Below are 111,656 nucleotides of genomic sequence, written 5' to 3'. Positions count from 1 at the left end.
CGATCGGCCGCGCGCTGATGGCCCGTCCGAAGTTGTTGCTTCTCGACGAGCCGTCGCTCGGTCTTGCGCCGCTGATCGTCAAGGGCATCTTCGAAGCGATCAAGAAACTCAACAAGGAGGAAGGCCTGACCGTCTTCCTCGTGGAACAGAACGCCTTCGGCGCGCTCAAGCTTTCCGACCGCGGCTACGTGATGGTCAACGGCCGGGTGACCATGAGCGGTTCCGGCAAGGAACTGCTCGCCAATCCGGAAGTGCGCGCGGCCTATCTCGAAGGCGGCCGTCATTGACGGGCCGCATCTGGAGCAAGTGACATGCAGGGAATTCTCTACGAAGAAGCGTCGGTCTGGCAGTTTCTGTTCATAAGCTGCGTCCTTGGCGGCTGGACGGCCTGGCGCACCGGCAAGAGCGTCGCCGAAGGCTGGGAGGAGCTTCCACGCCTTCTTCTCTACGTGGCGTTGCTGGGGGTTGGCATCCGGTTCGTCCATCACGCTCTGTTCGAGGGCACGATGTTCAGCCTGCACTACTATATCGTGGACACGATCGTGCTTTTGTTGTTTGCTACCGCAGGTTTCCGATACTACCGGACCAAGCAAATGACCAATAACTACTATTGGCTCTATGAGAAGGCTTCGCCTTTCTCCTGGAAAGCCAAATAAAGGGAACAGCGCGCGCCGGCCGCCGCGGCCGGTGCGAAAGAAACACCGGCGCAACTATGGTGGGCATTGCGCAGGTTGGTAACGAGACCCGCTCGAATAATTGGGAGTAACAAGATGAAAAAGTCTCTTCTGTCGGCGGTCGCGCTGACGGCTATGGTTGCCTTCAGCGGCAGCGCCTGGGCTGATATTCTCGTTGGTGTCGCCGGCCCGCTGACTGGCCCGAACGCCGCTTTCGGTGCACAGCTCCAGAAAGGTGCAGAGCAGGCCGCCGCTGACATCAACGCTGCCGGCGGTATCAATGGGGAACAGATCAAGGTTGTGCTCGGCGACGACGTTTCGGACGCCAAGCAGGGCGTTTCGGTCGCCAACAAGTTCGTTGCTGACGGTGTGAAGTTCGTTGTCGGTCACTTCAACTCGGGCGTGTCCATCCCGGCTTCTGAAGTTTACGCAGAAAACGGCATCCTGCAGGTAACGCCGGCCTCCACCAACCCGCAGTTCACCGAGCGCGGTCTCTGGAACACGTTCCGTACCTGCGGCCGTGACGACCAGCAGGGTGCAGTTGCCGGTGCCTACCTCGCCGCAAACTTCAAGGACGCGAAGATCGCCGTCATTCACGACAAGACCCCCTATGGTCAGGGCCTTGCCGACGAAACCAAGAAGTCGATGAACGAAGCCGGCCTTACCGAAGCCCTCTATGAAGGCATCAACACCGGCGACAAGGACTTCTCGGCGCTCATTGCCAAGATGAAGGAAGCTGGCGTTTCGATCGTTTACTACGGCGGTCTGCACACCGAAGCCGGCCTGATCATGCGCCAGATGAAGGACCAGGGCCTGAAGGCTACGCTGATGTCGGGCGATGGTATCGTTTCGAACGAACTGGCTTCGATCGCCGGCGACGCCGTTGACGGCACGCTGATGACGTTCGCTCCCGATCCGCGCAAGAACCCGGCTGCCAAGGACCTCGTCGAGAAGTTCCGCGCTGCCGGCTTCGAACCGGAAGCCTACACGCTCTACGCCTACGCCGCTCTCCAGGTCATCGCCGAAGCTGCCAAGGCTTCCGGCGGCAACGACCCGCAGGCAGTTGCCGAAGCCATCAAGGCAAAGGGTCCGTTCAAGACCGCAATCGGCGAACTCGGCTATGACGAAAAGGGCGACATCACGCGTCCGGACTACGTCATGTACACCTGGAAGAAGGGTGACGACGGCAAGTACAACTACTTCCAGAACGAGTAGTTCTGATTTCGGACCTTGTGTCTGACTGGTTGGGGCCCGGCGAGCGATCGCCGGGCTTTTCTTTTTAGTGAGGTGTCGGCGCAGCGGTCGGCTATTTCAGCAGCGTGTCTCTGAGTGAGGAGACCTCTGCGCGGAGTCGCTCGAGATCGTCGGCGCCGAGCTTGGTCGCTTCGGTGAGACCGCGCGGCACTTCCACTGCCTTTTGCCGCAAGGCCTTGCCCATGTCGGTCAATTGCACCCGGACCTGCCGCTCGTCCGCCTTGTCGCGCACACGGGCGATGTAGCCGGCGGCCTCCAGGCGCTTCAGCATCGGCGTCAAAGTGCTCGATTCCAGGAAGAGCCGTTCACCGAGGCTGCCGACCGTCTGGTCGTCTTTCTCCCACAACAGCACCATCACGAGATATTGCGGGTAGGTGAGATCAAGTTCCTCCAGCAGCGGCTTGTAGATGCGCGTGAAGGCGTGGTTTGCCGAATAGACCGCAAAACAGAGGAAGCTGTCGAGTGCCAGCATCGCCTCGTCGTTCTTGGAGTTGGTGTCAGTCATCGCTTTCTCCTGTCATGCGCGCAAAATAAATCGTTCACGATATAATCGCAAGTCATTGACAGTGGCGTAGGTGCGATATAAATGTCGTGCACGATCTAATCGATAGCGATATAAAAGCATATAAATCGTGCACGATTTAATCGTCAGATATCTAACTGTAGCGCGGCACAACCGCAGCGAAGAAGGAGCGTTCCATGAGCAAGGCAATCAGCAAGACCGAAGCCAACAGCATCTCCCGCCGCACGGTTCTCTCGGCCGCCTTTGGCGCTGCCGCCACGGCAGCCGCGGTCAATGCCATCAACACGCCGGCCAAGGCCGCATCCAACACCGCATCAACCGCCGGCGCGTCCGGCACGAAGGGAGCAAACACCATGGGCAGCCGCATCATCACCCGCGATGGCGTCGAGATCTATTACAAGGACTGGGGGCCGAAGGATGGCCCGGTCGTCGTGCTCAGCCATGGCTGGCCGCTGTCGTCGGACAGCTGGGAGGCGCAGGCCTTCCACCTTGCCGCCAACGGCTTCCGCGTCGTCACCCATGACCGGCGTGGCCATGGCCGCTCGTCGCAGCCCTGGGACGGCAACGACATGGATCACTATGCCGACGATCTCGCGGACCTGATCAACGAACTCGATCTCAAGGGCATCTTCCTCGCCGGGTTTTCGACCGGCGGCGGCGAGATCAGCCGCTATATCGGCCGCCACGGCACCGGCCGGGTCGCCAAGGCCGGCCTGATCTCGGCGGTGCCGCCGCTGATGGTCAAGACCGACAAGAACCCCGGCGGCCTGCCGAAGGAGGTGTTCGACGGCCTGCAGGCGGCAAGTCTCAAGGATCGCTCGAAGCTCTACCGCGACATCGCGTCCGGTCCGTTCTTCGGCTTCAACCGGCCGGGGGTTGTCGCCTCTCAAGGCATGATCGACAGTTTCTGGCTGCAGGGCATGATGGCCGGCCACAAGAATACCTATGACTCGATCGTCGCCTTCTCGCAGACCGACTTTACCGAGGACCTGAAGAAGTTCGACGTGCCGACGCTGATCATCCATGGCGATGACGACCAGATCGTGCCGATCGATGCGGCGGCGAGAGCCTCGAAGACGCTGGTGCCGCATGCGGAGCTCAAGGTCTATGCCGGCGCACCGCACGGCATCACCGACACCCACAAGGACCAGCTCAACGCCGACCTGCTCGCCTTCGCAAAGGCCTGATGGCGGTTAAAATCACGATGAGAGGCGCCGGCAACGGCGCCTCTTTTTTGCTTTTTGTGATAGGTGTTTCGCTTATCGAGATAGCTGTCGCGTCGCGCCGTTTCGTGCACTATCTCGCAGCGATTCTGATCCGGAGGCAGGCATGAGCTCGAAACCCCGCATTCTCGTCACCCGTCGTTGGCCGGCAGCGGTGGAGCACGTGCTTGCCGAGCGCTTCGACGTCACCTTGAACGAAGGGGACGTGCCGCTGACAGCTGCAGAACTGGCCGAAGCGCTACGGACCTATGACGCAGCTCTACCGACGGTCTCTGACCGGCTTCCGGCCGACCTCTTTGCCGGCGGCGGTCTCCGCGCGAAGATCCTCGGAAACTATGGCGTCGGCTACAATCACATCGACGTTGCGGCCGCCAAGGCTGCCGACATCGTCGTCACCAACACTCCGGGTGTGCTGACCGACTGCACCGCCGACATCGCCATGACGCTGCTGCTTGCGGTCGCGCGTCGGGCAGGCGAGGGCGAGCGGCAGGTGAGGGCCGGCGAATGGACCGGCTGGCGCCCGACCCACATGATTGGCGGCAAGGTCACCGGCAAGACGCTCGGCATCATCGGCTTCGGCCGCATCGGCAAGGCGATGGCCAAGCGCTGCCACTTCGGCTTCGACATGGATGTCGTTTTCTACAATCGCTCACGCATCGACCCTGCCGAGGCCAGCCGTTATGGCGCCCGCCAACTCGACACGGTCGAGGACGTGCTGAAGGTGGCGGACTTCGTGTCGCTGCATTGCCCCGGCGGCGGCGAAAACCGGCACCTGATCAATGCCGAACGCCTGGCCCTGATGAAGAAAAGCGCCTACCTCGTCAACACGGCGCGGGGTGATGTGATCGACGAGCGGGCGCTGATTGCGGCGCTCGAAGACGGTGTCATTCGCGGCGCCGGCCTCGATGTCTTCGAGGCGGAACCGAACGTGCCGGAACGTCTGCGCGGGCTCGAAAATGTCGTTCTGCTTCCACATCTCGGCAGTGCAACGGAGGAGACGCGCGTCGCCATGGGCATGAAGGTGGTCGACAATATCACGGCGTTTTTCGACGGGCGCGAACCGCCGGATCGCGTGGCGTAGGCGGCTGCCTGTTTTCTGCGCAGAGCCTGCATGGAAATGCAGCATGCTGACGATTTTCTTTGCAAAACAATAACTTGACTTGTCGTGCCGCGATGCGGACGATAGCGCCAAGATAAGGCGGTGGGTTCAATGGGCACTGCGCCTGGAATGAAGGACGCCGCTTAGCGGTCTGAGATGGACAAGGCAGCACGCATCGCCCCGCAGCGGGCCTGGGGCAAGGGACGGCTGGTCGCCAAGGCGGCGCTCGGCCACAGCCGCATTGCCGAACTCTACCAGGAAGGCTGCGCCAAGATCCGCCTGCCGAAGACCTTCGACACCTCGATGGAGGCAGTGCTCATCAATTCTTCCGGCGGGCTTACCGGCGGCGACCGGATGATCTGGGAGGTCGCGGCAGGGGCCGAAACCGAGGTGACGGTGACGACGCAGGCCTGCGAGAAGATCTACAAGGCGAGCGCCGATACCGTCGAAGTGGCGACCCGCATCGAGGTTGCCGCCGGCGCGCGCGTCGACTGGCTGCCGCAGGAGACGATCCTCTTCGACCGGGCCTCGCTCTCGCGCTCGCTGGAGGTGGAACTTGCCTCAGACTCGACGTTTCTCGCGGTCGAAGCGGTGCTGCTCGGCCGCAAGGCAATGGGCGAGGCAGTGGAAACCGGGCTCTTCCGCGATCGCTGGCGTATCCGTAGCGAGGGCAAACTGCTGCATGCGGACAATCTCGCCCTATCAGGAGAAGTCGCCAGTCTCGCCCAGCGCAAGGCGGTGCTCGATGGTGCGGCTGCCTTTGCCACGCTGCTCTATGTCGGTCCGGACTGCGAACTCCAACTGCCGCGTCTTCGGTCGCTCGTCGATGGCGCAGCGGGCGTCGGCATCAGCCATTTTCAGGTCCATGGCCGCGACAAGCTGGTTGCCCGTTTCGTGGCGCCGGATGGCTTCGCGCTCAGAAAAATCCTCATCCCGGCTATTTCGCACTTGCGCAAGCAGAAGACTGTGCCGAAAGTCTGGGTACTCTAGCGCGTTTCACATTTTTATTTGAAACAGTGAAACGATCTAACGCATTGAAACTTTGTAATTCCTGGCGGAAGACCGCTTCGCAGATCTCCCAGGGAATTGCTTCACGAACAACCGGTGGCGACGCATGAATCTTACCCCGCGCGAGAAAGACAAACTGCTGATTTCGATGGCGGCCATGGTTGCCCGCAGGCGCCTGGAGCGCGGTGTGAAACTCAACCACCCGGAAGCGATCGCGCTGATCACCGATTTCGTCGTCGAGGGCGCGCGCGACGGGCGCTCGGTCGCCGAACTGATGGAGGCGGGTGCGCAGGTGCTGACGCGTGATCAGGTGATGGAGGGCATCGCTGAGATGATCCATGACATCCAGATCGAGGCGACGTTTCCGGACGGAACCAAGCTCGTCACCGTGCACGAGCCGATCCGCTAGGCGCAGGGCGCGTGCCTGGCTTTCGGGCGCAGGGCGCCTGAAGTCTGAATGCGGGAAAGAAGCATGCGGCCGGCCGAGGGCGGCTTGAGGAGAAGACCATGATCCCAGGAGAAATCATCGCGGCCGCCGGAGAGATCGAGCTCAATGTCGGCCTCGATACGACGACGATCGAAGTCGCCAATACCGGCGACCGCCCGATCCAGGTCGGCAGCCACTATCACTTCGCCGAAACCAATGCGGGACTGCAGTTCGACCGCAAGGCCGCCTACGGTCGCCGGCTCGACATTCCCGCCGGCACGGCCGTGCGGTTCGAGCCGGGCCAGACGCGCCAGGTGACGTTGATACCGCTTTCCGGCAAACGCGAGGTCTATGGCTTCCGCCAGCAGGTGATGGGCAAGCTATGAGGGCGCTGCCGGTTCTCGGGCTGCTTCTGGTGCTTGCTGCGCCGGCGTTCGCCGAGGACGAGCCGGACGTGGATTGTGCGAATGCGATTACTCAGCCGGATCTGAATGACTGCGCCTACCGGGAATATGAAGCGGCCGACGCGGAATTGAATGCAGTCTACCGGCAGGCGATGACGGCGGCGCAGAATGTCGACAAGGAGCTGGAAGGCGCCGATATCGGCGCGGTCGAGGCGCTGAAGACGGCGCAACGCGCCTGGATCGGCTATCGCGACGGCCAGTGCGAGTTCGCCGGCTTCCAGGCCCGTGGCGGCCAGGCGGAGCCGATGCTGGTTTCGGGCTGCCTTGCCCAGCTCACGCAGAAGCGCACCGCCGAACTCAACGAATTTCTCGAAACCCAAGGGAACTGATCATTGCAGGGTCGCCGCGTCATCATGATCGTGGGCAATGGCGAGGTGCCTGACGGCGCCGGCGCGACGATCGATAATGCCGATCTCGTCGTGCGCTTCAACGATTGCCGCTCTGTCGGCTCCGGCGGCCACAGGACCGATATCGTCGCCGTCTGCAACACCGGGCGTCCGGGGATTTCCATGCTCGGCGGTGGCCGCTGGAAGACGAACGCCACGGTGCGCCAGGCGCGGGAGATCTGGTGCGTTCGCTCCGGCGCGAAGTTTGCCGCGATGCGCGCCGGGCTTGCGGAAACGCATCCGGACCTCGACGATTTCTGCGACGATTACACAGTCGGTTTCGAGAGCTTCGCCCGCTCGACCAACCGCGGCTTTCGCGTTGTTCCGGTCGACGTGCACGAGCAGGTGGAGCAGGATCTCGCCGGCTTTTCGCCAGGCCCTTACGTCGTTCCGTCGAGCGGGATGATCGTGATTGCCGATATCCTCGCGCATCTTGCGACGCCTGACGACGATGTCGTTCTTGCCGGCTTCGGTCATGTCGGCTGGGAATGGCATCCCTTTGCCGCCGAGCGTCGCCATGTCGATGCGCTTGCGGCCGGCGGCCGTCTTCGCCGCCTCCATCCCGTTTCTTCTTCGTCCCAAGGAGCCTGAACCATGCCCTACAAGATGTCGCGCGCGGCCTATGCCAACATGTTCGGCCCGACGGTCGGCGACAAGGTGCGGCTCGCCGATACCGAACTCTTCGTCGAGGTGGAGAAGGATTTCACCACCTATGGCGAGGAGGTGAAGTTCGGCGGCGGCAAGGTCATTCGCGACGGCATGGGGCAAAGCCAGATGACGCGCGCCGAGGGCGCCGTCGATACCGTTATCACCAACGCGCTGATCGTCGATCACTGGGGCATCGTCAAGGCGGATATCGGCCTCAAGGACGGACGCATCGCCGGCATCGGCAAGGCCGGCAACCCGGACACGCAACCGGGCGTCACCGTCATCGTCGGTCCCGGCACGGAGGTCATTGCGGGCGAAGGCAAGATCATCACCGCCGGCGGCATGGACAGCCACATCCACTACATCTGCCCGCAGCAGATCGAGGAAGCACTGGTGAGCGGGCTGACCACCATGCTTGGTGGCGGCGCCGGGCCGGGGCATGGCACGCTTGCGACCACCTGCACCTCCGGTCCCTGGCATCTCGCCCGCATGATCGAGGCGGCCGACGGCTTCCCGATGAACATCGCCTTTGCCGGCAAGGGCAATGCGTCGCGGCCGGGCGCGCTGGTGGAAATGGTGCTTGCCGGCGCCACCTCGCTGAAGCTGCATGAGGACTGGGGCTCGACGCCGGCGGCGATTGATTGCTGCCTCGGCGTTGCCGACGAATACGACGTGCAGGTGATGATCCATACCGACACGCTGAACGAGAGCGGCTTCGTTGAGGATACCATCGCGGCGATCAAGGGCCGCACCATCCACGCCTTTCACACGGAAGGGGCGGGCGGCGGCCACGCGCCCGATATCATCAAGATCTGCGGCCAGCCGAACGTCATTCCGTCCTCGACCAACCCGACGCGGCCCTACACCAAGAATACGCTCGCCGAGCATCTCGACATGCTGATGGTCTGCCACCACCTGTCGCCGTCGATCCCCGAGGACATCGCTTTCGCCGAGAGCCGCATCCGCAAGGAAACGATCGCCGCCGAGGACATCCTGCACGACATTGGCGCCTTCTCGATCATCTCGTCCGACAGCCAGGCCATGGGCCGCGTCGGCGAGGTGGCGATCCGCACCTGGCAGACCGCCGACAAGATGAAGCGACAGCGTGGCCCGCTGCCGCAGGAAACCGGCGACAACGACAATTTCCGGGTGAAGCGCTATATCGCCAAATACACGATCAATCCGGCGATCGCCCACGGCCTCAGCCATGAGATCGGCTCGATCGAGGTTGGCAAGCGCGCCGATCTCGTCCTCTGGAACCCGGCCTTCTTCGGCGTGAAGCCCGACTTCGTGCTGCTGGGCGGCTCGATCGCGATGGCGCCGATGGGCGATCCGAACGCCTCCATTCCGACGCCGCAACCGGTGCACTACCGGCCGATGTTTGCCGCCTATGGCAAGAACCGCACCAGCTCCTCCGTCACTTTCGTGTCGCAGGCCTCGCTCGATGCCGGCCTTGCCGCCAAGCTCGGCGTCGCCAAGCAGCTCGTGGCGGTCCGCAACACCCGCGGCGGCATCGGCAAGGCGTCGATGATCCACAACAACCTGCTGCCCCATATCGAGGTGGACCCGGAGACCTACGAGGTGCGCGCCGACGGCGAACTTCTGACCTGCGAGCCGGCGACGGTCGTGCCGATGGCACAGCGCTACTTCCTGTTCTAGAGCAGGCAGGGACAGGGAATGAAGCGTGGCCTGAAATGGGCTTTCCTCGGCTTGCTGGCGGCGGTGCTTGCCGTCGTCACAGGAACCCTGCTGCCGCGGCCGCTCCTGCCGGTTGCCGTGTCTGCGACCGGAACCGGGGGCACCCGCATCCTTCTGCTTTCCGGCCCGATCCACACGGACATCGCCATACCCCTGACGGACGAGACCCGGGCGCGGTTCGGGTTTGTCGAGGCGGCCGGCGTACCGCTTGCGCATCCGCAGGCCGAATGGCTGATCTTCGGTTGGGGCGGGCGCTCCTTCTATCTGGAAACGCCGACCTGGTCGGAGCTGAAGGCCGGGCCGGTGTTCAAGGCACTGACACTCGACCGCTCGGTCATGCATGTGGATATCGCCGGCCGGATCGTCGAGCCGCAGGCGGCTGTCTCCGGCTTCGAGCTGAACGAAGCGGGATACGATCGGCTGCTCGAATTTGTGGCCGAGAGCTTCACCCGCGAGGCCGGAGCCGTCGTTCCGGTCGAAGGTTTTTCCTACAATGGCAACGACCGCTTCTTCGAGGCTGGCGGCAGCTTCAACGCGCTCTTGGGCTGCAACACATGAACGGCGCGGGCGTTGCGAGAGGCAGGCTTGAGGACGGGCCTGTGGAACCCCGTTCCGCCAAGTCTTGGGTTGTCGCTGCGGCTCCATAACTGAGCAATGACGGGCCGATTGGAGCCATGCGGCCACCGCATGGCTGCCATGCTTGCATGTGAATTGGGGCCTTTCGTGCTGCGCCGCCGCGCAAGATCCGATAGGAAGACGGTTGACCTTCCTCGGTTGCCAGCAATCCTCCCAAGACCTGCCGACCGAGAGCTGCGCCAGAGCGGTTTGCGGTTTCCCGCATGTATCCCGCTCTAACTTACAAGAGACGATCACGTTGATGATTTTGGTCGAGCCGACCCAGATCATCGTGGTCCAAAGGAGATGACGATGCTTGGCAGAAAAGTACCCGCTGTAACGTTCCGCACCCGCGTTCGCGACGAGGCCGTTGGCGGCTCGAACCCGTTCCGCTGGGAGGACGTGTCCTCCGACGATTACTTCGCCGGCAAGCGCGTCGTGCTGTTCTCGCTGCCGGGCGCGTTCACGCCGACCTGCTCGACCTTCCAATTGCCCGACTTCGAAAAGCTGACGGTCGATTTCCGGGCCGAAGGCATTGACGAGATCTACTGCATCTCGGTCAACGATGCTTTCGTCATGAACGCCTGGGGCAAATCCCAGAGCCTCGAAAACGTCAAGCTGATCCCGGATGGTTCCGGCGAGTTCACTCGCAAGATGGGCATGCTCGTTGCCAAGGACAACCTTGGCTTCGGCATGCGCTCCTGGCGCTACGCTGCCGTCGTCAACAACGGCGTTGTCGAGCAGTGGTTCGAGGAAGAAGGCTATTCCGACAACTGCGACAGCGACCCCTATGGCGTGTCCTCGCCGCAGAACATTCTGGAGACGCTGAAGTCCCAGAAGCTCGCCGCCTGATGGTAGCGGTCTACCGTTCCTGATTGGAAAGAGCCCGAAGATCGGATCCGGTCTTCGGGCTTTTTCTTGCGCGGTCCCAGTCGCCGCAGGCGTGTGAAAAGCCGTGCTCGCCGCTGGCGCCAGTGCTTTTTCTTGCTAAAGTAGCCGACAGAAAAGATATCGAGGGTTCAATGGTTTACATTATCGCCTACCTGACCGCGCACCCGGGCAAGGGGGATGAGGTGGTGTCGCTTGCAGCACCGCTGATCGAGGCCACGCGGCGCGAAGCCGGCTGCATCACCTATGATCTCTATCGCAAACCGGCCGAACCCGATGTGCTGGTGTTTGTCGAGACCTGGAAGGACAAGGCAGCCGTCGACGCGCATTTCGAGGAACCGCATCTGAAGGCCTTTCAGGCGGCGATGGCCGATCTGCTGGTCGAGGCGCGCATCGAGCTCGTGACGCCGGAAAAGGTCGAGGTTCTCTGACGATGCCCTATCGTTCGACAGAGGTTCTCTCGCCCGGCCCTGCCGAAATTGTGCCGCTTCATAGCGTGACATTGACGCATGACGCGCGGCATCTGCGCCGCAAATTGCTGCATCTCGAAAACGACGATGTGGTGATGCTGGATCTCAAGGAAGCGGTGATGCTCGCCGATGGCGACCTCGTGGTGCTCGAGGGGGGCGGCCATATCCGCATCGTCGCGGCACCGGAAGCGCTTTATGAAATTCGCCCACGCGACGCGATGCATCTGATCGAGGTTGCCTGGCATCTCGGCAATCGCCACCTGCCGGCGCAGTTCGAAGAAAACCGCATCCTGATTGCCCGCGATCCGGTGATCCGCCAGATGCTCGAAGGCCTGGGCGCGGCGGTGAGCGAGATCTCGTTGCCTTTCCATCCGCTGCGCGGCGCCTACCATGCCGGCGGCCACAACCATGGCCATAGCCACCACCACCATGGCTGAGCGGGTCGACACGCAAGCGCTGCTTCGCCTCGTGACATGGATGTCGCCGGCCTTTCCGGTCGGCGCCTTTTCCTATTCCAGCGGGCTCGAGCAGGCCGTTCACGACCGTCTGGTGACCGACGCCGGCGCGCTTCGCATCTGGCTTGAGACCGTCGTCTCTCAGGGCTCCGGCTGGAACGACGCGCTGCTTCTGGCCGAGAGCTATTGCGCCGTGAACGACCATGCCCGTCTGGCTGCCGCGGCAGAGCTTGCCGAAGCCCTGGCGGGGAGCCGCGAGCGCCATATGGAAACGATGCTGCAGGGTCAGGCGTTCGTCGCGGCAGCGCGGTCGTGGCCACATCCGGTTCTCCATGCGCTGCCACAGAGTGTCGCCTATCCGGTCGCCGTCGGTGCCGTTGCCGGCGCCCATGAAACGGGCCTCGAGCCGGCGCTTGCCGCCTACCTCAACGCCTCGGTCTCGAACGCCGTTTCCGTGGCGATCCGCTGCGGGGTAATCGGCCAGCGCGATGGCGTCGGCGTCATCGCAGCACTCGAACCGGCCATCGCCACGACTGCCGTCAAGGCGGCCGGCGCCTCGCTGGAGGATCTCGGCTCGGCCACGATAACAGCGGATATTTCGGCGCTCAGACACGAGAGCCTGCATTCGCGGCTCTTCCGTTCGTAACCCATAGAACTGCGCGATTTCGGACGGAAACTGCCTCACGCTTTCCCGGAATTGCTCCCACCTTGAAAGGACATCCAGATGGCATCGAAGAACGGTCCCCTTCGCGTCGGCATCGGCGGGCCGGTGGGCTCGGGCAAGACGGCGCTGACCGACAAGCTCTGCAAGGCGATGCGGGAGAAGTACTCCGTCGCCGTCGTCACCAACGACATCTACACCAAGGAAGATGCCGAGGCGCTGGTGCGCATGCAGGCGCTGCCGTCCGATCGCATCGTCGGGGTGGAGACCGGCGGGTGCCCGCATACGGCGATCCGCGAGGACGCCACGATCAATCTGCAGGCGATCGCCGATCTCAACCGCCGCATTCCCGACCTCGATGTCGTCTTCATCGAATCCGGCGGTGACAATCTCGCGGCGACCTTTTCGCCCGATCTCGCCGACCTGACGATCTATGTCATTTCGGTCTGCCAGGGCGAAGAGATCCCGCGCAAGGGCGGGCCGGGCATTACCAAGTCCGACCTTCTGGTCATCAACAAGAAGGATCTCGCCCCTTACGTCGGCGCCGATCTCGACGTGATGCAGCGGGATGCGACGCGCATGCGGGCGGAAAAGCCCTTCGTCTTTACCGACATGAAGCGCGGCGACGGCATCAACCGGATCGTCGATTTCCTGACGCTGCACGGCGGGCTTTGACGCCGTGCGCTTTTGTTGCTTCTGGCGCCTGAGCTTGTCAGTGCGTCAGAAGCGCTCCAGCGCCTGCCGGTCGTGGATCTCGATGACGCGGCCCTTGACGGTGACGCCGGAGCGGCGAAGGGCCGAGAAGGCGCGCGAGAGTGCCTCGGGCGCCAGGCCCAGCTTGCCGGCCAGCACATTCTTCTGGAAGGGCAGGCGGAAGGAAAAGTTGGTGATGCCGTCGGGGCAATTGCCGAGAATGTAGCTTGCGACCCGCTGCGGCGCCGTCAGCAGCCGATCTTCGGCCAGGCAATCCTCGGCCATTTGCGCGTGTCGGCACAGAAGCTGCATCAGCGCGTCGGCGATCTCGGGTGACTGTTCGGCCAGCTTGCGAAGCCTGCGGCTGTCGATGCGCGCGAGCATCGTCGTCTCGACCGCCTGGGCGTTGGCGGTGGCGCGGTTGCCAAGGAACATGGCGCTTTCGCCGAAAAGCTCGCCCTTCGGGAAGACGGCGATATCCGCTTCGCGACCATCCTTGCCCAGCCGGTAAAGCCGCACCAGGCCGGAAAGCACGAAGAATACATGGTCCAGCGCCTCGCCCTGGCCAAACAGTATGTCGTGCTCCTCGTGGGTGGAAACCACGACATCATCGAGAATGGCGCTCGATGCCGCCGCCGGCAGCTTTTCGAAAAAGCAGGAGCCGAGCAGCACCGCTCTGTCGTTCGAGTTCAATCGCAACGTCTTCATCGTACCCGTCCTGAGTAAAATCCGGTGTCAGGGTAATGAGCTTTGCGGATCGTGGTTTGACCTCGATCAAATAGAAACAACAAAAAGCCCGCGCTTGCAGGGCGCGGGCTTGCTTTGGAATTGTGGCAGCCCAGGGTGGAGGGCCACGCCGGTGACGATTTACTCGGCTGCGAGCGCCGGATGATTGATGACCTTGCCGCCGGACCTTGCCTTGGTCTGGTCCGTTTCCAGGGTCTTCAGCCGGTCTTCCAGGCCCTCGATCGTCTTGCCTTGTTCGTGCACGAGGCCCGTGAGGGCTTCGCGGTCGAGCGGCAGGTTTTCCTCATCCTTCTTGCCGACGAAGCGTCCGAAAGCCCAGGCGAGCAGGCGCGACAGGTCGTCCATAATCAGGAAGAACGATGGTACCACGACGAGGCTGAGAACCGTCGAGACGATGATGCCGCCGATCACGGCGATCGCCATCGGGGCGCGGAACGAGCCGCCTTCGCCGACGCCAAGCGCGGAGGGCAGCATGCCCGCCGACATGGCGATCGATGTCATGATGATCGGGCGGGCGCGCTTGCGGCCCGCTTCGATCATCGCCTGCGTCCGGTCCATGCCGTGATGCATCATCTCGATACCGAAGTCGACGAGCAGGATCGCGTTCTTGGTGACGATGCCCATCAGCATCAGGATGCCGATCAGCACCGGCATCGACAGCGAGTTCTGGGTCAGGATCAAGCCGGCTGCGACACCGCCCATCGCAAGCGGCAGCGAGAACAGGATGGTGAACGGCTGGATCACATCCTTGAACAGGAGGATCAGCACCACCAGCACCAGCATCAGGCCGAGCAGCATCGCATTGACGAAACTTTGCTGCATTTCCTCTTCGACCTCTGCGTCACCGCTCTTCAGCAGTTGAACCGTGGACGGCATCTTGGCTTCGTCGGCAATCTGTAGGAAGCGCGCAGAGGCGGTATTGAGCGCCACGCCGATCGGAAGATCCGCGCCGAGCGCCACGACACGGTTGCGGTCGTAACGTTTGATCGAGCTCGGGCCTTCGGAATAGTTGATGTCGGCGACGCTCGACAACGGTACCGTCAAGCCCGAAGCGGTCTGGATCTTCAGATTGCGGATCGCGGCGATATCCGTGCGGAAGTCGCGGTTGATCTGCACGCGGATCGGGATCAGCCGGCCGTCAAGGGCGATCTTCGTCAATGCAGCGTCGATATCGCCGATGGTGGCGACGCGGATCACTTCGGAGATTTGTGCCGTGGTGATGCCGAGGCGCGACATCTGCTCGTCGCGTGGACGGATCTGCAACTCGGGACGCGGAAGGGCGCCGTCCGGGCTGACATTGGCCAGCAACGGATCGCTGCGCAGCTTTCCTTCCAGAATGCCGACGGCCTTGTCGAGATCAGCCTCGTTGTTGGAGAGCAGATTGAACGACAGTTCCCGCTCGCCGCGGTCGTTGAGCTTGATCACCCGGACATCCGGCAAATCGCGAACGCGGGCAAAGATTTCCTTCTCGATCTGCGACTGCGGAATGATGCGGCCCGATGGCGGCAACTTCGGCAGGTACTGGCCGACGACCGGCAGTTTGCCGAAGACGTCGTTGACCACCTTGTTGAGGAGCGAGTGGTCGCGCTTTTCGAGCAGCACCGTCACGGTGGCCCGGCGCAATTCCAGGTCACCCTTGGGCGAGGCACCGCCAAGCACGAACACGCTTTCCACGCCGTCCAGGTCCTTGACCCTTTCGTAGATCTGCGCGGTCGTCCGGTCGGTGTCTTCCAGCATAGCGTCAGGCGCCAGTTCGACCGACAGGCTGACTCGCGACGTGTCGTCCGGAGGCAGGAACCCGCCGGGCACGAACATGAACAAGGCGGCCACGGAGGCCACGGTCACCCCGATCGCGATGAGCACCGTCAGGTAGCGCATGTACCAGCGTTTCGTCGTCGCATGAACCAGACGCGTGTAGCCGCGCATCAGGGTGCCGTCTTCGGCATGATGCCCGTCAAGTTTGGACGGACGCATCATATAGGCGGCCATGACCGGCGTAATCAGGCGTGCAACGAGCAGCGAGAAGAAGACCGAGACGGCGACGGTTAGGCCAAACTGGATGAAGTACTGGCCAACAATCCCCGGCATGAACGACACCGGGATGAAAACCGCGATGATCGTGAACGTGGTTGCGATCACCGCGAGGCCGATTTCATCCGCCGCTTCGATCGCCGCCCTGTAGGGCGACTTGCCCATATGGATATGCCGCTCGATATTCTCGATCTCGACGATGGCGTCGTCGACAAGGATGCCGGTTGCAAGTGTCAGTGCGAGGAAGCTGACGAGATTGAGTGAGAAGCCGAGCAGTTCCATGACCCAGAAGGTTGGAACGGCCGACAACGGCAGGGCGACGGCGCAGATCAGCGTGGCGCGCCAGTTGCGCAGGAACAGCATGACGACGATGACGGCGAGCAGCGCGCCTTCCATCAGCGTGTGCAGCGCGGCTTCGTAGTTGCCGTAGGTAAAGTAGACGGAATCGTCGACCATCTCGATGGTGACATCCGGGTTCGACGCGCGGATTTTCTCGAGCGATTTGGCGACCGTCTCGGCGACGCTGACTTCCGAGGCGCCCTTGGCGCGGAAAACTGCGAAGGTCACGCCGGGGGTGCCGTTGAAGCGCGAGAAGGAGCGTGGCTCCTCATAGGTGTCGGTCACCGTGCCAAGATCGGACAGGCGCACGAAACGGCCGCTCGGGACCGAGATCATCGTGTTGGCGAGTTGGTCGACATTGCGGGCGTCGCCGAGCGTGCGGATCGCCTGCTCGCTGCCGCCCACCTGACCGCGGCCGGAGCCGAGGTCCATGTTCATGCGGCGCAGCTGGCCATTGACGTCGGCGGCGGTGATGCCGAGCGAATTCAGCTTGTCTTCGTTGAGTTCGACACGCACTTCCCGGTCGGCGCCGCCGTAGCGGTCGACGCGGCCAATCCCGCTCTTGCCCTGGATTTCGCGCTTGATGACGTCATCGACGAACCAGGAAAGTTCTTCGAGCGACATGCCGGGCGCCGAGACGGAGAAGGTCTGGATCGCCTGGCCTTCGACATCGACCTTGGAGACGATCGGCTCTTCGATCGAGGTCGGCAGGTCGCTGCGGATACGGTCGATTGCATCCTTCACGTCCTGCACAGCCTGGGTTGTCGGCACTTCCATGCGGAAGATCACGGCGGTGGTCGATGTGCCGTCGTTGATCGTCGACTGGATATGGTCGACACCGGTGACGCTGGCGACCGCGTCCTCGATTTCCTTGGTGACCTGCGTTTCAAGCTCGGCTGGCGAGGCACCGCTCTGGGCCACGCTGATCGAGACGATCGGCACGTCGATGTTGGGGAAGCGGGTGATAGGCAGGCTATTGAAAGACTGATAGCCGAGCACCATCAGCACAAAAAAGGCAAGGATCGGTGCGATCGGATTGCGTATGGACCAGGCTGAGAAGTTCATGGTCACTGTTCCTGTCAGTTGGTCGCTGGTTCGGCGGACTTGACGGGGTTGATGCGGTCGCCGTCGCGGACATAGGCGCCGGCTCTCGCCACGACATCGTCTCCGGCCTTCACGCCGTCGACGACTTCGATGAACTTGCCGTCGGAAATCCCCGTCTTGACCGGCAGGATGCGGATGACACCGTCTTCCACCTTCCGGACGATCGTGCGGCCGTTCTCATTGGTAACGGCCGTTTGCGGCAAGACGACCGCCTGCTTCTGCTCGGCGGTGATCAGCGCGCTCGCATACATGCCGGAGCGTGCTTTCTCGGTATCCACCAAGCTGATGAAAACGGTGCCGAGGCGACTAACCGGATCGACCGTCGGTGCGATCAGGCGGATCTTGCCCTCGACCTTGGTGTTGCCGCCGGCGAGCGTCACGACGGCCGGCTGACCGACGACGAGCTTGATGATATCGGCTTCGGCGACATCCGCCTTCATCTCGATCGCACCATCGCGGATCATGGCGAAGAGCGGTTCGCTGTTGCCGGTGGCGATCGCGCCGACCTTGGCATTCTTGGCCGAAATGACACCGGCGACCGGCGCCTTGACCTCGGTCCGGGCGAGGCGCAGATCGATGTCGTCGATCTGTGCTTCGGCGACCTTGATGTCGGCACTGGCGACGGCCACGGCCTGCTCGGCCGAAAGCACGCGGGCATGCGTGGCGATCGCGAGTGCCCGGACGCGATCGGCCTCGGCCGTCGAGACGGTGCCGTTCTTGGAGAGTTCGGCGGCGCGTTCGCTGACGCGCTTGGCCTCGTCGTTGTTGGCCTTGGTTTCGCTGAGCTGGGCGTTCAACTGGGCAAGCCCGGCTTCGGCCTTGGCAAGCGATGCTTCGAGTTCGCTTTTTTGCAGACGAAGAGCGTCGTCGTTCAAGACCACGAGAACGCTGCCGGCTTCGACCGTGTCGCCGACATCGACATTGAGCGTGCGGATGGAGAGGCCGTCAACCATCGGGGCGACATAGACCTGCTCGACGGCCTGGATGGTGCCGGTCGCAACCACCCGGTCGCTAATCGACTGGTCGACCGCCGTCGTCACGACGATGGAGGGCAGGCTCGGCGCTGGTTTCGGTTGCGCTGCTTCCTCCGCCCGGGCGAAGGAAAGCGAACCAAGTGTCATCGCAGCGCACACGCTGAGAACAGGCAATACTTTTTGAGCCATCGGCTTTACAGTCCCGGCAATGGAAACAACATCGAGCGGATCACCGCTCGAGGCAGGATCCACGGGCAATCAGGCGATTTTATCGCGCCGACATCGCGCCCCGTCGATTGCACGGGGACAGAAGACTGCGCTTCTCCTCACTTCGCGCTCCGCGTGCACGGTATCAGACCGTAGACGCGGGCGGAACTGGGACCGGTTACCGCAGGCATGGCACTGGAAAAAAGACGTCCTCCATCATGCCTGCCTCCAACAAACATCGTCGCCTATGTAATCTCGGCCTTGCACGCTTACAAGAGTGCACGAAGCGATGGTGCCTCAATATTTAGTTCGTTCTGCGGTTATGGTTGCGATCTTGACACGATCTTGACAGTGGCAAGCAAAGGTAGCGCCGTTGCTCGCCGCGTTACCACCCCCACGCCCGGTACCCGGCAGCAACTTGGCGGATGCGAACGACCGCTAAGAAAACGGAAGAGGGCCGCACGATACTGAGCCGTGCGACCCTCTTTTGCTTTGTGGAAACAGGTCCTATTTCAGCGCGGCGTCGGTGATCTCGTGGGTCCAGGCGCCCTCAGGCTCCTTGGAAATCACGGGATCGGAACCGCCCGAAAGCAGCGACTGGACGGTGCGTTTGTAGTCTGCCTCGTCGAGCGAACCGTTGGAACCGGCTGTGAGCTTCGCCACTTCGCTCATCATGCGCTTCTGGTGCTTCTCCGTCTGGGCGCCGGTGGAGTCGTTCTCAAGAACGATATCGGCGGCTTCGTCCGGGTTCTGTTCTGCGTATTTCCAGCCCTTCATCGAGGCACGGACGAACTTGACCATCTTATCCTTGAAGGCCGGATCCTTGAGCTTGTCCTCAAGCACGTAAAGGCCGTCTTCAAGCGTCGCCACGCCCTGGTCTTCATACTTGAAGGTCACCAGGTCGTCCGGCTTGATGCCGGCGTCGATGACCTGCCAGTACTCATTGTAGGTCATGGTCGAGATGCAGGCGGCCTGCTTCTGGATCAGCGGGTCGACGTTGAAGCCCTGCTTCAGCACGGTGACGCCGTTCGGCCCGCCGTCGGTCGGGATCTTCAGGTGCGACATCCAGGAGAGGAACGGATACTCGTTGCCGAAGAACCAGACACCCAGCGTCTGGCCCTTGAACTTGTCGGGGCTGGTGACACCGGTTTCCTTCAGGCAGGTCAGCATCATGCCCGACTTCTTGAACGGCTGGGCGATGTTGACGAGGGCCACGCCCTTTTCACGGGTCGCAAGAGCCGACGGCATCCAGTCGACGATGACGTCGGCGCCGCCGCCAGCGATCACCTGGGCCGGTGCGATGTCCGGACCGCCGGGCTTGATGTCGACGTCGAGGCCTTCTTCTTCGTAGAAGCCCTTGTCCTTTGCGACGTAGTAGCCGGCAAATTGCGCCTGGGTCACCCACTTCAGCTGCAGCGTCACCTTTTCGGCGGCTTCAGCCTGGAACGCTGCGAGCGAAAAGACGCCTGCGGCGAGAAGCGATGCAAGTCTTTTGTTCATGTCAGTTCCCTCTTGTTTTTACTTCGTTTTATTTAAGTTCTTCAAGCAGGCTCAGGCGCGCCCTCCGCGGATGGAGGGATGCCAGAAGGTGACGGCGCGCTCGATGAGTGCGACCACCCCGTAGAAGGCGGAACCGGCGACCGCCGCAACGGCGATCTCGGCCCAGACCATGTCGACATTCATGCGTCCCACTTCCGTGGAAATCCGGAACCCCATGCCGACGATGGGGGTCCCGAAGAACTCGGCGACGATGGCGCCGATCAGCGCCAGCGTCGAATTGATCTTGAGCGCGGTGAAGATGAACGGCCAGGCGGCCGGCAGGCGCAATTTGACCAGCGTCTGCCACCAGGAGGCAGCGTAGGTGCGCATCAGGTCGCGTTCCATGTGGCTGGCGGCGGCAAGGCCGGCGACCGTGTTCACCAGCATCGGGAAGAAGGTCATGATGACGACGACGGCAACCTTCGACTGCCAGTCGAAGCCGAACCACATGACCATGATCGGGGCGACGCCGATCACCGGAAGCGCCGACACGAAATTGCCGAGCGGCAGGAGGCCCTTCTGCAGGAAGGGCGAACGGTCGATCAGGATCGCGACGGCAAAGCCGAGACCGCAGCCGAGCGCATAGCCGGTCAAGACCGCCTTCAGGAAGGTCTGACGGAAATCGGCGCCAAGCGTCGGCAGCGAGTTGATCAGCTTTTGCCAGATCATCGAGGGCGCCGGCAGCAGCACCGAGGGAACCTGGAAGCCGCGGACGATGCCTTCCCAGAGAACCAGGATGGTGATGCCGAAGATCACCGGCACGGCGAAGCGGGCGGCGCTGTTTGCGGCCGCGCTCTGGAAGTTCTGGCGCACCAGCCATTCGTTGAAGGCCCAGGCGGCGAGCCAGAAGATGATCGCAGCGGCAAGGACGGGAAGGTTCATGGCTTGGCTCCCATGCGCTTGAGGACGGCGGTATGGGCGAAGCCGACGATCATGACGAGAACGGCTGCAAGAGCCGCCGCCATGAACAGCGCCGCCCAGATCTGGACCGTCTGGCCGTAGTAGGAGCCGGCGAGCAGCCGGGCGCCGAGGCCGGCGACAGCACCGGTCGGCAGTTCGCCGACGATAGCACCGACCAGCGAAATGGCGACGGCGACCTTCAGCGAAGTGAAGAGATAGGGCATCGACGACGGCCAGCGCAGCTTCCAGAAGGTCTGCGACGGGGAGGCATTGTAGGTGTGCATGAGGTCGAGCTGGATCGTCTCGGGGCTGCGCAGGCCCTTCACCATGCCGACGACGACAGGGAAGAAGGAGAGATAGGTCGAGATCAGCGCCTTCGGCAACAGCCCGGAAATGCCGATAGCGTTCAAGACGACGATGATCATCGGCGCGATGGCGAGGATCGGGATCGTTTGGCTGGCGATCACCCAGGGCATCAGCGAGCGGTCCATCGCGCGGTTGTGGACGATGCCAACTGCCAGGAGGATGCCGAGCGCGGCGCCGATGCCGAAGCCGAGCAGGGTCGCCGAGAGCGTGATCCAGGCGTGGTAGACGAGGCTGCGCTTGGAGGTGATCGCCTTGTTGAAGGTCGTGTCCCAGATTTCGGCGACCACCTGGTGCGGTGCCGGCAGGACCGGACGTTCCTGCGCCATGGTGTTGCGCACGATGTCGGAAAAGCTGATCTCGGTGCCGGCGCGGGCTGCCGTATCACGCTCGAACGGCGCGTTGAGGAAGACGACCGCGACATACCAGATGGCGATCAGCAGCAGGACGACGGTGCCGACCGGCACCAACTTGTCCCTGATGAAACTTGGTTCCTGCATCGTCACGCCTTTCCGCTTGCGGGCAACAACATCAGGCCCATGGCGACGATGCCGAGAAGCACGCCGGCGGCCTGTGTGAGGCTCAATCGTTCGCCGAACACCGTGAAGGCGATGACATTGACCATCACGAGCTGCACGATCGCCGACAGCGAGATGGCGAGGCCAAGGCCGCCCGCGCGCATGAGCTTCACCATGATGATGTTGCCGACCACGTAGAGCCCGAGTGCCAGGATGAGCATTCCGAGGTGGTTGTTGGAGACATAGGCGCGCGAGGCCGTGGCGCCGCCGAGGAAGATCGTCGTTGCGAGCAGCATCCAGAGGCCAAAGGCAAGGTTCATGCCCGCACCTCCCTGCCGCGCCAGCGATAGAGGATATCCGGCAGTTGCTCCTCGTTGTCGCCGTCGGTCCGCCGCACAGCCTTAAAGCCCTGGTGCTCGTAGAAGCGCTGGGCATCACGGTTGTTTTCGAAGGTCCAAAGGCTCAACTCGTCCGGTGACATCGCCTTCGCGGTGTCGATCAGCCGAGCGCCAATGCCGGCGCCACGGTGCCGCTCGTCGATATAGAGCGCAGTGACGTGGCGGTCGTCGGAGAGGGAAAGGAAGCCGGCGATCTCGCCATCCTCCTCGGCCAGGAACACGGTGCGTTCGGCAAAGACGGTTTCGGCGTAATAACGTTCGACATCGGCATGCTCGTGCACCCGCGGCATCCAGGCCGTCGCGTCGATCCAGCGATTGAGAATGCCGGCGCAGGCGGCCATGTCGGTCCGTTCGGCCCGGCGGATGCCTATGCTATTCGTCATAGCTGTGTCCCGCGCGCAGGCCTTCGCGGACGCGATGGGCGATTTCGAGGAACTCCGGTGTCTCGCGAATGCCGAGCGGCCGTTCGCGCGGCAGCGGCGATTCGATCACATCGGTGACGCGGCCGGGGCGGGGGCTCATCACCACGATCTTGGTGGAGAGGTAGACAGCTTCAGGGATCGAATGGGTGACGAAACAGATCGTCTTGTTGGTGCGGGCCCAGAGCTTCAAGAGCTGTTCGTTGAGGTGGTCGCGCACGATCTCGTCGAGCGCGCCGAAGGGCTCGTCCATCAAAAGCAGGTCGGCGTCGAAGGCGAGTGCGCGGGCGATCGAGGCGCGCTGCTGCATGCCGCCGGAGAGCTGCCAGGGGTATTTCTTGCCGAAGCCCGTGAGATTGACGAGGTCGAGCGTGCGCTCGATACGCGCCTTCTTCTCCTCCTTCGAATAGCCCATGATCTCCAGCGGCAGGGCGATGTTGTTTTCGATCGTGCGCCAGGGATAGAGCGCGGCCGCCTGGAAGACATAGCCATAGGCGCGCTCTTTGCGCGCTTCCTCGGGTGTCATGTCGTTGACGCTGATCTTGCCGGAGGTCGCCTTTTCGAGATCGGCGATCACGCGCAGGAAGGTCGTCTTGCCGCAGCCGGACGGACCGATGAAGGAAACGAAGTCACCCTTGGCGACATCCAGGTTGACGCCGGTCAGTGCATGCACCGGGCCATCGGCGGTTTCGAAAGTCAGGCAGAGGTCCCGGGCCGAAACCACGGATGCGGTATTGGACGTCATCGGCGAATACTCATTCTGGCTGGTCTGTGTCAGACTGCTATCCGGACCGGCAACATGCAATCGCGGATTTGGGTGCGAAGCCGTTTGTTGCTGGTTTTTCAGGGAATTCTGGAGAACGCTCATGTCTCGATCATCCAATCCGGGCTGTCGCGTGGTTCGTCCTGAAGGCGCCGTGGCCGGCCAGCAGGGGCTCAACTATTTCGAGGGCATTGCGGCGGAGACCGTCGGGGCGACCGGGCTCTGCATGCATATCGTGACGATCCCGCCCGGCGCGCGCGCCAAGGCGCATCTGCACGAGAGCCACGAGACGGCGATCTACGTGCTTTCCGGAGAGGCCTGGACCTGGTTTGGCGAGAGGCTTGAGGAGCACGTCGTCGCTCGGGCCGGCGAAATGGTCTACATCCCCGCCGGCGTGCCGCACCTGCCGGAGAACCGTTCGAACGAACCCTGTTCGGCCGTTATCGCGCGCACGGACCCGAACCAGCTCGAAAGCCTCGTGCTGCTGCCCGATCTCGATCACCTCGTGCCCGGCTGACGGCTCCCAGGCCGAAGCGCCCCGCCAAGGTGGCGGGACATGTCCGGTGAGACAGAGCGGCGCGAAGACGTGCAAGCCGCGAAACATGAGGCCTCAGACGCCCGTAGCCGGAATGCCGGTGCGCTGGACGGCGCGGGGGGCAGTGACTTCCTTCCAGGTCGAAAGGGCCGAGCTGACGGCCGGGAAGGGATCGCGTCGGACGAATTCGCCGTGGCCCTCGCGGGTCTTGATCGTGCTTTCCTCGATCGCGACGACGCCGCGGGTGAGGGTAAAGCGCGGCAGGCCCTTCACCTCCTTGCCCTCGAAGACGTTGTAATCGATCGCCGACTGCTGGCTCTTGGCGGAGATCGTCTTGGTGCGCTTCGGATCCCAGACGACGAGGTCGGCATCGGCGCCGACGAGGATCGCGCCCTTCTTCGGGTAGATGTTGAGGATCTTGGCGATGTTGGTGGAGGTCACCGCCACGAACTCGTTCATGGTGATGCGGCCGGTGTTGACGCCATGGGTCCAAAGCATCGGCATGCGGTCTTCCAGGCCGCCGGTGCCGTTCGGGATCTTCGTGAAGTCGCCGACGCCGAAGCGCTTCTGCTCGGAGGTGAAGGCGCAATGGTCGGTTGCCACCACCTGCAGCGATCCCGAGGCGAGGCCGGCCCAGAGTGAGTCCTGATGCAGCTTGTTGCGGAAGGGCGGCGACATCACGCGGCGAGCCGCATGGTCCCAGTCCTTGTTGAAATATTCGGTCTCGTCGAGCGTCAGATGCTGGATCAGCGGTTCGCCGAAGACGCGCATGCCCTTGGAGCGGGCGCGGCGGATCGCTTCGTGTGCCTGTTCGCAGGAGGTGTGGACGATATAGACCGGGCAGCCCGCCATGTCGGCGATCATGATCGCACGGTTGGTCGCCTCGCCTTCGACTTCGGCAGGGCGGGAATAGGCATGCGCTTCCGGTCCGTTGTTGCCTTCGGCCAGAAGCTTTGCCTGGAGTTGCGCGACGACGTCGCCGTTTTCGGCGTGCACCAGGGGCAACGCACCGAGTGCGGCGCAGCGCTGGAAGGACGAGAACATCTCGTCGTCGTCCACCATCAGCGCGCCCTTATAGGCCATGAAGTGCTTGAAGGTGTTGATGCCCTTGTCCTTGACGATGGTCTCCATCTCGTTGAAGACCTGCTCGCTCCACCAGGTGATCGCCATGTGGAAGGAGTAGTCGCAGTTCGCGCGTGTCGACTTGTTGTCCCACATGGTGTGCGCTTCGAGCAGCGACTGCTTGGGCGAGGGGAGGGCAAAATCGACCACCATGGTCGTGCCGCCGGCAAGGGCCGCGCGTGTGCCGCTTTCGAAATCATCCGAGGAATAGGTGCCCATGAAGGGCATTTCGAGATGGGTGTGCGGGTCGATGCCGCCCGGCATGATGTAGCAGCCGCTGGCATCCAGCGTCTCGTTGCCTGAAAGATCTGCGCCGATCTCGACGATCTTTCCGCCCTCGATCTTGACGTCCGCCCTGTAGGTCAGGTCGGCCGTGACGATGGTTCCACCCTTGATGACAGTGCTCATGGTTCTTGATCCTCGCGATTGCACTTCCGGTGGCCATCCGGCCGCCACGAAAAAGGGCGGAACTTTCGTCCCGCCCGCAAACTCATTCGACGATTTCTGCCGTTTCGACGACGGCGTGGAAAAGGACGTCGGCGCCAGCGCCTGCCCATTCCCTGGAGATGTCCTCCGCCTCGTTGTGGCTGAGGCCACCGACGCAGGGGCACATGATCATCGTCGTCGGCGCGACCTTGGCCGCCCAGCAGGCGTCGTGTCCAGCGCCCGAGATGAGGTTCATGTGGCTGTAGCCGAGGCGTTCAGCAGCACTCCGCACGGCGGTGACGAGTTTCGGGTCGAAGGTCACCGGCTCGAAATGGCCAATCGCCTCGATGGAACAGCCGACGCCGAGTGCGTCTGTGATCTTGGGCGCTTCCGCCTCGATCTTCGCGCGCATGCGGTCAAGCTTGGCCTTGTCGGGCGATCGGATGTCGACAGTGAAGACCACCTTGCCGGGCAACACGTTGCGCGAATTGGGCGAGAAGAACACCTGGCCGACGCCACCGACGGCGCCCGGCTGATTTTCCATGGCGACGCCTTGGACCATTTCCAGGATGCGGGCCATGGCAAGGCCCGCATTGACGCGCATGTTCATCGGGGTGGAGCCCGTGTGCGCTTCGCGGCCGGTCAGTGTGAATTCCAGCCACCACAGGCCCTGACAGTGGGTGACGACGCCGATGTCCTTGCCTTCGGCCTCGAGGATCGGGCCCTGCTCGATATGGTATTCGAAATAGGCGTGCATCTTGCGGGCGCCGACCTCTTCGTCGCCGACCCAGCCGATGCGCTTCAATTCGTTGCCGAATGTCTTTCCTTCCGGATCCTTGCGGCCATAGGCGAAGTCCTGCGTATGAACGCCGGCAAAGACGCCCGACGCGAGCATGGCGGGTGCGAAACGCGCGCCTTCCTCGTTGGTCCAGTTGGTGACGACGATCGGGTGCTTGGTCTTGATGCCGAGATCGTTCATCGAGCGCACGACTTCGAGGCCGGAGAGCACGCCGAGCACACCATCATACTTGCCGCCCGTCGGCTGGGTGTCGAGATGCGAGCCGACATAGACGGGCAGGGCGTCCGGGTCGGTGCCGGGACGGGTGAAGAACATGTTGCCCATGGTGTCGAGGCCCATGGTGAGGCCGGCCTTTTCGCACCAGGACTGGAACAGCCGGCGCCCTTCGGCGTCCTCGTCGGTGAGCGTCTGGCGGTTGTTGCCGCCCGCGACGCCAGGGCCGATCTTGGCCATTTCCATAAGTGAATCCCACAGGCGGTCGGCGTTGACGCGCATGTTCTCGCCAGGTGCAGCCACGGCGGTCTCCTCATCTTTTCAGGGCTTTGCCTTGATCGGCGCGCCCTTATGTTCCCGTGGTCAAATCCAGGCTTGGTTTTTTCTGGTGCCCTTCGATCAGCCGTTGCCTTTGGCAGTGAACTGGCTGATAATTTGACCGGTTGGTAAACATTACAACTTCCGTTGCGGCACTCAAGCCGGAAAAACAAAAAAACGAAGTTGTTGCCCAAGAAGATGGCGAGGCCAGAAATTGGGCAGCCGGTTCCTGCGCGACGAGGCGCGCAGGCATGGCCAGGGGGACAGATGGTATTACCGAGAGCGGCCAGGACCCAGAGGCGGACCCGGATACAGGGGGAGAAGGAAGAGCGCATTCTCGAGGCGGCGCTCGAAGTCTTTTCCGCCAACGGTTTTCGCGGCTCGACCGTCGACCAGATCGCCGAAGTGGCGGGCATGTCGAAGCCCAATCTGCTCTATTATTTCCGCACCAAGGAGGCGATGCACCGGGCGCTGATCGACCGCGTGCTCGACACCTGGCTCGACCCGTTGCGGGAGTTCAACGCCGAGGGGAACCCGGTCGCCGAGATCCGCAGCTATATCCGGCGCAAGCTCGAAATGGCCCGCGACTATCCGCGCGAAAGCCGGCTCTTCGCCAACGAGGTGCTGCAGGGCGCGCCGCATATCGAGGACGAGCTGAAGGGGCCCTTGAAGTCGCTGGTCGACGAGAAGGCCGAGGTGATCCGCGCCTGGGCCAAGGCCGGCAAGATCGCCAAATGCGATCCCTATCACCTGATCTTCGCGATCTGGTCGACCACCCAGCATTACGCCGACTTTGACGTGCAGGTGCGCGCCGTGCTCGGGCAGGGCAACGCCGGGGACGGACGTTTCGAGGATGCGGCACGCTTCCTCGAACGGCTCTTCGTCGACGGGCTGCAGGTGAGCGAACAGCCGGCGGCCTGAGCCGCCACACGGATTTTCAATCCGGCAAGAGCGCCATCAACAGCAGGCCGCAGGCGGTGGTCAGCGCCCCGGCAAGCACCGGCAGGCTGGTCCAGCCATGGCCGAGCAGACCTTCGAGCAGGATGATGAAGCTCGGTGTCAGGTAGCCGTAGCCGAGCACCTTCGATGCCGGCAGCCGCATGGAGGCGTATTGCAAGAGCAGGAAGGTGATCGCGGTCGTGACCACGGCAAGATAGAGCACGGCCATCCAGACGATTGCCGGAAGCGCGGCAAAGTCGGTGGTGACGAGGCCGACGGCGCCGGGCGCCAGCAGCCAGGGCACGGTGAAGACCGCCACCCAGAAGCCGAAGGCGAAAGGGCTTTCCTCGCGGCCGAACTTGCGGATCAGCGGCACATAGACCGCATGGCAGACGACGCCGACGAAGAAGATCAGCTCGCCCTGGCCGATATCGAAGGCAAGGATCGCCTGGATGTTGGCCCGGAAGATCACCCAGACGGCGCCGAGGGCGGCGATGATGAGGCCCGCAAGCACGCCCGGGCGCGTGCGCTGGCCGAGCAGCAGATAGGCAAAGCCTGCGCTCAAGAGCGGCATCAGCGTGAACACGGCGCCGGTCGACACCGGGTTGGTGAATTCCAGCGCCTTGAACATCGTCAGCATGTAGACGGCGATCAGCCCGCCGAGGATGAGGAAGCGCCACCATTGCTTGGGGAAATGGAAGGGAACGCGGGCATAGCCGAAGGTCATCAGGCCAAGCACGACGACTGTCAGCAGGTAGCGCCAGAGAGTCAGGGGGCCAGCACCCATATGCTGGGTGGCAAGCCCGCCGAAGGAGAAGGAGCCGGCGATCAGGATGGCAAAGGTCATCATCGCCAGATGCGCCCTCAGCTTCTCGATGCCTTTCGCGTGAACCTGATGAACCGTTTTCGGGGACACGTCCTGTTTCATTCGCTGTACCGGGGAGCATGAGGGCGGGGGCTCGGCGCGCCTGAAAGACGCGAGCACCCCAGACTACGCGTTTGACGGGGCTGGCTGCAAGGCCTCGGAGATGCGCACGGCGTCCTCGACGATCCAGGTTTCGAGCGTCGCCTGCCGGCCGCGCAGGCCGATGTCCAGTCGCTCGTGTCCTTCGATCACCAGACCCGCACGGTTGACGAGTTCGGCCGAGACGGCCAGTTGCACGTCATGTTCCTTGGCGAGGCCCTCCAGCCGGCTCGCCGTGTTGATGGTATCGCCGACCGCCGTCAGCGATGTCGCCTGGCCGTAGCCGATCTCGCCGATGATCGCCGGGCCTGCGTGCAGTCCCATGGCGATGCGCAGCGGCTCGTCGAGTTCGCCGCGGAAGGTCTGATTCAGCGTTTCGAGGCCCTTGGATATGCGCACGGCGGCGGCAAGCGACTGACGGCAGGCCTCGGTATAGGTGCTCTTCAGGCCGAAGATCGCCAAAGCGCCGTCGCCGATGAACTTGTCGATGACGCCACCGGAATCCTCGACCGCTTCGCCCACCATCTCGAAGTAGCGGTTGAGCAGGAACACGGTGTCGAAAGGCAGCTTGTGTTCGGCAATGCTGGTGAAGCCGCGCAGGTCGCAGAAGAGCACGGCGATGCGCCGCTCACGGCCTTCGCCGCCCTCGCGCCCGATCTGCCTCTTGATGCCGAGGCTGTCGCTGTCGAGGATCGGCACGACCGTCACATTGTGCACCGGGCGGAACTGGCAGGCGAGGCGGACATTGTCGGGGGCGCCGATCCGCGTGAGGGTCGCAAGCTCGGCATCCTCGGGCTGTGGCTGGTCTTCAAGGCCCTGGATGATGCGCACGCGGCAGGTCGAGCATCGGCCACGGCCGCCGCAGACCGAGACATGCGGGATCCCGGCGGCGCGGCTTGCTTCCAGCACGCTGAAGCCGAGATTGACGGTGGCGACCCGACCGTCGGGGTAGCGGACGCGAATGCGCCCACCCTTCGGCATGGCCCGCAGCAGGAACGTGCCGGCGATCAGGCCGCCGAAGCCGAAATAGAGACCGAGCCGAATATCCTCGAGGAGCGTCAGATCGAACTGAGGCTTCGAATAGGAACGGTCGCCGTAGCCGCCATGTTCGGCGTACCCGTCCTCCATCGAGCGGGCGCCGCTGACGAAGCCGAGCAACGCGAAGATCGGCACCAGGATCGCGACCGTGTAGAGCAGGATTTCGTAGCGTGGAAACCAGGGCCGGCCGCGCATCCAGAACCAGGCTCCGAGGCAGCCGTGGCCCCAGACGAGCAGCAGGGCGACCGACTGCCTGATGGCGTTGAACGAATTCGACCAGAGCGTGCGGAGCATGTCCGGATAGTCGGCGTCGATCCCTGTGAAGAGAGGCTCAACGCGCGCGGCGGTGACATGGCCGATCAGCAGGAAGGGCAGGCTGAGGCCGAAGACGATCTTCAGCGCCTCGCGCGTCGGCATTCTGAGCGTCTGCCGGCGGTAGATGCTTTCGAGCGCCATGACGAAGTGCAAAAGCAGGGCGCCATAGAGCAGCACCGTGCCGGGCAGGCTGTGCCAGATGAGATTGAAGCCCCTGCGGGCGGTTTCCATCGCCTCGATGGAGATCAGGCCGAGCGAATGGTTGAAGAAATGCGCCAGGACGAACGTACCGAGGATGGCCCCGGAGACGAGGTGAATTCGCTTGCGTCGGTTGGCCGAAATGATCGTCAAGCAAAAAGTCCGGCTCTGCCGGAGCGCCGTCCGGCTGCAGTGTCAAAACCGTCGGAGACAGCGCTACGGCCCTGATCGAGCCCGCGGCGCGCCCCGTATGAGTTCTCCCTTATTATCCAGATCGTGCGAGCCGACAACTTACCATTTTTACACAATCTGTTTCGTTTTCGTGTCCTGTTCGTTATCGGCCGGGAAGGCTATTCAGCTCTGTTGGCCACCTGCTTCGATCGTCTTGGCGCCCATCCAACGCAATGCTGCCTTATTCCATCATCGGCGGCAGGCGTGCGACCAGGGTGTCGATGAGCAGACGCAGCTTTGACGGCATGTACTGGGTCTTCGGCCAGACGACATAGGTGCCGTAGGACAGCGCCGGCGTATCCGTGAGTATCCGCACCAGCGAGCCAGAGGCGATGGCGTTGCGAACGAGCCAGCAGGGCAGCCAGGCGATGCCGAAGCCGCTGGCTGCCGCATCGGCGATCGACGTCAGGTCGTCGAGCCGCAGCCGCGATGGCGGCGTGACGGTTCGCACCTGCGTCCCCTTTCCCGGAAAGGACCAGGCGTGCGGCTGACCGCTGCGCCGATAGAGGATCGCCTGATGGGACATCAGGTCGTCGATCGTTTCCGGCGTGCCGTTTGCCTCGAGATAGGCCGGGGAGGCGCAGACGGTCATGCGCTGGTCGACGATCTTTCGCGTCATCAGGTCCGGTTCGCTGCGCAGCGGACCGGTGCGGATAGCGAGGTCGAAGCCATCCTCGACGAGATCGACGTTGCGGTCGCTGAAATTGAGGTCGAACTCCAGGCGCGGGTGTGTCCGCAGCAGTTCCGACAGCAGCGGCATGATGCACTGGCGTCCGAAATGCACCGGCATCGACAGGCGCAGGCGGCCCTGGATCTCCTGCTTGCCGGATTCCAGCAGCGCTTCGCCGGCCCGGATTTCACTAAGCGCCCGCAGGCAGTTTTCGTAGAAAAGCTGGCCCTCGTCGGTGAGGCTCTGCGTGCGCGTGGTGCGGTGGAAGAGGCGGACGCCCAACCGCTGTTCGAGTTTGGCAACCGTCTTGCCGACCGCGGAGCGCGACAGATTGAGCCTTTCGGCAGCGGCGGAAAACCCACCGGCGTCAGCCGCTTCCACGAACACCGAGACACCGTTGAGGTCGCTCATATTTGTATCCTTCAGGGAACCAATATGTCGAAATCATATCGCAACTAGAGAGATAATTTCAACGCTATGGTTTCTTCATCTGATCGAACCGATGAAAGGAAAGACCATGGCAAGACTGATGAAGGAATGGACTATCGACAGGTTCGGCGCCGCCAACCTGAAGCTTACCGAAGGGCGCGTTCCGGAAGCCGGGCCGGGCGAGGTGCTCGTTCGCACGACCGCCCTGTCGCTCAATTTCCGCGACAAGCTGGTCCTGGAAAACGGCATGGGCATGCCGCTTTCATTCCCCTTCGTGCCGGGCTCCGACATGGCGGGCGTAGTCGAAGCGGTCGGCCGGGGCGTCACCCGCTTCCAGCCGGGCGATCGGGTCATCTCCGTCTTCGATCCCACCTGGATCGACGGCCAGAAGCCGGGCACGGCCCGTCACCCCACCTCCTTCGCGCTCGGTGGTCTCAATCCGGGTGTCGCTTCGCAATATGTCGCCTTTCCGGAGGGCTGGTTCGTGAAAGCACCTGAAAGCCTTGACGACGCTGAGGCGAGCACCTTGCCCTGTGCCGGGGTGACGGCCTGGTTCGCACTGGTCGAGAAGGGGCATCCGAAGGCGGGCGACCGCGTCGTCGTGCAGGGCACCGGCGGCGTATCGCTGTTCGGCCTGCAGATCGCAAAGGCACATGGCGCCGAGGTTATCGTCACGTCGGCGAGCGACGAAAAGCTCGAGCGCGCGCTTGCTCTGGGCGCCGAACACGGCATCAATCGCGTGAGAGAGGATTGGGCGGAGCGTGTTCTCGAGATCACCGGCGATCGCGGCGCCGACCATATTTTGGAGATCGCCGGTGGCGCCAATCTCGGCAAGTCGCTGCAGGCTGTGGCCGTGCAGGGAAGGATTTCGGTGATCGGGGTATTCGAGGGCGCCGAGATCTCTGCGCCGGTGACCCCGGTTCTTCTGAAATCGCCTGTTATCCAGGGCATCGGCGTCGCCCATCGCCGGGCGCTGGAAGATCTGGTCGGCGCCATCGACCGGACTGGGATCAAGCCGGTGATCGATGCCCGCTACCGGTTCTCCGAATTGCCGGACGCGCTCGCGCATCTCGATCGCGGTCCGTTCGGCAAGGTGGTCGTTGAGGTCTGAGTTGAACGACGAAGCCGCCGGCTGGAGGTCCGGCGGCTTCGTTCGATGCGGTGCGGGCAAACCCGCTCGGGTATCTTTATTCCGCGGCCTGGCGGGCCATCGGGTTGTTCGGGTGCGTGGTCCAGTTTGCGTAGTTCGGATCAACCGGCTTGCCGGTACGCTGATCGATCGTGCCGACCGGCAGCTCTTCCATGGTAATGCAGTTTTCGACGGGACAGACGTTGACGCAGAGATTGCAGCCGACGCACTCGTCTTCCATCACCTCGAAATGACGCACGCCGTTGACGAACTGCGTGATCGCCTGGTGCGAGGTGTCCTCGCAGGCGATGTGGCAGCGACCGCACTTGATGCAGGCATCCTGGTCGATCTTCGCCTTGGCGATGTAGTTGAGGTTCAGGTACTGCCAGTCGGTGACGTTCGGGACCGCGCGCCCGGTGATGTCGTCGAGGTTGCGGTGACCCTTGGCGTCCATCCAGTCCGAAAGGCCCGAGATCATTTCCTGGACGATCTTGAAGCCGTAGGTCATGGCTGCGGTGCAGACCTGAACATTGCCGGCACCCAGCGCCAGGAACTCGGCCGCATCCCGCCAGGTGGTGATGCCGCCGATGCCGGAGATCGGCAGGCCGTAGGTTTCCGGATCGCGGGCGATCTCGGCGACCATGTTGAGCGCGATCGGCTTGACCGCCGGGCCGCAATAGCCGCCGTGGGTGCCCTTGCCGCCGACCGTCGGGTTCGGCGCGAAGTTGTCGAGATCGACCGAGACGATCGAGTTGATCGTGTTGATCAGCGACACGGCGTCCGTGCCGCCGGCCTTGGCGGCACGCGCCGGCTTGCGGATGTCGGTGATGTTGGGCGTCAGCTTGGTGATGACGGGCATGCGCGTGTATTGCTTGCACCAGCGCACGACCATCTCGATGTATTCCGGCACCTGGCCGACCGCAGCACCCATGCCGCGCTCGGACATGCCGTGCGGACAGCCGAAGTTGAGCTCGATGCCGTCGGCGCCGGTTTCCTCGACCAGCGGCAGGATCGCCTTCCACGCCTCTTCCTCGCAGGGCACCATGATCGAAGCGATCAGGGCGCGATCCGGCCAGTTCATCTTCACCTGCTTCATTTCGCGCAGGTTCACATAGAGGTCGCGGTCGGTGATGAGCTCGATGTTGTTCAAGCCCAGCAGCCGGCGGTCGGCGCCCCAGATCGCGCCGTAGCGCGGTCCGTTGACGTTGACGACCGGCGGGCCTTCCTCACCGAGCGTCTTCCAGACGACGCCGCCCCAGCCCGCCTTGAAGGCGCGCTCGACGTTGTAGGCCTTGTCCGTCGGCGGCGCGGATGCCAGCCAGAACGGGTTCGGGGATTTGATGCCGACGAAATTGTTGCGAAGATCAGCCATTGGTTTCTCCTCCCGATCCCTTAGGCAACTGCGCTCGCGCGCGGCTGAGCCGCGGCGAAGGCCCGATTGATCGATTCAGCCGCGTCGCGGCCCATGGCGACGGCCGAGACCGTGAGGTCTTCACCGCCGAGCACGCAGTCGCCGCCGGCCCAGACGTTGGGGAGCGACGTGCGTCCTTCGGCGTCCACAACGATCCGGCCGCCTTCGAGCTGCAGCGCGCCGAGGCCTGCGCCGAGGAAGCTCTGGCCGATCGCCTTGAAGATCTGGTCGGCGGCAATGATACCGGTTTCGCCGGTCGCCGTCAGCTTTCCGTCTTCGAGCGTGGTGTATTCCAGCTCGATGCCGGCGACCTTGCCGTCCTTCTCGGCGATGCGCTTGGGCTGCAGCCAGTGGCGGATGGTGACGCCCTTGGAGGCCGCCAGGTCCTGTTCGAACTCGGAGGCGTTCATGTGCTCCTTGCCGCGGCGGTAGCAGATCGTCACCTCTTCGGCGCCGAGCAACTTGGCTTGCACCGCCGCGTCGATGGCGGTCATGCCGCCGCCGAGAACGACGACGCGGCGCCCGACCGCAATGTCAGCCTTGGTCTTCGACTGGCGAAGGGCTGCGATGAAGTCGACGGCGTCGTCAACGCCTTCGGCATTTTCACCTTCGAGGCGCAACGCGTTGACGCCGGCAAGGCCGAGGCCGAGGAAGACGCCGTCATATTGCTCCGAAAGGTCGGCAAGGGTGAAGTCGCGGCCGAGTGCCTGCCCATGGCGCACTTCGATGCCGCCGATCGCCAGCACGTAGTCGACTTCCTTCTGGGCGAAGTCATCGACCGACTTGTAGGCGGCAATGCCGTACTCGTTGAGACCGCCGGACTTCGGGCGGGCATCGTAGATCACGACGTCGTGGCCCTTGACGGCCAGACGATGGGCGGCAGCAAGGCCGGCCGGGCCGGCGCCGACGACGGCCACCTTGCGGCCGGAGCTTTCCGCGCGGGTGTAGAACTGCTTGTTTTCCTTCATCGCCACGTCGGTCGCATAGCGCTGCAGGCGGCCGATCTCGACCGGGCGCTCCTCGGCGGTGTTGCGAACGCAGGCCTGTTCGCAGAGCGTTTCGGTGGGACAGACGCGGGCGCACATGCCGCCCAGGATGTTCTGATCGAAGATCGTCTTGGCCGATCCGATCGGGTTGCCCGTCGATATCTGCCGAATGAACAGCGGGATATCGATGGAGGTGGGACAGGCCGTCATACACGGCGCGTCATGACAGAAATAACAGCGGTCGGATGCGACGAGGGCCTCGTGCTTGTCGAGCGGCGGATGCAGGTCGGAGAAATTGCTCTCGTACTCCCCGAGCGGCAGGCGGCCGCCGCGGATCCCAGATTGTGTCGTTCCCATTTTTGGCTCCCAATGTTTTCTCAGGATGATGGAACGGTAACACGCTTTATTTTTTTATCAAACGGTAAAAATTTGGGGCAGAAATGAGCGGAAAGCCTTGCGGTCCGGGGCTTTGCGATAGAACCACCAAACCCTTGTTCTTGGCCGATGTTTGACAGGCACAGGCAAATAGTGGCAGCAAATCAGAGCGGGGTGAGGAAAAGTGTGCGCGGTTTTCCGCCTGCACCCTGCTCTGCTTATGAGGGTCGATCATGATACTTTTGGATCGACAGGATCCGAAAGTATCGTGATCGCGGGGGGGAACGGAGAACAGTGATGGCGCGCAGGGGCGAGGCGAACAACAGGCTTGACGATGCTGCCCGGGCTGGCTGGCTATACTATGTCGCTGGCCGAACCCAGGACGAGATCGCGACTGTCATGGGGATCTCGCGCCAGTCGGCGCAGCGACTGGTTTCGCTCGCCATGTCCGAGCGGCTGATCAAGGTCCGGCTCGATCATCCGATCGCCGCATGTCTGGAAGCCGCGGCAGGTCTTCGCGACAAATACGGGCTGAAACATGTGGAAGTGGTGCCGAGCGATCCGGGTTCGACCTCGACGACCGTCGGCATCGCGGAGGCAGGCGCCGCCGAGATCGAGCGCTGGCTGAAATTGCCCGAGCCGCAGGTGCTGGCGATCGGTACCGGACGCACGCTGAAGGCGGCCGTCGACCAGTTGCCGCCGATGGAATGTCCGCAGCACCGCATCGTGTCGCTCACCGGCAATATCGGCCTCGACGGTTCGGCCGCCTATTACAACGTCATCTTCAGCATGGCCGATGCGGTCAAGGCGCGGCATTTTCCGATGCCGCTGCCGGTGCTCGCCGCTTCGGCCGAGGAGCGCGAGGTGCTGCACAGCCAGAGCCTGGTGCAGGTGGCGCTCAGGCTCGGCGCCGAGGCCAATGTCGCCTTCGTCGGTGTCGGCGAACTCGGGCCCGATGCGCCGCTCTGCCAGGATGGGTTTCTGGCGCAAGAGGAGATGGCCGGCCTCACCAAGGCGGGTGCTGCGGGCGAGATCTGCGGCTGGATGTTCGATCATGACGGCGCGTTGCTCTCGGGCAGCTTCAACGAGCGCGTTGCCTCCGTTCCCTTGCCGCCGCGCGACAAGGCCTCGGTCATCGGCCTTGCCAAGGGCCGGCGCAAATATGAGGCGCTGAGGGCGGCGGTAAAGGGCGGCATCATCAACGGCCTTATCACCGATGAGGCGACGGCGAGCTATCTGCTCAACGCTTGAGCGTAATGCGAAACGTTTGAAAAGGCCGGCCAATGCGCCGGCCTTTCGCATGTGCGTAACGAAAAAATCGGCAGTCAAAACAATCTTCTAATGTTCTCGTGTGCGGCGCAGCAACGATTGCACATTGACATTTTGTCACGAGAAATGAGTAATTGCCCATGAGCGAGGCAAATGCTCAATTTCTTCTGGGAGGAAGTCGATGAACTTGAGAACTTTCCTGCTGGGCACGTGCTCGGCAGTCGCACTGTCGGGTCTGGCCCAAGCAGAAACCCTGACGATCGCGACCGTGAACAACGGCGACATGATCCGGATGCAGAAGCTGACGGAAGATTTCACGTCCAAGAATCCGGACATTCAGCTCGAGTGGGTAACGCTTGAGGAAAACGTGCTGCGCCAGCGCGTGACGACCGATATCGCCACCAAGGGCGGCCAGTACGACATCATGACGATCGGCACCTATGAAGTGCCGATCTGGGCGAAGCAGGGCTGGCTGTTGCCGCTCGACAATCTCGGCGCCGACTATGATGTCGACGACCTGTTGCCGGCCATCCGCTCGGGCCTCACCATCGACGGCAAGCTCTATGCGGCACCCTTCTACGGCGAAAGCTCGATGGTGATGTATCGCAAGGACCTGTTCGAGAAGGCGGGGCTGACGATGCCCGACGCACCGACCTGGGACTTCATCGCCGACGCGGCGCGCAAGATCACCGACAAGAACGCCGAAGTCTACGGCATCTGCCTGCGCGGCAAGGCCGGCTGGGGCGAGAACATGGCCTTCCTGACGGCGACCGCCAACGCCTTCGGCGCCCGCTGGTTCGACGAAAACTGGAAGCCGCAGTTCGACCAGCCCGAATGGAAGAACGCGCTCGACTTCTACGTCAAGCTGATGAACGACGCCGGACCGCCCGGCGCATCCTCGAACGGCTTCAACGAGAACCTGTCGCTGTTCCAGACCGGCAAGTGCGGCATGTGGATCGACGCGACGGTGGCTGCGTCCTTCGTCACCAACCCGAAGGAATCGACCGTTGCCGACAAGGTCGGCTTTGCGCTGGCCCCCGACACCGGTCTTGGCAAGCGCGGCAACTGGCTCTGGGCCTGGAACCTCGCCATCCCCGCGGGCTCGCAGAAGGTCGCCTCGGCCGAAAAGTTCATCTCCTGGGCAACCGGCAAGGACTATCTGAAGCTCGTCGCCGACAAGGAAGGCTGGGCGAACGTTCCTCCGGGCACGCGCACCTCGCTCTACGCCAACCCCGAGTACCAGAAGGCGGCACCGTTCGCGAAGATGACGCTCGACTCGATCAACGCGGCCGATCCGAAGAACCCGGCGGTCAAGCCGGTTCCCTATGTCGGCGTGCAGTTCGTGGCGATCCCGGAATTCCAGGGTCTCGGCACGGCGGTCGGCCAGCAGTTCTCGGCAGCGCTTGCCGGACAGATGAGCGTCGACCAGGCGCTTGCCAGCGCCCAGCAGCTCACCGAGCGTGAGATGACCAAGGCTGGCTACATCAAGTGAGGCTCCCAAGGGCCCGGGGTGCTGACCGCAAATGGCCGGCGCCCCGGTAATTCTCCTCCGGGCAGCTCTCCTGGAGGACTTTCCGCGGCGCGCGCGGTGAGCCCACGCGCGCCCGGTCCGAGCTCTCGAACAAGCGTTGAATTCCATCATTTGGGGGACGCCATGGCGACCTTGCACACACGCTCCGCCGCGCGACTGATGATCGCGCCTTCGGTGCTTCTGCTTCTGGCCTGGATGATCGTTCCCCTGGCCATGACGATCTACTTCTCGTTCCTGCGCTACAATCTTTTGATGCCGGGCATGGAAGAGTTCACCGGCTTCACGAACTACAAATACTTCCTGACCGATCCCGCATTCTTCCAGGCGATCTTCAACACGCTGGCGATCGTGCTCGGGGTGCTGTTCATCACGGTCGTCGGCGGCATCGCACTGGCGCTGCTTCTCGACCAGCCGATGTTCGGGCAGGGGATCGTGCGCATCCTCGTTATTGCTCCTTTCCTGATCATGCCGACGGTGGCAGCGCTCGTCTGGAAGAACATGTTCATGAACCCGGTCAACGGGCTCTTTGCCTGGATCGCCAAGCTCTTCGGGCTGCAGCCCTTCGACTTCCTCGCCAACGCGCCGTTGATGTCGGTCATCCTGATCGTCGCCTGGCAATGGTTGCCGTTTGCGACGCTCATCCTTCTGACGGCCCTGCAGTCGCTCGACGAGGAACAGAAGGAAGCAGCCCAGATGGACGGGGCCGGCGCCTGGAGCCGCTTCATCTACCTGGTGCTGCCGCATCTTTCCCGCGCGATCACGGTCGTCATTCTCATCCAGACGATCTTCCTGCTCTCGGTCTTCGCCGAAATCCTGGTCACCACCAATGGCGGGCCGGGCACGCAGAGCACCAACCTGACCTTCCTCGTCTATGCGCAGGCTCTGCTGCAGTTCGACGTGGGTGGTGCTTCGGCTGGCGGCATCATCGCGGTCATCCTCGCCAACATCGTCGCATTCTTCCTGATGCGCATGATCGGCAAGACGCTGGAGGCTTGAGAACCATGGCACGCAACGTCTCCACTCAAAGAAAGATCGTCGTCACCGTCGTCGCCTGGACGATCGGCATCCTGATCTTCTTCCCGATCCTCTGGACGTTCCTGACGAGCTTCAAGACCGAGGCCGAGGCGATCGCCTCGCCGCCGTCCTTGTTCTTCTTCGACTGGACGACGGAGAACTATCACGAGGTGCAGAGCCGCTCGAACTACTTCCTGCACTTCATGAACTCGGTCGTCGTCTCCTTCGGCTCGACGCTGATCGGCCTGATCATCGCCATCCCGTCCGCCTGGGCGATGGCGTTCTCGCCGACCAAGCGAACCAAGGACGTGCTCATGTGGATGCTCTCCACCAAGATGATGCCGTCGGTCGGCGTGCTGGTGCCGATGTATCTGTTGTTCCGCAACACCGGCCTGCTCGACACCCGCACTGGCCTGGTGATCGTGCTGACGCTGATCAACCTGCCGATCATCATCTGGATGCTCTACACCTACTTCAAAGAGATCCCCGGCGAGATCCTGGAGGCGGCGCGCATGGACGGCGCCTCGCTCTCCAAGGAGATCATCTATGTGTTGACGCCGATGGCGATCCCCGGCATCGCCTCGACGCTTCTGCTCAACATCATCCTCGCCTGGAACGAGGCGTTCTGGACGCTGAACCTCAGTGCTGCCAAGGCGGCGCCGCTGACGGCGTTCATCGCCTCCTATTCGAGCCCGGAAGGCCTGTTCTACGCCAAGCTTTCGGCCGCCTCGACCATGGCGATCGCCCCCATCCTCATACTCGGCTGGTTCTCGCAGAAGCAGCTCGTACGCGGCCTCACCTTCGGCGCGGTCAAATAAGGGATACGACAATGGGAAGCATTACACTCAGCAAGGTTTCGAAGGTCTTCGGCGCCCATGCCGTCATCCCCTCGATCGACCTCGACATCAACAATGGCGAGTTCGTCGTCTTCGTCGGCCCGTCCGGTTGCGGGAAGTCGACATTGCTCCGGTTGATCGCCGGCCTGGAAGACGTCAGCGACGGCGACATCGTCATCGACGGCAAGAACGCCACCGAGCTGCCGCCGGCGCAACGCGGCCTCTCGATGGTGTTCCAGTCCTACGCGCTCTACCCGCATATGAGCGTGCGTTCCAACATCGCCTTTCCGCTGAAGATGGCGGGCGAGGACAAGGCCGTCATCGACAAGAAGGTGTCCGATGCAGCCCGCGTGCTGAACCTCACCGACTATCTCGACCGCAAGCCGCGGCAGCTTTCCGGCGGCCAGCGCCAGCGCGTCGCGATCGGACGGGCGATCGTGCGCCAGCCGAAGGCGTTTCTCTTCGACGAGCCGCTGTCGAACCTCGACGCGGCGCTGCGCGTCAACATGCGGCTGGAAATCAGCCAGTTGCATCAGGACCTCAAGACGACGATGATCTACGTCACCCACGACCAGGTGGAGGCCATGACCATGGCCGACAAGATCGTGGTGCTAAATCGTGGTCGCATCGAGCAGGTCGGCTCGCCGCTCGATCTCTACCACAAGCCGGACAATCTCTTCGTCGCCGGCTTCATCGGCTCGCCACGCATGAACATCGTCAGCGGTGCGGCAGCTTCCGCCTATCAGGCGCATACGATGGGCATTCGTCCCGAACATCTGGCGCTTTCAAAGGAAAGCGGAACCTGGCAGGGCACGGTCGGCGTCGCCGAACATCTCGGCTCCGACACGTTCCTGCATGTCAATGTCGACAATGTCGGCACGGTGACGGCACGCGTCAGCGGTGACTTCGCGGTGACCCACGGCGACCGCGTCTTCCTGACGCCCGATCCGCAGCGCGTCCACAGGTTCGATGAAAAGGGGCTGGCAGTTCGATGAAACGTCTTGAAGGAAAGAGCGCGCTGATCACCGGGTCTGCGCGAGGGATCGGTCGTGCCTTTGCGGAGGCCTATATCCGCGAGGGCGCCACGGTCGCGATCGCCGACATCAACATCGAGCGTGCGCGGCAGACGGCCTCCGAGATCGGTGCCGGCGCCTATGCGGTCGAGATGGACGTCACTAGCCAAGCGTCCATTGATGCGGCAATCGCCGCGGTCGTCAAGGAAACGGGCGGGCTCGACATTCTCGTCAACAATGCCGCGCTCTTCGACCTGGCGCCGATCGTCGAGATCACCCGCGACAGCTACGACCGGCTGTTCTCGATCAATGTCGCTGGAACGCTGTTCACCATGCAGGCGGCCGCAAAGCAGATGATCGCGCAAGGGCGCGGCGGCAAGATCATCAACATGGCGAGCCAGGCCGGACGCCGCGGCGAAGCGCTGGTCGCTATCTATTGCGCCACCAAGGCGGCGGTCATCAGCCTCACCCAGTCGGCCGGCCTCAACCTCATCAATCACGGCATCAACGTCAACGCGATCGCGCCCGGCGTGGTCGATGGCGAACACTGGGACGGCGTCGATGCGCTGTTTGCCAAATACGAGAACCGTCCGCGCGGCGAAAAGAAGAAGCTCGTCGGCGCCGAGGTGCCCTTCGGCCGCATGGGAACGGCCCAGGACCTGACGGGCATGGCGATCTTCCTCGCGTCAGCCGAGAGCGACTACGTCGTCTCGCAGACCTACAACGTCGACGGCGGCAACTGGATGAGCTGAACCGGTGTCAGCCGGAGAAGCCTCGAAAGGATACGGGATCATGACGACCAAACTCTCAACTGCCGCCCTCGACACGATCAAGGCCAAAGCCGGCGTGCCTGCCTACGACCGCTCGCAACTGACGGCGGGCATCGTGCATTTCGGCGTCGGCAACTTCCACCGGGCGCACCAGGCCGTCTATCTCGATGATCTCTTCAACGCTGGCTTCGACAGGGATTGGGCCATCATCGGCGCCGGCGTCCTTCCCTCGGACGCGACGATGCGCGCCAAGCTTGCCGCGCAGGATTTCCTGACGACCGTCGTCGAGCAGGACAACAACCGCACAGGCGCCCATGTGACCGGGGCGATGATCGACTATCTGGAACCGGGTGACGTCGCCGGGATCGTTGCCAGGCTCGCTGATCCCTCGATCCGCATCGTCTCCTTGACGATCACCGAAGGCGGCTACTTCATCGATCCGGCCTCGGGCGTGTTCAACCCGACCCATCCGGACATCGTCGCCGATGCGCAGAACCCGGCCGCTCCAAAGACCGTGTTCGGACTGATCGTCGCCGGCCTGAAGGCGCGTCGCGACAGGAACGTGCCGCCGTTCACGGTAATGTCCTGCGACAACATTCCGGGCAATGGCGAGGTTACCCATGCGGCGGTTTCGGGGCTTGCCCGCCTCCATGATCCGGCCTTCGCCGACTGGATCGACGCCAACGTCGCCTTCCCGAACGGCATGGTCGACCGCATCACGCCGGCAACCGGCGCGCGCGAGATCGGCATCGTCGCCGACGACTACGGCATCGAGGACGCCTGGCCGGTGTTTTGCGAGGAGTTCAAGCAGTGGGTGCTCGAGGATCATTTCCCGCTCGGTCGCCCGGCGCTGGAGAAGGTCGGCGTCCAGTTCGTGCCTGATGTCGCGCCCTACGAGCACATGAAGATCCGCATCCTCAATGGCGGCCATGCGGCGATCGCTTACCCCGCCGCTCTTCTCGACATTCATTTCGTCCACGAGGCGATGGAGGAGCCGCTGATCCGCGCCTTCCTTGCAAAGCTCGAGCATGACGAGATCATCCCGGTCATTCCGCCAGTGCCGAACACCGATCTTGGCGATTACTACAAGCTGATCGAGACGCGTTTTTCCAATCCGAAGATCGGCGACACGATCCCGCGGCTGGCGCAGGACGGCTCCAACCGGCAGCCGAAATTCATCCTGCCCTCGACCGCCGATCGGCTGGCGCGCGGCGAGGATGTCGTCGGGCTATCGCTCGTCTCTGCACTCTGGTGCCGATATTTCGCCGGCACGTCGGACAGCGGCAAGACGATCGCCTTCAACGACCAGAGCGCCGACCGGCTGAACAGGGCGGCGCTTGCCGCCAAGGACGATCCCATGGCCTTCCTGGCGCTTGGCGACATCTTCGGCGACGTCGCGCGCTCCGATCTCTTCCGCCGTCGTTTCGCCCATGCATTGAAAACCCTCTGGGAAAAGGGTACGCGCGCTACGCTCCAGCTTTATCTGGACGGCAAGCTTGAGGGATGAAGTGCGATGGCGGATGCGGCGTCGGGGTTGGTGATCTTCGATTGCGACGGGGTGCTCGTCGATAGCGAGCCGATCTCGCTGGAGGTGCTGGTGGACGTGCTCTCGGCCGCCGGCGTCTCGATGACCACCGAGGAGGCGACCGAACGCTTTCTCGGACGCAGCCTCAAAAGCATGTCGGCAACCCTGCATGACGAATACGGGCTTGCGACGGACGATGCGTTTCTCGAAGGCATGCGCCTTCGCCTTTACGACCGCTTTCGCACCGAGCTGCAGCCGATCGCCGGCATCCGGGGCGCCGTCGAAGGCCTGAAGGGCGCCTGTTGCGTCGCCTCGTCCAGCCAGCCCGAGCGCATCCGCCTGTCGCTGACCGTCACCGGGCTCATCGATCTCTTCGAGCCCAACATCTTCTCCGCCACCATGGTGAAACACGGCAAGCCGGCGCCGGATCTCTTTCTCCACGCGAGCCGCCAGATGGGCTTCGAACCCCACGACTGTGTCGTCATCGAGGACAGCCCGGCCGGGATCGAAGCGGCGAAGGCGGCGGGCATGCGGGTCTTCGCCTTTGCCGGCGGCAGCCATGCGCGTACCGACAAGCATCGGCAGAGTCTTGCCGCTCTCAGTCCCGACGTGCTGTTTGACGACATGGGCGAATTGTTACAGTTTGTCGACCGGTAACAGCAGGGACGAAACGGGAGCGGAACGAGGAACATGTGCGCGGTTTTCCGCCCGCACGTCCGCTCTCCTTCGTGACAATCGATCACGGTTGTGATGGGGTCTGGCAGATCCTAAATCAGCGTGATCTTGGGGGCGGGGACTTTCTTTGATGCGTGAATTCGTCGTTGCGGTCGATGTCGGTACCGGCAGTGCGCGCGCCGGTATTTTTGACGGCAAGGGCAGGCTGCTTGCGCGGGCCGACCTGCCGATTGCCATGAACCGGCCGGAAGAAAACCATGCCGAGCACGATTCCGAAGATATCTGGCGCGCCGTCTGCGGCGCCGTCAAAGCGGCGAAGGAAAAGGCCGGGATCGCTGCGGAGGACATTGCGGCGATCGGCTTCGACGCCACCTGCTCGCTGGTGGTGCGCGACCGTGAGGGCAAGCCGCTTTCGGTCAACCGCAAGGGCGAGGCGCGCTGGGACACGATCGTCTGGCTCGACCACCGGGCGCTCGCCGAAGCCGATTTCTGCACGGCGACCGGCCATCCGGTGCTCGACTTCTCCGGCCGCGTGATGTCGCCGGAAATGGAGATGCCGAAGCTCATGTGGCTGAAGCGCAACCTGCCGCAGCAATGGCAGAAAGCCGGCTTCTTCTTCGATCTTGCCGACTATCTTTCCTGGCGGGCGACCGGCAGTGCTGAGCGCTCGCGCTGCACGCTGACGGCCAAATGGAATTACCTGGCGCATGAGAAGCGCGGCTGGCAGCCAGACTATCTTGCAAAGATCGGGCTCGAGGATCTCATCGAACGTGGCGGGCTGCCGGAAGAAACCCTGCCGATCGGAAGCTCCGTCGGCCATCTGAGCGCTGCAGCCGCCGCGGAGCTTGGCCTCGACGAGGCCTGCCAGGTGGCGCCCGGCATGATCGATGCCTATGCCGGTGCGCTCGGTGTCGTCGGCGGCTTCATCGGCAAGCCGGAGAAGCTCGAAAGACAGCTGGCGCTGATTGCCGGCACGTCGAGCTGCATCGTCGCTTTTTCCAAGGACATGAAGCCGGGTTTCGGCATGTGGGGCCCCTATTACGAAGCGGTACTGCCCGGCGCCTGGCTGATCGAGGGCGGTCAGTCGGCGACCGGCGCGCTGCTCGACCATATCGTGCGCCTGCATGGCGCAGGCCTGGAGCCGACCGCCGAAACCCATGGCCGGATCATCGCCCGGGTGCAGGAACTGCGCGCCGAACAGGGCGTCGCCTTTGCCGAGCGGCTGCATGTGCTGCCCGATTTTCACGGCAACCGCTCGCCGCTCGCCGACCCGCACGGCCTCGGCGTCATCAGCGGCCTGCCGCTCGATTCCTCCTTCGACGCGCTCTGCCGTCTCTACTGGCGCACCTGCGTCGCGATCGCGCTCGGCATCCGCCACATCCTGGAGATGATGCGGGAGGTCGGCTACCAGCTCGACACGCTGCACGTCACCGGCGGCCATGTCCGCAACGCGCTGCTCATGGAACTCTATTGCGACGTCACCGGCTGCCGGGTTGTGGCGCCGGAAGCCCCGGATGCCGTCCTACTCGGAACGGCGATGGCGGCGGCGGTTGCCGGCGGCATGCATGCGGATCTCGCCGCAGCCGGCGCCGAAATGGCGTCGGGTGGGCACGAGCGCCTGCCGAACGCGGCGGTTCGCGACGGCTATGATCGCGACTATCGCCGCTTCCTGGCGCTCTATCGCCACCGTGACGAGCTCGACAAGATGGCATGAAGGCTGCAGCCGAAAAGCTTGTTGCGGGGCCGTGGAACCTTTTTCCGTGTCGCGCATTTTGTTGTTGACCGGACGGTGGCGCGCATAGCCCCCAATGCGGCGCCGGAGGCAGACCGCCGGCCTACAACTCACACTCCCCGAGTGAGTTGCACATACCAGCCAGTGCCTTCCCTCGGCACTGGCTGTTGTGTTTTCAGGGGGCTGTCTCTTGCGAGAAATCTGACAGCATGTGGTGACGCGTGACTGCAACAAGCCGCCGGTCACGGCGCAGGTCCAGTGATGAAATTGCCGATGTCAGGTCAGAGATTTCTCGTCGGGACGTTCCGACAATCTTGCCGAACCAACTCCCGAAACGACCTGCAGCGGCCACACGTCGGAAGACGCGGAGCCGCTGCAGGATCTTGATTGGCTGCATGCCCCCTCGACGTTACAGTCGAGGGAAACATGCAGTCGCGCTCAGGCCGCCGCCTTGGTGGATTCGTTGAAGAACAGAGCCTGGCTGATCAGCGCCTTGACCATGTCCGGATTGAACGGCTTGGTGACCAGGAAGGTCGGTTCCGGCCGTTCGCCGGTCAGGAGCCGCTCCGGGAAGGCGGTGATGAAGATCACCGGAATGGCGCTCGTCTTCAGGATGTCGTTGACCGCGTCGATGCCGGAGCTGCCGTCGGCAAGCTGGATATCGGCAAGCACCATGCTGGGCCGTGTCTTCTTGTAGAGTGCGATTGCTTCGTCGCGCGTGCGGGCGATGCCGGTGACGCGATGGCCGAGGCTTTCTACCATCTGTTCGATGTCGATGGCGATCAGCGGTTCATCCTCGATGATCATGATGTCGGTCGCAACCTGGCGCGAGATTTCCTGCGAAGCGCGATCGAGCAGACCGCCGACCTTGTCGGTGCTGACGTCGAGAACTTCGGCCGCTTCCTCGGGCCGGAAGCCTTCGACCGAGACCAGTAGGAATGCCTGGCGGGCAAGAGGCGAGACGGTTGCCAGATTGATCGATGCGCGCTGCTCCCAGGCAAAGGGTGAGACCGGTTCCGGGACGAGCACGGACGAAGAGCCGAAGAGCGAGGTGAACAGGCGGAACAGGCCAACGCGGTCATTGCTTGCTTCGGGGAAAATCGACGTGTCGGCGATCAGCGCTTCGAGAACGGCGGCCACATAGGCGTCGCCTGATGTCTGCGAGCCGGTCAGCGCGCGTGAATAGCGGCGCAGGTACGGCAGGAGCGGTGCGATCCGCGTGGACAATGTCATAGAGGAACTCCCTCGAAAATCGTTTTACGGTGACGTTGCGAGAACGCTCTTCGTAAAAAAAGGTTCCGCGAGGGAACATTTCAATTTTCAGCGGCGTTATGGCGGCTATGGACAGTTTTGGCGATTACGGACAGTTGAAGGCGACAGTTTGAAAATGAAACATAAAACAGGGGCAGGGCGGACCACCGGCACGACCTTATGGACAGAAGATCCAAATGCGCAAATTGCAGCGAAGCTGAAGGCGCTCTATCAGTCCGTGCAGGAAGAGACGATACCCGCGCGTTTTCTCGATCTTCTGGAAAAACTCGACGCGGCCGAGCAGCAATCGGCGCTGCAGGGCAGGGAGTGAGTACCGGAATGTCATCCGAAAATAATGATTTCAAACGTGAGATGCTGGCCGCGTTGCCGAGCCTTCGTGCCTTCGCCATGTCGTTGATCGGCCGCCACGATCGCGCCGACGACCTGGTCCAGGATACCATCATGAAGGCCTGGGCGAAGCAGGATCACTTCGAGATGGGCACCAACATGAAGGCCTGGCTCTTCACCATCCTGCGCAACGAACTCTATAGCCAGATGCGCAAGCGCGGACGCGAGGTTCAGGACAGCGACGGGCATTTCACCGAGTCGCTTGCCCATCATCCCGAGCAATATGGTTCGCTGGACCTGCAGGATTTCCGCAAGGCGCTCGAGATGCTGCCGCCCGATCAGCGCGAAGCCATCATCCTCGTGGGCGCCTCCGGCTTTTCCTACGAGGAAGCGGCCACGATCTGCGGCTGCGCGCTCGGAACGATCAAGAGCCGTGTCAACCGCGCGCGCCAGCGCTTGCAGGACATTCTTCAGGTGAAGGGCGAAAACGACTACGGCCCCGACGAGACGTCGGCCCCGATCACGTCGCGCGCCTTTGTTTCCTGAAGAAAGTTTCGAGCCGGACACCGTTGCAAAAGCGGCGGTGTCCTGCTTTCACTGACGCCTGTGCCCGAGGGGGCAGGCGGGTGGTGGAGGCAGAGCGCAAATCATGACGATTTTGGGTCGATATGCCCAGAACCGAGCGAGATGCGGGTGCAGCCTGCAAGGGCTCCCCAAGCCGCTCAGATTGGGAATTGAGACCGAATGCGCATGAGGAATGAAAGGACAGACCCGCCCGTCATGACGCTGCTCGACGCACCTGAACGTCTGAGCGTCTTGCACGCGACCGTGCCCGACATGGCGGTGCCGGATCGGGACTTCGACGGCATCGTTGAAATTGCGGCCAGTCTCTTTGACGCGCCGATTGCGCTGGTGACCTTGATCGACCGCGAATGGCAGTGGTTCAAAGCGGCCGTCGGAACCACGGAGAGCCGGGCGTCGTCGGAGGAGTCCTTTTGCGTGCAGGTGGCGGCCGAAGCCGACGCCAGTCTCGTCGTGCTCGACGCGTCGACTGATCCGCGGTTCATGCGACGTTCGCGGGTCGTAGGGCCGCCGTTCCTGCGATTTTATGCTGGCGCGCCGATCATGCTCGACGGGCAGGCCGTCGGCACGGTCTGCGTTCTCGACGACAAGCCGCGCGCCGACGTGCCGCAGGCGCTGATGGACCAGCTGAGCCGGCTCGCCGGGCTTGCCGCTTCCCTCTTCAAGATCAAGGACGAAGCGCGCCGGCGCGCGCTGAAAGAGGCGGCGCTGTCACGCGAGGAGCAGCGCCACGCCATGGCGCTCGAAGCGGCGAACATCGGCAGCTGGTTGTGGGATATCCGCTCCGGGGCCATTGCCGGCAACAGCGCGATGAAACGCATGTTCGGCCTGCCGGCCGACAGTTTCGTCGGCGCTCGCGAAATCTTCGGTGCGATCCATATCGACGATCGCGGCGCAACCTTTTCAAAGCTGCGCCAGGCGATGAAGGCCGATGACGAGTACGACGGCATGTTCCGTGTCGGCGACACCGGCCGCTGGCTGCTCGGGCGCGGCCGGGTGCACGATCGCGACAGCAAGGGCAATCCGTTGACGTTCATCGGCGTCACGATCGATGTCACCGACCAGCAGGCGTCGGTACAGCGCACCCGGCTGTTGCTGAAGGAGCTCAATCATCGGGTCAAAAACACGCTCGCGATGCTGCAGTCGCTTGCCCGCCAGACATTGCGCCAGACGAGCGATCCGGCGGAATTTATGACCGCCTTTGCCGGCCGTTTGCAGGCGATCTCCGAAGCGCACGGGCTGCTTTCCGATCACGAATGGGGCACGATCCGGCTTGCCGACCTCATCGCCAAGCAGCTGCTGCCGCATGTCAATTGCTATGCCGAGCAGATCGAGATCCACAAGGACGAGATATCGCTCGGCCCCGACCAGGCGGTCGGCCTCGGTCTGGTTCTGCACGAGCTTGCCACCAATGCCGTCAAATACGGGTCGCTGTCGGTGCCGAAGGGGAAGGTGGTTCTGACGGCGCGCAACATGATCGAGGATGGCGACAGCGTTGTGCATCTCACCTGGACCGAAGTCGGCGGGCCGCCGGTGCGCGAGCCGAAGCGGCGCGGCTTCGGCTCGATCCTGATTGAGCGCAGCCTCGACAAGGTCTTGGGCAGCTCGGTCAAGGTGGAGTATCTGCCAGCCGGCGTTACCGCGCTTATCCGCCTGCCGCTTTAACGCGTTGATCGCAACCGGGATTGACGCAAGCGCGCAAGGTTCTCGGGCCAGACACCAGCGGTCTTCGGAGCGGGGAAAGTTCGCAGCGGGCTGGAAAGTCCGTGCTTGATCGTCAGTCGTCGGGTCGCCGCTCGCGCCGTTTGCCGGTTCCGACCAGTGCCCCGATCGCAAGTGCGGTAGCGACAGCCAGCAGCGGCTGTTTGCGCAGGATGCCCGCGGCGGCAAGCAGTGTCAGGTTGGTTTGCACTTGTCTGCGGCGGCGACGCTCTTCGGCCAGGCGGCGGTCGCGACCTTGCAGCATCGCCATGATGCCGAACAGCACCAGCGCGGTCACGAAAAACGCGATCGCGATCGCGACGGAGGCCGTGACTGGACTGTACACTTCGCTGAGATAAAGGAATGTGGCCGCGAGGCCGAAGACATAGGCCGTGCCAAGCAGCAATCCCATGATGCCCCACAGGATCGCGTTGCGTTTCACGCGCGCAGTGGCCGCGCCGATATCGGCGCTCATCAGCGCGGTCAGGGCTGCCGTCAATGGTCCCATGAATTGCCCCCGGTCATCTTCCCCTCGATCTTGGCGGATGGGTGCAACCCATCCGCCTTAGCGGCTCGCATCGTCGTCAACGACGAAGAAGCGCGGCGATCGCCAGACCGATCAGGGCGGCGGCGCCGAGGGTTGCAACGGGATGTTCGCGCACAGCGTGCCGAACCTGCTTTTCGGTGCCGGCGTATCGATCGCGAAGCTCGGCCAGCAGATCTTCACCGCTTGCCAACAGTTCGCTTAGACCCGCTTCGGCCTGCTCGCGGGCGTCCTGCGCCTTGCTGCGGGCCTGCTGGGATGCGCTTGATCCGCGATCGGCCAAGAGGGCGACGAGGGTCGCCACATCGTTGCGCAGTTCGCCCAGTTGTTCCTCGATGGAGATGTCGGCGAGCTTGCCGTTGCTTTTTGTCGAACGCGAGCTCGAACCGGAGAAGAGGCCTGACGCCATGACGAATACTCCCTTTCACACATGCGCCGGCCGCGAACGGTCGGCGCTTCCTGATCAAACCGGCGGGCACAACTGCAGGCCTGCGCCGGCGCTTCGGGAAGACAACGCGCAAGTGCGGAAATTGTTTCGATAAATCTTGGTGTTGGCTCTCGGAAGAATCCGGGCGTGCGCTTGCGTCAGAGCGATGCGGTTTGCGGCAGCACGAAGGGCACGGGCGCTGGCGGCGCCACGCCCACCCGCATGCGGCAACCGAAGACCGCTTCCATCGTCTCGTCCGTCAGCACCTCGGCAGGCGCGCCGCTGGCGCGGACCTTGCCGGCGTTCATCATCACCATATGGTCGGCGAACATGGCGGTGAGATTGAGGTCGTGCATGACGGCGACCACACCGCCGCCGCGTTCGCAAAAGTTGCGTGCGAGCTGCATGATGCCGAGCTGGTGGCGGATATCGAGGCTGGAAACGGGCTCGTCGAGCAAGAGATAACGCGGCTCGTCATCTGCAACGGGTTCGGAAATCTGGCAAAGCACGCGGGCAAGCTGCACGCGCTGTTGCTCGCCACCGGACAGTTCCTGGTAGAAGCGCCCGGCAAAACCACCGAGATCGACCGCTTCGAGCGCTTCCGCAGCGATCCGGTCGTGCAGCGCCGCGTCGGCGTTTGCGCCTGCGGCAAGTCCGAGCCGGACGACTTCGCGCACCGTGAACGGGAAGGAGATGACGGTCGATTGCGGTAGCACGCCACGCATCGACGCGAGCTCCCAAGGTTTTAGGCCGCGCAGGTCACGGCCGTTGATGCGGATCGTCCCGCCCGCTGGCGCAAGCTCTCCGGAAATGGCCTTTAGCGTCGTGGTCTTGCCGCAGCCGTTCGGGCCGACGATCGCCGTCAGCGCGCCAGGTCGTGCGTCAAGCGAAACGCCGTGGAGGACCGGTCGCCCGCCGAGGCGGACGGAGAGATTGGAAACGTTGATCATGGCTTTGCTCACAATCCCATGTTCGAACGGCCGCGCAGCAGGATCCAGAGGAAGAACGGTGCGCCGATAAAGGCGGTGACGATGCCGATCGGCAACTCCGCCGGGGAAACGATGGTGCGCGCGATCATGTCGGCGAGGATCAGAAGCGTGCCGCCGAGCAGAGCCGAGGCTGGTAGGAGGTAGCGGTGATCGGGACCGATGACGAGGCGCAGCAGATGCGGCACGACGATGCCGACGAAGCCAATGCCGCCGCTGACGGCAACCGACGCGCCGGTCGCCGCAGCAACACTGACGATCGCGACGTTCTTCAGCCGCTGGACGGGAATGCCCATGTGGAAGGCGGCTGCCTCGCCAAGCGTGATCGCGTTGAGGCCGCGGGCAAGAAACGGCGTGACGGCGAGCGAAAGCAGGATGATCGGCGCCGATGCCAGGATCTTCGTCCAGTTGGCGCCGGCAAGCGACCCGAGGCCCCAGAAGGTAAGGTCGCGCAACTGCTTGTCGTCTGCCATGAACACCAGCACGCCGGTGACGGCGCCAGTCAGCGCGCCAAGCGCGATGCCGGCCAGAAGCAGGGTGGCGATCGAGGTCTGTCCGCCACGCGTGGCTATGCGGTAGAGCAGAAGCGTCGTGACGAGGCCACCGAAGAAGGCAGCCACGGGCAGCGCGTAGAAGCCGAACAGGGCAAACAGCGGCCCGAAGGTGGCGGTGCCAAGCACGATAAGCAGCACGGCGCCAAGGCTTGCGCCCGAGGAAACGCCGACGAGGCCGGGATCGGCCAAGGGGTTGCGGAACAGTCCCTGCATGACCACGCCGGAAACCGCAAGCGACGCACCGACGAGCATGCCGAGCACGGCGCGCGGCAGCCGGATATCGAGAATGATGATGCGGTCGCGGATGCTTAAGGCCTGATCGGCTTCGCCGATCAGCCAGCGCCAGACATTGGCGAGCGACGCGTCAGCCGCACCGGTCATGATCGAGCCGACGAAGGTGGCGATGGCGACTACCGCGAGGGCGACGACGAGAAGCCGGGCGAGTCGCGAGCGATTGCCCGCACGCCATTCGTCGCGGATATCGGCGGCCAATCCGGTCAGGCGCATGCCGCGGTCCAATGCCTCACTGCGAGGCATTGGCCTTCTTCCCGTAGATGGCGGCATTCAGTTCGCGAACGGCGCTTGCCGTGCGCGGGCCGAAGCCGAGCAGGTGCAGGCCGTCCATGCGCACGAGCGCCTTGTTCTTGGCCGCAGGGGTCAGGCTCAATGCCGGTATGGCGAAGAGCTCTTCCGCCTTGGCGGAGTGTTCGCCACCGCGATCCATCATCAGGATGACGTCGGGCTTGGCTTCGACGATTGCTTCGTCGGTGAGCGCCTTGTAGCCGGGGTAGGTGCCGACGGCGTTCACCGCGCCGGCAAGTTCGATGATGCCGTTGGCGGCGGTACCCTGACCGGAGGCCATGACTTTGCCGCCCTGGGTGCTCAGGATGAAGAGCACGCGCTTGCGCTCGCTGTCTGCACGTGCGGAGCCCTCGGCCACGGCCGCATCGAGATCGGCTTCGACGCTCTTGGCGAGCGTTTCGGCCTTGTCCTCGACGCCGAGGAAGGCGCCAACGGCGCGGATCTTGGCGGGAATGCCGGCCTTGTCGAAGGTCTCGGGCACGCTGGTGAAGGCAATGTTGGCCTCCTTCAGCACGGCCAGCGCCTCCGGCGGGCCGCTACCTTCGACGGCGACGATGGCGCTCGGGTTGACGGCGATGATGCCTTCGGGCGCGAGCTGGCGCATATAGCCGACGTCCGGAAGCGACTTTGCCGCTTCCGGATAGGTGCTGGTGGAATCACGCCCGACGAGACGGCCTTCTTCGCCGAGCGCATAGATGATCTCGGTGACGGCGCCGCCGACCGAAACGACGCGCGAGACGTCGGCCTTCGGCGCGTCCTCGGCCATGGCCGCCCGGATGAAGGCGGGGGCATCGGGTGCCACCGCCGGCAGCAGGAATGTCGCCGAAAGGGCGAAGGCGCCGAGCGCCAGACCCGAGCGGCGAAGGCGACGGAAGTCGAGACCGTTGATCATCTTGCGTATCCTATTCTCTCGCTCAGGCGGCGACCGTCGTATCGAGGCGCGGCAGGCCCTCGGCGATCGAGCGCCATTCCGGACGCTCCGCCAGGCCCTCTTTGCGCTTGCCGAAGAACTGGATGATCATCTCGCCCTTGGCGTCGAGCGCCTCGATCGAGGTGACATGGCCGTCGGCCGTCGGCTTGCGCACGGCCCAAAGCTCGGCGATGTGGTCGGTGCGCAGGTGCAGGTGGAAGGTCGGATCCATGATGTTGAGCCACGGGCCCATGGTCGCGATCTTGGCGATCGGGCCGGAATGGATCTGGATCATGCCGCGGTTGCCGACAAAGCACATGATCGGCAGTTCGACTTCGGCGCTCGCCTGCATCATCGCTTCGACGCTCTGCGGATCGAGCTGCCAGGCGAAATCGTCGCCGATGTTGCTCAGCGCCTGGCGGCGACCGATCTTCAGCTTGCGCAGAATGCCGTGGAACTGGTGGGTGTCCGTCATCTTCGTCCAGCGGTCACGCAATTCGACGACGTCGACGACGGTTTCCGGCTTGTCGTCGCTCGGCTGAACGCTGGTGTCTGCGACAAACTCCTGCGTCTGGTCGTCGAGGCGGAAGTCCGCGACGATCTTTTCATAGGCCGCGTCGTTCGATGCGGCGCGCAGGTGCACCTTGTGTACGGCGTTGCCCCACTTGTCGAAGAACTGCAGGCTCTTGCGCACTTCGCCCTTGTCGTCCTTCTTCGTCACGGCAAAGGCGTGTGCCCAGGCGCTCGGGAAAACGCGAAGGTCGATCTGCTCACCAAGCACAATGCTCGCCATCTCGCCGGTGGTGATCTTCTCGTAGACGCCGATCTTTTCGTGAACGGCGCTCTCGTTGCGTGTCAGCGCCATGACTTCGCCGAGTTCCTCGACGCGCGACAGGAAGCGGTTGGCGTCGGCCTCGATGCGCACGGCCGTCAGCCCACATTCGGCAGCAACCAGCGCGGCTTCGGAAACGCCGAGCTGGGCTGCGATGTCACGCTCGCGCATCTTCGGGTTTTCGGCGCGGTAGGCGCGGATTTCGGAAGGAGTGGGGCGAAGGCTCTCGGTCATTTTCATCTGCCTATTTGTTCAGGATCAGCTTGCCTTGACGGGTGATCTTCATGCGGTAGATCGCGCCGTCGTGGGAAATGAGGATCTCGTTTTCGGTGCCGAAGAGCTCGCGACTTTCGATGATCCTTTGCGCCCGTCCGGTCAGCACCGGAAGCTCCGAGGGGCGTGCGAGATTGTTGTCGTTGGTCACTGTGTTTCGGCCGTTTCGAGTGGGCAGGCCGCGCTGATTTCCCCGCATTTCCCGCCGTGCAATTCGATTACTATCTTGACTTCATTACTCATATTTATTTATGGACGCAATACCGGACTTATAAACTCAAGTTAGTTGCTGCCGGCTTGTGGACAAGGGCGTGCGGCCGGCGTTCGGTGGTGTGCTCGATCCTTTGGAGTGGTGTCGTCATGAAGTTTCCCAGCCTTCCGATTGTTTCCGTTGCCCTTGCGGCTCTCGTTGCCGCAACCGCCGCCAAGGCGCAGGAGACCGCAGCGGCCGGGGGGCTGACGATCGAGCTCAACGAGGTGGCGCCGTCGCAGAAGGGTTGCAAGCTCACCTTCGTTGCCGGCAACGAATTTGCGCAGTCGTTGAGCAAGGTTTCCTTCGAGTTTGTGATCTTCGATCAGAAGGGGCTGGTCGAGCGCATGGCCGTGCTCGATTTCCGCGATCTTCCCGCCGGCAAGACCAAGGTTCGCCAGTTCGATCTGCCCGGCACCAATTGTGATGCGGTGAAGAGCCTGCTGATCAACGATGCGCCGGCCTGCGTGGGCGACGGCATCCAGTCGGGTGCGTGCATGAGCGGGATCAAGACCGGCTCCAAGTCGGAGGTCGAACTCAAGGGGTGAGCGGGACGGGGGCTGAGCGCGTCCGGCAATCCGAGCATGAGGTTTGCGTCGCCCTAGTGCGACGAAGGTAAGGCTGAAATGAAGCGTATCGTCATCTGGACCGGGGCCGCCGTCTTATCGCTTGCAACACATGGCGTCGTGCTCGCGACGCTGTTTGGTGGCAACCCGCCCGAGACGCAACTGGATCTGATCCAGGGCGGCGAAAGCGTCGAAGTGGCGCTCCTTGGCGATGCTTTCGAGGAAACGCTGCAATCGGGCGAAGTGTCCGATGTTGTCGAGCCCACGGAAGATCTGCCCGAGGAGGTTCAGCCCGCCGAGATCCAGCCGGTCGAGGATGTCGCCCCCACGCAGGAGATCGCCGCGGAGCAGCCCCACGATCTGACGGCGACCGAGGCGGACGTGATCCTGCCGGCCGAGGAAATGCCTACCCTGCAGGTTGCCGAGGCGGTGGTGACGGCGAGCGTTGCGCCGGTAGAGACCGTCGTGCCGGAAGAAAAGCCCGAGGAGCCGAAGAAGGAAAAGGTCGAAAAACCGGAGCCGAAGAAGGAGCCGGTGAAAAAGAAGAAGGTGACCCGCAAGAAAGCGGGCGACCAGGGTGAGCAGGCTCAGAACCAGGTCAAGGGCAAGCAGGACGGCCAGGAGAACGGCAGTTCGTCCGCAGCAAATGGCAACAGCCGCGCGTCCGAGGTCGGCAACGCCAACATGGAGAATTACGGCGGCAAGATCCGCAAGCGGATCACGCGCCGGTTCAAGGTTCCGGCCGCCGCACGGCGCGACGGTGTATCCGGCACGGCGACCGTTCGCTTCACGCTGACGTCGAATGGAAACCTGACGGGCGTCAGCCTCGCGAGCAGTTCCGGCTCGTCGGCGATCGATGAGGCTGCCATCGATGCGGTCCGCCGTGCTGCGCCATTCCCGGCGTTTCCGGCCGGATCGCCAAGCTCCAAATCCTTCATCGTGCCGATGGTTGCAAGCGTCCGCTGATCTTCTCCCCTTGTGGCAGAATTCGCGCAGAAGCTGTAAGAAAAAATATGATTAGAAAACTCATGTTTATACTTTACTCTGTTTATCAAGTTTAATAGGTTGCCCTCGTCACGCAGCCGAAAGGTGTGTGTCGAGAGGATTTCCCGATGCGACCGGCTGCCTGACGAGGGCCCCGTCGCGCGACAAGGCGGAGAAGATTGCATGCGCGGCAAGCGTCACCAGAATGCGGCGAAGAATGGCAAGGGTCGCTCCGGTTCGGAACCGGTCGAGCCCCGCCAGGAGGCCGGCAAGGCGACGCTCGAAGGGCGCAGCTTCCTCTATGTCGGCGGCCGTGATTGCCAGGTGGCGCACTTGCGCGAAATCGCCAGCTCCTTCGGCGCCGAACTGCTGCACCACGATGGCGGCCTGCGCGAGGCCGTATCGCGCATCGACCGCGTGTTGCCGTCCGTCGACTGTGTCTTCTGCCCGATCGACTGCATCAGCCACGACGCATGTCTTCGCGTGAAGACCGGCTGCAAGAAGTGGGGCAAGGCCTTCGTGCCGCTGCGCAACGGCTCGAAGTCGAGCCTGGAGCGCGCGCTTCAGGACCTGACCACCAGCCGCAACGAGCGGTAATCCTCCCAAGACCAGACGAGAATTTGCAATGAACGAAGAACGTCCCGACCTCGCGATGATGATCGGCTTGCACAAGCTGGCCGCCCAGCAGGGCGACGGCCTGGTGCCTGAACTCTACGAGATCCTGACGCGACGGGCGCGCATGGTGGAAGAGAATGCCAACGTCGCGGAGTTCCCCACCTGGCAGGCCCGCCCGCCGGTGCGCGACCCGCTCGGGCTTGCGGAGCCGAAGGAAGGAACTATCCTCGCCTTTCCGCGGGCCGCCAACGACGCCGCCCGCAAGAAGGAAAGTGCCTAAAAGCAATTCCAGGAAAAGTGCGAAGCGGTTTTCCGTCCGGAGTTGCGTAAGCTAGGAAGCAATTCCAGGAAAAGTGCGAAGCGGTTTTCCGTCCGGGATTGCGTAAGCTAGGAAGCAATTCCAGGAAAAGTGCGAAGCGGTTTTCCGTTCGGGATTGCGTAAGCTAGGAAGCAATTCCAGAAAAAGTGCGAGGCGGTGTTCCGTCCGGAGTGCGTGCGTTTAAAGATTGAGATCCTTTCACCGTTCCGGTGAAAGGGCCGAGGAGACCACGATGTTTGTTGCCATGAACCGTTTCCGTATCGCCATCGGCCATGAAGAGGCTTTTGAGGCAGTGTGGAAGGGGCGGGATTCCAGCCTTTCGGAAATGCCCGGTTTCGTTTCCTTCCACCTCTTGCGCGGCGACAGCGTGCCGGAGGAGGGCTACACGCTCTTCGTCTCGAACTCGGTCTGGAAGGACAGGGATTCGTTTTCCGCCTGGACGAAGTCGGACAACTTCCGCGCGGCGCACAAGAATGCCGGCGAGAACAAGGCGATGTATCTCGGTCCGCCGAAGTTCGAGGGTTTTTCGGCCGTCGAAGGCGCCTGATCCGCGCGCCAGCGCGGAGATATGATCCTAATTTCGCGTGTCATTCGCCTCCCGGATGGATCTCTCCGGGAGGCGAATTGTTTTTGTGTCAGGCCGTCTTCTTCGGCAGGAAGGCGCCGAGCGAAACGGCGAGCCAGCCTGCCATGATCGTCGTGCCACCAAGTGGAGCGGACATCGGGAAGAGGCCGTGGCCCGCGACATGGCGCATGGCGAGATCGGCCGAAAACAGCGCCGTGCCGGCCGCGATCAGGAGTGCGGCAACGGCTGCCGTTCGAAAGTGCGGCCACGCCGCGTAAAGCGCCACCAGTGCCGGGGCGTGGGCGAGGCACATCGCCGAAATTCCGGCAAGCAGCCGCGGGTCGTCGCCATGCGAAGCGGCGGCCGCGCTGACAACGCCGGTCAGGCCCATCAAGCCGGCAACAAATAGCGTCGTTGCGCGAAATCCGCTGTGCGACATGGTCATTCCTTGTTTTGCATGTGAAGGGCAAGACGGGTGATCGGGTCGAGGATGATCTGCCTGAGTTTCGGATGCTCGATGGTTTCCTCAAGCGCCCGGGTGAAGCAGAGCAGCCACTCGTCCCGCTCTTGCGGCCCGATCTCGGCGACGAAATGGCGGCGGCGCAGCATCGGGTGGCCGCGCTTTTCGACGTAGATCGGCGGTCCGCCGAGCCAGCCGGTCAGGTACTCGTAGAACTTCTCTTCGCTGCCGGATAGGTCGGGCGGATGGACGGCGCGGCAGCGCGCCGCTTCCGGCAGTGTGTCCATCAACTCGTAGAAGCGGCGCGTCAGCGCGCGAACCGTCGGGTCGCCGCCGATGGCTTCATAGAGGGTCGTGGTTTCCGGTTCCGCCATGGTCTGCGTCCTTCGTTCTGTCGGTCCTAGCGCGCGGCGACCGGGCGAACAACGATTTTCAGGCCGCGGATTTGCGGCGTTTCATCGCGGTCGAACATCGCTTCTCTTGACAAACCGTCCAGACGGTATCTTTATGCGGATATGACCGAAGCTCATCGCCGCAAGAAACAGCCGGAACAGGTGCGTCAGCAATTGCTGGAGGTTGCCGCACGCCTTTCGCACGAGCAGGGGGTGGCCGGCATCACGCTCGACGCCGTGTCGCAGGCGGCCGGGGTCAGCAAGGGCGGGCTGCTGCACCACTTTCCGAACAAGCTCGCGCTTCTCGACGGGCTGTTCGACGATCTGGTGACGCGGTTCGATCGTGAGATCGAGGCGGCGATGGCCCGCGACCCGGCAGGTAAGGGTCGCTTCACGCGCGCCTACATCGACGTCTGCTTCGCGCTCGATCCCGCGACCGAGGTGCCGGGTTGGCGCATGCTGACGATCGCGCTGATTGCCGAGCCGCATCTGAAGAGCCGCTGGCGCGACTGGGTCAGCCGGCGGTCGGCGGAGTTTGCGGAAACGGACGGCTCGGTCGGCTGCGTTCTTGCGCGCTTTGCCTGCGACGGTGTGTGGCTCGCGGATCTGATGCAGAGCCACGATCTCGATGCCGAGGCACGGATCGGTCTTGTTGAAAATCTCAAGGCGCTTTCGGCGCAATAGATCACTTCATCGTTTTATCGAAACACTGAAGTGATCTAAGTCTTTGAAATCACGCAGTTCCGGACGGAAAACCGCTTTGCACTTTTCCTGGAACTGCTCTGGTCCGGAATGGAGTCCCCGATGAACCCCGCTATGCTCTATACCGTCCTGGTTGCAGCGATCGTTTTCGAGGTGCTCGGCACCTCGGCGATGCAGGCAGCCCAGCACTTTACGCGGCTGGGGCCGACGGTGATGATGGTGGTCTGCTACGCGATCGCCTTCTTCTTCCTGTCCTACACGCTGCGCTTCATCCCCGTCGGCATCGCCTACGCGGTCTGGAGCGGTCTTGGCATCGTCCTGATTTCGCTCGTCGGCTATTTCGCCTTCGGGCAGAAGCTCGATCTGGCGGCCATCCTCGGTCTCGGCCTGATCATCGCCGGCGTGCTTGTCCTCAACCTCTTTTCCAAGTCGACCTTCCACTGACGTGGCCAGCCGCCGGAGGTCATTTGTCCGGCGGAGGGGGCGCAGTCGATTCCCTAAGGATCAGTTCGACCGGCCAGAGTTCGTGAACCTCTTCGGTCGGCCGGCCTGCGAGAAGCTGCAGCACGAGGTCGGCCGAGCGGGCGCCGGCCGCGCGCATCGAAGAGCGCGTCGCCGAAAGCGACGGCACCATGTTGTCCGCCGTGAGGTAAGGGAAGACGTCGTCATGGGCGATGACCGAGACCTCGCGGCCGATCTCCAGGCCCATGGATCGTGCCGCGCGGTAGATGCCGAGTGCCGTCATCATCGAGCCGGCGACGAAGGCAGTCGGGCGAGGCGTCTGTTCCAGGAACGAGCGCGCGAAGCGGAAACCGAGTTCGTCGGTGAAGTTACCATGGGCGACGAGGCGCGGATCGAAGGGTATGCCGCGCGCCTGAAGCGCGTCGCGATACCCCTTGTCGCGGTGAAGCGAGAATGTGCGGCCCTGCCGGCCGTTGATCATGGCGATGCGGCGGTGGCCGAGATCGATGAGGTGCGAGGTCGCGCGGCGGATCGCGCCCTCGTTGTCGATGTCGAGCCAGGCGTGCGGCACGTCGATATCGGAACGGCCGTGCACCAGGAAGGGCATGCCGAGCTTGTGGAGGAGGGCGATGCGCTCGTCATTCGGTTCGGGCGAGTGCACGATCACGGCGTCGACGCGGCCGCTGACGGCAAGCCGGCTATAGAGCTGGATTTCGCCCGTGGGGCTCTTGTCGTCCATCGGGCTGACGAGAATGTCGATATCCTCGGTGCCGAGCCGTTCGGCAAGGCCCCCCATGAATTCGGAGAAATGGAACTCGCCGGAGCGGCCCATGACGACGCCGATCGCGCCAGCGCGGCCGGTGGCGAGCCGCACCGCGTTGATGTTCGGACGATAGCCGAGGCGGGTTGCCTCTTCGGCCACGCGCTTGCGCGTCTTTTCGCTGACTTCGGGGTAACCGCTCAGCGCTCGGCTGACCGTTGTCGGCGAAAGGCCCAGTTGTTGTGCGAACTCCCTCAGCTTCATTCGATATGCGTTTCCTCAGCCTGGCCCGGTCCCAGAAATATACACCTTCGCTGCCCGTAACAATCGGTTTGTCGGCGACGTCGGGTGCCGTCAAAGGATGTCAGTTTTACCAAAGCGTTTTCAATTAATGCGAATCCCCTTTGATTTTACGGGGTGCCGTGAGAGACAGAAGAATTTTGTCTTCTTTCGCTATTTATATGAAAAATAACGAATATTTAGGGTTTGTCCACGTTTGAATGACTTTTCTAAGTGTGTGGATTGACAGTTTTTCCATCTTCTGCCAACTTTTTCTGATCCAAACCGCTTTCGAATTTGCCGAGGAGCTTTCGTGCGGTGGAGGGGGAACAGGAGGAGTCGACCCAATGACAACCACGCTCAATGTGCTGAGTTTTTGTGCCGCAATCGTTGTAGCCGGGACGGCTGGCGCCGCCGAGCTTTCGCTCGCCGCCAACACGACCGGCAAGAACGTCCATTTCATTCGCGAACAGCTGGACATTTTCGAGAAGCAGACCGGGCATAAGGTGAGCCTGGTCACCATGCCGCCATCGAGCAGCGAGCAGTTCAGCCAGTACCGGCTGTGGCTTGCCGCCGGAAACAAGGATGTCGACGTCTACCAGACCGATGTCGTCTGGGCGCCGCAACTGGCCGACCAGTTCGTCGATCTGACGGAAGCTGCAAAGGACGTCGTCGGACAGCACTTTCCGTCGATCATCGCCTCGCAGACGGTGAACGGTCGCCTCGTGGCCTTGCCGGTTTTCACCGACGCGCCGGCACTGTTCTATCGCAAGGATCTGCTCGAAAAATACGGCAAGACGCCGCCGAAGACCTGGGACGAGCTGGCGGCGACCGCCAAGGAAATCCAGGAGAAGGAGCGGGCCGCTGGCCAGGCCGATCTCTGGGGCTATGTCTTCCAGGGCAATGCCTATGAAGGCCTGACCTGCAATGCACTCGAATGGGTCAAATCGTCGGGCGGTGGCCAGATCGTCGAGCCGGATGGCACGATCTCGATCAACAACGAGAAGGCGGCTGCAGCGATCGACCGCATCAAGGGATGGGTCGGCACGATCTCGCCGCAGGGCGTGCTTGCCTACCAGGAGGAGGAATCGCGCGGCGTCTGGCAGACCGGCAACTCCGTCTTCATGCGCAACTGGCCCTATGCCTATGCACTCGGCAACGGCGACGACAGCGCGGTGAAGGGCAAGTTCGCCGTCGCACCGCTGCCGACGGCCACCGATGGCGACCAGCCGTCGTCGACGCTTGGCGGCTGGAACGTCGCCGTCTCCAAATATTCCGACGACCAGGAAGCTGCGATTGCGCTCGCCAAGTTCCTGTCGTCGGCCGAGGTGCAGAAGCGCCGGGCAATCGAGCTTTCCAACCTGCCGACGGTTGCAGCACTCTACGACGACGCGGATGTCGCCAAGGCCCAGCCGTTCATGCCGGCCTGGAAGCCGATCTTCGAAAGCGCGGTGCCGCGCCCGTCCGCCGTTACCAAGGTCAAATACAACGAGGTTTCCGCCAAGTTCTGGAACGCGGTGCACAACTCGCTCTCCGGCAACGGTACGGCCGCAGAAAATCTCGAACTGCTCGAAGTCGAACTCACCGAGATGAAGGGCGACAACTGGTGATCCTCCCGGGGGCGAGGGGAGTGCTTGTAGGCCTCCCTTCGCTCCACCGAGCCACCGCCATTCCTCTCCGACCACTCGCTCGGCCGCGCGCCGAATGGCAAAGGTGAGTACAGACATGACCGACCTTTCCGTCGCAGACCCGCCTTCCGCTTTCGGGCAGCAGGCGGGCATCCGCTCCGACCTCAATGCCGAGCGCATCCGCTCGGCCTGGATCTTTCTCGCACCAACGCTTCTGGTGCTGGCACTCGTCGCCGGCTGGCCGCTGATCCGCACCGTCTATTTCAGCTTCACCAATGCGTCGCTGACCAATCTCGAAGGCGCCGAGTTCGTCGGCTTCAAGAATTACCTTTCCTGGATCACGCTGAAGAGCGGGCGCACGGTCTATAACGGCCTGCTTGCCGATCCCGCCTGGTGGAACGCCGTCTGGAACACGCTGAAGTTTTCAGCGCTCTCGGTCACCATCGAGACGGTGCTCGGTCTTGCCGTTGCGCTGGTGCTGAACGCAAACTTCCCGGGCCGTGGACTGGTGCGCGCGGCGATCCTGATCCCCTGGGCGATCCCGACGATCGTCTCCGCCAAGATGTGGGCCTGGATGCTCAACGACCAGTTCGGCATCCTCAACGATCTTCTGCTCGGCCTCGGACTGATCAGCCAGAAGGTCGCCTGGACCGCCAATCCCGAGACCGCGATGATCGCCGTCTTGATCGTCGACGTCTGGAAGACGACGCCCTTCATGGCGCTGCTCATTCTCGCCGGACTGCAGATGGTGCCTTCCGATATCTACGAAGCGGCGAAAATCGATGGCGTGCATCCGCTCAAGGTATTCTGGCGGCTGACGCTGCCCTTGATCCGTCCGGCGCTGATGGTTGCGGTGATCTTCCGCATGCTCGATGCGCTGCGCATCTTCGATCTCATCTATGTGCTGACGCCCAACAACGCCCAGACCAAGACGATGTCGGTACTGGCCCGCGAAAACCTGTTCGACTTCGACAAGTTCGCCTATGGCGCCGCTGCTTCGACGATGCTGTTCCTGATCATCGCGGCGATCACCGTCGCCTACATGTGGTTCGGCCGCGTCAATCTGGAGGGAGAACGCTGATGGTTGTCACCCTTGCCAAGCGCACGGCGTTCTACGCCCTTGTTGCCGCCATCATCATCATCGCCGTCTTCCCGTTCTACTATGCGGTGCTGACGAGCTTCAAATCCGGAACGGCGCTGTTCCGGGTCGACTACTGGCCGACCGAGATCTCTTTTGACAACTATGCGGGCATCGTCACCAGCAGCGGCTTCCTGCGCAACCTTGCCAACTCGCTGATGGTCGCAACGATCGTGGTCTGCGTCTCGCTGCTGCTTGCGGTCACCGCCGCTTACGCCTTGGCGCGGGTGCGGTTTCGTGGACGCGCGCTGCTGCTTCTGACGATCCTGTCGGTGTCGATGTTCCCGCAGATCGCGGTGCTTGCGGGCCTCTTCGAACTGATCCGAGCGGTCGGGATCTTCAACACGCCGTTGGCCCTGATCTTTTCCTACATGATCTTCACGCTGCCCTTCACGGTCTGGGTGCTCACCACCTTCATGCGTGACCTGCCGATCGAGATCGAGGAAGCGGCGATCGTCGATGGCGCCACGCCGTGGGTGATCATCACCCGCGTGTTCATGCCGCTGATGTGGCCGGCGCTGGTGACGACGGGGCTGCTCGCCTTCATCGCCGCCTGGAACGAGTTCCTGTTCGCGCTGACCTTCACGTCATCCGACAGCCAGCGCACCGTGCCGGTCGCGATCGCGCTGCTCTCGGGCAACAGCCAGTACGAAATCCCGTGGGGCAACATCATGGCCGCATCGATCATCGTCACCGTGCCTCTGGTGGTCCTGGTGCTGATCTTCCAGCGGCGGATCATCTCCGGACTCACCGCCGGCGGCGTCAAAGGATAAGGGGGAAAACCATGGCAGAACTTCAATTGCGCAACATCCGCAAGTCCTTCGGCGCCTTCGAGGTGATCAAGGGCGTCAGCATGGACATCCGGGCCGGCGAGTTCATGGTCTTCGTCGGGCCTTCCGGCTGCGGCAAGTCCACGCTGCTGCGGCTGATCGCCGGGCTCGAAGACATCTCATCCGGTACGCTGTCCTTCGACGGGCAGGTGGTCAACCAGCTGACGCCGTCGAAGCGCGGCATCGCGATGGTGTTCCAGTCCTATGCGCTTTACCCGCACATGACCGTGTTCGAGAACATGTCCTTCGGCATGCAGCTTGCCGGCAAGGACAAGGACCAGTGCAAGAAGCGCGTCGAGGCAGCGGCTGAGATGCTGCAGCTGACGCCCTATCTGCAGCGGCTACCCAGGCAGCTCTCGGGCGGCCAGCGCCAGCGCGTGGCGATCGGCCGGGCGATCGTGCGCGATCCCAAGGTCTTTCTCTTCGACGAGCCGCTCTCCAATCTCGATGCGGCGCTGCGCGTTGCCACCCGCATCGAGATCGCCAAGCTGCATCGCAGCATGCACAAGACGACGATGATCTATGTCACCCACGACCAGGTCGAAGCGATGACATTGGCGGATCGCATTTGCGTGCTGCGGGATGGGCTGGTCGAACAGATCGGCACGCCGCTCGAACTCTACGAGAGCCCGAACTCGGTCTTCGTCGCCGGCTTCATCGGTTCGCCGAAGATGAACTTTCTCTCCGGCGCGCTCGCAGCACCCTACGATGCCCACACGATCGGCATCCGGGCCGAGCATCTGGAGATCAAGGCGGCTGATGGCCGGTGGACAGGAACGGTGGTGCATTCCGAAATGCTGGGCTCCGATAGCTACATCTATCTCGATATCGGCGCCGGCGAACCGGTCATCGTCCGGGAGGGCGGCACCTCGCACCACCGGCCAGGCGAGACAATTCACATCTCGCCGCTCGGCGGCAACATCCACCGCTTCGATGCGTCGGGGCAGGCTCTCGGCCGCGCGCCCATGAAAGGGGCTGCCTGACCAGGACCCGATCAAGCTGAAGACACCCAAAGCTTCGGGGTCACCAATTCCCGGCGGCCCCATCTATCGTAAGACGACAGGCCCGCAACGGGCGAACACGCAAGGAGAATGACCGTGCCTATCAGAACAGTTGTTTGGGGCGAGAATATTCACGAACAGACCAACGAGATCGTCCGCAGCATCTATCCGAACGGGATGCACAACACGATTGCGGCGGCGCTCAACACCGAAGGCGCGATCGAGGCGACGACGGCGACGCTGCAGGAGCCGGAACACGGGCTGAGTGTCGAGCGTCTCGCCAACACCGACGTGCTTATCTGGTGGGGCCACAAGGACCACGGCGCCGTCAGCGACGAGATTGTCGAGCGCGTTGCCAAGCGGGTCTGGGAAGGCATGGGCTTGATCGTGCTCCACTCCGGCCATTTCTCCAAGATCTTCAAGCGGCTGATGGGCACGCCCTGCGCGCTGAAGTGGCGCGAGGCCGGCGAGCGTGAACGCGTCTGGGCGATCAATCCGCGTCATCCGATCGCCGAAGGCATCGACGAGAACTTCGTGCTTGAAAACGAAGAGATGTATGGCGAGCAATTCTCGGTGCCGGAGCCGCTCGAAACCGTGTTCATCTCGTGGTTTGCCGGCGGCGAAGTGTTCCGCTCGGGCCTCACCTGGCGTCGCGGCGCGGGCAACATCTTCTATTTCCGTCCGGGCCACGAGACCTACCCGACCTATCACGACGCCAATGTGCAGAAGGTGCTGCGCAATTCGGTGAAGTGGGCCTACAACGCCGACAACCGCTACACGGCGATCCACGATGCGCCGAACGTACCGGTCGAAAAGGCGTTGGAGCCGATCGTCGAGCGCGGTCCACGGCTGCACCAGGCCGGCGAAGCGGGATACAGGTGAGCATCATGCGTCTTCTCATTGTAGGAACCGGTGGCATGGCGAACAGCCATGCCCAGGCCTTTGCCAAGATCGAAGGCGTCGAGATGGTCGGCGCTGTCGACGTCGATCCCGCACGGGCCAAGGCTTTTGCTGACAAGCACGGCATTGCCGAGACCTTCACCTCGCTCGACGAGGCGATCGCCTGGGGCAAGTTCGATGCAGCAACGAACGTGACGCCGGACAAGGCGCATCACCCGACGACGCTGGCGCTGATCGCTGCCGGCAAGCATGTGCTCTGCGAAAAACCTCTGGCGGAGAACTATGCCAAGGCGTCGGAGATGGCCGAAGCGGCCGAGCGTTCCGGCCTGGTGACGATGGTCAATCTCACCTACCGCAACGTCGCACCGCTGCAGAAGGCACGCGCCATGGTGCTTGCCGGCGATGTCGGCAAGCTGCGGCACCTCGAGGCGTCTTACCTGCAGAGCTGGCTTGTTTCCAAGGCCTGGGGCGACTGGGCGACGGAATCGCAATGGCTGTGGCGGCTCTCTACCAAGCACGGTTCGAACGGCGTGCTCGGCGATGTCGGCATCCATATTCTCGACTTCGCGGGTTATGGCGCGGGCACGGACGCCGCCCGGATCTTCGCGCGACTGAAGACCTTCGACAAGGCGCCCGGCAACCGCATCGGCGAGTATGATCTCGACGCCAATGACAGCTTCGTCATGACGGCCGAGTTCGGCAACGGCGCCATGGGCGTCGTCCATGCCAGCCGCTGGGCGACCGGGCATCTGAACGAGTTGCGCCTCCGCCTGCATGGTGACAAGGGCGCGCTGGAAGTGGTGCATACGCCCGACGGCTCGACGCTTCGCGCCTGCCTCGGCGCCGATGTCGAAACTGCAACATGGCGCGATGTCGACGCCGGCACCGTGCCGACGAACTACGAGCGCTTCGTGGCTGCCGTTCGCAAGGGCAAGACCGAAGAGCCCGGGTTCCGCCATGCCGCGAACCTGCAGAAGGTCCTCGACCTGGCCATGGAGACGGAAGCCGGGCGGCGCGAGCTTGCTGTCTAAAGCGTCCTTTGCGCGTTCGTGTGAACGCGGGGTGCTCTAACGAGAGTGACGGTCGGGGGTGGTGCTCTTGGCAACTCCCCCGCTTTGCGGCCCTACCCAGGGCGTCACCGCCGAGCCGACGGTGTTTTCCATCGACTGGCCGAGCCGCCGCACCTGCGCGTCGTAGTTTCTGCGGGTGTTGGGGTCGAAAATCATGATCGGCGTCGAGACCGCAAGGCTTGCCGCACTGCCGACCGTCTGGGTGGCGCCGAGCGTGACGGCGCCAAGACGCTCGCCGAGGCCGACATCGGAATCGGTTACGGTCTGGCCGGCGATCAGGCGGTTGCCGAGCAGCCGCACGACCTCAGGGCTTTCAGCGAACTTGCCGTGGTTCAGCTTGTCGCCGCCCTTGAGCGCGGTCAGGTCGATAACGCTGATGCCGGCCAGTTCCAGTTGCGTGCGGTAGGGCTCGGCGGTCGGATCGATCTGTCCGAGGCGATCGACATTGCCGGAAATGCGCCGCGACAGGTTCAGCGCCCGGTCGTCGCGTGACACGAACAGCGTGAACTTCGGCCGCTTTTCGCCCATGGAGCGGAGCTGTTGGCCGAAGACGTCGACGTCGAGATCGGGTGACGCGAGAATGACGTCGGTGATCTTGGGGGCGATGCGTCCGTCACGGATCGCCATCTGGCGCAGCGCCTCGACGGTTAGCCACGAGCCCATCGAGTGGGCCATGACGGTGATTTCGCCAACCGAGGGATTGCTCGCGGCGCGCTTGAGAAGTTCCTCCAGCGCGTCGCGCGAATAGTTGGTGCTTTCCTTGTCGTAATTGTAGTCGAAGATGCTGGCGCGCGAGGGCCAGGTGAAGATGACAGGCGCGACGTCGGTGCCGCTGTCATGCACGATCTGGGCAAAACGGTAGACGGCGTCCTCGTAGCGGTTGTTGAAGCCGTGCACGAAGATCAGCACGCGCCGCGTCTTCGGCAGATTGCCCTTCAACCAACTCTGAACGTCGTTGCCCTCGTTGAGCGGGGTTACGCTGACGGTCGAGAAATCACGCTCCGGATTGGCCGGCAGCTTCTTCGGCCACTGCACCTGGCCGATTTCGCGGTTCTTCTCAGGCGGAATGGAGACAACGATTTCCGTTAGAGAAAGCTGTACCGACCGTTCGCCGCTGAAAAGCACGCCCGGCTCTGCGGTCGGCGCGCGTGTCGTCGCCACCATCAGGTCGACCTGCGAGGCGCCGCCCGTCGTGCCCGAAGGCACGAGCACACCAACCGGGCGGCCGGCGCACGCCGCAAGCGTTGCTGCCAGCAGAAGTGTTGCGGCGATGCGGCTCCAGTGCCTCTTCGAAGTAGAAAACGGACGCAGCAACCAACCCCCCAGTTCCGCATCATGCGGCGCAACCGGCCCGAAACATCCGGACCGGTTGTCTCCATGCATGAGAAACGGCCGATTTTCACCCCTCGACCGACCCCAAGCGCCTGTGAGGGCTGCGTTTGCCGGCGGCGATGCGGCAATCATGCAACATTTCGCTACAGGCAGGCCTGGGTAAAACCCCCTTATATTCATTGAAAAGGCATTGGGCTTTCACTAGCATCGTTTCGACTTTCCCCTGGACGTGACCCGAACGGCCCGTCCGATCTCCCTGAAATGATAAGGAAATTCAGGAATGCAGGCGGTTTTCGATGGCCATAACGACGTGCTTCTGCGTCTGTGGCAGAACGCCCGGAAGGGCCAGGACCCGGTACGCGAATTCGTCGACGGCATCGACCAGGGCCATATCGATGCGCCACGCGCCAAGGCGGGCGGCCTCGTCGGTGGCCTCTCGGCAATCTACGTGCCCTCGGGTGATCTCGTCCTGCAGCCGCCGAACGAGAGCGGTCACTACGAAACACCGCTTTCGGCACCGCTCGAACACCTGCCGTCGCTGGCGATCGCCATGGAGCTCGCCGATATCGCCGTGCGCCTCGACCGGGCAGGGGCGTGGAAGCTCTGCCGGTCGACCGCCGAAATCCGCGGGGCGGTCGAAGCCGGCGTCTTTGCCTCGGTCCTGCACATGGAAGGCTGCGAGGCGATCGGCGCCGATCTGTCCGCGCTTGAAACCTTCTATGCCGCGGGCCTGCGTTCGCTCGGGCCGGTCTGGAGCCGCCACAACGTCTTCGGCCATGGCGTGCCGTTCTCCTATCCGATGTCTCCGGACACGGCACCCGGGCTGACGGATGCGGGCTTCGAGCTCGTGCGCGCCTGCAACCGTCTGGGCATTCTGATCGATCTTGCACACATCACCGAAAAGGGCTTCTGGGACGTGGCGAAGACCACCGACCAGCCGCTGGTCGCCAGCCATTCCAATGCGCATGCGCTGACCCCGGTCGCGCGCAATCTCACCGACAAGCAGCTCGACGCCATCCGCGAAAGCAAGGGCCTCGTGGGGCTCAACTATGCGACGACGATGCTGCGCGCCGACGGACAGGAGAATGCCGCAACGCCGCTTTCCGACATGGTGCGCCATGTCGATTATCTCGTCGAACGCATGGGCGTCGAGTGTGTCGCACTCGGCTCGGACTTCGACGGGGCGACGATCCCCGAGGGGATCGCTGATGCGGCCGGCAGCCAGGCGCTCGTTGCAGCGCTCAGAAGCGCCGGATATGGTGATGCCGAACTGGCAAAGATATGCCGGGAGAACTGGTGGAGAGTTCTGGGGCAGGCTTGGCACGAGGCCGCCTGAACCCATGAAGAAGGGGCCCAAAAGGGCGCAAACGAGGGAACTGCAAACATGATGCACAAGCTCAATGGACGTCTTCGTCTTCTGACGGCTTCTGCGGCGCTGGCCATGGTGATGGCTGCAACCGCACCGGCCTTCGCGGAAACGCCGAAGGACACGCTGGTCGAAGCCTTTGCGATCGACGACGTCATTACCATGGATCCGGGCGAAGCCTTCGAGCTGACCGCGGCCGAAATCACCGGCAACACCTACAGCATGCTGGTGCGCCTCGACATCAACGACACGACCAAGGTCGTCGGCGACCTCGCCGACAGCTGGACCGTGTCCGACGACGGTCTGACCTATACGTTCAAGCTGAAGCCCGGCCTGAAGTTCGCTTCCGGCAACCCGGTAACCGCTGAAGACGTCGCCTGGTCGTTCGAGCGCGCCGTGAAGCTCGACAAGAGCCCGGCCTTCATCCTCACCCAGTTTGGCCTCACCGGCGACAATGTGACGGAAAAGGCCAAGGCAACGGACGAGCAGACCTTCGTCTTCACCGTCGATCAGGCCTATGCGCCGAGCTTCGTCTTGAACTGCCTGACGGCAACCGTGGGCGCTGTGCTCGATAAGAAGCTCGTTCTCGAAAACGTCAAGCCGGTCACGCCGACGGACGAATACAAGTACGACAACGACTTCGGCAACGAATGGCTGAAGACCGGCTATGCCGGTTCCGGCCCGTTCAAGCTGCGCGAATGGCGCGCCAACGAAGTCATCGTACTCGAGCGCAATGACAACTTCTATGGCGAACAGGCCAAGCTCGCCCGCGTCATCTATCGCCACATGAAAGAAAGCTCGGGCCAGCGCCTGGCGCTTGAAGCGGGCGATATCGACGTGGCGCGCAACCTCGAGCCGGGCGATTTCGACGCCGTTTCAAAGAATGGCGACCTTGCCACGACGAACGCGCCGAAGGGCACGGTCTACTACATCAGCCTCAACCAGAAGAACGCGAACCTCGCCAAGCCCGAAGTGCGCGAAGCGTTCAAGTACTTGGTCGACTACGATGCCATCGGCTCGACGCTGATCAAGGGCATCGGCGAGATCCACCAGAGCTTCCTGCCGAAGGGCGTTCTGGGTGCGCTCGACGAGAACCCCTACAAGCTCGACGTCGCCAAGGCGAAGGAACTGCTGGCCAAGGCCGGTCTCGCCGACGGCTTCACCGTCACCATGGACGTTCGCAACGGCCAGCCGGTCACCGGCATTGCCGAGTCCTTCCAGCAGACCCTCGGCCAGGCCGGCGTGAAGCTCGAGATCATCCCGGGCGACGGCAAGCAGACGCTGACGAAGTATCGTGCCCGTAACCACGACATGTATATCGGTCAGTGGGGCATGGACTATTTCGACCCGAACTCGAACGCCGAAACCTTCACCAGCAACCCTGACAACTCCGACGAAGGCAAGAACAAGACCCTTGCCTGGCGCAATGCCTGGGACGTTCCGGAGCTGACGAAGAAGACCAAGGACGCTCTGCTCGAGCGCGACAGCGCCAAGCGTGCGGAGACCTACAAGGAACTGCAGAAGACGGTGCTGGGCGAAAGCCCGTTCGTCATCATCTTCCAGCAGACCGAAGTCGCCGGCTACCGCGGCAACGTCAAGGGCCTGAAGCTCGGTCCGAGCTTCGACACCAACTTCGTCGCCGGCATCACCAAAGAATAAGCCGTCTCGAAGGAATAAACCGAAAGGATCGTTCCCTTGAGCATGAGCGGAACAGGGACAGTGGACGGGCGCAAACGCGCCCGTCCCGGTAAGATCGTGGCAGCGGTGCTGCGCTTTCTTGTCATTGTCGTCACCACCTATCTCGGCCTTCTGGCCGTCACCTTTTTCATCGGCCGGGTAATTCCGATCGACCCGGTTCTGGCCGTTCTCGGCGACCGGGCGCCGACGCATGTCGTCGAAAGGACGCGCGAGGCGATGGGGCTCAATCTGCCCCTCTACCAACAATTCTTCATCTATGTCCGCCAGGCGCTGACCGGTGACTTCGGCATTTCGGTGCTGACGACCAATCCGGTCATGACCGACATTCGTCGCGTCTTCCCGGCGACCATGGAACTCGCGACGCTCGGCACCCTCATCGGTGCCCTGTTCGGCGTTCCGCTCGGCGTGCTTGCGGCCGTCAAGCGCGGCAGCATCGCCGACCAGATCGTGCGCGTCATCGGTCTCGTCGGCTATTCCGTGCCGATCTTCTGGCTGGCGCTTCTGTCGTTGCTGGTGTTCTACGCGCGGCTGAAGTGGGTCGCCTATCCCGGCCGTATCGATATCGTGTTCGAATACACGTTCACGCCGATCACGGGCTTCTATCTGTTCGATGCGCTCTGGCAGCGGCAATGGGATGTGCTGTGGGACGTGTTCCGCCACATCATCCTGCCCGCCTCGCTGCTCGGCTATTTCTCGCTGGCCTATATCAGCCGAATGACGCGCAGCTTCATGCTCAACGAGTTGCAGCAGGAGTATATCGTCGCGGCGCGCGCCAAGGGCCTGTCGGAGACCCGGATCATCTGGGGCCATGCGCTCCGGAACGCGGCCGTACCCCTCGTAACCGTGATTGCACTTTCCTACGCAGGCCTGCTCGAGGGTTCGGTCTTGACCGAAACCGTCTTCGCCTGGCCGGGCCTCGGTCTCTACATCACCAACTCGCTGCAGAATGCCGACATGAACGCCGTGCTTGGTGGCACCATCATCATCGGTTCGGTCTTCATCGGCATCAATCTCCTGTCCGATCTTCTCTACCGGACGCTCGACCCGAGGACGCGCCAGCGATGAGCACCGTTACCGAAACCCGTCCGATGACGCGTCGCGAATGGCTGCTGTCCGATCGCCCGCAGTCGCGCACCCAGGCGCGGCTCGGCCGCGCCTACATGACGTGGCAGCGCTTTGCCGCCAACAAGCTCGCCGTTCTCGGCTTGCTCATCCTGCTGGCGCTGGTCTTCGTTGCCGCATTCGCCGATCTCCTGGCGCCGCATTCGCCCTATATCGGCGATCTCGCCAACGCCCGCCTGCTGCCGCCGGGAACTCCGGGCTATCTGCTCGGCACCGACGATCTCGGCCGCGATATTCTTTCGCGGCTGATCCACGGCTCGCGGCTGACGCTGGCCGTCGTGCTTCTCGTCGCGATCATCGCGGCACCTGTCGGGCTCATCGTCGGCGCCGTCGCCGGTTATGCCGGCGGCTGGGTCGATGCGGTGCTGATGCGCATCACCGATATCTTCCTCGCCTTCCCGAAGCTGGTGCTGGCGCTCGCCTTCGTGGCAGCGCTCGGACCGGGCATCGAGAACGCCGTCATCGCGATCGCCATCACCTCCTGGCCGCCCTATGCGCGTATCGCCCGCGCCGAGACGCTGACGGTGCGCAACTCCGATTACATCGCCGCTGTTCAGCTCATGGGCGCGTCGCCGATCCGCATCGTCTTCCGCCATGTGATGCCGATGTGCATGTCGTCGCTGATCGTGCGTGTCACGCTCGACATGGCCGGCATCATCCTGACGGCTGCGGGCTTGGGCTTCCTTGGCCTCGGCGCTCAGCCGCCGCTACCGGAATGGGGTGCGATGATCGCGTCTGGCCGCCGCTTCATCCTCGACCAGTGGTGGGTGGCAACGATGCCCGGCATCGCCATCCTGATCGTCAGCCTCGGCTTCAACCTGCTCGGTGACGGCCTGCGCGATGCGCTTGACCCGCGGGAGAGCGGCCAATGAGTGCGCTTCTGACCGTTGAAGACCTCAAGGTCTCGTTCCCGACCCGCACTGGCCTCGTCGAGGCTGTGCGTGGCGTCTCCTTCACGCTCGGCCGCGAACGCCTCGGCATCGTCGGCGAAAGCGGCTCCGGCAAGTCGCAGACCGGCCGGGCGATCATGGGGCTGACGCCGGGTCATGCGCAGGTGACGGCAAAGCAGTTGAACTTTGACGGCATCGACCTGCTCGCCGCATCACCGAAGGTTCGGAGGGACCTGAGGGGCAAGCGCATTGCCATGATCCTGCAGGACCCAAAGTACTCGCTGAACCCGGTGATGAGCATCGGCCGGCAGATCGTCGAGACGCTGAGGCAGCACGAGAATGTCGGCCGCGGCGAGGCCCGGGAGCGGGCGCTCGATATGCTTTCGGCGGTGCAGATCCGCGATCCGAAGCGTGTCTACGATCTCTATCCGCACGAGGTTTCGGGCGGCATGGGCCAGCGCGCGATGATCGCGATGATGCTTGTTGCCGGGCCGGAACTGCTGATCGCCGACGAGCCGACCTCGGCGCTCGACGTGACGGTGCAGCTCGAAGTGCTCGGCATCCTCGACAAGCTGGTGGCCGAGCGTGGCATGGGCCTGATCTTCGTGTCGCACGACCTGCGCCTGGTCTCGTCCTTCTGCGACCGGGTGATCGTCATGTATGCCGGCCGGATCGTCGAAGAATTGGCCGCATCCGAGCTTGCCAATGCCAAGCATCCCTATACCCAAGGTTTGCTGAACTGCATGCCGGCGATCGGATCCGATCGTCATCCGCTGCCGGTTCTCGACCGCAAGCCGGAGTGGGCCCAATGACCTCTGCCGTTTCCGTTTCGAACCTTTCCGTCACCTATGACGAGTTCAAGGCACTGAACGACGTCAGCGTCGAGATCGCACCCGGCGAATCCTTCGGGCTGGTCGGCGAGTCCGGATCTGGCAAGTCGACCTTGCTTCGGGCGATCGCCGGTCTCGCGCCGGTCACGGGCGGCACCATTCGCGTGCATGATCGTGTCCTGCAGGGGGCAAAACGCGACAAGGCCTTCTACCGCGCCGTGCAGATGGTGTTTCAGGATCCTTACGGCTCGCTGCACCCGCGTCAGACGATCGACCGGCAATTGCTGGAACCGCTGGCGGTCCACGGCGTTGCGGACGGCGAGCGCCGCATCCTGAAGGCGCTGGACGAGGTCGGTCTCGGGTCGGGTTTCCGTTTCCGTTATCCGCACCAGCTTTCGGGCGGCCAGCGCCAGCGCGTTGCGATCGCTCGCGCGTTGATCCTCGAACCCTCGATCCTGCTGCTCGACGAGCCGACCTCGGCGCTTGACGCTTCGGTGCAGGCGGAAGTGTTGAACTTGCTCGAACAGGTCCGGCGCGACCATAAGCTGACCTTCATCATGGTCAGCCATGACCTCGGCGTCGTCACCCATATGTGTGACCGGCTGGCGGTGATGCAGGGTGGACGCGTGGTCGAGCGCCTGTCCTCAGCAGACCTCGTCGCCGGGCGTATCGGTGAGGACTATACGCGCAGCCTGATGGTCGCGAGCAAGGGCTTTCAGCGCAAGGACGCGGCCGCGACCGCGTGACGGTATGTTTACAAGCGGGGCGATTGTCCCGCTTGTATCGCTTCGTTTCGAAGCATCCGGTGCCCGGGCCCGGCGCGTTAAGCGCTTTGCCGCCAAACCGAGGTCGAGTCGGTGATCACCTTCTGGATGCGGCGCTGCTCGCGCCATTCCCGGCCCATATCTTTGATGACCGGCTGCGACTCGGGCGAGAAGATATAGTTGCGGCGGCTGGCGACATAGGCCTCCATCGCCGGGTTGACGCCCGAATAGAACTGCTTCTCCGGATCGCGCGAGAGGTCCATCAGACCGGCGCATTGGCGCGCGAAGTCGCCGCGAAGGATCGACGGCGACGTCGTGAATTTCGGGAACGTGCGAAACAGCGGGATCTTGATCCCGAACAGATACGCGTATTCGTTGCGCCGGTGGAAATGGCCCTTGCGGCGGATATCCCAGTTCTGGTCTGCCGTATGGAACGAGACCTGGCTGATCGCCGGATCGGCGAACGGCGTCAGCAGTTCCTCACCCATGTCCCGCAGCGAGATCCAGTCGTCCTCCAGATGGAAGACGTAGTCGGCGCTGGTGGCCGACCAGAGCTTCGCGACGGCCGCGCAAAAGCCCGGGCTCTCGGGCTGGAAAACGGTTCCGTCGGGGAAATGGTTGCGGAAAATCTCGACGCACGCGCGATGATCCTCTTCCGACCCGAAAACCGGATCGAGATTGAGATAGGCGCCGCGCAGGTCGAGCCTGGAAAAGATTTTGTCCCGGAAACTCGCCAGCGTTTGGGCAAGCAGGTCCGGGCGCCGGGTGGCGACAAGGCATAGGTCAATCGTGGACATAGCACCTCCTTGGGTGCATTTTTTTCAACCGTCAATACCCACGCCACCCCTGACGTTCACTTAGATCGTGCCGAATTTACGGCAAAGTCACCGAATTTACGGCAAAGCGACCTAAGTCGATCAATAAAGTCGATTTCGGGTGGCTCAACGCGGTCTGGTTGAGAACTGTCCACACGTCCCGGTGTCTAGATTTAGAAGACGCTCAGCTTCGGAATGGCGACGACGAAGCGGCCGCCCCAGTCGCGAATTGCCTCGTTGTCTGCGACGATTTCGGTCTTCAGGTTCCAGGGCAGGATGACGAGATAGTCGGGCTTCGCATCCTCGATCACCGTCGGCGCGTGCACCGGAATATGGGTGCCGGGCAGGAGCTTGCCCTGCTTCAGGTCGTTGCGATCGACGGCGAAGGCGATCTCGCTGGGCGACAGGCCGCAGACATTAAGGAAGGTGTTGCCCTTCGCCGCAGCGCCATAGGCGGCTACGGTTTTTCCCTCTGCCTTGGCGTTTGCCAGGAAGTTCTGAAAATCCTTGCAGACGGCGGCAATGCGGTCGTCGAATGCCGTGTAGGTCTCCATCCGCATCAGCCCGGCAAGCGCCTCGGTCGCCCGCAACCGCTCAAGCTCCAGCGTCGCCTCGCGTACGCCGGATCTCAGCTGCGCATAGACGCGCAGAGAGCCGCCATGGGTCGGCAGTTCCTCGACGTCGAAGACCTTGAGGCCGGAGCTTTCGAAGATACGTTCGACGGCCGCCAGAGACAGATAGGAATAGTGCTCGTGGTAGATCGTGTCGAACTGCACGCCTTCCATAAGGCGCAGCAGGTGGGGGAACTCGAACGTCGCAACGCCATCGGGCTTCAGCAGGATGGCGAAGCCGCCGACGAAGTCGGCGATATCGGGAACATGGGCGAGCACGTTGTTGGCTGCCGTGAGGTCGGCGCGAATGCCACGCTTGACGAGTTCCGTTGCCGTCTCCCGTCCGAAGAAGGCGACCTCGGTCGGGACTTGGCGCTCCTCGGCCAGCCGGGCTGCATTGGCGGCCGGCTCGATGCCGAGCGCCGGGATGCCCTTGGCGACGAAATATTGCAGCAGGTAGCCGTCGTTCGAGGCGATCTCGACGACCTGCGAATTGTCGTCGAGCGCGAAGCGCTCGGTCATGTTCTCGGCATAGCGGCGCGCGTGTTCGAGCCAGCTTGTGGAGAAGGAGGAGAGATAGGCGTAGCCGTCGGTGAAAATCTCGTCGGCCGGCACGTTTTCCGTCGTCTGCACCAGCAGGCACTCGGAGCAGACCATCGCCTTCAGCGGGAACGAGCGCTCGCGGGCGATGGCTTCCTGCGTCGGTTCGAGAAAGGAATTGGACCAGGGCGTCGAACCCAGGTCGGCAACGACGGTCTTGAGCGGTGTCGAGCAGAAACGGCAGTTGTGGGACATCGAAGTCGTTAGCCTCTCATGAATGCGTCGATTTGGCTGAGTGTCAGGTCACGGGCGTCGGCGCCGCGGCGCCAGCCGTCGTACCAGTGCGCGGTCCAGGCGATCGCCTCGTCCTGGGATAGGCGTGTTGCCCATGGCAGCGTGCGTGCGGCGAGCGCCGGGTCGAGCCCGAGCGTCTTCATCTCGTGCGGCTGGTCCTCGGATGAGGTGTCGCGCCATCGTGCAGGCAAGCCCATTGCGGTCTGGATCGCGGCGGCAACGTCCCGAACCGGGATCTGTCGCTCGTCTGGAGCCGGGCCGAAATTCAGCGCGGCCACATCGGTCTCGCCGCCATGAAGCGCCTCGGCATAGACGAAGTATCCGTTGAGGCAGTCGAGAACGTGCTGCCAGGGCCGCGTCGCCATCGGGCTGCGGATGTCCAGCGTCTCGCCCGAGAGGGCAGCGCGAACGATATCCGGAACCAGCCGGTCGGCGGAAAAATCGCCGCCGCCGAGCACGTTGCCGCCACGGGCGGTCGCCACCCTTATGCCGCGTTCACGCAGATAGGAATGCCGCCAGGTCGAAACGACCAGCTCGCAGGCGGCTTTCGAACCGGAATAGGGATCATGGCCGCCGAGCACGGCATCTTCCGGAAAGTGCCGGCCGCTTTCGTCGTTGCGGTAAACCTTGTCCGTGGTGACGACCAGAACGGTCTTGAGGGCAGGGGCCGCGCGTGCCGCTTCCAGCAGGCGCACCGTGCCCATGACGTTGATGTCGAAGGTTTCGACCGGCGTCCGGTAGCTCTCGCGAACCAAAGGCTGGGCTGCCATGTGAAGGACGATCTGCGGGTCGCAGGCGCGTACGGCAGATGCGAGCGTGTCGCCGTCGCGGATATCAGCGAAATGTTCGTTCGTGGCCGCTTCAGATCCGAGCAGCGCGTGCAGCGAGGGGCTGGTCGCCGGCGACAGGCCGTAGCCGGTCACCTCTGCGCCCATCTGCGTCAGCCACAGGCGAGCCCAGCTTCCCTTGAAGCCGGAGTGACCCGTCAGCATTACCCGCTTTCCGGCCCAGAAGGACGGGTCTGCAAGTCTGCTCATGCCCAGACTTTCCAGGGCGCCGTTCCGCTCTGCCAGAGCTCTTCGAGCTGGTTCTTGTCGCGCAGCGTATCCATCGGCCGCCAGAAGCCAGTGTGCTCGAAGGCCATCAACTGGCCGTCTGCGGCGAGGCCTTCCAGAGGCCCCGCTTCGAACGGCGTCTGATCGCCTTCGATGCGATCGAGCACCGAGCGGTTGAGGACAAAGAAGCCGCCATTGATGTGACCGTTGTCGCCTGCCGGCTTTTCGATGAAGCTTCTGACCCGTCCGTCGCTGACGGCGAGCGCGCCATAGCGGCCGGGCGGAACCACGCTCGTGACCGTCGCTTGGCGGCCGTGATGGCGGTGGAATTCGGTCAGCGCCTTGATGTCGATGTCGGCAACGCCGTCACCATAGGTAAGGCAGAACGTATCGCCGAGATGGTCGGCCACGCGTTTCAGGCGTCCGCCGGTCATGGAGTCCGTTCCGGTGTCGACGAGCGTCACGCGCCAGGGCTCGGCCTTGTTCGAGTGGAACAGGGTTTCGCCCGTCGCCATGCAATAGGTGACGTCTGAGGAATGCAGCACGTAGTTGGCGAAATATTCCTTGATCATGTAGCCGCGATAGCCGAGGCAGATGACGAAATCCGAGAAGCCGTAGTGGCTGTAGATCTTCATGATGTGCCACAGGATCGGCCGTCCGCCGATTTCGATCATCGGTTTTGGCCGGAGATGGCTCTCCTCCGAGATCCGCGTGCCGTAGCCACCGGCGAGAATGACGATTTTCATGCGACCGCCCCGTATTTGCGCCGGCCACTCGGCATGGCGCATTGCAAAGTCCTAATATCCTGGCGACCTTGCGCGGAGGTGGTCTGCGCGCGCCCGAATTCAGGCGGCGAGGCAGCCGCGCAGGACCTCGACCACGCGGCCGATCTCGTCGGATGTCATGTCGTGATAGCTCGGCAGGTTGATCGCGCGGCCGGGCAGGTCATAGGCCACGGTGTTTGCCGGCGCCTCGTCAAAGGGCGGCAACGAACTCAGCGGCCAGAAGAAGACGCGGGCGTCGATGTTCTCGGCCGCAAAGGCACCCTGCAGAGCGTCTCGGGTGACGCAGGTTTCCGGCGCAAAGACGACGGTCGGCATCCAGAAACCGTTCTTCGTTCCCTCGGGCTCCGGGTTCATGGCAATGGCGTTCACGCCAGCAAGTTGCTCGCGATAGGCGTAGAAGATCTCGCGCTTGCGATCGACGAGCTCGCCGACACGCTCGATCTGTGCCAGGCCGATGGCGGCCTGCAGGTTCGACATCTTGTATTTGAAGCCGATCTCGTCCGGCCAGAACTGCTTTTTCTGCCCCCGCGCGCGGCCGTGATTGGAGAGCGTCAGCACCTTTTCATAGAGCGTCTCGTCGCTGGTGACGAACATGCCGCCTTCGCCCGTCGTCACGGTCTTGGTGCCGTGGAAGGAGAAGGCGCCAAAGGCGCCGAGCGATCCGGCCTTGCGGCCATGCCACTCGGATCCGAGCGCCTCTGCGGCATCCTCGACGACGGGGATGTTGTGCCGGACGCCGATCTCAAGCAGGCGGTCCATGTCGCAGAGATTGCCGTAGATATGGACGGCGATGATCGCCTTGGTCCTTGGCGTGATCGCTGCTTCCGCCTTTTCCGGATCGATGCACCAGCTGTCGGCAAGCACGTCGACGAAGACCGGTTTCGCGCCGAGGTGAACGATCGGTGCGGCAGACGCCGTCCAGTTGGTGTCCGCAAGGATCACTTCGTCGCCGGGTCCGACGCCGAGTGCGGCAAGGCCCATATGCAGTGCGCCGGTGCAGCTCGATGTCGAGATCGCGTGCGTCGTGCCGAGATGCGCGGCAAAGGCCGCCTCGAAGCGGTTGATATAGTCGTAGCAGCGCTCGCCCCAGCCATTGGCCGCCGCATCGGCCGCATAGGCCACTTCACGGTCCGTGATCGAGGGTTTGGTGTAGAGGATGCGGGGTTTCATGGGGAGCGCCGTTTGGTCATAACTGGGACGTTCGTCGAGGTCTGGAAGCCGGGCGGGTGTTGAAAGTATCCGTCCCCCCGGCGTCGGCCGTTTTACCATCGGCTCTCGTCAGAGCCAGACGTGGTCAAGCCCGGTTCGCTTCAGCCAAGGCTGCGCGGCGATCGCGGCGCGGGCCTTCAACGGATTGAGGCCGATGAACAACGCTTCGGCTTCCTGCGGCAGTTCCTCCGGCGGAAGGACCGGGACCCCAAAAAGCGTGGCGCCCTTCATGTTTTCGTTGCGGTCGAGGAATGCCACGACATCGACCGCCTCGCCGATGCGACCGTAGATCCAGCTTCCATAGAAACCGGCGCCATAGATCGCGACCTTGCGCTTGCCATAGCGCTCGACGCCGTCCTTCAGGGTTTCGGCTGCCTGGTTCCAGAAGGCGCAGATGTCGCGCGCCCGTTTGGCCGCGTCGGCAGCGTCAGCCGACGGCGCGGCTTTTTCGATCGGCGCCTCGGCGCGCCTTGCAACGACGAAGAATGCGCCGGGGAACGAGGTGCTGTCGACGGTCTGCACGTCGAAACCGGCGCTCGCCACGGCGTGTTCGATCGACGCCGCGCTGAAATGGTTGAGATGATCAGCGACTGCCATGTCTCCCGGGTTGCCGGCGACGTCGGGCACGGAGAACAGGAAAATGCCGCCCGGTCGCATCAGGTCGCGCACCGTGCGCAGGAAGCCCACGGGGTCGGCTACGTGCTCGATGACGAAATGACTCATGACGGCGTCAAACGTACCCTGCCAGGCCTCGGGTACCGAATAGGTGGCTTGTGCCGCCTCCGGCACCCAACCCTGCCAGGCGGGCGCATAGTCGGAACTGACTTCGAAGACGTGCGGACGCAAATCCTTGCGGGCAGCGGTCATCTTGCGAAGCGTGTCAGCCTTGGCGGCGCCGTAGTCGAGGATGCTCGCGCCCTCAGGCAGGTCTAGCAGTCGCAGCGACAGGGCAGCCTGATGGTCGGTACGATAGGTGATCGTGCCATCGGCTGCGACCGAAAAGATCTGGTCGTGGTTCTCGCTGCTCAACGAGATCCGGTATTCCGTGTCATAAAAGGCCTGAATGTCCGGGATGTCGTCGCTTTGCGCGTGCCCGCAGGTTCCGCACACGAAGACACGCGTCGGCACGTCGAGCAGGGTCGTGCCCGAAGTCAGCGCCGGTGCCGGCGCTTCATAGGATGGGGCGCCGATGTGGGTGCCGCAAACTCGGCAGGTGGTCATGCGAGTTCTCCCTGGGGTGCGACCAGTTCCGGCAGCACTTCGGCATAGTTGACGCCTGCCGCGAACGAGCCCTTCCAGCCGATGCGGATGCCGACCGGCTCGGCGTAGTTGAAGTAGCGGAACTGGATGCTCCAGCGCGGCGTCTCTGAAACATTGTGACCGGACTGGTGCAGTGTCAGGAAATCCATGAGGATCAGGTCGCCGGGCTTGCTCAGCGGAGCCACGTGCTTGTAGCGAGCCAGACGCTCTTCGCCCTTGTGCAGGAAGAGCGAATAGGCGCCGGTCTTACCGAGGCCGGCATCATCTTCATAGACCGGAACGAACCCTTCGGCCTGCGAGCCCTCGGCGATCTGAACCGGCCCCATGTCGGCTGTGACCGGCAAAAGCGGTGTCCAGAAGACGATGCCGTCGACGCTGCGCAACTGGCCGGGAAATTCCTGATGCCACTGGGCGCGGAACTTTTCTTCACCGGGGTTGTCGATGCGGATGCCATATCCTCCGGCAGCGAGACCCGGGACGCTTTCCGGTCGAAGCGCCTTGAAAACCTCGTCGTTGGCGGCGGAGCTCACGAGCCGCATGAAGGCGGGAATCTGCTTCACAGCATCATAGACTTCACCGCCCCAGGAGCGATTGACCGCAATCAGCTTGCGATAGGCGATAGTCATCGCCTCGTGCGCGGTGCCTGTCGGTGCATCGACGCCGTATTTCTTGCAGATCAGCTCAAGGATCTGGCGGATGCCTTCCTGGATCGGCTCGATCTGCGACTGGGCGTCGTAGAAGCCGGGCACGACGTGGTAGCCCTTAGCTGCGAATTCCTGGCGCGCGCTTTCGGAAATGATGGTGCCGTTTTTCATGATACGCCTGCTTCCTCCTTCAGGAATTCCTGCCGTGAGACGGTCGTCGGTAAAGTGCTCGGCGCATCGGGACCGGTGCGCGCGATGAGGTCCAGCATGGAACCTAGTGGGTGAAGCTTTCGCCGGGCTGTGGCGGTGCCCCGCCGTGGCGGACGCCTCCTTAAGCATTGCTTGCCCTCAAGCAGGCAAGTCACCAGCCGCGTCTGCCACGACGATCTTGTCGATGCGTCCACCAATCTGCGCGCCGATATAGAGGTTTTCATAGTGGCGAGGAGGGAAACCGGCCTGCCGCATGTGGTACGCGGTCCGGTCGATATCGTAAGCGACACGGTGCAGTTCGATGGTGCCGTCTGACGACAAGAGGGCAAAGGCTGCCCGGGGGTCGCCATCGCGCGGCTGGCCGACCGAGCCCGGATTGCAGAATACCTTGCCGCCGATCTCCAGGCGGGCCTGCACATGAGTATGTCCGGCAAAAAGCCGTTCGCACCCGTCGGGAAACTGCGCTTCCGAGACCTTGTAGAGGTATTCGTCGATCGGGTCCTGCCAGCTTCCGTGGACGAAATAGGTCGATCCGTCGATGACGTGGGATCGCGAGCCCGCGAGCCATGACCGCTGGTCCTCCGAGATGATGCCCCGTTGGTACTCGATGATGTCATTCACCATCTTCGAGCGCGGGCAACCCTCTCCGCTGACGATGTAATAATCGTGATTGCCCATGAGGTTGGTAATGCCGCGTGCCTTCAGCACGTCGATGCAGTCGCCCGGCTGGGCGTAGTATCCGACGACGTCACCCAGCGACAGAATCGATCCGCATCCGAGTTCGTCGATGCGGGCAAGGACCGCTTCCAGGGCAGGGAGATTGCTATGGATGTCGGAAATGACCGCGATCATAGGACGACCAGGTCTTCGGAGTAGCGCCAAGCTCGACCGGATTTGACCTCCGGTTCCGCGGGCTCCTTCCCGTGCAGATAATAATCCAGCGCCATCGCCGCTTCGTTGTAGCCGAAGGCCGCGCGCAACGACGTGCTGCTCGAAAAGCGCGGGTTGATCTCCAAGAGGTAGGGGATCGTTCCCTCCAGTCGGAACTGGTAGTTCGTCGGCCCGAGTGGCTTGAAGTGTCGCGATAGCCTGCGCACGGCCTCGGTCAGCAGAGGCTCATCGACCACTTCGGCATATTGGGTGTTGCCGGCGACGGAGAGCCTACGCTTGAAGGTGATCGGCGACAGCGTCGTGCCGTCGCCGAAACCGAAGGCGCCGACGGTGTACTCCTGGTCATTGCTGCCGACGTATTTCTGCACCAGGAAGTCATCCGGGCTCTTTTGCGTCCAATAGTCGAAATCGGCCGCGTCCTTCAGCAATGCGATGCCCCGGGAGCCGTTGCCGCGACGCGGCTTCAGGAGCAGCGGCAAGGGGCCGAGCTCGCGCGTGCAATCGTCGAGGCTGCGGCTGAGCGTGCTTGGAATGGCAGGGAAGCCCGCTTGCAGCAGCGCCTCGCCCATGTCCCACTTGTCCTGTCCGAGGTCGATCAGCGCGGAACTATTCAGGACAATGCGCGCGTCCGTTGTCTCGAAAAGCGCCCGGCGTTCGTTGAAGAAGAGGACATCGAGTTCCAGCCCCGGCAGCACCAGCGCGACGTTTTCTCGCCGCAGCAGTTCCAGCCAGAATTCGAGATATTCAGGAGACGTCTCATCACAGGACGGCTTTGCGACAAAGTGGTCGCAGAAGTGCCGGCCGATGCCATTGGCGTCGCGGTCGATGCCGATGATCCGGATCGGCCTATCGAGCATGCGCAGCGATGCGACGATGCCTTGGCCGATGATGGCGCCGACGGCCGTCACCACGACTGTAATCGATTGTTTTGTTGCGTCCTGCATTACTTGACGTCCATCGGGCCGAATGCTTCGGCGGTTCCGGCTGACTTGATCATGGCAATTCCGTCGCGCATGGCGATAAGCGGGTCCATGTCCAGCCTGGACAAGGTTTCGGCGCCATCAGGGAAATTCGCCGCTCTAAAAGGTGCTTTTTCGGTTGCGATCTTGATCGCGCCGCCACGGTCGAACACTTCGTAGGCGATCTCGGCGATTGCGCTGTAGCTCAGGCGTTCAGGGTGCACGGCCGCGTTGATGCCCGAGAGTGCGCCGCCTGCCGCGCCGATCATGAGGCCTGCAGCATCGCGCACATGGAGAAAGTTCTGGTGCCCGAGCGATGCTGGCATGCGAATATCGGCGCCCCGAGAGGCATAGGCGACAACGCGGCCGAACCACGGCTGGTGCGTGCAGCATCGGCCGTCCGTATCGTAGAGTTGGGAAAGCCTGAGGCTGCAGAAACGGGCGCCCTGCTTTTGCAGCAGCCAGCTCAACATCTGTTCGGCGAGCGCCTTGGTGAGGCCATAGGAGTTGAACCTCTCCGGGTTCAGGGCCGCATCCGACCAGATCGAGCCGGCATAGATCAATGCCTTTGCCTCGAGCCGCCGGACGAGTTCGGCAACGCCGAGCGCGCTCGCGGTGTTCGTCGCGTAGTTCTGCCCGATGCCGGCATCGCTATCGTCGCCAAAGCTCGACGCGCAATGGAAGACGACATCGGCGGATGCGGTAAAGGTGCCGGCGCAGCCTCTTTCGAGGTCGAAGACGATGTCGTCCTTCGCGGACCGGCCGACGCTGAGCGTTTCAACGCCGCGCGCCCGAAGCTCTGCAGTCAGTTGACTGCCGAGCATCGAGCCTGCGCCGATGATAGCCGCAGTCTTCATGCGAGTTCCGCTTCCATCAACAGGCCGACGCAAAGATCGGGGAACTCGATGCCGACCTTGAGCATCGCGTGCAGGTTGGCCTCGAAATCGGGCAGGGTCTGCAGCACGGGCAAGGGTAACGGCTTCAAGTATATGCCTTCCTCGTGCACGACGCGGAAGCCGTGATTTTCGAACTCTGCGCGGAACGTGTCGCGGCAATATTGGCGCTTGTGGCCGAGCGCCAGGTCGTTGGCGTTCAGGCTGTAGATATCGTCGATCTTGCCGAGTTCCACACCCATTCTTCTGTTCAGCGACTTGGCGTTAGGCACAGCGGCAAACAGCCGTCCATCGGGCTTCAGGAAGCGGCGGAACCGGTCAAGCACAAGGCCCGGATCGTCGACATGCTCGAGAACGAAGCCCATGATGATGACATCGAAACGCTCGTCCGTTTCGAAATTTTCGAAGTAGGAAAAGACGATCTCGCCGGAAAAGTCCGGGTTGTTGTTCTTGAAGAGGTCGATGACGAACTGCGAGCCTTCGACGATCACATGCCGGTCGCAGGCCTTGTTGAAGAGGTGCGGGGTATAGCCGTGGCCGATCCCGAGATCGAGCAGCGACTGGCACTTGCCGAAGCGCTGCACCATGCGCTGTGGGTACCAATTGAGAATGAGATTGTTCTCGATCGACGTCACAGCGTTTGGAAGGTATTCCGACGCCACATTGTCCAGGTTCTCGGCTTTCACTGGGTAAACTCCCTCCAATCGACAGTTCCGGAATGCACGACATTTGCGCCGCTCGCGCCACAATTGGCGATGAGGTCCAACGCGGTCACGTAAGGGGTGAACTCCCCGTGCAGTTGCGCATACGGCGTGCGTTCGTAGTTCATGTAGCGAACGGAAATTCCGTTCCGCCCGAAGAGATCATGATCGAGATAGTTCCGAGCACCATGGCCGGTGATGTAGGCCGTGCCTTCGAGATGCGCTGTGATGTCGTAGACCCGCTCACTGCTGGCCCCGCCGATTGTCAAGCTGTCCGATGCCATGAATGTCGGTCTGTCCAGCTTGAAATAGGCGGCAAGCGCGAGCATGGAGTTGCGCGCGATGTCAGCAATCGTCGACGCGTCCTTGGCAAAAACCTCGTCTACCAGTGTCAGCATGTCCTTGACGAATGGCGCCTTTCTATAGGCCTGCCGCAGCATGTCGCGATGACTTCTGCGCCAATCGGTGCGATCGTCGATCTGCACCTCATCGATGCGCTGTCCGAGACGAAGATCTTTCAAAGGCACGCTCAGCCAGCGGATGCCGCTCTCAGTCTTGATCTGCACGCGGTTGGTGAAGCTGCCGCGCGAGAACTGCACATCGTCATAGTGGACGAATACGTCCGCCAGCCTGATCTGCTCCAGCATCCCAACCCAGGGAAAGTACATGGATTGTGAGATGACAATGTTTCGAGTCATCCGGTGCTCGCCTGCGGTGGGTGTTCTCGCGATAGAGGGTTGGAGGGCAGCGCCGTTCTCGCGCCACCCCGCTTGTCGCCTATTTGCCGGTGCAGCGCAGATAGCCGCGCGGCGAGCTTGACAGTACGAGCTTGCCGTTCAGCACGTCATCGGCCTCAAAGCGCGTCTCTTCTTCCATATAGGCCTTGAGCGCCGCGTAAGGCTCGTCGCCGGCGTGCCAGATTTTCGACCGCTTGGTCGGTGTCTGCGAAGCCTCGGCCCAGCCCAGCACCGTATCGGCGACAACCATGTACTGGCCTTCGGTCACCAGCGGTCCGTAGGTGCGCAATTCATCCAGCACATGGTCGCGGCTGTGGTCGCTGTCGAGCACGACCATCACCGAGGCGCCCTCGGGGATTTCCGCCTTCACCTTGGCCAGCGTCTCGGCCGTCGTCGAAGGGCCTTCGATCAGGCTGATGCGCGAGGACATCGGGTGCTTTTCGATGGAGTCGCGGTTATGGGCGCGGATGTCGATATCGACGCCAATGACTTTGCCCTTGCCGATCAGCTGCAGCATCGCCGCCATGAAGATCACCGAGCCGCCGCGCGCGACGCCCGTTTCGATGATGATGTCGGGCTTGGTGTTCCAGATGACTTCCTGGGTCGCCATCACATCGGCCGGCATCTGGATGATCGGCACGCCCATGAAGGACCAAAGATAGGAGTAGTCGTATTTGTCGAGCGTTACCAGGGTGTCGAGCGACTGCTGGAAGGCGTCCTCGTCCTTGCCGAGCGCGAGCGCCATTTCCGTCTTGTGGGCTTCGAATGCGAGACGATCGTCTTCCACTGCCATTGCTGTCTGACACCCTTTTTCGGATACAACCTACGGATACGCCTCGACCGCGAATCGCGATAAATGGCGCTTTCACCGATTCGTAACGCTTCCTGTGAACGCTTTCATGTCGGCAATTGCAAATACGGTCAAGGCCGGTTTCTTAAGGGCGAAAAGACGGGTAGAGCTTGGTTCTGGCGGAAGGAACCATGTCGCGATTCGATCGAATTTCTACATCCATAGCGGGTCTCATCGTCGTCGAGCGGCAACGCAGGGGCGACGATCGCGGTTTCTTCTCGCGCTTCTTCTGTCGCGAGGCGCTGGCCGATTTCGGCGGCGATGGAAAGATCGCGCAGATCAACCACACCCTGACGCAGGCAGCAGGCACGATCCGTGGCCTGCACTTCCAGCATGCGCCGCATGACGAGGCTAAATTCGTCTCTTGCCTTTCCGGCGCGGTCTTCGATGTAGCGGTCGACCTGCGGCCGGATTCGCCGACCTATCTGCAATGGCACGGCGAAGTGTTGAGCGCGGACAACGGTCGCTCGATGATGATCCCCGGCGGTTTCGCCCATGGGTTCCAGACGCTGACCGAGGACTGCGAACTGATCTATCTGCACGACAAGCCCTATGCGCCCGAGGCCGAAGGCGGGCTAAACCCGCTCGATCCGAGGCTCGCGATCGACTGGCCCTTGCCGGTCTCGCAGATGTCACCGCGCGACCAGGCGCTTCCCTTGCTGCCGAACAGGATCGCCGCCGCCCGTCGTTGACTTCGTGAGGGATGGGAGGACAATGACCTTTCCGCGCCACCACGAGAGAGAAGGGGTGTCGACGATGACGATCGCCAGAAAACTTCAGGACTATATCGACGGTTCGGGTGTCGCCTACGACACCGTTGACCATCACCGCACCGCGACCACCAGCCAGACGGCACGAGCCGCGCATGTGCCGGGCAGCCGGCTTGCCAAGTCCGTGGTCGTTCACCACGAAATGGGCTACGTGCTCGCCGTCGTGCCAAGCACGCACCGGGTCGAACTCTCGACCCTGCAGGACGTGATGGACCGCCGCCTCGGCCTCGCGTCGGAAGAGGAAGTCTGCAATCTCTTCGCCGATTGCGACATCGGCGCCGTGCCACCGGTCGGTTCGGCCTATGACGTTCCGGTTCTGCTCGACGAAAGCCTCGGCGATGTGAGTGACGTCTATTTCGAGGGCGGCGATCACCGGACGCTGGTGCATATGAGCGGCGCGAATTTCCGCAACCTGATGCGGGGCGCACAGATCGCCCGCTTCAGCCATCCGGCGTGACGGGTCGGTCGGAACGCGCTCACTTGCGCTGGCGTGCCGCTGGCCGCCAATCCGTGGCACCATCCGCTTGAAGCGGGAAGGGACCGCCAACCGGTGGTAGAGAGTTGCTGTACCCGATTTTGGCCAGTCAGGCTTGTCGAAGCGCACGCTTGGCGGCACCATCGCGCTCGCCGGACACCTTTATCTAGCTGGGTTGGGGGATCGATGGTGCGCATACGCTCTGCGAATATGTCCAAGTCTCTGGCAGTACTGCTGGTTGCGGCCAGCGTTCAGGCCTTCGGCTCTTCGGCACATGCCGAAGGCGTCCTGTTTGATCAATTTCCGTTTGCCGTCGCCTGCGAATACAAGGGCACGCAGCACGCCTTCTATCTGTCCAAGGTGACGGAGGACGGCACCGCGACCTACATGGCCTCGGACAACTTCGCCGGCACGATCACGCTGCATGGCGAGGCCAAGGCGGTTGGCTCCGATGCCGGCGGAAGCTGCCTTGGAACGACGCTCGCGGAGCTGCGAGCCTCAGGGCAGGCACGCGATATCAAGTAATCTGCCTTGTGTTGTCGGCGATCGCGGCCGATGCTCGCCCGGTGCTTGAGATGCGCCCGGCGCAGCGTCGCTTTGTGGCGGTGAGGCGAAAGGAAGCTCACCTATTGTTAGCTTTGATGGTGTCTCCTACCTGCCCTGTTGGCGTCCACAGTGAGAAGAGCCGATCTATTGGGTGGCCGTCATGAAAGAATCGATGCTTGAGAATTTTCTGTTGTAGCAGTTCAAAAATCTGATTTACTGCAGCCTCGCTAATTGGCTTTCGGGGGATATTGCCGATGGTGTGGACCCGCAGGGAAACTATGCTTGGTGGTTTGGCGCTGCTTGGCGCGAACGCGCTTCAGAGCCCGGCACTCGCAAAGGCGACATCCTATTTTTCCGGCCCGGCCGTCGATAACGGCGTCACGTACCGGAGCACCAATTTCGCCAATATCGACAGGAAATGGCAGCGCCAGGTCGTCAAGTATTTCAGCAGCGAGCCGATCGGCACCGTCGTCGTCGATACCAGGCACCACTTTCTCTACCTAATCATGGAGAACAAGACGGCCATCCGCTATGGCGTCGGTGTCGGGAAAGAGGGCTTCAAGTGGTACGGCCGCGCGACCATCGACCGCAAATCGCTCTGGCCGCGCTGGACGCCGCCGCCGGAGATGCGTGAGCGCCACCCCGAACTGCCTGAGTTCGTCGAGGGCGGTTCGCCGAAAAATCCGCTCGGTCCCCGCGCCATGTATCTGCTGCGCGACGGCGTCGACACCGGCTACCGCTTCCACGGTACGCTGGAGCCGGGCAGCATCGGCAAGGATGCCTCCAGCGGCTGCATCCGCATGTTCAACGAGGATGCGATCGACCTCTACCAGCGTTGCCCGATCGGCACGGCGGTGCAGGTGCTGCCGCATATCGCCGACAAGGCCCCCGAGGTCAGCCAAGCAAGCCCGGTCGCAACTCCGGTCGAATGAGGAATATCACCCGATGCCCGCTATGACCGGATTGACGAGGCTGCTGTCGGCGGCCGCCATTCTCTTAACGCTTGCTTCCTGCAACACCACCGAAATCGCCGCGGTCGAAGAGCCAGCAGCCGTGCCGATGACCGGAAAAACCGACGATCCGGCCCCCGGCTTCGAGACCGTATCCGTCGGCACCGAGGAGGACTTTATCCTCAATGTCGGCCGCCGGACCTACTTCACCCAGGATTCTTCCACACTCGACAGCGTCGCCAAGGCGACGCTCGACATTCAGGCGATCTGGCTCAACAGCAACCCGCGCTGGCTGGTCAAGCTGCAGGGCTTCTCCGACGACAGCGGCTCCGCGTCCAAGATGGCCACACTGTCGCAGAAACGCGCCGATGCGGTGATGGCTTATCTTGCCTCCAAGGGCGTCGATCCGAACCGCATGTGGGCCAAAGGCTACGGCAACGACCGCGAAGTCCGCGACTGCACCGAGCGCTCCTGCAAGGTCCAAAACCGCCGCGTTGTCTCCAATCTCAGGATGGAACGCGACGCGACTTGAGCGCGGCGCTGTCGGTTAAAGCGCAGCTCGATGGCGAGAACCATTGTGCGCAGCCGGATGAGCGCTTTTGCGGGTCAGCTCGTTTAAAGGCGAACAGTCTGGCTGAAACTTAAATGGCGCACCCGACAGGATTCGAACCTGTGACCTTTGGAATCGGAATCCAACACTCTATCCAGCTGAGCTACGGGTGCATCCGTTTGGCGGCAGGGCCGCCGAAGCAGGCTGTGAGCGGTTCTTAGCCTAGCTTGCGCGTCGCTTCAATGGTCATTGCAAGAGATTGTGGTAGAAACCGCCATCCTGTGCTGGCGTTGTGGTCGCGGCGCATCGCTTTGGGCAATGGCGCCCGGGGGATCGCCAATCCATCTGACGGGATCACCCACCCGATGTAGCTAGAATTGGTCAGGCGAACGTCCTTGCGACGAGGGGCGCCGCGTTATAGATTCGGAATTAAAGATAAATCTAAATTAAGATACCCAGGGCTCAAGTAGGCGAGCGTTCCAGTAACCAAGTGCTCCAGTACCAAGTGCTCCAGTACCAAGTGCTCGCGTAACTGTCTCAGGCGAGGGGGCAAGTTTTGGTCAACCGATACCTCACGACCGGCGAACCGGCGTTGGAGAGGCTGCGCTCCGATCCCGCATTGATGTTTCTGGTTGCTCTCGCGGCCGTGCTTTTCTTGCTGAACACCTGGAACGGTATCGGCATCCTTCCGGATTCGACGCGTTACATGCAGATCGTCAGCACGCCCTATGACGCGCCGCTTTACGCGTGGATGCTGGGTGCCGGGGGATCCCTTGGATTTGCGCTCGAGCATGTCGCCCTCGGCATCGCCTTTCTGCTTTATCTTCTCAATACCTGGCTCGTCTTTTCGCTGTTCAGGACGGCGCTGCCGGATCAACCGTTCTTCGTGACCGTCGGAACGCTTTTGATCATCGTCAATCCGACGTTCCTCTGGACGAGCACGATCGCGATGTCGGAGGCCCTGTTCTTGGCGCTGACATTTCTCGGCATCCGTTTCTTCATGCGCTATATGCGGGGCGAGGGACGGAGCCCCTTGCTTGGCTCGTCCGCCTGCGTCGGGCTTGCCATGCTCGCTCGCTTCGTGGCGCCGCCTGTCGGGGCGGCTTTTGCCACCATCGCGCTCTTCTACAATTCGGCGCGGTCCCTTCGCCAAAGGCTCCTCGACGTCGTCCTCCTGTTCGTTGGCAGCGCTGGTATCTTTCTCGCCTGGGTGATCGTCAGCAAGCTGCTTGTCGGCCGGTCGGTCGGCCGCGCGCTCTGGTTCTATGGCAATGCCGATGCCGATCGCTGGCTAGGCGGGCTGTCGCTTCTGGCGAGCTTTCTCCTGCCGAGCCAGGTGCCGCAGGTGATCCGCATCCCGGTGCTGCTTCTCGCGCTTGTCGCGGCGACGGTTGTCCTGGTGCAGACGCTCAAGCGAAACTGGCCCGACCGGCGGCCGGACGACCGCGATCTGACGACGCTCATCTTCGGCCTGTTTGGATATTTCTATCTGCTGTTCGTCGTGCTCGCCGTACATGTGGAGGCGAACCTGCAGCTCAACACCCGCTACTCGCTTCCCTTCTATGTCGCCATCATCTTCGTTCTGGTGATTGCAGCGGCCGACTATTGCGGTCGCGTCGATGCCGCACCGGTCGTCCGGCGTTCGCTAGCGCTGATTCTGCTCTGCCTTCTGGCCATCCACGGACTGCGCAGCACCGCCCAGACGGCGGAAGCCTTTCGCGAAGGGGTGGGTTTTCAGAGCACGGCCTGGAAGTCGTCGCCGATCGTTCGCGCCGTCAGGGCGTTGCCGGCCGATGCGGTCATCTTCACCAATGCCTGCGACCCGCTCAATTTCCTGACGCGCCGTTCGACGGACTGGATACCCTCCCATAGCGAACGGCGCACCGGCCTTGAAAGCGATGCCGGTCCGCTCAACCGGCAGCTCGAGCAGTTTCGCGAGGATATGGCGCAGAAGAATGCCTATGTCGTCTTCGTCGATGCGATCGACTGGCGTTTTTACCTGGTTACGGAGAAGGAGCTCGTCAAGCTCGCCAAGCTCAAGCTTGTCCGCTCCGAAAGGGATGGCCGTATCTACCAGGCGTCGGACAACAGCGTGCGATAGGCGCGCGGAAGCAGGAGTGCGTGGTCTCTAAGCAAGGAGAGGGACATGCCCGCAAACCAGGAAAACACGACACGCGTCGACACGCTCGGTGGTCAGCCGCAAGGACAAGCGGGCGACTACCTGTCGCTTGCCCGGTTTGACCACGTCACCAAACATGTCTTCATCCTTCCCGGACTGATCCTCGCTCTGGCGCTCACCAAGCCGGATCTTTCAAGCCTGATCGTCAATATCCCGGTCGGGCTCTTGAGCGCCGTGTGCATCGCATCCTCGAACTATGTGATCAACGAATGGCTCGACCGGGAGCGGGACGCGGCGCATCCGACGAAGTCGAAGCGTCGGGCGGTGGTCGTCGAGATGCGACCGGGCATCGTCTATGGCGAGTATCTGCTTCTGGCCATTGGCGGCTTGCTGCTGGCCGCCGTCATCGGAAAGCTGTTCTTCGTCACATCGGTGCTCTTCCTGATTTCGGGCATTGTCTACAACGTCGAGCCGATCCGGGCGAAGGACAAGCCCTATCTCGATGTGCTGACGGAATGCCTCAACAATCCGATCCGCTTCCTGCTCGGCTGGGCAATCGTCGACCAGGTGACCTTGCCCCCCATCAGCGTGCTTGCCGCCTATTGGATGGCGGGCGCCTTCCTGATGGCGGCCAAGCGGCTCGGTGAGTATCGCGACATCGCCGCCAATGCGGGCATTGCCGTCCTGAAGAGGTATCGGCGGTCGTTCGAGTGCTACACGGAGGAGAGCCTGACCGTTTCCTGCTTCGTCTACGCGATGATGACGGCGTTTTTGCTGGGGGTCTTTCTGGTGAAATACCGGGTGGAATACATCCTCGTCTTTCCGTTCATCAGCGGCCTCTTTGCCGTTTATCTCTGGCTTGCCACCCGCCCGGGGTCGGTGGTGCAGCGGCCGGAGCGGCTGTTTCATTCGCGCCGGCTGGACGTCATGCTAACCTTGACCGTCGTCGTCTTCCTGTTTGCGAGTTTCGTCAACGTGCCGATGCTGGACTTCATGGCCGCCTCGTTCCTCGTGCCGATATCGTCGCTGCAATGACCGGCTCGACGCTGCCGAACGGAGCCTTGCCAAACGGAGCCGTGCATTGGGATCGGTTGCGCCTCGTGGTGTTCGATCTCGACGGGACGCTGTACGACCAGCGGCGGCTGCGGGCGCTAATGCTGCTTCGGCTGGTTGCGGATGCGGCGCGCAGGCGCAGCCTTGGCACCATCCGCATCCTGCGCGCCTTTCGCGACTGCCGGGAGGAATTGGGCGATGCGTTGGCGACCAATGTGGCCGAGCGGCAATACGAACTGACCGCGGAGCGGTGCGGGCGGTCGCCGGAGGCCGTCAGGAAAACCGTCGAGGAATGGATCGAACGGCGTCCGCTCGAACTCCTTCAGGCTTGCCGGTGCTACGGTGTCGAACGGGTGTTTGCCGGCCTTGCAGCCCAGGGAAAGACGATTGCCGTTTTGTCCGATTATCCGGCATCGGAGAAACTGAAGGCGCTTGGCCTTGGCGCCAGCATCGTCGTCTCCGCCATGGATCCCGACGTCGGCGTTCTGAAGCCGCATCCGGCCGGTCTCGCCCATGTGCTTGATCGTGCGCAGGTGCCGGCGGAGCAGGCAATAATGATCGGCGACCGGGTGGAGCGCGACTGGGCCGTGGCGCAGAGCCACGGCATGCGGGCCCTCATCCGCAGCGCAAGGCCGATCGCCGGCGTCGATACGTTTCGCGGTTATGACGACGAGATCTTCTGGCCGGTGACGGAGCCGCTGCCGATGGGCGCGCCGGCTCCAGCGCCCCGCTCGCTCACGATATCATCTTGAGCAGCCAGAGCGCGCCCTGTTTGAGGGGCGCGCGGTGCGGGCTCTTTGCGGTAACGGCGGAGGCGACCTTCGCGCTCTGCCGATACCAGTCGTAGCTCTCCTGCAGCATGGCTTCGTTGGAGTATTTCGGCCGCCAGCCCATGGCAAGCAGAGGCTCGACGTCGAAGTAGCATTCCTTGTGGTAGGTCAGGTAGTGCCAGGGCACCAGCGGCGAGACCCTCAGCCAATGCAGCGCCCGGAGCGTATTGATGGTGGCGGCAGTCGGCAGGCTCCGGACCTTCGAAGTGCTGCCGGCATATCGGATCAGGGCTTCCAGGTCGTGACGCAGCGTGCCGAAGCGGTCGGTGCCGACATTGTAGGTGCCGCTCCGGCCGGCCTTGAGCGCCAGCATGTAGAAATCCATGAGATCATGGGCGTGGACGAACTGGAACTTGATGTTGCCGGAGCCGATGACATAGACGGCGCGGTTTTCGCTGATCCACTCGAAGAGGATCTGGAAGATGCCGAGGCGACCGCCGCCAAGGGTCGCCCGGGGGCGGATGGTGATCAGGGTCATATCGGCGGCCGCGCAGATGGCCTCGGCTACCTCTTCGCCGGCGCGCTTCGATTTGCCATAGGGCTCCACCGGACGAAGCGGGGTCGCCGCGGTAATCGGGCCGGAAGGCGGGATGCCGTAGGCGGCGGTCGAGCTGACATGGATCAGCGATCGGACGCCCGCTTTTGCGGCTTCCTCGCAGACGATGCGGGTCCCCTCGACATTGACGTTCCAGTAGTCGCGCCCCGCGTCCGTCTGCGCCACCAGTGCCGCATTGTGGTGAACGACATCGACGTCGCGCATGGCGGCGCGCACGCCGTCGCGGTCGAGCACGGAGCAACTGACGAACTCGATATCCGCCGGGCGGGAGCGATCCTCCCAGAGGTCGAGCACCCGCACCTCGTCGCCGTGTTCGCGCAACCGTCGTGCTGCGAGGTTGCCGATGAAGCCCGATCCGCCGGTAATGAGATGTCGCATGTGTCCGTCCAGCCCCTGTCTGCGGGAATTGTTCGATCAGATCGCCCGATCCTCGAGCGCGCGTATGATGTTGCGATGCGCGACGGCCATCACCGTTCCTTGCGGATTGACGACCGTCGGCCCGCACAGAAGCGAAGCGTCGGCGATGTAGAGATTGCTGGCGCCATGCACGCGCCCGAACGAACTCGCCGCGCATTTTTCGGCATCCTCGCCCATCGGGCAGGAGGAGAAGAGGTGAAGTGCGGTGGCGTTTGCCTGCTTGGGAGGAAGCGTTTCGGGAAGCTTGGCGATATCGGCCAGCGATTTCAGCACGGGATAGCCCGGAATGCTCGGATAGACAGCAAGGGCGCCGGCAGCAAAGAGAACCTCCGCGAGGCGTGCGAGGCCGACGGCCAATTCCTTCAGGTCCGAGGGCTGAAGGCCGACCCGCACCAGGGGATCGCGAAAACCGGGCAGGGATCTTACCTTGCCGGATCCGCCGGTGCTCTGCACGTAGTAGATCGCCATGCGCCGCCAGTCCCGGTCGACCGCGTCGATCATCTCCGGATGCGCCGCCATGGCGAGCGCCAGGGCCGGCCGCTTGCTCATCGAGCAGCCCATGCTGAAGCGCGGGTCGAATTCCTTGATCTGGTGGACGGGCTCGAGTTCGCCAGGGGTGTTGAGCTCGTCGGGGAAGACCGCCACCACCTTCAGCATCGGATGGAAGCGCAGGCTGTCGCCGACGTGGCGGGTGATGCCGGAGCGGCGCAGCAGCCACGGGGTCTGCACCGCGCCGCCGGCAACGATGACGGTTTTTGCCTTCAGCTCGATCTGGCGCGTGCCCGCCGCCCCCTTGCTGCGCGCATGCACGGTCCACTGCCCGTTCGCATGGGTAAGCTTTGTCGCGCAGGTATCGGCCAGCAGCATGCCGCCGGCGTCGAGGAAGCGCGGCACGAAAGTTGCCGACATGGATTGCTTGCGGCCCGGAGATTCGCCAAGCCCGGCAGCGGTGTAGGCATAGAGGCGTGGCACTTCGAGGGAGGACCAGCCGAGCCGCTGCGCGCCCTCATCGAGCCGCGTCGACAGCTGCGGCGCCGGGCCGGGCAGGTATTCGACCCGGGCGACCGCCTCGCAGGCGTCGAAATGCGGAGTGAGATCTTCGAGTGTCAGCGCCTCGACCCGATAGTCGCGGCTCCAGCGGTCGAGCACCGCCTGCGGCGTGCGGTGGTAGAGGCCGCGGTTGATCTCGCTGCCACCGCCGACACAGCAGCCCTCGACATAGGCGATCTTGGTAGCGCCGAAGCCGATGTTGATGCCGGCGTTGCGGTACTTCTGAAGGATTTCCTCGCGGGAGAAATGCGGCGCAGACTCAAGCGCCAGATGCGGGCCTTCTTCGATCATCAGCACGGACTTGCCCGCTTCCGCGCAGCGGGTGGCGGTCACCGCGCCGCCCGGGCCGGAGCCGATGACGATGATGTCGGGGGCGAGCCTCTCAGGGGCCAGCCGGCGCTCCGGTTGCGACAGGTTCATGCTGGTAGTCCTGGCCGTAAAGGTCTGAGTAAATACAGAATAATGCCAATGACATGTGGAACTCGACGAAACGCCGCCGGAACTCGAGGCGGGATTGCCGCCATTTGTCGAGTTCGGTCAGCCGATCGTCGAGCGAAAGCTGATGAAAGAACTTGCCTCTGCGCAGCAGCGGCCAGGCATTGAAAAGAAGCACGAGACTATGGAAGGGCGGGCGCAGATAGTCGGGCATCTGACGATGAACTTTCAGCAGGAACTCTGCCGCACGGACGCCCAGGGCGCCCCGGCTGTCATCGGTAGCGCCGCGTTCATGGGCAATCGTCTCGCCCAGCGCCAGGATGGCCTGCTGAAAATGATGCGGCATGCCCGAGCCCCGTTATCAAGCAGCCGCCTCGAAAGGCGCCTGATGCTGTTTTGATGAATACGGTTGTCTGCTCTTTACTGCCTGTATTTCTAGCTGCTCTTATGAGCAAAAGCTACTAAAACGTTTCTCGGCCAGGCGGCGACCACCTATTTGCCAGTCGCTGGACGTCGCTCGATGCGAAAGGCACCGGATGAGACGCCTTCTGGATATGACCTTTGTTCGCTATTTCGCCTGCGGCTGCATCGCGGCGAGCCTGCAGGTGGCCACGCTCGCCGTCCTGGTCGAGACGGCGCGGCTCGAACCGGTCTACGCGTCCACCATCGCCTTCTACTTTGCCGTCGTCGTCAACTATTGCCTGCAGCGGCGCTTTACCTTCCGTTCCGACGAACCGCACTTGAAGGCGCTGCCGAAGTTCGTGGCGGTGTCGACCCTCGGCGCCGGAATAAACGCGGTCGCCTTCACGCTGTTATCGACCGTCATGCACTATGTCGTTGCCCAGGCGCTGGCGCTGCTCCTGGTCTTTTCGGTGAACTATGCGCTGAGCCGGACGCTGATTTTTCGCACTGGTAGCGCTGGCGAAGCGGGCGGCACGGAGCCGGCCCGTGCGGCGGGGCGAGCCTCATCGGGCAAATAGAAACGCCGCGCCCCGGGGGCGCGGCGTCGTTGAGAGCGCGGTCTTGCGCGATGAAGCCGACCGCTTGACCTACGCCACCTGCATGGCGCCGGGGCCGGGGATCGCCTTGGGCGGTACCTTGCCCATGATGATCATGCCGAGCACCTCGTCCTTGGTGACGTCCTCGGTGCGGGCCTGGCCGACGACCTGGCCGTTCTTCATGACCGACACGCGATCGGCGAGGTCGAAGACGTCGTGGATGTCGTGGCTGATCAGGAAGATGCCGATGCCTTCGCGCTTCAGCTGCTTGATGAGATCACCGACCTGGGCGGTCTCCTGCGGCCCAAGGGCTGCCGTCGGCTCGTCCATGATCAGGATGCGGGCGTCGAAGAGGATCGCGCGGGCGATCGCCACCGACTGCCGCTGGCCGCCGGAAAGCGCCTTCACCGGTTCCTTGAAGCGCTGGAAGTTAGGATTGAGGCGCCCCATGACTTCGCGGGCCTTGGCCTCCATCGCCACGTCGTCAAGCGTGCCCCACGGCGTGCGCAGTTCACGGCCGAGATAGAGGTTGGCGGCGGCGTCGACGTTATCGGCGACGGCGAGCGTCTGGTAGATCGTCTCGATGCCGTATTTCTTGGCGTCGCGCGGGTTGTTGATGTCGGCGGCCTCGCCATTGATCAGGATCTCGCCGGCATCGCGCTTGTAGGCGCCCGAAAGGATCTTGATCAGGGTCGACTTGCCGGCGCCGTTGTGGCCGAGCAGGGCCACGACTTCGCCGGGGTAGAGATCGACGGAGGCGTTGTCCACCGCGTGGATGCCGCCGAAGGAGATGGAAATGTTCTTCATTTCCACAAGCGGAGTGCGTTGGTCTTTCATGGATCGTACTCCTTACTTGGCGCGGGCGCGGTAGACGGTGTCGAGCCAGACGGCGACGACGAGGACCACGCCGACGACGATGCGCTGGAACGGACTGTCGATCCCCAAGAGCACCATGCCCGACTGCAGGGATTGCATGACGAGCGCACCGATCATGGCACCGGCGATCGTGCCGACGCCGCCGGCAAGCGAGGTGCCGCCGATGACGGCTGCGGCGATCGTATAGAGCTCGTCGAGTTCGCCCTGGGCGTTGGTCGCAGCATTGAGGCGGGCGGTCGAGATTGCCGCGGCGATGGCGCAGAGGATGCCCATCAGCGTGAAGATCTTGACGGTGACCCAGCGGGTCTTGATGCCTGCGAGTTCGGCCGCCTCGGGGTTGCCGCCGAGCGCAAAGACATAGCGGCCGAAACGCAGGCGGGTGGCGATGAAGGTCATGACGATGCCGACGGCGATCGCCATCAGCACCGGAATGGCGATGCCGTGCGAGATCATGAGACCGCCGTCCGGCCAGGCGATGCCGTTGGCGTCGGCATATTTGCGGGCGATGTTGGTCGGCCAATAGTAGCTGTTGGCAACCGCGATCGCGCCGAGCACCAGGATGCAGCCGAGGATCGCCAGGAAGTACTCTGCCCAGACCGGTCGCAGCGGGAAGCGGAAGCGCTTGCGCTGCTTGCGCGAATTGAGGATGGCGGCAACGATGGCGATGCAGGCGAGGATGCCGACGATCCAGCTGGCCGTTGCGCCGATCGAGCCCTCTGTGCCGCCGCCCATCAGGCGGAAGGTGGCGTTCATCGGTGCGACCGTCTGGCCGCTGGTGACGAACCAGGTGGCGCCGCGCCAGACGAGCAGGCCGCCGAGCGTGACGATGAAGGCGGGCACATTGAGGAAGGCGACGATCGAGCCCTGCAGCGCGCCGATGGCGGCACCGACGGCGATGCCGCTCAGAAGGGTGATGATCCAGATGGCCGGGTGTTCGAGGCCGAGATATTGCGGCAGGAACTTTGCCTGCATGACCCCCATGACCATGCCACAGAAGCCGAGCACGGAGCCGACGGAGAGGTCGATGTTGCGGGTGACGATGATCAGCACCATGCCGGTCGCCATCACGGCGACAGAGGAGGTCTGAACCGTCAGGTTCCAAAGGTTGCGTGGCGTCAGGAACAGCCCGCCGGTCATGATCTGGAAGCCGAGCCAGATGATGACGAGCGCGCCGACCATGCCGAGCAGCCGGGTGTCGATCTCGGTGGCGCGGAAGAAACGTTTTACCGGGTTCTCGTCCGCTGTACGGGCGCGATTTGTCTGTGCGCCCTTTGTGTTGCCTTGTGTGATGTCGGCCATGGACGTGCCTTCCCCCCACTTATGTTGTTGATGTCATCGCGTCAGAGGCACCAAGAGCCCCAAATGGACGCGACAAGTCCGGTGCGACGGCAGAAACGGAGCCTGCGTGCTGATTGTTGCGGTCGCGGAAGCGGTATTGTCCGCCGCGTCCGCACCTTGCGCAAGCGCCGCAACGGGTTGCGTTGCGGCGCTTGTCTTTTGTCAGCGCTCAGTTCTGCTGGTGCGGCTTATTTGCAGGCCGCGACGTCGCCCTTTACGCCCTGGCAGGCTTCGGCCTTGGAGATCCAGCCCGCGTCGATGACGACGTTCAGGTTGTCCTTGGTGATCGGCAGGGGAGCCAGGAAGACCGACTGCATGGCGACGCCCTTCGGGCCGCCGTTGAAGGTGGTGACGCCAGAGACTTCTTCCATCTTCTTGCCGCCGGCAAGTTCGACGGCGACTTCTGCGGCGCGCTTGCCGAGTTCGCGCGAGTCCTTCCAGACCGAAACGGTCTGCGTGCCGAGCGCAACGCGGTTCAGAGCCGCCTTGTCTGCGTCCTGGCCGGAGACCGGAACGGAGCCAGCCAGCCCTTGAGCGTCGAGGGCAGCGATTGCGCCGCCTGCGGTGCCGTCGTTGGAGGCGACGACCGCATCGACCTTGTTGTCGTTGGCGGTCAGGAACTGCTCCATGTTCTTCTGGGCGTTTTCAGGCTTCCAGCCGTCGGTATAGGCTTCGCCGACATTCTTGATCTTGCCGGCGTCGACGGCTTCCTTCAGCACTTCCATCTGTCCGGAGAAGAGGAAGTCGGCGTTCGGGTCGGAAGACGAGCCCTTGATGAAGACGTAGTTGCCTTCCGGTTTCACCTTGAACACTTCACGGGCCTGCATGCGGCCCACTTCCTTGTTGTCGAAGGTGATGTAGAAGGCCGCCGGGTTTTCGATCAGGCGGTCGTAGCCGACGACCGGAATGCCTTCGGCAGCGGCCTTTTCGATCGCCGGGCCGATGGCGTCGCTGTCCTGGGCAAGCACGATCAGTGCATTGGCGCCCTGGGCGATCAGCGACTCGATGTCGGTCAGCTGCTTGGCGGCGGACGACTGTGCGTCAGCGGAGATGTACTTGTCGCCCGAGGCTTCGAGGGCTGCCTTGATGGCGGCTTCGTCGGTTTTCCAGCGCTCTTCCTGGAAGTTGGACCAGGAAACGCCGACGACCAGGTCCTTTGCCTGGGCAACGGAATGCAGGGAAACGATGACGGCAACGCCTGCCATCAGCTTCAAAACGGATTTCATTTCATCCTCCCGAGTGAGGGCCGGCCGAGCGTGCGAACCTCCCGCACCATCCTCTGCCAGCCTTAGACGCTGTCGTAGATCGTGCCGCTACACCGTGCGGAATTATTTTCTCGACAGTCGAGAAAATGAATGTCATGGATTTTTGAGGCTGTCAACACGGCGTGAAAGCGGCGGTTGCGGCATCAACAAGCTGCTCCGCGAGCGGTCGTGTCCGATGTTTCTCGACCGTCCCGAAAATCGGTGCCACAAGGCTGTCGACAAGGTGTTCGGCGCCTTGTCTTGCCGGTCAACAGATGCTTTGGGAGGGGCATGTGTTCGAAGGATCCGCCACTGACAGGGACGTCTCATGCTGACCAAGTCCAGCACTGAGCTCGTGCGTCAGCAAAACAGCGCGTTGGTCCTTGCGGCGCTCCGGCGCGCCGGCAATCTCTCCCATACGGAGATCTCTTCCGAGACCGGGCTTGCCTCGGCGACCGTTTCGGCGATCACGGCAGAGCTGGAAAAGGCCGGCGTGCTCGCCAAGGCCGAGCAGCAGGTCCAGGGCGGGCGCGGGCGTCCACGGGTGCTGTTCACGCCACGCCGCGATCACGGCCATCTGATCGTCGTCCGGATCTCGTCCGACATCGTGCAATATTCGCTGGTCGATTACGGCGGCACGTTGCTCGACCGCTTCGACGAGACCCGAAACCACGAAGAGCGCGGTACCGCCCCTTTCGCCCGGGCGTTCGTCGATGCGCTCGAGCGCCTGTTGCAACGGTCGAGACTGGAGCGCAGCCAGGTGCTGGCCGTCTCGATCAGCAGCAAGGGCCTGGTCGACGGCGCGTCCGCGCGGCTCTTGTGGTCGCCGGTGTTCGGGCGGGAGGAGCTCGATTTCGCCGCGCTGCTCGCGCCGGACTGGCGGGCGAAGGTGATGCTCAGCAACGAAACCCTTCTGGTCGCGCAGGCACTTGCCGCGCAGGCCGAGCGCAAACCGGAGAGCGGCTTCAGGGCGCTTGCGGCGATCTCGCTCGGGCACAGCATAGGGCTCGGGGTCGCGCGCAAGAGCCAGAGCGGCGAGATGGATGTCAGCGCGCCGAATTTCGGCCATATGCTGCACATGCCGTCGGCGGGCCTTTGCCGCTGCGGCGCCTATGGCTGCATAGAGGCGGCGGCCGGCTTCTACGGCATCCTGCGCGCGGCCTTCGAAGTGCCGGCCGATACCATTCCCGCCAAGTTCGTTCCGGTAACGGAACTCGACAAGATTGCAGCCAGCGCACGGCAGGGTCACCGCATGGCCGGCTACGCCTTTCGCCAGGCGGGCATCGCGCTCGGCAACGGCATCTCGCGCATGTTGAGCCTCTATGAGCGCATGCCCGTCCATGTCACCGGACCGGGCCTCCGCTACTTCGATCTGATGCTGCCGGGGATCGAGGAGGGGCTGGCCCAATCGATGCAGATCCGGCTTCAGGGGGCGCCGGAAATCACGGTCGTTGCCGACGAGCAGCGCCTGGTTTTCGAGGGGCACCTGGCACGGGCGCTCGGCGCGATCGATGGCGACACCGCCAGCGTCGGCGCATCCGCGATGCACGGTTGAGACGAACTTTCGGCGCAACCATTTTTGGGGTTGTGTCGAAGGTGAACAATTGCAGCGATGCAATTTACAGTTATTTAGCGACTCGTTGTCAAGGTGAGCCTGACGCGGGAGACGATTATGTTTTCAGTGATTGCATGCATACGCGACGATCATGACTGGCGCCTCATCCTGGTTGCCGCGATCGTCTGCCTGGCAGGCAGCGTCGCGACGATGCTGCTCCTGTTGCGCGCTCAGCGAAGCGAAGGCAGCCAACGCGGTTTGTGGATCGCGGCCAGCGGCTTTGCCTGCGGTATCGGCGTCTGGTCCACCCATTTCATCGCCATGCTCGCCTATGATGGCGGCGTTCCCGTCGCCTATGGCGCCTGGGGCACGCTCCTCTCGGTGGCCGTGGCGATCGCAGCGTCTTGGCTCGCCTTTGCGATCGGTCTTGGCGGGCGCTCGCATCTTTCGATGACCTGCGGCGGCCTGCTGCTCGGCGCCGGCATCGCGGCGATGCACTTTACCGGCATGCGGGCGATCGAGATCCAAGGGCATATTTCTTACGATCCCGAAACGACGGTCTCCGCCGTGCTCGCCGGGACGATGCTGGCCGGGGCCGCGCTCCACGCCTTTCAGCTCTTACGTGGCGTGCGGCGCATGGTCGTCGCGTCGCTGCTTCTGGTCGTCGGCATCTGCGCGCTGCATTTCACCTCGATGAGCGGCATCACGCTGGTGCCCGAGGCCGATGTCGCCGTTGCCCAGACCATCCATCCAGCCTGGCTCGCGGGCGGCGTCATCGCCGCTTCGACCACATTGATCGTGCTCGCCTTCGGCGCGCTCTTTCTCGACCGGCACCTGACGGATCTGCGCGGGCTCGCCAATGCATCGCTTGAAGGCATGGCGATCGTCTTCGACGGCGTGATCGTGGACGCCAACGAACGCTTCGCAGCACTGACGGGCCGCAATCTGTCGGAGCTCTCCGGGCGGTCTCCGGCGGACATCTTCGTCTTTGGCGAAGAGGGATTGGACGCCCACAGGCACGGCGACGGTCCGGGCGAAATCGATCTTCTGAACGCCGAAGGCCGCACCATTCCGGTGGAGTTCATGTGCCGGACGATCGAGTATCGCGGCCGGGAATGCGACGTGATCTTCGTGCGCGACCTGCGGGCGCGTAAGGAAGCCGAGCGCACGATCGAACATCTCGCCCATCATGACGCGCTGACGGACCTGCCGAACCGCGCCTTCTTCGACCGCAGGCTGGGCCAGACGCTGGCGGCAGCTGCTGCGAGAAACGAGGAACTGGCGATCCTCTGCCTCGACCTCGACCGCTTCAAGGCGGTCAACGATATCTTCGGCCATGGCGAGGGCGATCGCATCCTGATGAAGGTCGCCGACATCCTGCGGGCTGCCGTCGGCGAGCAGGATACGATCGCCCGGCTCGGCGGCGACGAGTTTGCGATCATCCAGGTGGGCGGCAGGGAGCCGGAGGCGGTGCGGCAGCTGACGGACCGGATCCTGGCGCTGTTTGCCGCCGAAATGGACACCAATCGCGACCCGACAGCCGTCGGCGTCAGCATCGGGGCTGCGATCTTTCCGGCCGACGGGCAGACGGCGGATCAGTTGCGCAACAATGCCGACACGGCGCTTTACCGCGCCAAGCAGAGCGGCAAGGGCATCGCCTGCTTCTTCGACCGGGAGATGGACGAGGCAGTCCGTACCCGCCGCCAGATCGAAAACGACCTGCGCCATGCGGTGCTTCGCCGGCAGTTCTTCCTCGAATACCAGCCGTTGGTCGAGGTCCAAAGCGACAGGGCCATCGGCTATGAGGCGCTTCTGCGCTGGGAGCATCCGCAGCGCGGGCTGATTGGCCCGGATATTTTCATCCCCATCGCCGAGGAGAGCGGCTCGATCATCCAGATCGGTGAATGGGTGCTGGAGCAGGCCTGCACGGAGGCGGCGAAGTGGAACGAACCCCTGCCGATTTCCGTCAACATTTCGCCCGTGCAATTCCTGTTGCCCAATCTTTTTGACCAGGTTGCGAACATCCTGCGCCGCACCGGCCTTGATCCCTGGCGGCTCGAGCTCGAGATCACCGAGGCGGCGTTGATGCACAATCGCGAGGACGTGCTGGCGGTTCTGGTGCGCCTGCGGGTGCTTGGCGTGCGGATCGTCATGGACGATTTCGGCACCGGCCATTCGTCGCTCAGCAACCTGCAGACCTTCCCCTTCGACAAGCTGAAGATCGATTGCAGCTTCACTGCGGCGCTGGAAAAGGACCCGTCGGCACAGGCGATCGTCCGGGCGATCATCGCGCTTGGCCACAGCCTCAGGCTTGCGGTCGTGACTGAGGGCGTCGAAACCGAACGGCAAAGACAGATCCTTGCGGAGGAGGGCTGCCTGCAGATACAGGGCTTCCTCTCCGGCAGGCCGGGGGCCGCCCCCAGCACCGGGCAGGAAACCGCCCGCTGGGAGAAGGTGCCGGCGTGCGCCGACGGTTGAAACGGCCGCGGCCGGGCAGTGCGGATACGAAAAAGGCCGGGCATATGGCGCCCGGCCTTTTTCCTTGATCGGTCGTCGGTCGAAGGCTCAGGCGACGCTGATCTGGCGCTTTTCGACGACGGACTTTACAGCCGCATCGGCAAGCGCGAGAGCCGCGAGACCATCCTTGCCGGACGGCGTGATTTCCGCACCCTTTTCGATCGCGGCGATAAAGCTCTCGATCTCGTTGGCATAGGCTTCGGTGTAGCGGGTCATGAAGAAGTCGTGCAGTGGCGGGCGGGTGTAGCCGTCGCCATTGGCGATCTCGATCGAGACCGGGCGCTGGTTCTCGGCCGAAGCCACGCCCTTCGAGCCGTGCACTTCGATGCGCTGGTCGTAGCCGTAGGTGGCGCGTCGGGAATTGGAGATGATCGCCTGCTTGCCGGACGCCGTCTGCAGGATGACCGAGACGCTGTCATAGTCGCCGGCTTCGCCTATCGCCTTGTCGACGAGAACGGCAGCGGTTGCCGTGACCGAGACCGGCTCTTCACCGAGCAGGAAGCGGGCCATGTCGAAGTCATGGATGGTCATGTCGCGGAAGATGCCGCCCGAACGCTTGATGTAGTCGACGGGCGGGGCGCCCGGATCGCGCGAGGTGATCGTCACCATTTCGACGTCGCCGATCTTGCCGGCGTCGATCGCCTTCTTCACGGCCATGAAATGCGGGTCGAAGCGACGGTTGAAGCCGACCATCAGCTTGGCCTTGGTCTCGCTCACGACCTTGAGGCAGGCCTTGACGCGCTCGGCGTCGAGATCGACGGGCTTTTCGCAGAAGATTGCCTTGCCGGCGCGGGCGAAGCGTTCGATCAGGTCGGCATGGGTATCGGTCGGCGTGCAGATGACGACGGCGTCGATGTCCTTGGCCGCTTCCATCGCTTCGATGGTGCGGACCTCGCAGCCATACTGCTTGGCGATGGCATCGGCGGCGGCGGGGAAGGCATCGGCGACGGCAACAAGCACAGCGTCCGGATTGCCGCTGACGGCTTTCGCGTGAACCTTGCCGATGCGGCCGGCGCCCAGAAGACCAAATCTGACTGTCATCTCTGTTTCTCTCGAATTCCGGTTCGCGACCGGGAAGGGGCGTGATGATCGGCGCTCATCGCGCAAAGGCGCCGCGGAACGCTGCTTCCGCGAATGGGTTGGAGAATTGCCACGAAAGACCGCGCGTTGGAACGCTACGCCAGCGCCTCTCCCTTGATGCCTCCGTTTCCACTCGGTCACTTCCTTATTTGGAACGAAGTCTACGATGTGGATTATTTCGGAATTTTTATTCCATTTTTATTGTATCCGTCAAGGGGAGTCGGAGGCCATGGCCTTGCCGTCCGCGACGATTTTCCCCTAAATGGGATGCACGCGACAAGGCCACCAGAGGACAGAATGCTCAAGTTCATCGACCCGGACCATCCCTTCTACCGCCCACTGTGGATCCGCCTGCTGATCGTGGGCTTCTGCGGCGTCTGGACAGTGGTCGAATTCCTGGGCGAGCAGACGATGTGGGGGATGATCTTCCTCGCGGTCACCGCCTATGCCTCGGCAGCGCTTCTGGTTTTCTACAAGCCGAGCGAGAGGGGCGTCGAGAAGGCCGGGGACGAGGGGCAAGGCAAGGGCGACGGGAGCGACGCTGCCGGCTGAGGTTCATGGCGCCGGGTTGATGGCGCGCATCTGCTTTGCGGCTTCGTCGATCAGCATGTTGGCGAGCTTCATGCGCACGGTGGCATTGGCGCGGAAAGCGGCCGGCAATCGGTCCGGATGGTTCAGGGCCGCGAAGGCCCGCCGTTTTGCCGCGAGCGTCACCTGCGTTTCGCCGTCGACAAGCGCCAGTTCCTCGGCCACGTCTGCAAGCGTCGTACGGTTGAGATAATCCGGCATGACCGGTGGAGGCGGCGGCTCCACGAAAGACGCATCGAGATAGGCGCGCTCGACGGCGCCGAAGGCAGCCGAGCGGGCGCTTTCGGCCGCAAAGGTGTTGTCGAATGCCGGGGCATAAGGCGTGGCGACACGCGTCGCTTCGGCCGGTTCCGGTTCGATATCCTCTTCCGATTTCAGCCGCTCGAGCACCGACTGAAAGACTGACATTCCAAACATGACGTCTCCGATCGCCGTGCAAAATGGCAGGCGGAGATTATCCCGGGCTGATCAGCGTGATCATGCCCGGGCTGGTCAGGCGCGGCCCTGCTTGAGGATCAGGTCGTAGAGCAGCTTGGCGCTCGGCGGCAGCGCGCGTCCCTCGGCGGTGATCAGCCCATAGGGTTTGATGCGGATCGGGATCTCGGTCTTCAGGATGCGGATTTCCCCGGCCGGCGTGCCGTTGCCGGCAATCAGGTTGGCGACGTCGAGCGCCACTGGTGCAATTGCGTTTGTGTTGCGCACGATCGACAGCGTCAGGATGATCGACGAGGTGTTGATCACGGTCGCCGGCAACCGCACCCCTGCCGCGACGAAACTGTCTTCGACCGCGCGCCTCAGAAGCGTGCCGGGCGGCTGGAATACCCAGTCATAGGAGGGCAGGTCCTCGGCGACGACCATGGGCTTGTCGAGCAGCGGATGGCCGTCGCGCACGATCAGGCAGACTTCCTCGTAGCCGATCTCCACCATGTTGAAGAGCCGCGGCGGCTGGTCGTCGGGGATGCGGCCGATGATGAAATCGTGTCGGGCGGCGAGCAGTTCCCTGGCCAGCACGTTGCTGTTTTCGATCTGGGCGTTGATCTCGATGCCGGGATAGGCGGTCATCACCTGGCGGATGGCGGGTACAGCGAGGTTGAGCGCCGGGCCCGTGACAGAGCCGAGCGAGACCGAACCGCCGCTGCCGGTCTTCAACTCGTTGATCTCGCGCGATGCCTCCCGCAGTTCCAGAAAGATGCTGCGCGCGCGTCGCGCCAGCGCTTCGCCATAGGGCGTCAACAGGACACCGCGGGCAACGCGTTCGCAGACCGGCGCCTTCAGCATGGTCTCGATTTCCGAGAGCATGCGCGATGCCGCCGGTTGCGAGATGCCGAGGGCGTCGGCGGCGGCGCTGATACGGCGGTGATCGTCGATCGCGAGAATCAGGCGGAGGTGGCTGATCTTCAGGCCCGAGCGGAAAAGCGTCGAATCGACGAGTTCGCCTGCGGTGCTCGGTTTCTGATCGCGCATTTCAACCTCTGCGTTTTTTTATTCGGTTTTCAGGGATTTTCAAAAATCACACTGTTTGCGCTCGATATATCATTTCTGGTATGTATTCAAAGCAATATTGTATTTGACAGTTATATGGTTTCATTCCAGTTTTTGCTTATGTGCCAGCGCATGTAGGAGCATGCGAGGCGGGGAGGCCTCTCCTTCACCTTGACCGCAGCCGGAGACGAAGATCTCGGGCGGCGGATTGCTGCGCATAGACGGAAAGGCTCTCGCCTGCCGGCTTCAACTTTTTTGGGAGAGAACTGATGAAATTGATGACTTCGCTTCTCGCAGCCGCCGCGATTTCGATCGCGTCCTTCGCTGCACCGGCATTTGCGCAGGACAAGGGCACGGTCGGCATTTCCATGCCGACGAAGACGTCGACCCGCTGGATTTCCGACGGCGAGACCATGGAGAAGCTGTTCAAGGAAGCGGGCTACACGCCCGACCTGCAGTTCGCTGACGACGACATCCCGAACCAGCTTGCCCAGATCGAGAACATGGTGACCAAGGGTGCCAAGGTTCTCGTCATCGGCGCCATCGACGGCACGACGCTCTCCGACATCCTGCAGAAGGCGCACGACGCCGGCGTCAAGGTCATCGCCTATGACCGCCTGATCCGCGACTCGGGCAATGTCGACTACTACGCCACCTTCGACAACTTCCAGGTTGGCGTGCAGCAGGCAACCTCGCTCGTCCAGGGCCTCAAGCTCGACGGCGCAACCGAGCCGAAGAACATCGAACTGTTCGGCGGTTCGCCTGACGATAACAACGCCTTCTTCTTCTACGATGGCGCGATGTCGGTCCTGCAGCCGCTGATCGACAGCAAGAAGATCGTCGTCAAGTCCGGCCAGAAGGGCATGGACCAGGTCGGCACGCTGCGTTGGGACGGTGCCGTTGCCCAGGCCCGCATGGAAAACCTGCTGTCGTCGAACTACACCGACGCCAAGGTCGATGGCGTTCTGTCGCCTTATGACGGCCTGTCGATCGGCATCATCTCGGCGCTGAAGGGCGTCGGTTACGGCTCGGGCGACATGGCGATGCCTGCCGTGACCGGTCAGGACGCCGAACTGCCGTCGGTCAAGTCGATCCTTGCCGGCGAACAGTATTCGTCGATCTTCAAGGACACGCGCGAACTCGCCAAGGTCACCGTCGGCATGGTCAACGCGATCATGGAAGGCAAGGAGCCGGAAGTGAACGACACCAAGACCTATGACAACGGCGTCAAGGTGGTTCCGTCCTACCTCTTGAAGCCGGTTGCCGTCGACAAGTCCAACATCAAGGACGTGCTGGTTTCCTCCGGTTACTACACCGAAGACCAGATCAATAATTGATCTTCTTGAGCGTGAGGGCCCGTGCATGCGCGCGGGCCCTTTTATCCAGATGACGGAGCCGGTACTCTCTTGAAGACTGCCGCTGGAATGACTGAACATGGACAATATCATTCTTGAAATGCGGGGCATCACCAAGACGTTTCCGGGCGTCAAGGCGCTGGACAATGTCAGCTTCAAGGTCCGCGAAGGCGAGATCCACGCACTCGTCGGCGAAAACGGCGCCGGCAAGTCGACGCTGATGAAGGTGCTGAGCGGCGTCTATCCCGCCGGCACCTATGACGGCGAGATCCACTATGGCGGCGAAGCCCGTCGCTTCTCGACGATTTCCGACAGCGAAGACCTCGGCATCATCATCATCCACCAGGAACTGGCGCTGGTGCCGCTGCTTTCGATCGCCGAGAACATCTTCCTCGGCAACGAGATCGCCAGCAACGGCGTGATCCACTGGCCGCAGACCTTTGCCCGCACCCAGGAACTCTTGAAGAAGGTGGGCCTCAGCGAGAGCCCGGCGACGCTGATCACCGACATCGGTGTCGGCAAGCAGCAGTTGGTCGAGATCGCCAAGGCGCTGT

114 protein-coding genes, 1 tRNA gene and 2 pseudogenes (2 of these 117 cut by a window edge) are annotated in these 111,656 nt (G+C 62.9%); 65 read left to right on the top strand and 52 right to left on the bottom strand.

Annotated elements, in window-relative coordinates:
• The 3 genes from IB267_RS07810 to IB267_RS07800 form a co-directional block, all read left to right on the top strand.
• On the top strand, positions 1–287 hold the 3' end of the coding sequence (locus tag IB267_RS07810) for an ABC transporter ATP-binding protein (RefSeq protein WP_043626786.1). The gene continues 439 nt to the left of window position 1, outside the view; only the last 287 of its 726 coding nucleotides appear in the window; the start codon falls outside the window, past its left edge; it ends in the stop codon at positions 285–287.
• Positions 288–311: 24 nt separating this feature from the next.
• Positions 312–656, top strand: coding sequence for a DUF6867 family protein (locus IB267_RS07805; protein ID WP_192447077.1), 345 nt, complete (start codon positions 312–314; stop codon positions 654–656).
• A gap of 114 nt (positions 657–770) precedes the next feature.
• Positions 771–1,889, top strand: a complete 1,119-nt coding sequence (locus tag IB267_RS07800; RefSeq protein WP_043626781.1) for a branched-chain amino acid ABC transporter substrate-binding protein — start codon at positions 771–773, stop codon at positions 1,887–1,889.
• 91 nt (positions 1,890–1,980) lie between these two features.
• Here IB267_RS07800 and IB267_RS07795 read toward each other — a convergent pair whose 3' ends face one another.
• Complete coding sequence (locus tag IB267_RS07795; RefSeq protein WP_043626778.1) at positions 1,981–2,433, bottom strand: MarR family winged helix-turn-helix transcriptional regulator; 453 nt, start codon at positions 2,431–2,433, stop codon at positions 1,981–1,983.
• Between the two features lie 194 nt (positions 2,434–2,627).
• Between IB267_RS07795 and IB267_RS07790 the strand changes: the two genes are divergently transcribed.
• From IB267_RS07790 to ureG, 14 genes and pseudogenes are all read left to right on the top strand, one after another.
• Positions 2,628–3,638, top strand: a complete 1,011-nt coding sequence (locus IB267_RS07790; protein ID WP_192447076.1) for an alpha/beta fold hydrolase — start codon at positions 2,628–2,630, stop codon at positions 3,636–3,638.
• Between the two features lie 142 nt (positions 3,639–3,780).
• Positions 3,781–4,755, top strand: coding sequence for a D-glycerate dehydrogenase (locus tag IB267_RS07785; protein ID WP_192447075.1), 975 nt, complete (start codon positions 3,781–3,783; stop codon positions 4,753–4,755).
• Positions 4,756–4,929: 174 nt separating this feature from the next.
• A complete protein-coding gene (locus tag IB267_RS07780; protein ID WP_192447074.1) occupies positions 4,930–5,763 on the top strand; it encodes an urease accessory protein UreD in 834 nt (277 codons plus the stop codon).
• A gap of 124 nt (positions 5,764–5,887) precedes the next feature.
• Positions 5,888–6,190 carry an urease subunit gamma gene (locus tag IB267_RS07775; protein ID WP_192447073.1) on the top strand — a complete coding sequence of 101 codons (303 nt, stop codon included), beginning with the start codon at positions 5,888–5,890 and terminating at the stop codon, positions 6,188–6,190.
• Positions 6,191–6,288: 98 nt separating this feature from the next.
• On the top strand, positions 6,289–6,594 hold the full coding sequence (locus IB267_RS07770; protein ID WP_192447072.1) for an urease subunit beta: 306 nt from the start codon (positions 6,289–6,291) through the stop codon (positions 6,592–6,594).
• Positions 6,591–7,001: a lysozyme inhibitor LprI family protein gene (locus IB267_RS07765; RefSeq protein WP_192447071.1), complete on the top strand. Its 411-nt coding sequence runs from the start codon at positions 6,591–6,593 to the stop codon at positions 6,999–7,001. Before IB267_RS07770 ends, IB267_RS07765 begins: the two co-directional genes overlap by 4 nt.
• A gap of 3 nt (positions 7,002–7,004) precedes the next feature.
• Positions 7,005–7,649, top strand: a complete 645-nt coding sequence (locus IB267_RS07760; RefSeq protein ID WP_192447070.1) for a Urease operon accessory protein — start codon at positions 7,005–7,007, stop codon at positions 7,647–7,649.
• Between the two features lie 3 nt (positions 7,650–7,652).
• Positions 7,653–9,365 carry an urease subunit alpha gene (ureC, locus tag IB267_RS07755; RefSeq protein WP_192447069.1) on the top strand — a complete coding sequence of 571 codons (1,713 nt, stop codon included), beginning with the start codon at positions 7,653–7,655 and terminating at the stop codon, positions 9,363–9,365.
• Between the two features lie 18 nt (positions 9,366–9,383).
• Positions 9,384–10,055: pseudogene (locus IB267_RS07750) on the top strand (TIGR02117 family protein).
• Between the two features lie 276 nt (positions 10,056–10,331).
• Positions 10,332–10,871, top strand: coding sequence for a peroxiredoxin (locus IB267_RS07745; RefSeq protein ID WP_192447068.1), 540 nt, complete (start codon positions 10,332–10,334; stop codon positions 10,869–10,871).
• A gap of 170 nt (positions 10,872–11,041) precedes the next feature.
• Positions 11,042–11,338, top strand: a complete 297-nt coding sequence (locus IB267_RS07740) for a putative quinol monooxygenase (protein ID WP_192447067.1) — start codon at positions 11,042–11,044, stop codon at positions 11,336–11,338.
• Between the two features lie 2 nt (positions 11,339–11,340).
• Positions 11,341–11,814, top strand: coding sequence for an urease accessory protein UreE (ureE, locus tag IB267_RS07735; RefSeq protein ID WP_192447066.1), 474 nt, complete (start codon positions 11,341–11,343; stop codon positions 11,812–11,814).
• The gene (locus IB267_RS07730) at positions 11,807–12,478 is read left to right on the top strand and encodes an urease accessory protein UreF (RefSeq protein ID WP_192447216.1); all 672 of its coding nucleotides are present in this window, start codon (positions 11,807–11,809) and stop codon (positions 12,476–12,478) included. Before ureE ends, IB267_RS07730 begins: the two co-directional genes overlap by 8 nt.
• Positions 12,479–12,556: 78 nt before the next feature.
• The gene (gene ureG / locus IB267_RS07725; RefSeq protein ID WP_034794155.1) at positions 12,557–13,168 is read left to right on the top strand and encodes an urease accessory protein UreG; all 612 of its coding nucleotides are present in this window, start codon (positions 12,557–12,559) and stop codon (positions 13,166–13,168) included.
• A gap of 45 nt (positions 13,169–13,213) precedes the next feature.
• Here the strand turns inward: ureG and IB267_RS07720 are convergent, their stop codons facing one another.
• The 9 genes from IB267_RS07720 to IB267_RS07680 all read right to left on the bottom strand — a co-directional run bounded on the left by IB267_RS07720 (position 13,214) and on the right by IB267_RS07680 (position 23,470).
• Positions 13,214–13,894 carry a Crp/Fnr family transcriptional regulator gene (locus IB267_RS07720; RefSeq protein ID WP_192447065.1) on the bottom strand — a complete coding sequence of 227 codons (681 nt, stop codon included), beginning with the start codon at positions 13,892–13,894 and terminating at the stop codon, positions 13,214–13,216.
• A 159-nt stretch (positions 13,895–14,053) separates the two neighbouring features.
• Complete coding sequence (locus IB267_RS07715) at positions 14,054–17,368, bottom strand: efflux RND transporter permease subunit (protein ID WP_192447064.1); 3,315 nt, start codon at positions 17,366–17,368, stop codon at positions 14,054–14,056.
• Positions 17,369–17,382: 14 nt separating this feature from the next.
• On the bottom strand, positions 17,383–18,570 hold the full coding sequence (locus IB267_RS07710) for an efflux RND transporter periplasmic adaptor subunit (RefSeq protein WP_192447063.1): 1,188 nt from the start codon (positions 18,568–18,570) through the stop codon (positions 17,383–17,385).
• A gap of 525 nt (positions 18,571–19,095) precedes the next feature.
• Positions 19,096–20,088 carry an ABC transporter substrate-binding protein gene (locus IB267_RS07705; RefSeq protein WP_043620767.1) on the bottom strand — a complete coding sequence of 331 codons (993 nt, stop codon included), beginning with the start codon at positions 20,086–20,088 and terminating at the stop codon, positions 19,096–19,098.
• Between the two features lie 51 nt (positions 20,089–20,139).
• Positions 20,140–21,009, bottom strand: a complete 870-nt coding sequence (locus IB267_RS07700) for an ABC transporter permease (RefSeq protein WP_192447062.1) — start codon at positions 21,007–21,009, stop codon at positions 20,140–20,142.
• Positions 21,006–21,890, bottom strand: a complete 885-nt coding sequence (locus IB267_RS07695; protein ID WP_192447061.1) for an ABC transporter permease — start codon at positions 21,888–21,890, stop codon at positions 21,006–21,008. The genes IB267_RS07700 and IB267_RS07695 overlap by 4 nt, the downstream gene beginning before the upstream one ends.
• 2 nt (positions 21,891–21,892) lie before the next feature.
• Positions 21,893–22,228, bottom strand: a complete 336-nt coding sequence (locus IB267_RS07690) for a hypothetical protein (RefSeq protein ID WP_192447060.1) — start codon at positions 22,226–22,228, stop codon at positions 21,893–21,895.
• A complete protein-coding gene (locus tag IB267_RS07685; RefSeq protein ID WP_192447059.1) occupies positions 22,225–22,689 on the bottom strand; it encodes a GNAT family N-acetyltransferase in 465 nt (154 codons plus the stop codon). Before IB267_RS07685 ends, IB267_RS07690 begins: the two co-directional genes overlap by 4 nt.
• Entirely contained in the window at positions 22,679–23,470 is a 792-nt protein-coding gene (locus tag IB267_RS07680) for an ABC transporter ATP-binding protein (protein WP_192447058.1), read from the bottom strand. Before IB267_RS07680 ends, IB267_RS07685 begins: the two co-directional genes overlap by 11 nt.
• A 121-nt stretch (positions 23,471–23,591) precedes the next feature.
• On the opposite strand from IB267_RS07680, the gene IB267_RS07675 reads away from it, so the two are divergent.
• A complete protein-coding gene (locus IB267_RS07675; protein ID WP_192447057.1) occupies positions 23,592–24,005 on the top strand; it encodes a cupin domain-containing protein in 414 nt (137 codons plus the stop codon).
• A 93-nt stretch (positions 24,006–24,098) separates the two neighbouring features.
• Here IB267_RS07675 and hydA read toward each other — a convergent pair whose 3' ends face one another.
• Together hydA and IB267_RS07665 are read right to left on the bottom strand one after the other, a co-directional pair.
• On the bottom strand, positions 24,099–25,553 hold the full coding sequence (gene hydA / locus IB267_RS07670; protein ID WP_192447056.1) for a dihydropyrimidinase: 1,455 nt from the start codon (positions 25,551–25,553) through the stop codon (positions 24,099–24,101).
• An 82-nt stretch (positions 25,554–25,635) separates the two neighbouring features.
• Positions 25,636–26,886 carry a Zn-dependent hydrolase gene (locus IB267_RS07665; protein WP_192447055.1) on the bottom strand — a complete coding sequence of 417 codons (1,251 nt, stop codon included), beginning with the start codon at positions 26,884–26,886 and terminating at the stop codon, positions 25,636–25,638.
• 282 nt (positions 26,887–27,168) lie between these two features.
• On the opposite strand from IB267_RS07665, the gene IB267_RS07660 reads away from it, so the two are divergent.
• A complete protein-coding gene (locus IB267_RS07660) occupies positions 27,169–27,822 on the top strand; it encodes a TetR family transcriptional regulator C-terminal domain-containing protein (protein ID WP_034794116.1) in 654 nt (217 codons plus the stop codon).
• A 16-nt stretch (positions 27,823–27,838) separates the two neighbouring features.
• Here IB267_RS07660 and IB267_RS07655 read toward each other — a convergent pair whose 3' ends face one another.
• The 3 genes from IB267_RS07655 to IB267_RS07645 form a co-directional block, all read right to left on the bottom strand.
• Positions 27,839–28,756, bottom strand: a complete 918-nt coding sequence (locus tag IB267_RS07655; protein ID WP_371742506.1) for a DMT family transporter — start codon at positions 28,754–28,756, stop codon at positions 27,839–27,841.
• Between the two features lie 75 nt (positions 28,757–28,831).
• Complete coding sequence (locus IB267_RS07650) at positions 28,832–30,508, bottom strand: adenylate/guanylate cyclase domain-containing protein (protein WP_192447054.1); 1,677 nt, start codon at positions 30,506–30,508, stop codon at positions 28,832–28,834.
• Positions 30,509–30,767: 259 nt separating this feature from the next.
• Positions 30,768–31,667, bottom strand: coding sequence for a LysR family transcriptional regulator (locus IB267_RS07645; RefSeq protein ID WP_192447053.1), 900 nt, complete (start codon positions 31,665–31,667; stop codon positions 30,768–30,770).
• 106 nt (positions 31,668–31,773) lie between these two features.
• On the opposite strand from IB267_RS07645, the gene IB267_RS07640 reads away from it, so the two are divergent.
• Positions 31,774–32,796 (top strand): NAD(P)-dependent alcohol dehydrogenase, encoded by a 1,023-nt coding sequence (locus tag IB267_RS07640; protein ID WP_192447052.1) that lies wholly within the window; start codon positions 31,774–31,776, stop codon positions 32,794–32,796.
• Between the two features lie 76 nt (positions 32,797–32,872).
• Here IB267_RS07640 and preA read toward each other — a convergent pair whose 3' ends face one another.
• On the bottom strand, positions 32,873–34,186 hold the full coding sequence (gene preA / locus IB267_RS07635; RefSeq protein WP_104668042.1) for an NAD-dependent dihydropyrimidine dehydrogenase subunit PreA: 1,314 nt from the start codon (positions 34,184–34,186) through the stop codon (positions 32,873–32,875).
• Between the two features lie 20 nt (positions 34,187–34,206).
• A complete protein-coding gene (locus IB267_RS07630) occupies positions 34,207–35,568 on the bottom strand; it encodes an NAD(P)-dependent oxidoreductase (RefSeq protein ID WP_192447051.1) in 1,362 nt (453 codons plus the stop codon).
• A 315-nt stretch (positions 35,569–35,883) separates the two neighbouring features.
• On the opposite strand from IB267_RS07630, the gene IB267_RS07625 reads away from it, so the two are divergent.
• The 9 genes from IB267_RS07625 to IB267_RS07585 all read left to right on the top strand — a co-directional run bounded on the left by IB267_RS07625 (position 35,884) and on the right by IB267_RS07585 (position 45,933).
• Positions 35,884–36,837 carry a sugar-binding transcriptional regulator gene (locus tag IB267_RS07625; RefSeq protein WP_192447050.1) on the top strand — a complete coding sequence of 318 codons (954 nt, stop codon included), beginning with the start codon at positions 35,884–35,886 and terminating at the stop codon, positions 36,835–36,837.
• A gap of 199 nt (positions 36,838–37,036) precedes the next feature.
• Positions 37,037–38,347 carry a sugar ABC transporter substrate-binding protein gene (locus tag IB267_RS07620; protein ID WP_043620732.1) on the top strand — a complete coding sequence of 437 codons (1,311 nt, stop codon included), beginning with the start codon at positions 37,037–37,039 and terminating at the stop codon, positions 38,345–38,347.
• 162 nt (positions 38,348–38,509) lie between these two features.
• On the top strand, positions 38,510–39,382 hold the full coding sequence (locus IB267_RS07615; protein WP_043620731.1) for a carbohydrate ABC transporter permease: 873 nt from the start codon (positions 38,510–38,512) through the stop codon (positions 39,380–39,382).
• Positions 39,383–39,387: 5 nt separating this feature from the next.
• On the top strand, positions 39,388–40,218 hold the full coding sequence (locus IB267_RS07610; protein ID WP_034794097.1) for a carbohydrate ABC transporter permease: 831 nt from the start codon (positions 39,388–39,390) through the stop codon (positions 40,216–40,218).
• An 11-nt stretch (positions 40,219–40,229) separates the two neighbouring features.
• Positions 40,230–41,231, top strand: a complete 1,002-nt coding sequence (locus tag IB267_RS07605; RefSeq protein WP_034794095.1) for an ABC transporter ATP-binding protein — start codon at positions 40,230–40,232, stop codon at positions 41,229–41,231.
• Complete coding sequence (locus IB267_RS07600) at positions 41,228–42,001, top strand: L-iditol 2-dehydrogenase (RefSeq protein ID WP_192447049.1); 774 nt, start codon at positions 41,228–41,230, stop codon at positions 41,999–42,001. The genes IB267_RS07605 and IB267_RS07600 overlap by 4 nt, the downstream gene beginning before the upstream one ends.
• 40 nt (positions 42,002–42,041) lie before the next feature.
• Positions 42,042–43,526, top strand: a complete 1,485-nt coding sequence (locus IB267_RS07595) for a mannitol dehydrogenase family protein (RefSeq protein ID WP_192447048.1) — start codon at positions 42,042–42,044, stop codon at positions 43,524–43,526.
• A 6-nt stretch (positions 43,527–43,532) separates the two neighbouring features.
• On the top strand, positions 43,533–44,201 hold the full coding sequence (locus IB267_RS07590; RefSeq protein WP_192447047.1) for an HAD family phosphatase: 669 nt from the start codon (positions 43,533–43,535) through the stop codon (positions 44,199–44,201).
• Between the two features lie 148 nt (positions 44,202–44,349).
• Complete coding sequence (locus tag IB267_RS07585; protein ID WP_192447046.1) at positions 44,350–45,933, top strand: FGGY-family carbohydrate kinase; 1,584 nt, start codon at positions 44,350–44,352, stop codon at positions 45,931–45,933.
• Positions 45,934–46,389: 456 nt separating this feature from the next.
• On the opposite strand, the gene IB267_RS07580 is transcribed toward IB267_RS07585, so the two are convergent.
• A complete protein-coding gene (locus IB267_RS07580; protein WP_043620716.1) occupies positions 46,390–47,184 on the bottom strand; it encodes a response regulator in 795 nt (264 codons plus the stop codon).
• 154 nt (positions 47,185–47,338) lie between these two features.
• On the opposite strand from IB267_RS07580, the gene IB267_RS07575 reads away from it, so the two are divergent.
• The 3 genes from IB267_RS07575 to IB267_RS07565 all read left to right on the top strand — a co-directional run bounded on the left by IB267_RS07575 (position 47,339) and on the right by IB267_RS07565 (position 49,797).
• Complete coding sequence (locus tag IB267_RS07575) at positions 47,339–47,533, top strand: NepR family anti-sigma factor (protein ID WP_192447214.1); 195 nt, start codon at positions 47,339–47,341, stop codon at positions 47,531–47,533.
• Between the two features lie 8 nt (positions 47,534–47,541).
• Entirely contained in the window at positions 47,542–48,096 is a 555-nt protein-coding gene (locus IB267_RS07570) for an RNA polymerase sigma factor (protein ID WP_043620713.1), read from the top strand.
• Positions 48,097–48,294: 198 nt separating this feature from the next.
• Positions 48,295–49,797 (top strand): sensor histidine kinase, encoded by a 1,503-nt coding sequence (locus tag IB267_RS07565; protein ID WP_192447045.1) that lies wholly within the window; start codon positions 48,295–48,297, stop codon positions 49,795–49,797.
• A 112-nt stretch (positions 49,798–49,909) separates the two neighbouring features.
• Here IB267_RS07565 and IB267_RS07560 read toward each other — a convergent pair whose 3' ends face one another.
• The 7 genes from IB267_RS07560 to hemP all read right to left on the bottom strand — a co-directional run bounded on the left by IB267_RS07560 (position 49,910) and on the right by hemP (position 55,050).
• A complete protein-coding gene (locus IB267_RS07560) occupies positions 49,910–50,341 on the bottom strand; it encodes a hypothetical protein (protein ID WP_192447044.1) in 432 nt (143 codons plus the stop codon).
• 76 nt (positions 50,342–50,417) lie between these two features.
• Positions 50,418–50,786: a DUF883 family protein gene (locus IB267_RS07555; RefSeq protein WP_192447043.1), complete on the bottom strand. Its 369-nt coding sequence runs from the start codon at positions 50,784–50,786 to the stop codon at positions 50,418–50,420.
• A gap of 176 nt (positions 50,787–50,962) precedes the next feature.
• The gene (locus tag IB267_RS07550; RefSeq protein WP_192447042.1) at positions 50,963–51,754 is read right to left on the bottom strand and encodes a heme ABC transporter ATP-binding protein; all 792 of its coding nucleotides are present in this window, start codon (positions 51,752–51,754) and stop codon (positions 50,963–50,965) included.
• Positions 51,755–51,762: 8 nt separating this feature from the next.
• Positions 51,763–52,881, bottom strand: coding sequence for an iron ABC transporter permease (locus IB267_RS07545; protein WP_192447041.1), 1,119 nt, complete (start codon positions 52,879–52,881; stop codon positions 51,763–51,765).
• Entirely contained in the window at positions 52,868–53,818 is a 951-nt protein-coding gene (locus tag IB267_RS07540) for a hemin ABC transporter substrate-binding protein (protein ID WP_192447040.1), read from the bottom strand. Before IB267_RS07540 ends, IB267_RS07545 begins: the two co-directional genes overlap by 14 nt.
• 22 nt (positions 53,819–53,840) lie before the next feature.
• A complete protein-coding gene (locus tag IB267_RS07535) occupies positions 53,841–54,902 on the bottom strand; it encodes a hemin-degrading factor (RefSeq protein ID WP_192447039.1) in 1,062 nt (353 codons plus the stop codon).
• Positions 54,903–54,912: 10 nt separating this feature from the next.
• Positions 54,913–55,050: a hemin uptake protein HemP gene (gene hemP, locus IB267_RS33870; RefSeq protein WP_034794249.1), complete on the bottom strand. Its 138-nt coding sequence runs from the start codon at positions 55,048–55,050 to the stop codon at positions 54,913–54,915.
• Positions 55,051–55,301: 251 nt separating this feature from the next.
• On the opposite strand from hemP, the gene IB267_RS07525 reads away from it, so the two are divergent.
• The 5 genes from IB267_RS07525 to IB267_RS07505 all read left to right on the top strand — a co-directional run bounded on the left by IB267_RS07525 (position 55,302) and on the right by IB267_RS07505 (position 58,222).
• Positions 55,302–55,739, top strand: coding sequence for a hypothetical protein (locus IB267_RS07525; RefSeq protein ID WP_192447038.1), 438 nt, complete (start codon positions 55,302–55,304; stop codon positions 55,737–55,739).
• A 78-nt stretch (positions 55,740–55,817) separates the two neighbouring features.
• Complete coding sequence (locus IB267_RS07520; RefSeq protein WP_192447037.1) at positions 55,818–56,723, top strand: energy transducer TonB; 906 nt, start codon at positions 55,818–55,820, stop codon at positions 56,721–56,723.
• 201 nt (positions 56,724–56,924) lie between these two features.
• Positions 56,925–57,338: a DUF2325 domain-containing protein gene (locus tag IB267_RS07515; RefSeq protein ID WP_043620688.1), complete on the top strand. Its 414-nt coding sequence runs from the start codon at positions 56,925–56,927 to the stop codon at positions 57,336–57,338.
• Positions 57,339–57,366: 28 nt separating this feature from the next.
• Positions 57,367–57,636, top strand: coding sequence for a hypothetical protein (locus tag IB267_RS07510; protein ID WP_192447036.1), 270 nt, complete (start codon positions 57,367–57,369; stop codon positions 57,634–57,636).
• A gap of 271 nt (positions 57,637–57,907) precedes the next feature.
• The gene (locus IB267_RS07505) at positions 57,908–58,222 is read left to right on the top strand and encodes an antibiotic biosynthesis monooxygenase (protein WP_192447035.1); all 315 of its coding nucleotides are present in this window, start codon (positions 57,908–57,910) and stop codon (positions 58,220–58,222) included.
• An 88-nt stretch (positions 58,223–58,310) separates the two neighbouring features.
• On the opposite strand, the gene IB267_RS07500 is transcribed toward IB267_RS07505, so the two are convergent.
• Together IB267_RS07500 and IB267_RS07495 are read right to left on the bottom strand one after the other, a co-directional pair.
• Positions 58,311–58,679 (bottom strand): DUF423 domain-containing protein, encoded by a 369-nt coding sequence (locus IB267_RS07500; protein WP_034794246.1) that lies wholly within the window; start codon positions 58,677–58,679, stop codon positions 58,311–58,313.
• Positions 58,680–58,681: 2 nt separating this feature from the next.
• Positions 58,682–59,074 (bottom strand): globin, encoded by a 393-nt coding sequence (locus IB267_RS07495; RefSeq protein WP_192447034.1) that lies wholly within the window; start codon positions 59,072–59,074, stop codon positions 58,682–58,684.
• 141 nt (positions 59,075–59,215) lie between these two features.
• Between IB267_RS07495 and IB267_RS07490 the strand changes: the two genes are divergently transcribed.
• Positions 59,216–59,776 (top strand): TetR/AcrR family transcriptional regulator, encoded by a 561-nt coding sequence (locus IB267_RS07490; RefSeq protein WP_192447033.1) that lies wholly within the window; start codon positions 59,216–59,218, stop codon positions 59,774–59,776.
• A 120-nt stretch (positions 59,777–59,896) separates the two neighbouring features.
• A complete protein-coding gene (locus tag IB267_RS07485) occupies positions 59,897–60,238 on the top strand; it encodes an SMR family transporter (protein ID WP_192447032.1) in 342 nt (113 codons plus the stop codon).
• Positions 60,239–60,257: 19 nt separating this feature from the next.
• On the opposite strand, the gene IB267_RS07480 is transcribed toward IB267_RS07485, so the two are convergent.
• A complete protein-coding gene (locus IB267_RS07480; protein ID WP_192447031.1) occupies positions 60,258–61,280 on the bottom strand; it encodes a substrate-binding domain-containing protein in 1,023 nt (340 codons plus the stop codon).
• A 362-nt stretch (positions 61,281–61,642) separates the two neighbouring features.
• Between IB267_RS07480 and IB267_RS07475 the strand changes: the two genes are divergently transcribed.
• From IB267_RS07475 to IB267_RS07450, 6 genes are all read left to right on the top strand, one after another.
• On the top strand, positions 61,643–62,905 hold the full coding sequence (locus tag IB267_RS07475; protein ID WP_043611732.1) for an ABC transporter substrate-binding protein: 1,263 nt from the start codon (positions 61,643–61,645) through the stop codon (positions 62,903–62,905).
• 115 nt (positions 62,906–63,020) lie between these two features.
• Positions 63,021–64,004 carry a carbohydrate ABC transporter permease gene (locus IB267_RS07470; RefSeq protein ID WP_192447030.1) on the top strand — a complete coding sequence of 328 codons (984 nt, stop codon included), beginning with the start codon at positions 63,021–63,023 and terminating at the stop codon, positions 64,002–64,004.
• Positions 64,004–64,834, top strand: a complete 831-nt coding sequence (locus IB267_RS07465) for a carbohydrate ABC transporter permease (protein WP_192447029.1) — start codon at positions 64,004–64,006, stop codon at positions 64,832–64,834. The genes IB267_RS07470 and IB267_RS07465 overlap by 1 nt, the downstream gene beginning before the upstream one ends.
• 11 nt (positions 64,835–64,845) lie before the next feature.
• Positions 64,846–65,874 (top strand): ABC transporter ATP-binding protein, encoded by a 1,029-nt coding sequence (locus tag IB267_RS07460; RefSeq protein WP_192447028.1) that lies wholly within the window; start codon positions 64,846–64,848, stop codon positions 65,872–65,874.
• A 108-nt stretch (positions 65,875–65,982) separates the two neighbouring features.
• Complete coding sequence (locus IB267_RS07455; RefSeq protein WP_192447027.1) at positions 65,983–66,774, top strand: ThuA domain-containing protein; 792 nt, start codon at positions 65,983–65,985, stop codon at positions 66,772–66,774.
• A gap of 5 nt (positions 66,775–66,779) precedes the next feature.
• Positions 66,780–67,823 carry a Gfo/Idh/MocA family protein gene (locus tag IB267_RS07450; RefSeq protein WP_192447026.1) on the top strand — a complete coding sequence of 348 codons (1,044 nt, stop codon included), beginning with the start codon at positions 66,780–66,782 and terminating at the stop codon, positions 67,821–67,823.
• A 36-nt stretch (positions 67,824–67,859) separates the two neighbouring features.
• Here the strand turns inward: IB267_RS07450 and IB267_RS07445 are convergent, their stop codons facing one another.
• A complete protein-coding gene (locus IB267_RS07445; protein WP_246765067.1) occupies positions 67,860–69,134 on the bottom strand; it encodes an alpha/beta hydrolase in 1,275 nt (424 codons plus the stop codon).
• Positions 69,135–69,474: 340 nt separating this feature from the next.
• On the opposite strand from IB267_RS07445, the gene IB267_RS07440 reads away from it, so the two are divergent.
• From IB267_RS07440 to IB267_RS07415, 6 genes are read left to right on the top strand one after another with little or no spacing between them, the layout of a single operon-like run.
• Complete coding sequence (locus IB267_RS07440; protein ID WP_043611724.1) at positions 69,475–70,530, top strand: dipeptidase; 1,056 nt, start codon at positions 69,475–69,477, stop codon at positions 70,528–70,530.
• A 48-nt stretch (positions 70,531–70,578) separates the two neighbouring features.
• On the top strand, positions 70,579–72,219 hold the full coding sequence (locus IB267_RS07435) for an ABC transporter substrate-binding protein (protein ID WP_043611722.1): 1,641 nt from the start codon (positions 70,579–70,581) through the stop codon (positions 72,217–72,219).
• A gap of 42 nt (positions 72,220–72,261) precedes the next feature.
• Positions 72,262–73,323 (top strand): ABC transporter permease, encoded by a 1,062-nt coding sequence (locus tag IB267_RS07430; RefSeq protein WP_192447024.1) that lies wholly within the window; start codon positions 72,262–72,264, stop codon positions 73,321–73,323.
• Positions 73,320–74,252: an ABC transporter permease gene (locus IB267_RS07425; protein WP_043611718.1), complete on the top strand. Its 933-nt coding sequence runs from the start codon at positions 73,320–73,322 to the stop codon at positions 74,250–74,252. Before IB267_RS07430 ends, IB267_RS07425 begins: the two co-directional genes overlap by 4 nt.
• Positions 74,249–75,082 (top strand): ABC transporter ATP-binding protein, encoded by an 834-nt coding sequence (locus IB267_RS07420; protein WP_192447023.1) that lies wholly within the window; start codon positions 74,249–74,251, stop codon positions 75,080–75,082. The genes IB267_RS07425 and IB267_RS07420 overlap by 4 nt, the downstream gene beginning before the upstream one ends.
• Positions 75,079–75,846, top strand: coding sequence for an ABC transporter ATP-binding protein (locus IB267_RS07415; RefSeq protein WP_192447022.1), 768 nt, complete (start codon positions 75,079–75,081; stop codon positions 75,844–75,846). The genes IB267_RS07420 and IB267_RS07415 overlap by 4 nt, the downstream gene beginning before the upstream one ends.
• 77 nt (positions 75,847–75,923) lie before the next feature.
• Here the strand turns inward: IB267_RS07415 and IB267_RS07410 are convergent, their stop codons facing one another.
• The 13 genes from IB267_RS07410 to IB267_RS07350 all read right to left on the bottom strand — a co-directional run bounded on the left by IB267_RS07410 (position 75,924) and on the right by IB267_RS07350 (position 88,261).
• Positions 75,924–76,661, bottom strand: coding sequence for a hypothetical protein (locus IB267_RS07410; RefSeq protein ID WP_246764958.1), 738 nt, complete (start codon positions 76,659–76,661; stop codon positions 75,924–75,926).
• A gap of 191 nt (positions 76,662–76,852) precedes the next feature.
• The gene (locus IB267_RS07405) at positions 76,853–78,085 is read right to left on the bottom strand and encodes a class I SAM-dependent methyltransferase (RefSeq protein ID WP_192447021.1); all 1,233 of its coding nucleotides are present in this window, start codon (positions 78,083–78,085) and stop codon (positions 76,853–76,855) included.
• A gap of 8 nt (positions 78,086–78,093) precedes the next feature.
• Positions 78,094–79,161 carry a CDP-glucose 4,6-dehydratase gene (gene rfbG, locus IB267_RS07400; protein WP_192447020.1) on the bottom strand — a complete coding sequence of 356 codons (1,068 nt, stop codon included), beginning with the start codon at positions 79,159–79,161 and terminating at the stop codon, positions 78,094–78,096.
• The gene (gene rfbF, locus IB267_RS07395) at positions 79,158–79,925 is read right to left on the bottom strand and encodes a glucose-1-phosphate cytidylyltransferase (RefSeq protein WP_192447019.1); all 768 of its coding nucleotides are present in this window, start codon (positions 79,923–79,925) and stop codon (positions 79,158–79,160) included. Before rfbF ends, rfbG begins: the two co-directional genes overlap by 4 nt.
• Positions 79,926–80,024: 99 nt before the next feature.
• Complete coding sequence (locus IB267_RS07390) at positions 80,025–81,134, bottom strand: DegT/DnrJ/EryC1/StrS aminotransferase family protein (protein ID WP_192447018.1); 1,110 nt, start codon at positions 81,132–81,134, stop codon at positions 80,025–80,027.
• Positions 81,135–81,242: 108 nt separating this feature from the next.
• Positions 81,243–82,394, bottom strand: a complete 1,152-nt coding sequence (locus tag IB267_RS07385) for a class I SAM-dependent methyltransferase (RefSeq protein ID WP_192447017.1) — start codon at positions 82,392–82,394, stop codon at positions 81,243–81,245.
• On the bottom strand, positions 82,391–83,248 hold the full coding sequence (locus IB267_RS07380) for a phytanoyl-CoA dioxygenase family protein (RefSeq protein ID WP_192447016.1): 858 nt from the start codon (positions 83,246–83,248) through the stop codon (positions 82,391–82,393). The genes IB267_RS07385 and IB267_RS07380 overlap by 4 nt, the downstream gene beginning before the upstream one ends.
• Positions 83,249–83,425: 177 nt before the next feature.
• The gene (locus IB267_RS07375; protein ID WP_192447015.1) at positions 83,426–84,139 is read right to left on the bottom strand and encodes a metallophosphoesterase; all 714 of its coding nucleotides are present in this window, start codon (positions 84,137–84,139) and stop codon (positions 83,426–83,428) included.
• Positions 84,136–85,122, bottom strand: a complete 987-nt coding sequence (locus tag IB267_RS07370) for an ATP-grasp domain-containing protein (RefSeq protein ID WP_192447014.1) — start codon at positions 85,120–85,122, stop codon at positions 84,136–84,138. The genes IB267_RS07375 and IB267_RS07370 overlap by 4 nt, the downstream gene beginning before the upstream one ends.
• Positions 85,122–85,994, bottom strand: a complete 873-nt coding sequence (locus IB267_RS07365) for an NAD(P)-dependent oxidoreductase (RefSeq protein WP_192447013.1) — start codon at positions 85,992–85,994, stop codon at positions 85,122–85,124. The genes IB267_RS07370 and IB267_RS07365 overlap by 1 nt, the downstream gene beginning before the upstream one ends.
• Positions 85,991–86,716, bottom strand: coding sequence for a class I SAM-dependent methyltransferase (locus tag IB267_RS07360; protein WP_210335754.1), 726 nt, complete (start codon positions 86,714–86,716; stop codon positions 85,991–85,993). The genes IB267_RS07365 and IB267_RS07360 overlap by 4 nt, the downstream gene beginning before the upstream one ends.
• Positions 86,713–87,429 (bottom strand): WbqC family protein, encoded by a 717-nt coding sequence (locus tag IB267_RS07355; RefSeq protein WP_192447012.1) that lies wholly within the window; start codon positions 87,427–87,429, stop codon positions 86,713–86,715. Before IB267_RS07355 ends, IB267_RS07360 begins: the two co-directional genes overlap by 4 nt.
• A gap of 79 nt (positions 87,430–87,508) precedes the next feature.
• Entirely contained in the window at positions 87,509–88,261 is a 753-nt protein-coding gene (locus IB267_RS07350; protein WP_192447011.1) for a cephalosporin hydroxylase family protein, read from the bottom strand.
• A 188-nt stretch (positions 88,262–88,449) separates the two neighbouring features.
• Here IB267_RS07350 and rfbC point away from each other — a divergent pair, with 188 nt between their 5' ends.
• From rfbC to IB267_RS07325, 5 genes and pseudogenes are all read left to right on the top strand, one after another.
• Positions 88,450–89,010 carry a dTDP-4-dehydrorhamnose 3,5-epimerase gene (rfbC, locus tag IB267_RS07345; protein WP_192447010.1) on the top strand — a complete coding sequence of 187 codons (561 nt, stop codon included), beginning with the start codon at positions 88,450–88,452 and terminating at the stop codon, positions 89,008–89,010.
• Between the two features lie 64 nt (positions 89,011–89,074).
• On the top strand, positions 89,075–89,545 hold the full coding sequence (locus IB267_RS07340) for an aminoacyl-tRNA deacylase (RefSeq protein WP_034794215.1): 471 nt from the start codon (positions 89,075–89,077) through the stop codon (positions 89,543–89,545).
• Between the two features lie 228 nt (positions 89,546–89,773).
• Positions 89,774–90,088, top strand: a complete 315-nt coding sequence (locus IB267_RS07335) for a hypothetical protein (protein WP_246810560.1) — start codon at positions 89,774–89,776, stop codon at positions 90,086–90,088.
• Between the two features lie 275 nt (positions 90,089–90,363).
• A complete protein-coding gene (locus IB267_RS07330; RefSeq protein ID WP_192447008.1) occupies positions 90,364–91,041 on the top strand; it encodes a L,D-transpeptidase in 678 nt (225 codons plus the stop codon).
• Positions 91,038–91,591: pseudogene (locus IB267_RS07325) on the top strand (OmpA family protein). The gene IB267_RS07330 and the pseudogene IB267_RS07325 overlap by 4 nt, the downstream one beginning before the upstream one ends.
• Positions 91,592–91,705: 114 nt before the next feature.
• On the opposite strand, the gene IB267_RS07320 reads toward IB267_RS07325, so the two are convergent.
• Positions 91,706–91,782: transfer RNA gene (locus tag IB267_RS07320), tRNA-Arg, on the bottom strand.
• A 383-nt stretch (positions 91,783–92,165) separates the two neighbouring features.
• Between IB267_RS07320 and IB267_RS07315 the strand changes: the two genes are divergently transcribed.
• From IB267_RS07315 to IB267_RS07305, 3 genes are read left to right on the top strand one after another with little or no spacing between them, the layout of a single operon-like run.
• On the top strand, positions 92,166–93,710 hold the full coding sequence (locus IB267_RS07315; protein WP_192447006.1) for a glycosyltransferase family 39 protein: 1,545 nt from the start codon (positions 92,166–92,168) through the stop codon (positions 93,708–93,710).
• 45 nt (positions 93,711–93,755) lie between these two features.
• Entirely contained in the window at positions 93,756–94,763 is a 1,008-nt protein-coding gene (locus IB267_RS07310; RefSeq protein ID WP_192447005.1) for a UbiA family prenyltransferase, read from the top strand.
• Positions 94,760–95,533, top strand: coding sequence for an HAD family hydrolase (locus IB267_RS07305; RefSeq protein ID WP_192447004.1), 774 nt, complete (start codon positions 94,760–94,762; stop codon positions 95,531–95,533). Before IB267_RS07310 ends, IB267_RS07305 begins: the two co-directional genes overlap by 4 nt.
• Here the strand turns inward: IB267_RS07305 and IB267_RS07300 are convergent.
• Genes IB267_RS07300 through IB267_RS07290 form a run of 3 tightly spaced genes read right to left on the bottom strand, consistent with a single transcriptional unit; the run spans position 95,517 to position 98,415 of the window.
• A complete protein-coding gene (locus IB267_RS07300; protein WP_192447003.1) occupies positions 95,517–96,545 on the bottom strand; it encodes an NAD(P)-dependent oxidoreductase in 1,029 nt (342 codons plus the stop codon). The genes IB267_RS07305 and IB267_RS07300 overlap by 17 nt on opposite strands.
• A 36-nt stretch (positions 96,546–96,581) precedes the next feature.
• Positions 96,582–98,054, bottom strand: a complete 1,473-nt coding sequence (locus IB267_RS07295; RefSeq protein WP_192447002.1) for a GMC family oxidoreductase N-terminal domain-containing protein — start codon at positions 98,052–98,054, stop codon at positions 96,582–96,584.
• Complete coding sequence (locus IB267_RS07290) at positions 98,017–98,415, bottom strand: hypothetical protein (protein ID WP_192447001.1); 399 nt, start codon at positions 98,413–98,415, stop codon at positions 98,017–98,019. Before IB267_RS07290 ends, IB267_RS07295 begins: the two co-directional genes overlap by 38 nt.
• Before the next feature lie 190 nt (positions 98,416–98,605).
• On the opposite strand from IB267_RS07290, the gene IB267_RS07285 reads away from it, so the two are divergent.
• Complete coding sequence (locus IB267_RS07285; protein WP_210335753.1) at positions 98,606–99,049, top strand: GtrA family protein; 444 nt, start codon at positions 98,606–98,608, stop codon at positions 99,047–99,049.
• Between the two features lie 69 nt (positions 99,050–99,118).
• On the opposite strand, the gene IB267_RS07280 is transcribed toward IB267_RS07285, so the two are convergent.
• The 3 genes from IB267_RS07280 to xylF all read right to left on the bottom strand — a co-directional run bounded on the left by IB267_RS07280 (position 99,119) and on the right by xylF (position 102,507).
• Positions 99,119–99,904 (bottom strand): ATP-binding cassette domain-containing protein, encoded by a 786-nt coding sequence (locus IB267_RS07280; RefSeq protein ID WP_034793927.1) that lies wholly within the window; start codon positions 99,902–99,904, stop codon positions 99,119–99,121.
• A gap of 12 nt (positions 99,905–99,916) precedes the next feature.
• The gene (locus tag IB267_RS07275; protein ID WP_192446999.1) at positions 99,917–101,242 is read right to left on the bottom strand and encodes a sugar ABC transporter permease; all 1,326 of its coding nucleotides are present in this window, start codon (positions 101,240–101,242) and stop codon (positions 99,917–99,919) included.
• A 227-nt stretch (positions 101,243–101,469) separates the two neighbouring features.
• Positions 101,470–102,507, bottom strand: coding sequence for a D-xylose ABC transporter substrate-binding protein (gene xylF / locus IB267_RS07270; protein WP_043611674.1), 1,038 nt, complete (start codon positions 102,505–102,507; stop codon positions 101,470–101,472).
• Positions 102,508–102,853: 346 nt separating this feature from the next.
• Here xylF and IB267_RS07265 point away from each other — a divergent pair, with 346 nt between their 5' ends.
• Positions 102,854–104,080: an ROK family transcriptional regulator gene (locus IB267_RS07265; RefSeq protein WP_192446998.1), complete on the top strand. Its 1,227-nt coding sequence runs from the start codon at positions 102,854–102,856 to the stop codon at positions 104,078–104,080.
• Positions 104,081–104,197: 117 nt separating this feature from the next.
• The gene (locus IB267_RS07260) at positions 104,198–106,558 is read left to right on the top strand and encodes an EAL domain-containing protein (protein ID WP_192446997.1); all 2,361 of its coding nucleotides are present in this window, start codon (positions 104,198–104,200) and stop codon (positions 106,556–106,558) included.
• A gap of 87 nt (positions 106,559–106,645) precedes the next feature.
• Here IB267_RS07260 and iolG read toward each other — a convergent pair whose 3' ends face one another.
• Complete coding sequence (gene iolG, locus IB267_RS07255) at positions 106,646–107,638, bottom strand: inositol 2-dehydrogenase (RefSeq protein ID WP_192446996.1); 993 nt, start codon at positions 107,636–107,638, stop codon at positions 106,646–106,648.
• A 336-nt stretch (positions 107,639–107,974) separates the two neighbouring features.
• On the opposite strand from iolG, the gene IB267_RS07250 reads away from it, so the two are divergent.
• Positions 107,975–108,229: a hypothetical protein gene (locus IB267_RS07250; protein ID WP_192446995.1), complete on the top strand. Its 255-nt coding sequence runs from the start codon at positions 107,975–107,977 to the stop codon at positions 108,227–108,229.
• A 3-nt stretch (positions 108,230–108,232) separates the two neighbouring features.
• Here IB267_RS07250 and IB267_RS07245 read toward each other — a convergent pair whose 3' ends face one another.
• Entirely contained in the window at positions 108,233–108,682 is a 450-nt protein-coding gene (locus tag IB267_RS07245; RefSeq protein ID WP_192446994.1) for a hypothetical protein, read from the bottom strand.
• A 75-nt stretch (positions 108,683–108,757) separates the two neighbouring features.
• Positions 108,758–109,729: a LysR family transcriptional regulator gene (locus tag IB267_RS07240; RefSeq protein ID WP_192446993.1), complete on the bottom strand. Its 972-nt coding sequence runs from the start codon at positions 109,727–109,729 to the stop codon at positions 108,758–108,760.
• Between the two features lie 287 nt (positions 109,730–110,016).
• Here IB267_RS07240 and chvE point away from each other — a divergent pair, with 287 nt between their 5' ends.
• Together chvE and mmsA are read left to right on the top strand one after the other, a co-directional pair.
• Complete coding sequence (gene chvE, locus IB267_RS07235) at positions 110,017–111,084, top strand: multiple monosaccharide ABC transporter substrate-binding protein (protein ID WP_034793892.1); 1,068 nt, start codon at positions 110,017–110,019, stop codon at positions 111,082–111,084.
• 97 nt (positions 111,085–111,181) lie between these two features.
• On the top strand, positions 111,182–111,656 hold the 5' end (the start) of the coding sequence (mmsA, locus tag IB267_RS07230; RefSeq protein WP_192446992.1) for a multiple monosaccharide ABC transporter ATP-binding protein. It continues 1,061 nt past the right edge of the window; only the first 475 of its 1,536 coding nucleotides appear in the window; the start codon lies at positions 111,182–111,184; its stop codon lies beyond the right edge, outside the window.

Source organism: Ensifer sp. ENS09, assembly GCF_014852425.1.
Classification (GTDB): domain Bacteria; phylum Pseudomonadota; class Alphaproteobacteria; order Rhizobiales; family Rhizobiaceae; genus Ensifer.
Note: the sequence above shows the minus strand (reverse complement) of the source record. Positions and strands in the feature narration are given on the sequence as shown.

Coding starts and splice junctions, on each gene's coding strand:
- IB267_RS07690 (WP_192447060.1), bottom strand. CDS start 22,228: ATGAACCTTGCCTTTGGCCTCTGGATGCTGCTCGCAACGACGATCTTC.
- IB267_RS07410 (WP_246764958.1), bottom strand. CDS start 76,661: ATGTCCACGATTGACCTATGCCTTGTCGCCACCCGGCGCCCGGACCTG.
- IB267_RS07435 (WP_043611722.1), top strand. CDS start 70,579: ATGATGCACAAGCTCAATGGACGTCTTCGTCTTCTGACGGCTTCTGCG.
- IB267_RS07510 (WP_192447036.1), top strand. CDS start 57,367: ATGAACGAAGAACGTCCCGACCTCGCGATGATGATCGGCTTGCACAAG.
- rfbC (WP_192447010.1), top strand. CDS start 88,450: ATGTCGCGATTCGATCGAATTTCTACATCCATAGCGGGTCTCATCGTC.
- IB267_RS07730 (WP_192447216.1), top strand. CDS start 11,807: ATGGCTGAGCGGGTCGACACGCAAGCGCTGCTTCGCCTCGTGACATGG.
- IB267_RS07695 (WP_192447061.1), bottom strand. CDS start 21,890: ATGCAGGAACCAAGTTTCATCAGGGACAAGTTGGTGCCGGTCGGCACC.
- chvE (WP_034793892.1), top strand. CDS start 110,017: ATGAAATTGATGACTTCGCTTCTCGCAGCCGCCGCGATTTCGATCGCG.
- IB267_RS07620 (WP_043620732.1), top strand. CDS start 37,037: ATGAACTTGAGAACTTTCCTGCTGGGCACGTGCTCGGCAGTCGCACTG.
- rfbG (WP_192447020.1), bottom strand. CDS start 79,161: ATGAGCAGACTTGCAGACCCGTCCTTCTGGGCCGGAAAGCGGGTAATG.
- IB267_RS07460 (WP_192447028.1), top strand. CDS start 64,846: ATGGCAGAACTTCAATTGCGCAACATCCGCAAGTCCTTCGGCGCCTTC.
- IB267_RS07615 (WP_043620731.1), top strand. CDS start 38,510: ATGGCGACCTTGCACACACGCTCCGCCGCGCGACTGATGATCGCGCCT.
- IB267_RS07385 (WP_192447017.1), bottom strand. CDS start 82,394: ATGACCACCTGCCGAGTTTGCGGCACCCACATCGGCGCCCCATCCTAT.
- IB267_RS07465 (WP_192447029.1), top strand. CDS start 64,004: ATGGTTGTCACCCTTGCCAAGCGCACGGCGTTCTACGCCCTTGTTGCC.
- IB267_RS07490 (WP_192447033.1), top strand. CDS start 59,216: ATGACCGAAGCTCATCGCCGCAAGAAACAGCCGGAACAGGTGCGTCAG.
- IB267_RS07605 (WP_034794095.1), top strand. CDS start 40,230: ATGGGAAGCATTACACTCAGCAAGGTTTCGAAGGTCTTCGGCGCCCAT.
- IB267_RS07425 (WP_043611718.1), top strand. CDS start 73,320: ATGAGCACCGTTACCGAAACCCGTCCGATGACGCGTCGCGAATGGCTG.
- IB267_RS07790 (WP_192447076.1), top strand. CDS start 2,628: ATGAGCAAGGCAATCAGCAAGACCGAAGCCAACAGCATCTCCCGCCGC.
- IB267_RS07685 (WP_192447059.1), bottom strand. CDS start 22,689: ATGACGAATAGCATAGGCATCCGCCGGGCCGAACGGACCGACATGGCC.
- ureC (WP_192447069.1), top strand. CDS start 7,653: ATGCCCTACAAGATGTCGCGCGCGGCCTATGCCAACATGTTCGGCCCG.
- IB267_RS07295 (WP_192447002.1), bottom strand. CDS start 98,054: ATGAACCTGTCGCAACCGGAGCGCCGGCTGGCCCCTGAGAGGCTCGCC.
- IB267_RS07640 (WP_192447052.1), top strand. CDS start 31,774: ATGGCAAGACTGATGAAGGAATGGACTATCGACAGGTTCGGCGCCGCC.
- IB267_RS07715 (WP_192447064.1), bottom strand. CDS start 17,368: ATGAACTTCTCAGCCTGGTCCATACGCAATCCGATCGCACCGATCCTT.
- IB267_RS07660 (WP_034794116.1), top strand. CDS start 27,169: ATGGTATTACCGAGAGCGGCCAGGACCCAGAGGCGGACCCGGATACAG.
- IB267_RS07370 (WP_192447014.1), bottom strand. CDS start 85,122: ATGCAGGACGCAACAAAACAATCGATTACAGTCGTGGTGACGGCCGTC.
- ureG (WP_034794155.1), top strand. CDS start 12,557: ATGGCATCGAAGAACGGTCCCCTTCGCGTCGGCATCGGCGGGCCGGTG.
- IB267_RS07260 (WP_192446997.1), top strand. CDS start 104,198: ATGTTTTCAGTGATTGCATGCATACGCGACGATCATGACTGGCGCCTC.
- IB267_RS07770 (WP_192447072.1), top strand. CDS start 6,289: ATGATCCCAGGAGAAATCATCGCGGCCGCCGGAGAGATCGAGCTCAAT.
- IB267_RS07240 (WP_192446993.1), bottom strand. CDS start 109,729: ATGCGCGATCAGAAACCGAGCACCGCAGGCGAACTCGTCGATTCGACG.
- IB267_RS07805 (WP_192447077.1), top strand. CDS start 312: ATGCAGGGAATTCTCTACGAAGAAGCGTCGGTCTGGCAGTTTCTGTTC.
- IB267_RS07800 (WP_043626781.1), top strand. CDS start 771: ATGAAAAAGTCTCTTCTGTCGGCGGTCGCGCTGACGGCTATGGTTGCC.
- IB267_RS07675 (WP_192447057.1), top strand. CDS start 23,592: ATGTCTCGATCATCCAATCCGGGCTGTCGCGTGGTTCGTCCTGAAGGC.
- IB267_RS07595 (WP_192447048.1), top strand. CDS start 42,042: ATGACGACCAAACTCTCAACTGCCGCCCTCGACACGATCAAGGCCAAA.
- IB267_RS07585 (WP_192447046.1), top strand. CDS start 44,350: ATGCGTGAATTCGTCGTTGCGGTCGATGTCGGTACCGGCAGTGCGCGC.
- IB267_RS07415 (WP_192447022.1), top strand. CDS start 75,079: ATGACCTCTGCCGTTTCCGTTTCGAACCTTTCCGTCACCTATGACGAG.
- IB267_RS07355 (WP_192447012.1), bottom strand. CDS start 87,429: ATGACTCGAAACATTGTCATCTCACAATCCATGTACTTTCCCTGGGTT.
- IB267_RS07300 (WP_192447003.1), bottom strand. CDS start 96,545: ATGCGACATCTCATTACCGGCGGATCGGGCTTCATCGGCAACCTCGCA.
- xylF (WP_043611674.1), bottom strand. CDS start 102,507: ATGAAATCCGTTTTGAAGCTGATGGCAGGCGTTGCCGTCATCGTTTCC.
- IB267_RS07380 (WP_192447016.1), bottom strand. CDS start 83,248: ATGAAAAACGGCACCATCATTTCCGAAAGCGCGCGCCAGGAATTCGCA.
- IB267_RS07745 (WP_192447068.1), top strand. CDS start 10,332: ATGCTTGGCAGAAAAGTACCCGCTGTAACGTTCCGCACCCGCGTTCGC.
- IB267_RS07390 (WP_192447018.1), bottom strand. CDS start 81,134: ATGAAACCCCGCATCCTCTACACCAAACCCTCGATCACGGACCGTGAA.
- IB267_RS07340 (WP_034794215.1), top strand. CDS start 89,075: ATGACGATCGCCAGAAAACTTCAGGACTATATCGACGGTTCGGGTGTC.
- IB267_RS07245 (WP_192446994.1), bottom strand. CDS start 108,682: ATGTTTGGAATGTCAGTCTTTCAGTCGGTGCTCGAGCGGCTGAAATCG.
- IB267_RS07330 (WP_192447008.1), top strand. CDS start 90,364: ATGGTGTGGACCCGCAGGGAAACTATGCTTGGTGGTTTGGCGCTGCTT.
- IB267_RS07290 (WP_192447001.1), bottom strand. CDS start 98,415: ATGCCGCATCATTTTCAGCAGGCCATCCTGGCGCTGGGCGAGACGATT.
- IB267_RS07705 (WP_043620767.1), bottom strand. CDS start 20,088: ATGAACAAAAGACTTGCATCGCTTCTCGCCGCAGGCGTCTTTTCGCTC.
- IB267_RS07575 (WP_192447214.1), top strand. CDS start 47,339: ATGAAACATAAAACAGGGGCAGGGCGGACCACCGGCACGACCTTATGG.
- IB267_RS07600 (WP_192447049.1), top strand. CDS start 41,228: ATGAAACGTCTTGAAGGAAAGAGCGCGCTGATCACCGGGTCTGCGCGA.
- IB267_RS07480 (WP_192447031.1), bottom strand. CDS start 61,280: ATGAAGCTGAGGGAGTTCGCACAACAACTGGGCCTTTCGCCGACAACG.
- hydA (WP_192447056.1), bottom strand. CDS start 25,553: ATGAGCACTGTCATCAAGGGTGGAACCATCGTCACGGCCGACCTGACC.
- IB267_RS07740 (WP_192447067.1), top strand. CDS start 11,042: ATGGTTTACATTATCGCCTACCTGACCGCGCACCCGGGCAAGGGGGAT.
- IB267_RS07700 (WP_192447062.1), bottom strand. CDS start 21,009: ATGAACCTTCCCGTCCTTGCCGCTGCGATCATCTTCTGGCTCGCCGCC.
- IB267_RS07720 (WP_192447065.1), bottom strand. CDS start 13,894: ATGAAGACGTTGCGATTGAACTCGAACGACAGAGCGGTGCTGCTCGGC.
- ureE (WP_192447066.1), top strand. CDS start 11,341: ATGCCCTATCGTTCGACAGAGGTTCTCTCGCCCGGCCCTGCCGAAATT.
- IB267_RS07430 (WP_192447024.1), top strand. CDS start 72,262: ATGAGCGGAACAGGGACAGTGGACGGGCGCAAACGCGCCCGTCCCGGT.
- IB267_RS07500 (WP_034794246.1), bottom strand. CDS start 58,679: ATGTCGCACAGCGGATTTCGCGCAACGACGCTATTTGTTGCCGGCTTG.
- IB267_RS07525 (WP_192447038.1), top strand. CDS start 55,302: ATGAAGTTTCCCAGCCTTCCGATTGTTTCCGTTGCCCTTGCGGCTCTC.
- IB267_RS07470 (WP_192447030.1), top strand. CDS start 63,021: ATGACCGACCTTTCCGTCGCAGACCCGCCTTCCGCTTTCGGGCAGCAG.
- IB267_RS07710 (WP_192447063.1), bottom strand. CDS start 18,570: ATGGCTCAAAAAGTATTGCCTGTTCTCAGCGTGTGCGCTGCGATGACA.
- IB267_RS07540 (WP_192447040.1), bottom strand. CDS start 53,818: ATGATCAACGGTCTCGACTTCCGTCGCCTTCGCCGCTCGGGTCTGGCG.
- IB267_RS07570 (WP_043620713.1), top strand. CDS start 47,542: ATGTCATCCGAAAATAATGATTTCAAACGTGAGATGCTGGCCGCGTTG.
- IB267_RS07555 (WP_192447043.1), bottom strand. CDS start 50,786: ATGGCGTCAGGCCTCTTCTCCGGTTCGAGCTCGCGTTCGACAAAAAGC.
- IB267_RS07265 (WP_192446998.1), top strand. CDS start 102,854: ATGCTGACCAAGTCCAGCACTGAGCTCGTGCGTCAGCAAAACAGCGCG.
- IB267_RS07625 (WP_192447050.1), top strand. CDS start 35,884: ATGGCGCGCAGGGGCGAGGCGAACAACAGGCTTGACGATGCTGCCCGG.
- IB267_RS07485 (WP_192447032.1), top strand. CDS start 59,897: ATGAACCCCGCTATGCTCTATACCGTCCTGGTTGCAGCGATCGTTTTC.
- IB267_RS07285 (WP_210335753.1), top strand. CDS start 98,606: ATGAGACGCCTTCTGGATATGACCTTTGTTCGCTATTTCGCCTGCGGC.
- IB267_RS07495 (WP_192447034.1), bottom strand. CDS start 59,074: ATGGCGGAACCGGAAACCACGACCCTCTATGAAGCCATCGGCGGCGAC.
- IB267_RS07310 (WP_192447005.1), top strand. CDS start 93,756: ATGCCCGCAAACCAGGAAAACACGACACGCGTCGACACGCTCGGTGGT.
- IB267_RS07420 (WP_192447023.1), top strand. CDS start 74,249: ATGAGTGCGCTTCTGACCGTTGAAGACCTCAAGGTCTCGTTCCCGACC.
- IB267_RS07545 (WP_192447041.1), bottom strand. CDS start 52,881: ATGCCTCGCAGTGAGGCATTGGACCGCGGCATGCGCCTGACCGGATTG.
- IB267_RS07645 (WP_192447053.1), bottom strand. CDS start 31,667: ATGAGCGACCTCAACGGTGTCTCGGTGTTCGTGGAAGCGGCTGACGCC.
- IB267_RS07765 (WP_192447071.1), top strand. CDS start 6,591: ATGAGGGCGCTGCCGGTTCTCGGGCTGCTTCTGGTGCTTGCTGCGCCG.
- rfbF (WP_192447019.1), bottom strand. CDS start 79,925: ATGAAAATCGTCATTCTCGCCGGTGGCTACGGCACGCGGATCTCGGAG.
- IB267_RS07680 (WP_192447058.1), bottom strand. CDS start 23,470: ATGACGTCCAATACCGCATCCGTGGTTTCGGCCCGGGACCTCTGCCTG.
- IB267_RS07535 (WP_192447039.1), bottom strand. CDS start 54,902: ATGACCGAGAGCCTTCGCCCCACTCCTTCCGAAATCCGCGCCTACCGC.
- IB267_RS07775 (WP_192447073.1), top strand. CDS start 5,888: ATGAATCTTACCCCGCGCGAGAAAGACAAACTGCTGATTTCGATGGCG.
- IB267_RS07630 (WP_192447051.1), bottom strand. CDS start 35,568: ATGGGAACGACACAATCTGGGATCCGCGGCGGCCGCCTGCCGCTCGGG.
- IB267_RS07520 (WP_192447037.1), top strand. CDS start 55,818: ATGAAGCGTATCGTCATCTGGACCGGGGCCGCCGTCTTATCGCTTGCA.
- IB267_RS07365 (WP_192447013.1), bottom strand. CDS start 85,994: ATGAAGACTGCGGCTATCATCGGCGCAGGCTCGATGCTCGGCAGTCAA.
- IB267_RS07780 (WP_192447074.1), top strand. CDS start 4,930: ATGGACAAGGCAGCACGCATCGCCCCGCAGCGGGCCTGGGGCAAGGGA.
- IB267_RS07450 (WP_192447026.1), top strand. CDS start 66,780: ATGCGTCTTCTCATTGTAGGAACCGGTGGCATGGCGAACAGCCATGCC.
- IB267_RS07305 (WP_192447004.1), top strand. CDS start 94,760: ATGACCGGCTCGACGCTGCCGAACGGAGCCTTGCCAAACGGAGCCGTG.
- IB267_RS07610 (WP_034794097.1), top strand. CDS start 39,388: ATGGCACGCAACGTCTCCACTCAAAGAAAGATCGTCGTCACCGTCGTC.
- IB267_RS07250 (WP_192446995.1), top strand. CDS start 107,975: ATGCTCAAGTTCATCGACCCGGACCATCCCTTCTACCGCCCACTGTGG.
- IB267_RS07335 (WP_246810560.1), top strand. CDS start 89,774: ATGTCCAAGTCTCTGGCAGTACTGCTGGTTGCGGCCAGCGTTCAGGCC.
- IB267_RS07505 (WP_192447035.1), top strand. CDS start 57,908: ATGTTTGTTGCCATGAACCGTTTCCGTATCGCCATCGGCCATGAAGAG.
- iolG (WP_192446996.1), bottom strand. CDS start 107,638: ATGACAGTCAGATTTGGTCTTCTGGGCGCCGGCCGCATCGGCAAGGTT.
- IB267_RS07455 (WP_192447027.1), top strand. CDS start 65,983: ATGACCGTGCCTATCAGAACAGTTGTTTGGGGCGAGAATATTCACGAA.
- IB267_RS07350 (WP_192447011.1), bottom strand. CDS start 88,261: ATGGCAGTGGAAGACGATCGTCTCGCATTCGAAGCCCACAAGACGGAA.
- preA (WP_104668042.1), bottom strand. CDS start 34,186: ATGGCTGATCTTCGCAACAATTTCGTCGGCATCAAATCCCCGAACCCG.
- IB267_RS07785 (WP_192447075.1), top strand. CDS start 3,781: ATGAGCTCGAAACCCCGCATTCTCGTCACCCGTCGTTGGCCGGCAGCG.
- IB267_RS07275 (WP_192446999.1), bottom strand. CDS start 101,242: ATGGCCGACATCACACAAGGCAACACAAAGGGCGCACAGACAAATCGC.
- IB267_RS07440 (WP_043611724.1), top strand. CDS start 69,475: ATGCAGGCGGTTTTCGATGGCCATAACGACGTGCTTCTGCGTCTGTGG.
- IB267_RS07515 (WP_043620688.1), top strand. CDS start 56,925: ATGCGCGGCAAGCGTCACCAGAATGCGGCGAAGAATGGCAAGGGTCGC.
- IB267_RS07375 (WP_192447015.1), bottom strand. CDS start 84,139: ATGATCGCGGTCATTTCCGACATCCATAGCAATCTCCCTGCCCTGGAA.
- IB267_RS07560 (WP_192447044.1), bottom strand. CDS start 50,341: ATGGGACCATTGACGGCAGCCCTGACCGCGCTGATGAGCGCCGATATC.
- IB267_RS07550 (WP_192447042.1), bottom strand. CDS start 51,754: ATGATCAACGTTTCCAATCTCTCCGTCCGCCTCGGCGGGCGACCGGTC.
- IB267_RS07590 (WP_192447047.1), top strand. CDS start 43,533: ATGGCGGATGCGGCGTCGGGGTTGGTGATCTTCGATTGCGACGGGGTG.
- IB267_RS07405 (WP_192447021.1), bottom strand. CDS start 78,085: ATGTCCCACAACTGCCGTTTCTGCTCGACACCGCTCAAGACCGTCGTT.
- IB267_RS07565 (WP_192447045.1), top strand. CDS start 48,295: ATGCGCATGAGGAATGAAAGGACAGACCCGCCCGTCATGACGCTGCTC.
- IB267_RS07580 (WP_043620716.1), bottom strand. CDS start 47,184: ATGACATTGTCCACGCGGATCGCACCGCTCCTGCCGTACCTGCGCCGC.
- IB267_RS07475 (WP_043611732.1), top strand. CDS start 61,643: ATGACAACCACGCTCAATGTGCTGAGTTTTTGTGCCGCAATCGTTGTA.
- IB267_RS07795 (WP_043626778.1), bottom strand. CDS start 2,433: ATGACTGACACCAACTCCAAGAACGACGAGGCGATGCTGGCACTCGAC.
- IB267_RS07280 (WP_034793927.1), bottom strand. CDS start 99,904: ATGAAAGACCAACGCACTCCGCTTGTGGAAATGAAGAACATTTCCATC.